Origin of the sequence: Roseococcus sp. YIM B11640, assembly GCF_049727625.1 — a bacterium.
In the GTDB taxonomy this organism is placed as follows: Bacteria; Pseudomonadota; Alphaproteobacteria; order Acetobacterales; family Acetobacteraceae; genus Roseococcus.
Window position 1 is genome coordinate 219,888 of record NZ_JBBJOZ010000003.1, and the last position, 111,617, is coordinate 331,504.

Here is a 111,617-nt window from a genome sequence, read left to right on the forward strand (position 1 = left end):
GACGAGGTCTCCCTCGTCGAATACGACCCCGCCTGGCCCACCATGTACGCGGCCGAGGCGGGGCGCCTGCGGGAGGCCCTGCCTCCCGGTCTCATCCTGGCCATGGAGCATTTCGGCAGCACGGCGATCCCGGGCCTCATCGCCAAGCCCGTCATCGACATCCTGATCGCCGTGCCCAGCCTGGAACAGGCACGCGCCTCGGCCGTCGCGCCCATGGGGGCGTTGGGCTACGCCTTCTGGGCCGATAATCCGAAGCGCGACCGCCTCTTCTTCGTGAAGGGCCTGCCGCCTGCCGCGCCCCAACGGACGCATCATGTCCACATGACCGTGGGCGACGGCGAGATGTGGCGGCGACTGGCTTTTCGCGACCATCTGCGCGCCCACCCGGAAGAGGCCGCGCGCTATGCCGCGCTGAAGCGTGACCTGGCGGCCCGGCATCGCGAGGATCGCGAGGCCTATACCGAGGCGAAGTCGGGCTACGTGGAGATGGTCCTGGCGATAGCCCTTCAGCGGGCGAACCACTCGTAGCCGCGCGTCAGCGCATCCTGCCGCCCGTCGCGCGAAACGTCCCACAAAGCATTGTCCACCGAGAGCCGCTGCCCGCCGTCCCGCTGCACGGGGCGGATGTTGAGGGAGGCGCGGTTGCGGCTGCCGATGCCGAAGAAGTCGAAAGGCACGCGCACATAGATGCCCTTGTCGAAACTGCCCTCGCCGAACTGGCTCGCGCTGACATTGGTGAAGGTGGCGAAGCCGCCCACCTCGATGCCACTGTCGAAGCGTCGCCCCACCTCGATGGTCCCGCCCCAGTCGCCGGCAAGATACCGCCCGCCGCGCAGCACCGTGTAGAGGTTCCATACGGGCAGGTCGGCGTAGAGCGAGACATGCCCCGTCGCGACGGAATAGCCCAGCATGCCGAAGGTCTGCCGGTAGTCGCGCTGCGCCACATAGTTCACATCGAGCCCGACGGCGAAGCCGCGGTCGAAGGGGCGCCATAGCACCTCGCCGGAGATGCCGGCGAACATCGGCTCCAGCAGGCCGGCCGTGACGCGTGCGTAGACGTCGCGGGCCGGATTCCACATGCGCTCGAGATAGAGGGCGGGGATGGTCGGGCTGTCCGTGCGGGCGTAGCGGGCGAAATCGCTGCGGACATGCGGCAGCTGGCTGTCGCTCGGCAGCCCGCCGTCGAGATTGCCGGCGATGGCCTGCGCCACGCTCCCCGCGATGCCGATGTTCCAGCCCAGGTCCAGCCGGCCGCCCACGGCCGCCCCTGCCTGCCAGCGCAGCGCGTGCTGCGCGTCGCCCACCTGCAGGTTCAGCGTGGGCGCGATGCCCCAGGAGAAGCGCGGCGGCGCGCTGCGGAAGGCGGAGGGGCTCGCCTCGTCCCAGGCGGGCAGCAGCTGCGTGGCGTGCAGGATCTCCTCCGCGCTGCCTTGCGCGCGGGTCAGGTTCTCGAAGGCCTCGCGCAGCGTGACGAGACGCGCGACCACCGCGCCGTCTCGCTCCCAGACCAGCCGGATGCGCTCAATATGCGCGGGCAGATAGGGCTGCGCCGCACGCACCACGCGGCCCGTGACCTGAGCGAGCGTCCGGTAGCGGCCGCCCGAGACGTTGATGCTCGCCTCGTCGCCGTGAATGTCGAGCGCGATGGGCAGGAAGCCCGCCTCGCGCAGCGCCGGAAAGAGCCGGGTCGCGATCTCCGCATTGAGCGTGGCTGCGCCGTCGCCGTCCTCCTGCCCACGCCGCCACACGCCCTCATATCCCGCGAGCGCGGCTCCGATCCGCGCGAGCCAGCCGGGCGCGGAAGGGGGTGCGGGCGGTGTATCCGCCTCGCCGGGGCGCGGTGCGAGCGGCGGCGGGGGCTGTCGCGGCAGATCCGGCGGATTGAACGGGTCCAGCCGAAGCGAGGCCCGCAGCAGCAGGTCCGTCCCATGCACGTAGGAGAGGCCGAGATTCACATGCCGGTTGGGCTGCCATTCGAGGCCCGCATTGAAGCGGCTCGCCGCTTCGCCGCGCAGGTTCGTGGTGCGTGCCGGATAGCCGCCACGCTCGTCGCGCAGCGCGTCCGAGGAATACTCGACTTTCGCGCGCAGCCCCTCGATCTCGCCGAAGGGCGTCGGGATCGGGGGCACCGACCACTCGATGCCCGCGAAGATGCCGGCATATGGGCCGCGGAACAGGCCGTTGAGTTGGGCCGTGCCGCCCCGGCCGACCTGGCGCGGGCGCGTGAGGAAGCGCTCGCTGCTGTAGCCCAGAGGGTTCTCGATATCGTTGCCGCTGGCCAGGCGGCCCCAGCCCATGCCGAGCGTCGTGTCCAGCGACCAGAAGCGCTTGGAGGCGACGATGTACTCGCCCTGGTAGAGGCCCGTGCCGATCACGTCCTGCAGGCCGAGGGCCAAGGCCGGGCGCCAGGCATTTTCCTCCCAGACGCGCAGTTTCACGTCGAAGGCGCGGTCCGTCGTCGTGCCGCGGCCGGTGGTGCCGTTGAGGCGATCGCTGAAGCGGAAGGTGGTCTCGAGGAAGGGCAGGGCCTGGAAGTTCACGAACCAGAAATTGCGCTGGCGGCGGAGCGCGACGCCGGTCTCGATGGTGCCGTCCGGGCGGAAGCGCGCATTGGGCATTTCCAGCAGGCCGACGCGGCCGAAATTGGAGCCGGTCGCGGGAACGTCATCGATGGCATGCGCGGGCAAAGCGAGACCGGCGAGAAGCAGCGCGGCCACAGGAAATCCGGCCGCAAGGCGGCCGGTGCCGCCCGGCGCATGGGGGAGCAAGCCTAATTCCCTCTGGCGATCACGGCGAGCGCGGCGGCGCTGATCGCGAGCTGCCCCGCCACCTGCGTCATGTCGCGCAGAAATCCCCAGTTCTCGAAGGGCGATGGGTCGTTGGGCACGATCACCAGGCTGCCCGGCGGCACCGGCGGCCCGCCCTGCTGCCAGGAGCCGAGCCCTGCCGGCGCCGAGGTCCCGTTGGGCAGCACGAGGAAGGCGCGCGAGAGGTCCGCGAAGCGCTGCGTGCCGCCCGCTGCCGTCACGTATTGGCTCGCACGCCAGCCGGTGGCGAATTGCAGGCTGCCGGGATTCTGGACCGAGCCCACCACCGTCACCTCGTTCGGCCGCTTGGGCATGACGATGAGGTCGCCGGGTTCCAGCAGCACGTCGAGTTCCGGCCGGCCGGCGAGGACCACGGGGTTGGCCTCCACCACCATGCGCCCCGCCGCGCGGGCTTCGCGCAGGGCCGCCGCCATCTCGCGCCCCGCCGCGACGGCGCCCGAGATGTCCGTGCCCTGCCGCGTGCCCACCACGGCCTGCCCGGCGGCCACCTGCATGAGCCCGGTTTCCAGCTCTCGTGCCGATCGCTGGAAACCTTCCTGCTGGCGGTTTCGCACGCTTTCCCGCGTGAAGACGGCGCCGTAGGGGTAGGCCTGCGGAGTCAGCCCGCCCGCCCGCGCGATGACCTCCGAAAGGCGCTCGCCACGGCGGATGTCGTAGGCGCCGGGCCGCAGGAACTCGCCGATCAGCGTCACCGGCCCGCCCTCGCGGTCGCCGAAGCCGCGCGGGATGCGGATGCCGTCGCGCGGCGAGAGGCGCACGGCGGCGAAGTTCCGGCTGCGCAGGTCCAGCACCGTGCGGCTGAGTGGAATGGCGCTCGCCTGCTCCGAGGGCTCGCGCGCCAGCTCAATGGAGGAGAGATCCGCCGTGTCGGTCACGCCGCCCGCGACGGCGAGCAGGGCGTCGAGCCCAGTATTGTCCATCACCGGGTAGAGGCCGGGCAGGCGCGCCTCGCCCGCCAGCAGCACGGCATTGTCGACGAGGAAGGTGAGCAGCGCCGGATAGTCGAGGAAGACCTGCGGGCACGGCGTCGCTCCGAGCTCGGGAAAGCCCGCCACCCGGGCGTGGGCGAAGCGCTGCGGCGAGGAGCGCGCGGCGATGGCGAGCTGCGTCAGCGCCACGCAGTCCAGCCCGGCCGTGGCGACGGCATTGCCGGGCGTGGGCGGCGCGGTGAAGCCCTGCGGCGTAGGGATGGAGGTGCCGCCGCGCGGCTGCGGCAGCGCGACCGGCAGCGGCGAGGTGAGCGGCGCCGCCTCTGTCTCGCCACGCATCGCCTTCTGCACCGAGGGGCTGGAGAGCCAGGTGATGTCGCTCAGCGCCAGGATGATGACGTCGTCGCCCTCGGCGAGCGGCATGTTGCCGCGCCCCTGCAGCAGCGCCGCGAGATCGAAGGGCTGGAAACGGCGCGTGCGCGTGTGCGGGTCGACGCGCAGGACCACGCCCATCCGGGCATAGGGGTCTGGGCGCACCAGACGTGAATCGGCGAGAAGTCCGCGCAGCGTGGCGCCGCGACCGCCCATCGCGCGCGTCGTCGGCTGCGCGACATGGCCCGAGAGCCGCAACTGCTGCGACTGGACGTCCGATCCCGGCTGGACCAGCAGCGCATCGCCGCGCCGCAGGGCCGTGGAGAGCGAGATCTCGCGAAAGGCGCGGCGGCCCTCGCCATCCGTGGTCTCGAGCAGGTAGCGGTTGCCGCTGGGCCGAAGCGCGTCGCCCGCCAGCCGCAGCATGGTGCCGAGCACGGCGGCGGCATTGCCAGAAGGCAGTTCGTAGATGGCCGGGCGCGCGACCTCGCCCCCCAGGGCCACCACGCCGCCGATGGGCGGGACCAGGATGCGCTCGCCCTCGTGCAGGGTCAGGTCGGGCGCCGTGCCCTCGCCCGCGATGACGGGATAGAGGTCCACGATCCGTCGCCCGTGCGGCCCCTCGATCCGCACCGCGCGCAGCGAGCCGGATTTGCGCACGCCGCTCGCCGCGACCAACGCATCGAGCACATTGGCGAGCGGCGAGAGTGGCACCACGCCGGGCCGCTGCACCTCGCCGCCCACGAAGACCGTCATCTGCCGGAGCTGGCCGAGGGTCACGAAGACTTCGGAGCCCTGGAGCTCCCGCTGGGCGCGTTGCTCCAGCTCCGCGCGCAGCTCGCGCAGGGTTCGGCCGGCGGCGGGCATGGCGGGCAGGTCGGGCAGCAGCAGCATGCCGTCGCGCGTGACGCGGATGTTGACGGTCTGGCGTGAACGGCCGCGGAAGGCGATCACCAGCTCGTCGTCGCGGCCGATCATGTAGTCGTCCGGCACGGCGCCGAAACCATTGCCCACCGGTGCCCCGCCCGGGCCGGAACGAAAGGTGTCATAGCCGAACTGGCGCAGCGGCTGCGTCAGCCGGTTCGCGAAGAACTGCTCGACCGGGGAGAGGGGCTCCTCGAAGGCGGGCGGGCCGGGGGGCGCGGCAGGGGCCGCCTGCACCGAAGGCGGCAGGGGCGGTGGCGTGGGCGGCAGGGCCTGGGCGGGGGAGGCCGCGCCGCGCGTCGCGCCGGCATCGAGAAGCCGCTGGAGAATGTCCTGCTGCGCGCTAGGCGGAAGGCTTGGCAGGGCGCCGCCGCCCGGCAGGGTGGCCGGCAAGGAAGGCGGCGAGAGAAGCGAGGGAGCCTGGGAATGCGCCCTTTCAACCGCTCCAAACAGCAGACCGAAGGACAGAATAGTGACGAATTGGATAGTCCTCAGCAACCTATGCGAGCGCACTTATATTAACTCTCTCTCCATGATTGCAAATCTCTGGGAATTCTGCCTCCGTTGCAACCATGGATCGAGCATTTGTTCCTAGGGAATGTTCTTTTGCACTTTGGCTCGATGCCCTGATCCGGCTGGGACCGCGCCCCGTCGCGCTGGCGCTGTGGGGCAGGGGGCCCTTCGCCCGGCTCCGCCTGCGAATCCGCCTCGCGCGACGGGCGGAGCCGGGTGCGATGGAGGGAGCGGATCTCCGCCCCCTGTGGGAGGCGAATCGCTGGCAGGAGCTGCCGGCCCTGGCCCTCGCAGGCGCGGAAGACGCGCTGGCGCCGCAAGTGGAGTCGTGGCTGGCCGCGCATCCGCCGTTCAGCGGCCCCCAATGGATGTGCGGCCAGGAAGCCGCGTTCCGCGCGCTGCATCTCGCCCTCGCATATGCCCTCCTGGATCGACGCCCGCCTCAGGCGACGCTCCGGCTGCTGGCCCGGCGGATCGCGGCCAATCCCGCCTACGGCATGGCGCAGGACAACAACCATCCCGTTTCGGAAGCCGCCGGGCTTCTGATCTGCGGCATGGGTCTGAATGACCGGCGCATGGCCCTCCGGGGCTCCAGGCGCCTCGACAATGCGATCGCCCGCCTGGTCGCGCCGGATGGGAGTTTCGCGCAGGCAAGCCCCGCCTATCATCGCCTCCTGTTGGACACCGTCGCCGTCGCCGAGTGGCTGCGCCGTCGCTGGGGCGGACCCGGTCCCGCGTCGCTTACCCTCGCGCGCCTGGATTCGGCCACCCGATGGCTCCAGCCGCTGGTATGTCCGGACACGGGCGCCATGCCGCGGATCGGCCACCAGGATGGCTCGCATCTCGCGGATATCGCGGGCGCTGGTCCTGACGATGCCCGGCCGAGCCTGGAACGTGCGGCGCGCCTCTTCTGCGGCGCGTCCGCCGGCTGGCGCGACGATCGCGGCTGCGCGGCGATGGGACTGCCCGCCCCGAAGCAGATCATGACGGCACGGGCCGATTGGCAGAGCGGCGGATTTCTAGGCCGTTCCTCGGGCCGGGCCCGGGCCGTGCTGCGGCGCGGTCCGCTGCGCTTCCGGCCGGGGCATGCGGATCTGCTGCATCTCGATCTCTGGGACGGCCCGCTCAACCTCCTGCGGGATGGCGGCACGGGGGCCTACAACCCGGCCGATCGCGGCTGGCTCGACGAGTTCCAGGGCGCGCGGGCGCACAACATCGTCTCCTTCGATCGCGAGGAGCCCATGCCCCGGCTCGGCCCCTTTCTCTTCGCGCGCTGGCCCCGCACGCAGGAGCTCCCCCATGGCGGGACCGTCCGGGACTGGCGCGGCCGATGCCATGCGCGCGAGGTCTTCGCCATGCCGCGCGGCTTCCGGATCGAGGACCGCCTCGCGGGCACCTTCCGCGAGGCGCTGTTGCGCTGGCGCCTGGCCCCCGGCCGCTGGGTGCTGACGGAGAACGGGGTTTCCAGCGAGCGGGCGCGGCTGACCGTCACCTCCAACGTCGCCCTGCGCTTTCGCCTGACGCAGGGGCGGGAGAGCCTGGCCTATGGCGAGGTCTCGGCCCTGCCGGTGCTGGAGGTGCTGGCGGGGCGGGCAGCGCGACGCCTGACGACCTGGATCGAACTCCCGCCGGATGAGGCGGCATGACGCTCGAAGCTCTCTTGCGGCGCCTCGCAGGCCAGGCGAAGGGCCTCGCGGTCGCCGGTGCGCTCGGCTACGCGGCGGCGGCCGCGCTGGTGTGGAACTGGCCGCGGGCCTATGTGGCGACGGCCATCGTGGCCCCGGCGGAGACCACGGGCATCGCGACCTCGGCCCTGCTGACGCCCGCGCCCTTCCTGCAGCCCTCGCTGCTGGACCAGCGGCCGGGCGGCAATTTCGCGGTCTATCTGGCGGCGCTCCGCGCGCCGGAAGCGGCGGCCGTGCTGGCGCGGGAAACCGGGATCCTGGCGGAGATCGAGGCCCGGCGCGCGGCTCTGCCTTTCGGCCCCCTCCGCCGCCTGCTGGGCCTGCGGATGCAGGCCGATGCCGATGACGTGCTGGCGCTGCTCGAGCGCAACCTCGCGACCACGCCCTCGCTCAGCTCGGTCACATGGTCGCTCGAACTGGTTCACCGGGAGCGTGCGACGGCGCTCGACATGCTGCTGCGCCTGCACACCCAGGCCGAGGCGCGCGTGCGCCAGACCCTTGCCGAACTGGCCGGCCGACGCATCGCGGCGCTGGAGGAGCGGTTGCGGCAGGAGCGCGACCTCTTCCTTCGCAACACGCTCTACGAGCTTCTGGCCCAGCAGCAGCGCGCCGCCCTGGTGGTGGACGCGGACGAGGCGGCTGCCGCGCGCCTCGTCTCTGGCCCGGTGGTGGAGATTCGCCCCTCCGTCCCGAACCGGCCGCTGCTGCTGCTGCTGCTCGCGATCGTCGTTCCCGGCGTGGTGGTGGTCCTGGCGGCCTGCCGGATCCTCGCGGCGGGCGAGACTGAGGAGCCGTCCCCGCCGCGCCGGATGGAGCCGACCTTCGTGCACCTGCCCGTGGACCAGGCGTGCTGAAGGCCGCGCCGGCCCTGGGCGCGACGGCCGGCCTCGCGGCAGCCGCGCTGCATTTCGCCGGAGCCCTGAAATCCACGCCGGCCTTGGCGTCCTTGCCCTTCGACGTCACGCTCCTGGCCGCCGTCATCCTGCTGCCGGCGCTGTTGCTGCTTATCGTCCTCGCGCGGCGGTGGGACCTGGCGCCACAGCTGGCGCTGCCGCTCGCGGGTTGTGCCGGCCTTTGGCTCTGGTGGGTATTGCGCGCGGCGGGCAGCTCCTGGCCGGACGGCGCGGCCGAGCGCCTCAGGGACATCGTGCTGATCGGGCCCGTCATGCTCTTCGCCGGAATGGCCATCGGCGCGGATCCGGCCGCCCGGCGCATCTTCGTGCAAGCTACCATCGCGATAGGCATTTTCGTCGGTGCTTCGGTCGCCTGGGGCATTGCGACGGACCGCGTGGCGCTGGGCGGCCAGGTGGGGGCGGATCCGGCGCGGGTGCGCGTGCAGTACCAGATCGCGGGCCTTGCCATCGCCTGCGCGGCGGGGCTCGTGTCGGCCCGGATTCCCGGCTCGCGGGGCCTCGGGCGGGTGGGATGGCTGGCGCTGCTGGCACTGCTGGCCGGTGCGGTGCTGCTGCCCGGCGGAAGAGCGGCGTTGCTGGCCCTCGGTGTCACCGCGGGGCTCGTGCCCGCGCTTGTCTGGGTGCTGGAGGGCCGGCTGGGGAGCGCCCTGCTCTGGCTGGCCGGGCTGGCGGCGGCGGGCGGGCTCGCCTTGGCGATGCTGGCCCTCGACCCGGAGCGTGTGGCCGAACTCGCGACGCTGGAGCGCCTGCTGCGCGACGACGGCGGCGTGGATTCGGCGCGTGAGATTCTCTGGTCCGCCGCCTGGGGGTTGGGGGATCTCGCGGGACTCGGCCCCGGCGGATTTCCGCCGGCGGCGGGCAACGGCCAGGGCCGGGCGCTGCATCCGCACAACCATGCGATCGAGGCGCTGGTGGAGGGCGGCGCGGTGGGGCTCCTGCTCTGGCTGCTGGCCTTCGGGGGCGGCGCGCTCGTCCTGCTGCGTCGCCTGTCGCATGCCGGGCCCCGACGCGCGGCCGAGGTTCTGGCGCTGACCCTGCCCATGGCCATGACGGCCATGGTCTCGACGGATCTCGGCAACCGCATGGCCTGGTTCGCGCTGGGTCTCGCGCTCTCGGCGGCGGTCGAGGCGCGGCGTGTATAGCCGCTTCGGCAAGCGCTGCTTCGATGTCGCGGCGGTGCTGCTGATCTTGCCGGCGGCCGTCCCGGCCATGCTGATCGTCGCGTCGCTGGTGCGGTGGGCGCTCGGCCGGCCGGTGCTGTTCCGGCAAGTCCGTGCCGGCCGGGAGGGCGTGGCCTTCGAGCTGCTGAAGTTCCGCAGCATGCGTCTAGGCCCGGGCGAGGATGCCGACCGCCTGACGCGCTTCGGCCGCCTGCTTCGCGCGACGGCGCTGGATGAGCTGCCGCAGCTTCTCAACATCCTGCGTGGAGAGATGAGCCTGGTCGGCCCGCGCCCGCTGCTGCCGGAATACACGGCGCGCTATACCGCCCGGCAGCGCACGCGGCTGGCTGTGAGGCCCGGCCTGTGCGGGCTGGCCCAGGCGCAGGGACGCAACGCCGTTCCATGGGACGAGCGCCTGGAATGGGACGCCCGCTATGTGGAGCGCGTCACCTTCGGGGGTGATCTCGCCATCATCTGGCGTTGCGCTCGCGTGGTCGGGCGCGGCCAGGGCGCGAGCATGGCCGGTCACGCGACCATGGAGCGCTTCGACAAGGGCTAGGCTCCGGCGTCCGGCCGATCGGGGACTTTCCGGCCTATGACGGTCAATGCCGCAGGTGGCGGAACCTCCACCGGTGTGGTCCTGCACTGCGGGATGTGAACATTCCGCCGCTCAGCCGACGACGGCGATCGCCTCGATCTCGATGAGCCATTCCGGCGAGGCGAGCGCGGAGACCCCGACCAGCGTGCTGGCCGGCGGCGTCCGGCCCGCGAAGAAGGGCGAGCGCGCCTGCCCGATGATCGAGCGAAGCTCCGGCCTATAGTTCACGACGTAGGTGGTGATCTTGACGACGTCGGCGAAGCTGGCGCCGGCGGCGGCCAGCGCCCGCTCCAGATTGCGCATCACCTGCGTCGTCTGCGCGCCGAGGTCGTCGCCGCCGACCAGCGCGCCCTGCTCGTCGATGGCGACCTGGCCAGCGGTGTAGATCGTCCTCGCGCCCGTGGTGGCGACGACATGCGAATAGGCCGGTGACTTCATCAGGCCCGGCGCGGGCGGATATTCGGCGGCGCTCATGACGAACTCCCTGGATATGCGCCGATCATGGCATCGCGCGGAGATCGCGGTCTACGGCTCCAGCTGTTTCCAGAGCGGGTTCTTGATCTTGGCGAGGAAGGCGTCGAAACGGGCCAGCTGCTCGGCGCTCACCAGAATGGGGCGTTCCGTGCGCGGCCGGCGCTCTTCCTGCACGAGGATCTTCTGGGCGACGGGCGCGGTGCTCAAAACCAGGCCTGGCTGTCGGCCGCCGCGCAGTTCCAGATAGACCTCGGCCAGCAGCTTCACGTCGAGCAGCGCGTTGTGCGTCGTGCGCTGCGAGAGGTCGATGTCGAAGCGGCGGCACAGCGCATCGAGGCTGTTCTGCGCGCCGGGAAACTTCGCCCGGGCCAGCATCAGCGAATCCACCATCCGCTTCGGATCGAGCGCCGCGCGGCCGCTTCGCAGCAGTTCCGCGTCCAGGTGCTTGAAATCGAAGGGCGCGTTGTGCGCGATGATGGGCGAGTCCCCGAGGAACTCCAGCATCGCATCCGCCACGTCGGCGAAAAGCGGCTTGCCCTCCAGGTCCACGCGCGTGAAGCCGTGCACGCGCGAGGCCTCGGGCGGGACGTCGCGCTGCGGGTCTATCAGCGTGTGATAGACGCGGCCCGTGGGCATGAGGTTCACGATCTCGATCGCCGCGACCTCGATGACGCGATGGCCCTCGCTTGGCTCGAAGCCCGTGGTCTCGGTGTCGAGGACGATCTCACGCATCGCGATGCTCCCCGACGAGGCGCTTCACGGCGGCCTGCGCATGGCGGCGCGAGAGGCCGGTGCGGATCACGACATCGGCGCGGCGGCGCTTCTCGGCATCCGGCATCTGCCGCGCGCGGATGGCGGCCAGGCGCTCCTCCGTCATGCCGCCGCGCCCTAGGACGCGGGCGCGCTGCACGGCGGCGGGGGCGGAGACGACGAGGATGGCATCGAACTCCCGCAGGTCGCGTCGCGTTTCGAAGAGCAGAGGGATATCGAGCACGACCAGCGATTCGCCACGCCCGCGCGCACGGGCCAGGAAACGCTCCTGCTCGCGCCGCACCAGGGGATGGACGATCCTCTCCAGCCGCTTGAGCTCGGCGGGCTTGCCCAGCACGGCGTTGCGCAGCGCTTCCCGGCTCAGCACGCCATTCGTCACCGTGCCGGGAAAGGCGCGGCCGATGGGCGCCACGGCGCGGCCACCCGGCGCCTGGAGCCGATGCACCGCGAGGTCCGCGTCGAAGACGGGAATCCCGAGCTGGCGGAAGCTGCGCGCGGCCGTGGACTTGCCCATGCCGATGCTGCCGGTGAGGCCCCAGACTTTCATCGGGTGGGGATATCCGCCGCGACGATCCGCCGCAGCTCGTCATCCACCATCGGCGCCACGCCGAACCACGCCTCAAAGCCGGGGCGGGCCTGGTGCAGCAGCATGCCGAGGCCGCCCACCGCGCGCAGGCCGCGCGCCTCGGCCGCCAGCAGCAACGGCGTCTCCTGCGGGACGTAGACGATGTCGGCCACCACGGCATGCGCGGGCAGGGCGGAGAGATCGATCTCCAGGGGCGGCTGGCCGGACATGCCGAGGCTGGTGGTGTTCACCAGAAGCGCGGCATCCCCCAGGGGCGGCGTGTCGCTGACGGCGATGGGGCCGCCGAGCTCCCGCGCCAGCGCCTGCGCGCGCGCGGGCGTCCGGTTCACCAGGGTGAGCTTCGGGCATCCCGCATCCAGCAGCGCGGCCGCGATGGCGCGAGCCGCCCCGCCCGCACCCAGCAGCACGGCCGGGCCGCTGGCGGGATCGTACCCCTCCAGGGAGGCGAGGAAGCCGAAGCCGTCGGTGCAGTCGCCCTCGATGCCCGCCCCGGTGAAGACCAGCGTGTTCACCGCCCCCGCCCGCTTCGCGCGCGCGCTCACGCGGTCGCAGACGGCGAAGGCGGCTTCCTTGTGCGGGATGGTGACGTTCACGCCGCGGAACCCCGCCTGGGCGAGGCCGCGGATGGCTGAGGCGAAATCCTCTGGCCGGATCGGCAGCGGCACATAGGCGGCATCCAGCCCATGCCGCGCGATCCAGGTGCCGTGCAGCCGGGGCGAGCGCGAATGCGCGACGGGCCAGCCCGTCACCCCCGCCAGCATCGCCTTGCCCGAGAGCATCAGACCGCGGCCGCGGGAACCAGCGTCGCCTGCATCGCCGCGCAGAGCGTCTCGGAGCCGTCCTCCTGCCGCATCCAGACCTCGGCGCGCGCGACGGTCAGCGTGCGCCCGGGCTTCAGCACCTCGGCCCGCGCGATGGCGAGCGTGCCGCGGGCGGGGCGCAGGAAGTTCACCTTCAGCTCGGCCGTCAGAACCTCCTGCCCCGGGGGCAGCAGGGTGAGGGCGGCGTAGCCGCAGGCATTGTCGGCCAGCATGGTCAGCACGCCGGCATGCAGGTAGCCGTGCTGCTGCGTCAGCGTCTTGCGGAAGGGCGCCTCGATCACGCAGCGGCCGGGCTCGACCTCCGCGATCCGGGCCTCGACGACGCGCATCAGCCCCTGCTGGGCGAAGCTCATCTCCACCCGTTGAAGCAAGCTTGGGGCAGCCATTCAGAATCTCCAGCCGGTATGGATGGCGACGATGCCGCCCGAGAGGTTGCGATGCGCCACGCGCTCCATCCCCGCGCGTTCCATCATGCCGGCGAGCGTCGCCTGGTCGGGGAACATGCGGATGCTTTCCGCCAGGTAGCGATAGCTCTCGGCGTCCTGGGCGATGCGGCCGCCGATCGCGGGCAGGGCCTTGAAGGACCAGGCGTCGTAGAGCGGCGCCAGCGCCGCGATCTCGAGGCGCGAGAACTCCAGGCAGTGGAAGCGGCCGCCTGGCTTGAGCACGCGCCGCACCTCGCGCAGCACGGCGTCCTTGTCGGTGCAGTTGCGCAGGCCGAAGGCCATGCTGACCTTCTCGACGCTCGCATCCGGGAGCGGAATGTGTTCCGCATCGGTGCAGAGGAAGGAGAGGCCGCGCGCCAGCCCGCGGTCGAGCGCCCGCGACTGGCCCACATGGAGCATCTCGGCATTGATGTCCGAGCAGATGACGCGCCCGGCCCCGCGCTCCAACGCCAGGAAGGAGATGTCGCCCGTGCCGCCCGCGAGGTCGAGCAGCGTGTCGGAGGGGCGCGGCTGGATCGCGTTGATGAAGATGCGCTTCCAGGCCCGGTGCAGGCCCAGCGACATCAGGTCGTTCATCAGGTCGTAGCGCGGGGCCACGCTGTCGAAGACCTCGCGCACCAGCCCGGCCTTGTCGGCGGCGGCCACGGTACGGAATCCGAAATCGGCGGTGTGGTCGGCGTCTGCGCTCATCGGCACCTGCTATAGCCCCGCCCTTCGGAATCTGCCATGCGGATGGGCCATCAAATCCGACGCCGAAGGAGCGCGCCATCCCCGAGCTGCCCGAAGTCGAGACCGTGATGCGCGGGCTGTCGCGCGTGCTGACCGGCCAGGTGATCCGCCATGCCGAGACGCGGCGCGAGGGGCTGCGCTGGCCCTTCCCGCCAGGCCTGGCCTGCATCCTGACCGGTGCCCGGGTCGAGGGCTTCCGGCGCCGGGGCAAGTACATGCTGATGCGGCTGGAGGAGCGCCCCTCGGTGCTGATCCACCTCGGCATGTCAGGGCGCATGGTTGCGCGCGAGGAGGGGGCGCCGGTCGTCCCACGCCTGGGCCCGCAGGGGAGGTTCAGCGATGCCCGCGGCCACAACCAGCCGCCCGAGGCGCATGAGCACCTGATGATGGAGACGGAGGGCGGCTGGCGCGTCGGCTTCGTGGATCCGCGCCGCTTCGGCTGCGTGGACCTGATCCCGCGCGAGGCGGAGGATACCCATCGCCTCCTGGCCGGGCTTGGGCCCGAGCCGCTGGAGGAGGGCTTCACGGTCGAGGTGCTGGAGGCCGCGCTGGCGGGCAAGGTGACGCCCATCAAGGCCGCGCTGCTGGACCAGAAGGTCGTCGCGGGCCTCGGCAACATCTACGTGGCCGAGGCGCTGTTCCGCGCGGGCGTCTCGCCGCGGCGGCTGGCCGCGACCGTGCCGGGCCTGCGGGCCCGGCGCCTGGTGCCGGCCATCAAGACCGTGCTGGCCGAGGCGATCGAGGCCGGCGGCTCCACCCTGCGGGACTATGTTCGCAGCGATGGCGAGATCGGCGGCTTCCAGGACCGCTTCGACGTCTACGATCGCGAGGGCCTGCCCTGCCGGATCTGCCCGGGCCCGCCGGCATGCCACGGGATCGCCCGGCTTGTGCAGGCGGGCCGTTCCACCTTCTATTGTCCCCGAACGCAGAAGTAAGCGCGGCGCCCGAAGGTCCGAATCGGCCGCCCAGAAGCATTCCGAGGAACGCAGATGCCCTATGAGATGATCCTCACGGAGACGGACGGCGCCGCCGCCATCATCCGGCTCAACCGTCCCCAGGCCCTGAACGCGCTCTGCGACCAGCTGATGGCCGAGATGGCCCAGGCCCTGGCCGGCTTCGAGGCCGACCCCGCCATCGCCGCCATCATCATCACGGGCAGCGAGAAGGCCTTCGCCGCCGGCGCCGATATCAAGGAGATGCAGGGCCGGACCTATCCGGCGGTCTATTTCGAGGACTTCATCTCGAAATGGGAGGCCGTGACCCATGTGAAGAAGCCGGTCATCGCGGCCGTCTCGGGCTTCGCGCTGGGCGGCGGCTGCGAGCTGGCCATGATGTGCGACATGATCATCGCCTCCGAGACGGCGAAGTTCGGCCAGCCGGAGATCAACCTCGGCGTGATTCCGGGTGCGGGCGGCAGCCAGCGCCTGACGCGCGCGGTGGGCAAGTCCAAGGCCATGGAGATGACCCTCACGGGCCGCATGATGGACGCCGCCGAGGCCGAGCGGAGCAACCTCGTGACCCGCGTGGTGCCCGTGGACCAGCTGCTCCCCGAGGCGGTGAAGATCGCGAACAAGATCGGCGCGCTCTCGGCGCCTTCCGTCGCCATCGCCAAGGAGGCGGTGAACCGCGCCTTCGAGACGACGCTGGCCGAGGGCGTGCGCTTCGAGCGCAAGCTCTTCTATTCCCTCTTCGCGACCGAGGATCAGAAGGAGGGGATGGCCGCCTTCGTGGAGAAGCGCAAACCGAGCTTTCGCAACAGGTAAGCGCATGGCTGCGATGCCTCGCCCGGAAGCGTCTTGACGATGGGTGAGGCCCGGCTTAGACCCTGTGCCTCCGCGGCGGGGAACCACCGCCTCCAACATTATTCAGGTCGTATTTCCAGCCCATGGCCAACAACGCTTCCGCGCGCAAGCGCATCCGTCAGACCGAGAAGCGGACCGAGCGCAACCGCATGCGGCGCTCTCGCGTCCGCACCTTCCTGCGGAAGGTCGAGCTGGCGATTGCTGGCGGCAACCAGGCCGAGGCCGCTGCCGCTTTCCAGGGCGCGCAGCCTGAGCTGCACCGCGCCGTGACGAAGGGCGTGCTCCACCGGAACACGGTGGCCCGCAAGCTCTCGCGCCTGTCGGCGCGGATTAAGGCGATCGGCGCGGCTAGCGCCTAAGTCATCGTCTTTCCGAACAAGTAGATCGGCTCGCACCGAGAGTATTTCCGTGCTCTCGGTGCTGTCGCACGTCTGCAATCATATTGTCGTGCGATAGCGGCTTGTTTGTCACACTGCCCCCGGAGTTGGGGTGGTGGGGTGAGTGTTTGCTTTATTTCGCAGTGTTGCCGCGCCTAGACTGATCTCCAGTCAGGGGTCGTGGTGTATCGCTCTATGTCTTTGTAATCCTGCTGTTTTCTGGGGATGGCCCTCCGCATCCCCTTGATCCGTAACGTAACCGCCGCGCTCCCTTCGGGGCCAAAGATCGAGGACAGGGATGGACCAGGACTCCGGCGAGATTCCCCCCGTTGATGCCGGGAAGATTGTCGAGAGCTGGGCTCGGATACGCGGTCGCCTCCGCAAGGAGGTGGGCGATGTCGAGTACCGCAACTGGCTCCGGCAGATGTCTCTCGCGGGCGTGGAGGGCGACACCCTCTTCATCAACATGCCCACGCGCTTCATCCGCGACTGGGTGCGCGACCATTACAGCGACCGGCTGCGGATGCTCTGCCAGGCCGAGCTCCCCGGGATCCGCGCGATCGAGCTGAAGGTCCAGCCGCCCGGCAAGGCGGCGCCGAAGCTCGACGAGGATGAGGATCCGCAACTCGCGGAAAACGTGCTGGTCGCGCCCGCCCGCCCGGCCCCCGCGCCTTCGCCGGCGGTCGAGCCCCTGCGGAACGAGTGGCTGGTTCCGCTGGAGCCGCGCTTCACCTTCGACAGCTTCGTCGTCGGCAAGCCGAACGAATTCGCGCATGCCTGCGCCCGCCGCGTGGCCGAGAGCCCGGCCCAGGCCGGCTTCAACCCGCTGTTCCTCTACGGTGGCGTGGGACTGGGCAAGACGCACCTGATGCATTCCATCGCCTGGGCCTTGCGCGAGCGCGAGCCCGGCCTCTCGGTCGCCTACATGTCGGCCGAGAAGTTCATGTACCGCTTCATCGCGGCGCTGCGCTCGCACAACACGATGGAGTTCAAGACGCAGCTCCGTTCCGTCCACGTGCTCATGGTGGACGACCTGCAGTTCCTGATCGGCAAGGACAACACGCAGGAGGAGTTCTTCCACACGTTCAATGCGCTGATCGACGCCGGGAAGCAGATCATCATCTCGGCCGACAAGGCGCCGAACGATCTCTCCGGCATCGAGGACCGCCTGCGGACTCGCCTCTCCGGCGGCATCGTGGCCGACCTGCACGCGACGACCTACGAGCTCCGCCTGTCGATCCTGCAGGCGAAGGCGAACCACGCCGGCGTCGAGGTCCCGGCCCGCGTGCAGGAGCTGCTGGCCCGCAAGATCGCTTCGAACGTGCGCGACCTCGAGGGCGCGCTGAACCGGCTCGTGGCCCATGCTAAGCTTTTCGGGCGGCCCATCTCGCTCGACACGGTTCCCGAGGTCCTGACCGACATCCTGCGCGCGCACGACAAGCGCCTGTCGATCGACGACATCCAGCGCAAGGTCGCCGAGCACTACAACATCCGGCTGACGGAAATGGCCTCCGCCCGCCGCTCGCGCGCGGTGGCCCGGCCGCGCCAGGTGGCCATGTACCTGGCCAAGCAGCTCACCGCGCGCTCGCTGCCCGAGATCGGCCGGCGCTTCGGCAACCGGGACCACACCACCGTCCTGCACGCCGTGAACAAGGTGACGGAGCTGATGGCCGGCGACCCGGCCTTCGCCGAGGATGTGACGCTGCTCCGGAAAATGCTGGAGATGTAGGCGCAAGGGTGCCGGGTGGCGCCCACGTTGCGGCCGGATTCAAGGCGATGGCGCCGGGCCGCCCGCCACGCTTTGCCCGATCCCCGCGCGATGCTAGAGGATTGGCCATGTTGCGCGGCGAATCGTGCCGGCGCGCGCGGATAGCAAGGGACCGGGAGATGAAGTTCAGCGTCGAGCGCGCCATCCTGCTCAAGGCTCTCGGACACACCCAATCCGTGGTCGAGCGCCGGAACACCATTCCCATCCTCGCGAACATCCTTCTCGACGCGAAGGAGGGCGCGCTGCGCCTCACCGCGACCGACATGGAGATCGCGATCGTCGAGGAAGTACCCGGCGTGCAGGTCGCCCGCGCGGGCCGTACCACAGCGCCCGCTGCCGTGCTCTACGAGATCGTGCGCAAGCTGCCCGAGGGCGCGACCGTCGAGCTCGACCACAAGGGCGGCGACGCCCCGCTCACGCTGCGCGCCGGCCGCTTCAGCACCAACCTGCCCGTGCTCCCGGTCGAGGACTTCCCCTCGATGACCGAGGGCAGCATGCCGCATCAGTTTAAGCTGGAGGCCGCGAAGCTCCGCGGCATGATCTCCCGCACGCGCTTCGCGATCTCCACCGAGGAGACGCGCTACTACCTCAACGGCATCTACCTCCACACGGCCGAGGCCGATGGCCGCAAGGTGCTGCGCGCCGTCGCGACCGACGGCCACCGCCTCGCGCGCGTCGAGGAGGACCTGCCCGAGGGCGCGGCCGGCATGCCGGGCGTCATCGTCCCGCGCAAGACGGTGAACGAGGTGAACAAGCTCGCCGAGGAGACGCGCGACGAGATCGAGTTCCGCCTCTCCGACACCAAGGTGAGCTTCCGCATCGGCACCGTGACGCTGACCAGCAAGCTCATCGACGGCACCTTCCCGGACTACGAGCGCGTGATCCCGCGCGGCAACGACAAGGTGCTGAAGGTCGCGAAGAAGGAGTTCGCCGAGGCGGTGGGCCGCGTGGCGGCCATCTCCAGCGAGCGGTCGCGCCCGGTGAAGCTCTCGATCGACCGCAACCACCTGCTGCTGACGGCGTCCAGCGCCGAGCAGGGCCAGGCGCAGGAGGAGCTGGACGAGGACACCGTGACCTACGGCTCCTCGCCCATCGAGATCGGCTTCCAGGCCCGCTACCTGAACGACATCACCGACCAGGTGGGCGACGAGCTGGAGTTCAAGTTCTCGGACGGCAGCGCGCCGACCGTGGTGGCCGACGCCAAGGATCCGGGCGCGCTCTACGTCCTCATGCCGATGCGGGTGTGAGGGCAGGGGCTGCGCGGGGCGCCTGGCGCCCCTTCCCATGCTGCGCCTGACACGCCTGCGCCTCACGCGCTTCCGTTCCTACGCCGAGGCCGGGCTGGATTTCGCGGCCCCGTGCGTGGTCTTCGCGGGGCCCAACGGCGCGGGCAAGACCAATCTCCTCGAAGCCATCAGCCTGCTGGCCCCCGGCCGCGGACTGCGCGGGGCGCGGCTCTCCGAGGTCGCGATGGGGGGCGAGCCGCCCTGGGCGATTTCCGGCCGGTTCGACGAAGGCCTCGGCGGCTTCGAGGTCGGCACCGGAAGTCTGGAACAGGGCAGCGCCGAGCGCCGCGCCTTCCGCATCGACGGCGAGAGGCTGCGCGCGCAGGCCGATCTCGCCGAGCGCGTGGCGGTGGTCTGGATCACGCCGCAGATGGATCGCCTCTTCCAGGAAAGCGCCGGCGGCCGGCGCCGTTTCCTGGACCGGCTCGCCATGGCGCTGGAGCCCCATCTGGCGCGCGAGGTCGCGGCCTATGAGACCGCCATGTCCGGCCGTAACCGGCTGCTGGCGCAGGGTGGTTCGGATCCCAGCTGGATCGCAGGCCTCGAGGACGCGATGGCGCGCCACGGGGTCGCCATCGCGGCCTCCCGCCGGGCGCTGGTGGGGCGGCTGAATGCGGCGCTGCGCGGCGGTGTGGCGGGCGGCTTCCCGGCCGCCATCCTGACGCTGCAGGACATGGCGGCGGATCTGCTGGACACCATGCCGGCCCTCGCGGCCGAGGAAGCCCTCAGGGCCTTCTGGGCTAAGGCCCGCCCCCGCGATGCGGCGGCGGGGGCGACGCTTTCGGGGCCTCACCGGGCGGACCTGCTCTTCACCCATGCCGGGAAGGGGCTTCCGGCGGCCCTTTGCTCGACCGGCGAGCAGAAATCCCTGCTGATCTCGACGGTGCTGGCGCATGCAGGGCTGATCGCCACCGCCAGGGGCTTCGCGCCCCTCCTGCTGCTGGACGAAGTGGCCGCGCATCTGGATGCGGAACGCCGCGAATCGCTCTTTGCCGCGCTGGTCGCCCTGCCGGGTCAGAGCTTCCTCACGGGCACCGATGCCGAGGTCTTCGCGCCCCTGGCCGGCACCGCGGAAAACTGGCGCATTTCGCCTGGTCAGGCATGCAGGGAACCCCTCCCGTAGCGCGCCAAAAAATGCCATATAAGGCCGGTATTTCCTGAGGTCTCCCATTCCCCGATGAGCAGCGATTCCCCGACGTCCGGCGAGCCCACGAACCTGCCTTCCGATGCCGACTACACCGGTGCGTCCATCACCGTGCTCCGCGGCCTCGAGGCCGTGCGGAAACGGCCCGGAATGTACATCGGCGACACGGATGACGGCTCCGGCCTGCACCACATGGCGTTCGAGATCATCGACAATGCCGTGGACGAGGCCCAGGCCGGCTACGCCTCGCGCGTCGACGTGGTGCTGAATGGCGACGGCAGCGTCACCGTCACCGATGACGGCCGCGGCATCCCGGTCGATATCCACGCCGAGGAAGGGGTCTCGGCGGCGGAGGTCGTGCTGACGCGGCTGCATGCGGGCGGCAAGTTCAACCAGAATTCCTACAAGGTCTCGGGCGGCCTGCACGGCGTGGGTGCCGCGGTCGTGAACGCGCTGAGCGAGTGGATGGAAGTCCGCATCTGGCGCGGCGGCTTCGAGCATCTGATCCGCTTCGAGCATGGCGACACGGTGAAGCCGCTGGAGGTGGTCGGGCCGACCACGCATGTCCAGGGCACCGAGGTCACCTTCAAGCCCTCCGCCGGGACCTTCACCAAGACCGAGTACGAGTTCGCGGTGCTGGAGCGCCGCCTGCGCGAGCTCGCCTTCCTCAATTCCGGCCTCGCCATCACGCTGCGCGACGATCGCCACGTTCCCGCGCAAGAGGCCGAGTTCCGCTTCGAGGGCGGGCTGACGGCCTTCGTCGAATGGCTCGACAAGGGCAAGGAGCCGCTGTTCAAGCCGCCCATCGCCGTCATGTCGAAGGAGACGGACGGCATCCGCGTCGAGCTCGCGATGTGGTGGACCAGCTCCCCGCGCGAGGTGATGCTCTGCTTCACCAACAACATCCCGCAGCGCGACGGCGGTACGCACCAGGCCGGATTCCGCCAGGCGCTGACGCGCGTGGTGGCGAAATACGCCGAGGACCTCGCGAAGAAGGAGAAGGTCGAGCTCGCGGGCGAGGACATGCGCGAGGGCCTGACCTGCGTGCTCTCGGTGAAGGTGCCGGATCCGAAGTTCAGCTCGCAGACCAAGGACAAGCTCGTCTCCTCCGAGGTGCAGCCGGTCGTGCAGATGGCGGTCGCGGACGCGCTCTCGCATTGGTTCGAGACGCATCCGAAGGAGACGAAGCAGGTCCTGGACCAGGTCGTGCTCAGCGCCGTCGCGCGCAAGGCGGCGCAGCTGGCGCGCGAGAAGGTCGGCCGCAAGAACGCCCTCGAATTCTCGACGCTGCCGGGCAAGCTGGCCGATTGCCAGGAGAAGGACGCTTCGAAGTGCGAGCTCTTCCTCGTCGAGGGTGACTCGGCAGGCGGCTCGGCGAAGCAGGGCCGCAACCGCGCGAGCCAGGCGATCCTCCCCCTCAAGGGCAAGATCCTGAACGTGGAGCGCGCCCGCATCGACAAGATGCTGGCGAGTGCCGAGATCGGCACGCTCATCACCGCGCTCGGCACCGGCATCGGCCCGGGCGAGCCGGCGAAGGGCGGCTTCAGCGCGGACAAGCTGCGGTACCACAAGATCATCATCATGACGGACGCCGATGTGGACGGCTCCCACATCCGCACGCTGCTGCTGACCTTCTTCTTCCGCCAGATGCCGGAGCTGATCGAGCGCGGGCACCTCTACATCGCGCAGCCGCCGCTCTACCGGGCGAAACGCGGCAGCGACGAGCGCTACCTGAAGGACGACCGCGCGCTCGAGGACTACCTGATCGAGAAGGCGACGCACAACACGCGCATGACGCTGGCCGACGGCCGCGTGCTGACTGGCGACGAGCTGTCGGAGATCGTGGAGTCGCTGCGCCAGACTGCCTCGCGCATCCGCCGCATGGCGGTGAACATTCCCGCCGAGATCATCGAGCAGGCGGCCATGGCCGCGATCCTGACGCCGGACACGCAGCGCGCGCTGGAGGCAGCGAACGAGTTTGCCGCGCGCCTCGATGCGCTGGCGCCGCCGTCGGAGCGGGGCTGGAAGGTCATCGTGGACGAGGCCGGGCTGCACATGCACCGCATGGTGCGCGGCGTGGCCGAGCGCTACACGCTCAGCGCCGCCGCGCTGCGCAGCGCCGAGGCGCGCTGGCTCGACGACCGCCGCCAGGTTCTGCGTGGTGCTTTCGCGAGCGGCGCGAAGATCGCCTTCGAGAACACGGCGGAAGCCGCCGTGGGCGGGCCGCTCGCGGCTTTCGAGCGCATCCTGGGCCAGGGTCGCCGCGGCCTCTCCATCCAGCGCTTCAAGGGGCTGGGCGAGATGAACCCCGACCAGCTCTGGAAGACGACGCTGGACCCCGCCGTCCGCACGCTGCTGCAGGTGCGCGTGGATGACGGCGAGGATGCGGAGAGCGTGTTCTCGACCCTGATGGGCGACGTGGTGGAACCCCGCCGCGAGTTCATCGTGGGGAACGCGCTGAAGGTCGCGAATCTGGATGTGTGAGGGGCGCCCTCAGGCGCCGGGCGCCGCCGCCGGCTTGGCCTCAGGCCGGTTCCGGTCGGTTTAGTTCTTAGGCCACGAGATCTTCGGCTCAGCCCGTCCATGGATGGACGGATGCTGGGCCGAGGGCGCCGGCGCCTCGGGCCGCGAATAGGGCATGTGCATGTCGATATCCGCGCTCACCGAGCCGCTGGATCGCCGTGCGTCGGGCATCCGGGTGGACAGCACGCGCAGTTCCGCCCGCAGCTCGTCGAGCTGCGCCTCGATATTGTCCAGCCGTCCCTTCACGCCGAAGACCGAGAAGGGCATCACCACGAGGCAGAGCGCGAGCAGCAGCAACACCAGCAGCGCGACGAGTCCCGTCCATTCGGGCAGGCCGGGCAGGGTGAGGCGGGTGGCGAGGTCCTGCAGCATCAGCCGCCCGTCACGCTCATGTGGCGCGCGACGGCGGGGGTGCGGTGGCGGCGATCGATCACGAAATCATGTCCCTTGGGCTTGCGCGTGATGGCCTCCAGGATCGCCTGGCGCAAGCCCTCCTCGCCGAGTTCCGGATCGCGCAGCGGGGCGCGCAGATCGGCCGCATCCTCCTGGCCCAGGCACATGTAGAGCGTGCCGGTGCAGGTGATCCGCACGCGATTGCAGCTCTCGCAGAAATTATGCGTCATGGGCGTGATGAAGCCGAGGCGCGTGCCCGTCTCCGCCACATCGTAGTAGCGGGCGGGGCCGCCGGTGACGTAGTCGGTCGGGTTCAGCGTCCAGCGCTGCTTCAGCCGGGCACGGACCACGCTCAGCGGCAGGAACTGCTCGGTCCGGTCCTCGCCCGTCTCGCCCAACGGCATGGTCTCGATGAGGCAGAGGTCGAAGCCGTGCTCGCCGCACCAGCCCAGCATGCGGTCGAACTCGCCCTCGTTCACGCCGCGCAAGGCGACGGCGTTGATCTTCACATGCAGGCCCGCAGCCTTGGCGGCGAAGATCCCGCCCATCACCTTGTCGAGCTCGCCCCAGCGGGTCGCGGTGCGGAACGTGTCGGGGTCGAGCGTGTCGAGCGAGACGTTCACCCGGCGCACGCCGGCGGCCGCGAGGTCATCCGCGTGGCGCGCCAGCTGCGTGCCGTTGGTGGTGAGGGTCAGCTCGTCGAGGCCCTGGCCCAGACGGGCGCCGAGGCTCCGGACGAGGGAGATGACGTTGCGCCGCACCAGCGGCTCGCCGCCCGTCAGCCGGATCTTCCTGACGCCCAGGGAGATGAAGCTGCCGCAGAGACGGTCCAGCTCCTCCAGCGACAGGACCTCTGCCTTGGGGAGGAAGGTCATGTCCTCCGCCATGCAATAGACGCAGCGAAGGTCGCAGCGGTCGGTGACCGAGACGCGGAGGTAGGAAATGTCGCGACCGAACGGGTCGATCATGAAGGGCAAAGTCCCAAAAACGCCTGTTCGCCCGTCATTTGGGGGCGCCAGGCCCCCGCATGCAAGTCCTCAGGCCGGCGCCATGCGGCTGTCGGGGGCGCGGATCATCCAATTGAGCGCGCTGGCGGCCAGCCCGACCACGATCATGACCGGCCAGAAGGCATTGTAATTTCCCGCCGTGGAGATCAGCAGCGCGCCCGAGCCCGCGCCCAGGAAGCCGCCGATCTGGTGGCTGAAAAAGCAGACGCCATAGAGGGCGCCCAGATTCGCGACGCCGAAGCGCTTGGCGATGGCCGCAGAGGTCAGCGGCACGGTGCCCAGCCAGACGAAGCCCATCACGGCGGCGAAGACGATCGTCCCCCATTCGGTCGGCGTGGTGTAGGCGAAGACGGCGATGGCGAGCGTGCGGATCAGGTAAATCACGCCGAGCCCCGCCTCGGGCCGGATGCGGGAGGAGAGCCAGCCGCAGAACCAGGAGCCGGGAATGTTGAACAGCCCCACCATCATCAGCGCCGTCATGCCGATCGAGGCCGGCATGCCGCAGAGCGCGATATGCGACGGCAGGTGCGTGGTGAGGAAGGCGAGCTGGAAGCCGCAGGCGAAGAAGCCGCCCGTCAGCAGGGCAAAATCCCGTTCCGCCAGGGCGTTGCGGGCCAACGCCGGCAGGCCCCTCAGGCCGGCGGGGGCAGGGCCCACGCGGGCGGCCGGCTTCCACTCGATATGCCGGGCGATGGGGAGGATCAGCAGCGAGGAGAGCGCCAGCATGGCCATGGCGCCGGCGGCGCCGAACCAGCCGATGGCACTGAAGACCAGCGGCACCATGGCCGCCTGGCCCAGGCTGCCGCCCGCGCTCGCGATGCCGATGAACTCGCCGCGCCGCGCGGCCGGGGCAAGCCGGCCCACGGCGGCCAGCGCCAGGCCGGTGCCCGCGCTGGCCACGCCGATGCCCGAGAAGATGCCGATGCCGATCAGCACCGTCGCATTGGAGGGGAAAAGGGCCGGCAGGCCACAGCCCGCCAGGTAGAACAGGCCGCCCACCGCCATGACGCGGCCGGAGCCGTATTTGTCCGCCATGGCGCCGCTGAAGGGCTGGGCGAGGCCCCAGAGCAAATTGTGCAGGGCGACGGCGAGTCCGAAGGCCCAGGGGGCGATCCCGTGCTCGGTCGCCATGGGCATGAGCAGCAGCCCATAGGTCTGCCGGATGCCCATGCCGAGGCTCGAGGCCGCCGAAGCCGCGATCACCGCGATCCAGAGGGTCGTGGCGATCGAGGGCTTGGAGGGGGTCGCGGCCGTTTGCATGGACAAATCAGACCGGAGGGGTCCATTTCGCACAAGCGAAACGGGCGCGGGGGCCGTCATGCGTCAGGCGCAGGACGGAAAGGCGATCCCCGCGTCGCGGGGATCGCGTCGCCTCAGGCGGCGCGCCGCACTTCGGCGTGGTCGTTGGCCGCGCTCGGCACGGCGGCCGCCGCGGCGGGAATGCCGCTGCGCGAGATGCCGATATCCGCCAGTTCGCGGTCGGACAGGCTGTTCAGCGCGTCGATCGTGCGGCGGCGGTCCATCATCGCGGCGAGGCCGTTGCGGATGCTTCGAACGAAGCCGCGAAGGCGCTCGGCGAAAGCGGCGTCGCGGGCGCGGCGCGCCTCGGCGATGATGGCGGCGATCTCGTCGGCCTTGGAGCTGGGACGAGAGGCGAAGGGCATCAGCAGCGCGGCTTCGGCTGTGTTGATGCGGGAGTTCATGGTCTGGGTTCCGTTCATGGGGCAGCCATCTGCCCTCTGCGGGAGGCTTTTAGCGGGTGAAAATGAGTTTAGGCTGTGTCAAGCCTATGCCTCAGTCATGCATTACGGGCATGATAAACTGTGAACGAATGCTGAATTGATGGATCTCGCCATGCCGGATGCCGCCGCCCGCCTCAGCGCATTGCGCGCCGTTCTCGCCTCCGCCGGCGTGGACGGCTTTCTCGTGCCTCGCTCGGACGAGCATCTCGGTGAGTACGTCCCTCCGGGCGGCGAGCGCCTCGCCTGGCTCACCGGCTTCACCGGCAGCGCCGGGATGGCGGTGATCCTCGCGGACCGTGCCGCCGTCTTTACCGATGGCCGCTACACCACCCAGGTCCAGGCCGAGACGGACGGCTCCCTCTACGAGCGTCGCCACATCACGGAGGAGCCGCCCGAGGCCTGGCTGCGGGAACACGCGCCGGGCGCCCGCATCGCCTACGATCCCTGGCTACAGAGCGAGGGCACGCTGAAGCGCTTCACGGGCGTCCAGCTGGTGCCGCTGAGCGCCAATCCCATCGACGCCATCTGGACGGACCGGCCCGCGCCGCCCGCCACGGAGGTTCGCGTCCAGCTGCCGGAGCATGCCGGGATGAGCTCGGAGGCCAAGCGGGAGGCCGCCGCCGCGCAGCTTCGCGCCGCGGGCGAGGATGCCTGCCTGCTGGCCGACGCGCATTCCGTCGCCTGGCTGCTCAACATCCGGGGGCGCGACTTGTCGCACACGCCGCTGGCCCTGGCCTTCGCGCTGCTCCATGCCGATGGCTCCGTGCGGATGTTCCTGAACGCGCCGGAGCGGGTGCCCGCCGCGACGCGTGCCGCCATGGGGAACCGCGTCTCGGTCGAGCCGCGCGAGGAGATCCCGGCGGCGCTGCGCCAGCTCAAGGGCCGAAAGGTGCGGATCGACGCGGATTCCACGCCGGCGTGGTTCGCGGCCACGCTGCGCGAGGACGGCGCCACCGTCGTCGCGGGCGAGGATCCCTGCCGCTTGCCGCGCGCGATGAAGAACGAGACGGAGCAACAGGGCGCCCGCAACGCGCATCTGCGCGACGCCGTGGCCGTTGCCCGCTTCCTCTCCTGGTTCGCCGCCGAGGCGCATCGCGGCGGGCAGACCGAAATGTCGGCCGCCGCGCGCCTGCTGTCCTTCCGCCGCGAGGTCGAGGGCTTCGTGGCCGAGAGCTTCCCCGCCATCTCCGGCGCCGCCGAGAACGGTGCGATCGTCCACTACCGCGTGACTCCCGAGACCGACCGCGCCATCGCGGCCGGCGAGTGCTACCTGATCGACAGCGGCGCCCAGTATCCGGACGGGACGACCGACATCACCCGCACCCTCTGGACCGGGCCGGGCGCGGCGCCGGCGGGCCTGCGGCAGCGCTATACCGCCGTGCTGCGCGGCCATATCGCGCTCAGCACCGTGCGCTTTCCGGAAGGCGTGGCGGGGCCGCATCTGGACGCCATCGCGCGCCGCCCGCTCTGGGGCTTCGGGCTGGATTACGACCACGGCACCGGGCATGGCGTCGGCAGCTTCCTCTCGGTGCATGAGGGGCCCGTGTCCTTCAGCCGGGCAGCGAAGGTGGTGCCGATCCGCACGGGCATGATCCTCTCCAACGAGCCCGGCTACTACCTGCCCGGGCAGTACGGCATCCGCATCGAGAATCTGCTCCTCACGCGTTCAGCCGAACCGCAGCCCGACCAGGTGCGCCCCTTCCTGGAATTCGAGACGCTGACGCTGGCGCCCTACGACCGCGCGCTGATCGAGCCGGCGATGCTCTCGCCGGAGGAGCGGCGTTGGGTGGATGCCTATCAGGCCCGCGTGCTGGCGGAGGTCGGGCCGCTGCTCGACGCGCCGACGGGCGCCTGGCTGGCAGAGGCCTGCGCGCCGCTCTAGCGGAGACGAAAATTCCTCGCACCCGCAACGGTTTCCCAGAGTAGGATTCTTCCGGCCAGGCCGAATCGAGAGGGCGCTATGCCAGGGGAATTTCCAGGGGCAGGTCGGGGCACTGGCCTGCGGCTGCTCATCGAGCGCACCGTCATGCTGCTGCTCTTCGGCGGCCTGGTGCTGGGCGTCCTGGCGGTGCTGTGGCCCTTCGCCACGGCCATCCTCTTCGGAACCATCCTCTCCATCGCCGCCTGGCCGCTGCGCGACCGCCTGTTGCGGCTCGGCCTATCCCGCGGATTGGCGACGACGGTGTTGCTGCTCATCGCCTTCGCGGTCGTCGTCCTGCCCGTCCTGGCGATCGCGCCCGGCCTCGCGGAGCATGTGACGCAGGGCGGGCAGCGCCTGCGGGCCTATGCCGCGACCGACCCGCCGGCGCCGGCCATGCTGGCCGGCTTGCCCATCGTGGGGGAGCGCATCGCCCGCGGCTGGGAACAGGCCGTCCATGCCCAGGGTGGTCTCCGTGCTTTGCTCGAACCCTATTCGGTGGCCCTGCGGCAGGCCGTCGTCGCCGCGGCCTCCGCTCTGGCCGCGAGCGTCCTGCAGATCATTCTCGCGCTGGTCGTGGCTTCGATGTTCTGGATCGGGGGCGAGAGCCTGGCCTCGGCGCTGCGGGACATTCTCTTCCGGCTCGGCGGAAAGACCGCTGCGGGCGCGCTGGATGTGGTGGGCGGCGCCGTGCGCGGCGTGGCCTATGGCGTGGTGGGAACGGCGGCGATCCAGGCGGCGGTCATGGCGCTCGGCCTGCTGGTGGCGGGCGTACCGGGCGCGGGCCTGCTCGGCTTCGTCACGCTGCTGCTCGCCCTGAGCCAGATCGGCGCGCCCCTCATCATCGTGATCTGGGCCGGCGGTGCCTTCTGGCTCTTCGACCAGGGGCAGCAGGGCTGGGCGGTGTTCCTGATCATCTGGGGCATCGGCGTCACCATGATGGACAACGTCATCAAGCCCTGGCTCATCGGCTTCGGCGTGGCGATGCCCATGAGCCTGACCATCCTCGGCGTCTTCGGCGGCTTCGTGTCCTTCGGCTTCCTCGGGCTCTTCATCGGGCCGAGCCTCATCGCCGTCGCCTATACGCTGCTGCAATCCTGGCGCGCCGCACCCCCTTCCGCCGCCGACTGAGACATGGATCGGGTCGCCGCGATCCTCGGCCTGGTGGCGGGCACGGTGGCGCTGCAGGCGGTGGCGCAGACGGTACTTCTATCGTCTGTGGGCTTCTTCGACCGCCGCACGCGCGAGGCGACCGAGACATGGCGCACCTTCTGGATCTCGCTCGGCGCCGTGCTGGTGCTGATCCTGGGCCATGTGGCGCAGATGGCGCTCTGGGCCGGGTTCTTCCTCTGGCGCGGCGTGCTGCCGAGTTTTGACGACGCCTACTACTTCTCGCTCGTCACCTTCGCGACGCTTGGCTACGGCGACATCGTTCTGGCGCCGCAGCACCGCATCTTCGGCGCGCTGGAGGCGGCGTGCGGATCGCTGATGCTGGGCTGGTCCACGGCGCTGATCTTCGCCGCGGTGTCCGCGGCGCGAAAGCGGGGCTGAAGGGTGATCGGGTTTGCCCGCCTTAACGGCCCGGGGCTTGGCCTCGGGACGCGAGCGCCAAGCCAGGCATGCGGAGCGTGCGCCCGGCGTCCGGGGACATAGAGGCTAAGCCACCCACTCGCCGGCGCGCATCACGGGCTCCGCGCTGCCATCGGCGCCGATGCCGTCCACATTCACCTCGGCCGAGCCGATCATCCAGTCCACGTGGATCAGGCTCTTGTTGCCGCCGCGCGCCACGAAATCCGCGTCGGTCAGCGTGTCGCCGTCCACGAAGCACTTGGTATAGGCCTGCCCGAGCGCGATGTGGCTCGCCGCATTCTCGTCGAAGAGCGTGTTGAGGAAGAGCAGCCCGCTCTTGGAAATGGGCGAGGAGGCCGGGACCAGCGCGACCTCGCCGAGGCGCCGCGCGCCCTCGTCGGTGCCGATCATGCGCTCCAGCACCTCCTGGCCCGTGCTGGCCTTGGCCTCGGTGATCTTGCCGCCCTCGAAGGTCACGCGGATGTCGCGGATGAGGGTGCCGCCATAGGAGAGCGGCTTCGTGGCCGTGACATGCCCCTGGGTGCGTGAGGCGTGCGGGGTGGTGAAGACTTCTTCCGTCGGGATGTTCGGATTGCCGGTGACGCCGTTCAGCGCCGTGGACTGCCCGCCCATCCAGGAGTGGTTGTCCGCGAGGCCGACGACGAGATCCGTCCCCGGCCCGGTGAAGCGCAGCGCCGAGTAGCGGCGGTCGTTGAGCTTCTGCCGCCGGGCCATCAGCGCCGCATTATGCGTCGCCCAGGCGGCGACCGGGTCGGCGGCGTCCACGCGGGTCGCGGCAAAGATGGCGTCCCAGAGCTTCGCCACGGCCTGCGCCTCGGAGAGCTCGGGAAACATGGCGCGTGCCCAGGCCGGGGAGGCATAGGGCACGAGGCTCCAATTGATGGCCGAGGCGGTGATGAGCTCCAGCGCGGGGCGGTAGGCCTTGGCGCGCGCGCGGTTGGCACGGGCGATCAGCCCGGGATCCTGGCCGGCCAGCAGGCTTGGGTCGTCGCCGACGATGGCGAGGCGCGCGGCGCCCGCGCGGAAGGCGGCGGCCATGCCGTCGAAGAGCCAGGCCGGCGCGTGGTCGAAGGCCTCCGGCTTGGCGAGGCGATAGCGCGACAGCGCCTGCTGGTCGTCGGAGAAGAGCGTGGTGACGAGGCTCGCCCCCGCGCGATAGGCGGCATCGGTGATGAGGCGCACCAGAGGCAGCGCGTCGATGGAGGCGGTCATCACCACCTCCTGCCCCTCGCGCAGGTTGAGGCCGACGCGGACCGCGACCTCGGCCAGGCGGGCGAGGCGGGCATCCTGGGTGGCGTGGGTGGGGGCGATCTGGTCCATGGACAGGTGCTTTCGGCTGAAGGCTCGGCCGTCAGGGTAGCCCTCGGCGGGCGGTTGGCAAACGCCCGGAAGTTGGGCCAGATCGCCGGCCAGCACATGAGGATGCCCGATGTTCTATGAACCCAAGCAGGGCCACGGCCTGCCCCATGATCCCTTCAAGGCCATCGTGGCACCCCGGCCCGTCGGCTGGATCTCCACCATCGACAAGCAGGGCCGGGCGAACCTCGCCCCCTACAGCTTCTTCAACGCCGTGCATTCGCGCCCGCCCATGCTGTGCTTCACCAGCGAGTCGATGAAGCACAGCGCGGCCAATGCGATCGCGACCAGGGAGTTCGTCTTCAACCTCTGCTCGCGCAAGCTCTTCGACGCCATGAACATCTCCTCCGGCGCGCTGGCCGAGGGCGAGAGCGAGTTCGAGGCGGCGGGGCTTGAGACCGCGCCCTGCCGCTTGGTGAAGGCGCCGCGCGTGGCTGCCGCCCCGGCCGCGCTGGAGTGCAAGGTCTCGCAGTCCTTCCGGCTGAAGGATTCCGGCGGCCAGGACCTGGAAGGCTGGATGATCATCGGGGAGGTCGTCGGCGTGCATATCGACGAGGCCTATCTGCGCGACGGGCGCTTCGACACGCTCGCCGCGCAATCGGTCGCGCGCTGCGGCTACCGCGACTATTCGGCCGTCACCGAGCTGTTCGAGGCGCTGCGCCCCACCGATGGCGGCGCCTACGCGCCCGGCCAGCGGGACCGCTGATCAGCCCGCGCGCACCGGGCCGATGCGCGAGAGGCTCAGGGTGCGGCTGTAGCTTCGGCGACCTTGCCAGGGGGGCACGTCCTCCGTGCCCAGCATGGCGTTGGTGCTGATCGGGCGAAGCTGCACCGAGCCGCCATTGGCGGTGAAGAAGCGCATGGAGATCTGCGTCAGCACGATCTGCACCGGCTGGCCCCTCCAGGTACCGGTGGCGCTCTCGTAATCGCGGTTCACCGAGGTGATGACGAACTGGTCGCCGTGGCCCTCTCGCCATTCACCGACCATCCAGCTGAGGTCGGGCGGCGGCGGATCGGGCTCGCCCGATGCGCAGGCGGCGGGCAAGCCGGCGGCGCCGAGAAGGATGGCGCGGCGAAGGAACATGGGCAACTTCTCCAAGCAAACGGTCCTGCTGTTGGGCGCAGCATAGCATGGCCTCGGTCGCGGCCCACCGTTTTCAGCGAAGCCCGTCAGGGGGTTGTGGCGCGACAGACGCGATACGGAACCGCCCCTGGCGCGATCCGGCCGCGACGGGAGGCGGATAGAACGGGTGTCATCGAAGCGCCGGCATCAGGCCGAGCCCGCCGAGAGGAGACCGTCATGATGCGTGCGTCCCACATCCTCGCCGTGCTCGCCGCCACGAGCGCCGCCGCCTGCACCCCGGCCGTCGGGCCGATGGAGCAGCAGGCCACGCAGGCGAACCTGGCCTGCCAGCAGGGCTATTACGAAGCCTGCCGCCAGGCGGCCTACCTGCAGCCGGCCGCGAATGCCGAGCGCGCGCAGAACCAGCAGGCCGCCAATGCGGGGACCGCGCTCGCCGCGGGCCTGGTCGGTGCCGCCGCCGGCGCGGCGATCGTCGGCGCCTCGTCGCCCTACTACTACCGCAGCGGCTACTACGGCCGCGGCTATTATGGCCGGGGCTATTACCGCGGCTGGTAGTCGCCTCCGCTACGCCACGATGTTCGCCCCGCCGTCCACGTAGATCGTGCCGCCCGTCACCCGGCGCGCATAGGGCGTCGCCAGATAGGCGCAGGCGAAGCCGACATCCATGATGTCGGCCAGCTCGCCTATCGGCGCGCGCTCCGCGGCCTCGACCAGCAGCAGGTCGAAATCCTTGAGGCCCGAGGCGGCGCGCGTCTTCAGCGGCCCCGGCGAGATCGCATGCACGCGGATGCCGCGCGGCCCGAGCTCATGCGCGAGATAGCGGCAAGAGGCCTCGAGCGCCGCCTTCACGGGCCCCATCACATTGTAGTTGGGCACCACGCGGGCTGCGCCGTAGTAGCTCATCGCGAACATGGAGCCGCCATCGGTCATCAGCGGCGCGGCCAGCTTGGCCATGCGCACGAAGGAATGGCAGGAGATGTCCATGGCCTTCGCGAAGCCTTCGGCCGAGCAGTCCAGCAGCCCGCCCTGCAGATCCGCCTTCGGCGCGAAGGCGATCGAGTGGACGAGCATGTCGAGCTTGCCCCAGCGCTCCTTGATCTGCTCGAACACCGCCTCCAGCTGGCCCGGCACCGAGACGTCCAGCGGCGCGACGATATCGGCGCCGAGGCCGGCCGCTAGCGGCTCGACATGCGGGCGCGCCTTCTCGTTCAGATACGTGATCGCGAGGCTTGCGCCGAGCTGCTGGAAGGCGCTGGCGCAGCCATAGGCGATGGAGCTGTCGTTCGCGACCCCGACCACCAAGGCGCGCTTGCCGGCCAGAACCTGCCCGTGCGGGCGCGGCAGATGGGCGCTCATCGCGCGCGCCGCCGCGGGCGGGCGGCTGACTTGGGCGGTTCGGGCAGGGCCTGGGGCGGAATGAAGATGCCCTCGATGCGCGCCAGCCGCGCCATCGCTGCCTCGGAGAGCGTGCCCTGCGCCGTCGCCACCTGGCGGATCGCCGCCATCGCCTCGGCCCGGGCTGCGGCGTTGTCGGGCAGCAGCTGGGGCAGGGCTTCGATCGCGCGCTCCTCGTCCAGGCGCAGGATCGCGGTCTGGTCACGGATGATGGTCCGCAGACGCTCGCGCGAAATGCGCTGGGCGTCGGGTCGGGCTTGGCGCATGGCCTCGATCATCCGGCCCGCGCGTTCGTCGAGGCGGCCATCCCCGCGTACCACGAAGATCAGTCCTCGCAGCGTGGCATCGAGCAGACCGCCCGAGCCGATCTGCAGCTCCAGCGTGGCGGCGGCGCGCTCCGCCGCCGCCTTGCAGGCGAGGTCGCGCGTGGCGTGGTGATGCGGCTTCTGCTGCGCCCCCAGCCCCACCAGGGCCTGCAGCAGCGGGGAGCCGTAGGTCGCGAGGAAGACCTGCTCCGTCCATGCGTCCCGCGCGGCGGCGTAGGCGTCGAGCGTGGAGATGATGTGCTCCGAGAACTTGCGCTCCATGGCCAGGAAAGGGTTGTCCTGGCTCACCGGCCGGCGGTCGTGCCGCGCCATGTCGGCCATCGCCCCGACGCCGCTCAGGAAGGGATTGAGCGAGGAGAAAAGCTCGAACCGCAGCCGGTTCGGATGGGTGCGCCGGAGCAGATCGGCGGTGTAGTCGTTGCTCGCTGCCCTGATGACTGGCGCGAGCACCCGCTCGTAGAGGCCGTGGTTGATCTCGGACACGCGGGCCACCGTCTCGAAGCGGCGCTCGTCTTGGGGCGAATTCCCGCCCAGCGCGCGGATATCGGCGAGCCCCCGCGGCTCCAGGCGGAACAGGTACTTGCCGTGCACCAGCTCGGGGTTGGCGGTGTCCTCCTCCTTCTCGGTGATCACCGCCTCGTAGAGGCCGGGCGGCAGCATGTCGATCAGGTCCATGCAGGAGATGAACTCGCCATGCTCTTTGGTCGCGACCTTGCCGGAGACGAATATTCCGAGATGGCCGATGGTCTGGTGCACCGTGTAGACGACCGTCTGCCCGCTGCCGATCAGGTCGGCATCCGTCTCGTAGAGATCCGTCAGCCAGCCCAGCGCCTGCTGCGGCGGGGTGATGTCGTCGCCCCAGGAGCAGAAGACGATGATGGGTGAGGTGATGTTCCTGAGGTCCACGCGCGTGCCCGCGCTCGTGACGATATCGCCGCTGGCGAGCCTGTTGCCGACGAAGAGCTCATCGACGATGAACTGTATTTCCTCGGCGTTGAGCGTGACGGGATTGCCCCACCAGGTCTCGAAATCCAGGAAGCGGGCGGTCTCGGTATCGACCTTGGAATAGACGTTGTAGATCTTCTTCCAATAGGTGTTGGACGGGTTCAGGTTCTCGAAATTCGCGATGAGATGCGCGCCGTCGAAGGTTCCGTTCCCCAAATCGCCGGCGAGGGCGGTCAGCCATGTCCCGCCCAGCATGCCGCCGGTGTAGCGCATCGGATTCTTGCCGCGCACGCCGGCCCAGTAGGAGAGGGGCGCGCCCGCCAGCATGATCGGCCCGGGGAGGTCCGGGCGGATGGCGCACATCATCATGATCTGCCAGCCCGCCTGGCAATTGCCGATGAGGCAGGGCTTGCCCTCGGCGTCCTGGTGCCGCGCCGCCACGGTCTCGACGAAGAAGGCCTCCGCGCGGCAGACGTCCTCGATCGTCTGGCCGGGCACTGCGTCGGGCAGGAAGCCGACGAAATAGCAGGGATGGCCCGCGGCCAGCGCCATGCCGATCTCGCTGTCCTGCTTCATGCCGCCGATCCCGGGGCCATGGCCGGCGCGCGGGTCGAAGACGATGAAGGGGCGCTTGGCCGGGTCGATGCGCGTGCCCGCTGGCGGGAGGATGCGCACCAGCACGTAGTTCACCGGCCGCTCCAGGTTGCGCCCGTCGACCAGAAGCTCGTGATCGAAGCTCAGCACATGCGGCGCGATGCTGGCCGCGCGTTCGATCTGGACATCGCCGCGTTGTCGCAGCGTGTCGAGCAGCAGCACCGTGCGCTGCATCGCATCGGTCCAGTATTCCGCGAAGGCGGCGAAGGGCAGGGGCAGCGGCCGCGCGGCGGCGGGCGACGCGCTGGAGGCCTGCTGCGAGGCCTTGCGGGGGACGATGGGGCGAAGATCGTTGGGCATGGGAGATCTCCCGTGACGGGGTGAGGTGGGCCCTACAACTCGCGTTCCGGCCAGCCGACGAAGAGGCCGACATCGCCGGGGATACCGTTGGGATAGTTGATGATCCGGGCGCCGAAGGTGAAGCCCCCGGGCGCCAGCTCCGTCCGCCACCATTCATAGACGTCATGGAGGACGCCCGGCAGCGTTTCCTGCCAATCCTCCAGGCGGCTGGCGATGCGTCGCCCGTTGTCCGTACAGATGTCGGAAGGGAAGCTGACGATCATCACATCCTTTTCGCCCTCCTCGAAGGCGTGGCGGATCTTGGCGATGGCGTGGGCCTTGTCTTCCTCGGTGATCTTGTAGGTCATCACCTTTTCGGTGAAGGTCTTGAGTTCCTGGCGCTTCCGCTCCGCCGCGGCTTCTTCCTCGGCGCGCTTGCGCGCCAGGGCGGCATCCTTCTCGGCGAAAAGGTCCTGCACGGAAAGCGCGGGTTTGCCTTCGGTCATGTCACGTCTCCAGAACCGCGCGGGTATGGCGGAGGATCATGAGGTTCTCGTCGGTCGGGATCACATGCGCCGCGACGCGGCTGCCCGGAGTGGTGAGGCATGGCCCGTTCGCCGCATTCGCGGCGGCGTCCAGCCCGACGCCCAGCCAGGCGCAGCGCTCCAGGACCGCGGCGCGGATCGCGGCGGCGTTCTCGCCGACGCCCGCTGTGAAGACGATGCCGTCGAGCCCGCCCAGCGCGGCCGCCAGCGCGCCGATGTTGCGCGCCACCCGATGCACGAAGAGGGCGATCGCCTCGCGGGCTTCCGGCGCATCGCTCTCGAGCAGGTCGCGAAAATCCGAGGAGATTCCCGAGACGCCGAGCATGCCGCATCGCCGGTAGAGGAAGTCCTCGATCTCCTTGGCGGACATGCCCTCGTTCTGCATGAGGTAGAGGACGAGCCCCGGATCCATCTCGCCGCTGCGCGTGCCCATCGGCAGCCCGTCGAGCGCGCTGAAACCCATGGTCGTGGCGACGCTGCGCCCCGCATGCAGCGCGCAGAGCGAGGCACCGTTGCCCAGATGCGCGGCGATCACGCGGCCCTGGGCGATGGCGGGTGTGAGCCTGGGCAGGCAGGAGGCGATGTACTCGTAGGAAAGCCCGTGGAAGCCGTAGCGCCGGATGCCGCGCGCCGTCAGCTCGCGCGGGATGGCAAAGTTGCGCTCAACATCGGCGATGGTGTGGTGGAACGCCGTGTCGAAGCAGGCGACCTGCGGTATGTCCGGCGCGAGATCGAGAATGGCGCGGATGGGCGCTAGATTGTGCGGCTGATGCAGCGGCGCGAGCTGGGAGAGGGCCGCCAGCTCGTCCAGGAGGCCGGGCGTGACGCGCTCCGGCTTCGAATGGCGGGGCCCGCCATGCACCACCCGATGGCCCAGCGCGACCAGATCATGCCCATCCAGCACGCCCCGCAACCAGGGCGGCAGCAGCGCCACCGCCTCGGCCGGCGAGGAGGGCGGCTTTGTGAGAACATCGGGGCCCGGGATGGACTGGCCCGCCGCATTCTTCGCGCGGCTGCCGACGCGCACGCCGATGCCATCGATCTGCCCCGACAGCAGGCTGCGCTCCCCTTCGTAGAACGAGAATTTCAGCGAGGACGACCCGGCGTTGACGACGCCGATGACGGGGTTCAAGCGCCCCTCCCGCCTTTCAGGGATTGCGCGAAGATACTGGCCATCGCGGCCGATGCGACGCGCGCGGCCGCGCTGTCGGAACGGCTGGTCAGGATGACGGGCGCGCGCGCGCCCAGTACCAGCCCGGCGGCCTCCGCATGGGCCAGGTAGGCGAGCTGCTTCGCCACCATGTTGCCGGCTTCCAGATCCGGGCAGAGCAGGATGTCCGGGTCGCCCGCCACCGGGCTGCCGATCTGCTTGATCCTGGCGGCAGCGAGGCTGATCGCGTTGTCGAAGGCGAGCGGCCCATCGACGATCGCGCCGCGGACCTGCCCGCGGTCGGCCATCTTGCAGAGCATGGCGGCATCCATCGTCGCCTGCATCTTCACGTTCACCGTTTCCACCGCCGCCAGGATGGCGGCCTTCGGGCGCGCGATGCCGAGCGCCTGGGCGAACTCGATGGCGTTCTGCAGGATGTCGGCCTTGGCCATGAGGTCGGGCGCGATGTTGATCGCGGCGTCCGTCACCAGCAGCGGCTTCGGATAGCTCGGCACGTCGATCAGGAAGACGTGGCTGACCCGCCGCGCGCCCCGCAGGCCGGTGTCGCGCGCCACCACCGCGGCCATCAGCTCGTCCGTGTGCAGGCTGCCCTTCATGACCGCGTCCGCCCGGCCTTCGCGCACGAGGGAGACGGCCAGCCTGGCCGCATCCTGCGGCGTCGCGGCCTCGACGATCTCGATGCCGCCCAGGCTAGCGCCCGCCGCGGTGGCGGCCGCATCGATCGCGTCCGCCCGGCCGACCAGCACGGGCTGCATGATACCCAGCCGCGCGGCCTCCAGCGGGCCGAGAAGGCTGTCGTGGTCGCACGGCCATGCCACCGCCGTGGTCATGGGGGGCAGGGCGGCTGCCCGCGCGAGCAGGGCGTCCATGTGCCGGTGCTGCTGCAGCAGGATCGCCGGCCGCTCGGGCCGGGGAACTTCCACGAGCGTCGCGGGCGGGCGGGCGGTCAGGTTCCCGTGAGCGAGGATCCGGCCGCCATGGCCCGTGATTCCCGCCGCCAGCAGCACGGAGCCGCTCTCGCGGTTCACCGCCAGCACCTCGAGCGTCGCGGTCAGCTCCTCTTCCAACTCGGGCGCGGCCTGCAAGGTGAGCTGGATGCCGAGCAGCGCGCCGCCCGGACCGGGCAATTCCTGCGCGGCGAGCTGCGAGAGCATGGCCTCGAGCAGCAGGGCCGTGTCGGTGCTCACGCCGGGCCCGTTGATCGCGGTGGCGGGAACGCCGACCAGCGCGGCGGCGAGGTCAAGGTGGTGGAGCGCCAGACGCCGGGTCGTGCTGACACGCAATCCCGGATGCAGCTCCTCCGCGGGGCGGCCGCAAAGCAGATCCGAACCGTCCATGCCAAGTGCTCCCGTCGCAGTGGAACGCCTGGGCCAGCCGGGCATGCCTGAAGACTACGAAGAACGCTGCCGCCAATTTCGGCGCAGGCGGTCGCGTGCGCCAAAGGCAGGCTATGCCATGCCTTTCTTGGAAGCCACTAAAACCTTTCCATTATGTCTCGATGACGGTCTCGCGAACGCGGTGGGATGCCGCTTCAGGCGCAGGCCGCGCAGGTCATCAATCCACGCTTGTCGCGCTCGGCTTCGACCACGAAACCGCAGCGCATGCAGTTCGCGCGATCGTCGTTCTCATCGAAGGGATCGGCGCTGCGGCGGGCGATGGCGGAGGGGGTTGCCGCCTCGGTTTGGCGGCGCCTGCGCGCGATGGGTGCCTCGCCCACAGGCGCGGGCGGCGGGTCCTCGGCTTCCGTCGACGTCGGCGTCCACATCGGCATCACATGCGCGACGGGCGGCGGGGCGGCCGCAGGCTCCGGCGGCGCTTCCGCCTGGGCGGCAGCAGGAGCGGCCGTCTTGGCGGGAAAACCCTTTGCCCAGGTCTCCGCACGGAGGCTGAACTCGTGCCGGCGGGCGGGCTTCTCGCCCGGCTTATCGCCAGGGGCGGCAGACCGGACATGCACGACTTCGACAACCCGGCTGCCGCGCAGGGCACCCCGCCGGGGCACCGTCACGTGCTCGCGCTGATCGTTCGTGGCGGAAGAATCGCCCCCAAACCGGGCGAAGACGTGGTCGATATCGTCCATGAGGCTCCATGCCCCCGTTGAGGGGCTTGTCCATAGCGCTAACTCGGCGTCGGGGACGCCGGTTGCGGCGGCCCTGGCAGGAGCATGGCACAGCACCTGCTGAGTCGCGTCGTGAAGAACTATAACATGTGGCATTCCCAAGGCAGCCATCCGCGCCACCGGGCACGATTGCGCCGCCGGCGGGGCGCTTTCATAAGACGGCTCACCGCGACCCCGGAGGGAAAGACGACCCGCGTACCCCAAGCCAAGCTGCCGGCCAGTGCCGGGTTCTGGAGCGGCCTCAGGCATTGGTCGCCTTCGCCTGTCATCGGGGCCTCGCTGCTGGCCCATGGCGCGGGCGCGGCTGCCCTCGTTGCGGCACCTCAGCTCTGGCCACAGCTGCTGGCGGCCTTTGCCCTGAACCACGCGGTGCTGGCATGCGGGATGCATCCGCGAAGCACCATGCTGGGCCCTAATCTGAAGCGCCTGCCCACGGGCCCGGATGCCAGCCTGGTGCTGACCTTCGACGATGGGCCCGATCCCGAGGTGACGCCGCGGGTGATGGACATGCTCGACGCCTTCGGCGCAAAGGCGAGCTTCTTCGTCGTGGGACGCCGGGCCGAGCAGCATCCCCGCTTGCTGCGGGAACTGGTGCGGCGCGGCCATGGCGTCGAGAATCATACCTACAGCCATCCCTACGGCTTCGCCTGCATGGGGCCGGTGGCGCAATGGCGCGAGATCCGCCGGGCGCAGGACGTCATCGCCGATGCCTGTGGCCAGGCGCCGCGCTATTTCCGCGCGCCGATGGGGCTGCGCAATCCACTGCTCGGACCTGGCCTGGCGGCGGAGGGCCTGGCCCTGGTCTCGTGGACGCGGCGCGGCTACGACACGCGGCGGAAAGACCCGGCAAGGGTGCTCGCGCGGCTCACGAAGGGATTGGCCGCGGGCGACATTCTGCTGATGCACGATGGCTCCTCCGCGCGCGGCGAGGATGGCCGACCCGTCGTGCTGGAAGTGCTGCCGCAGCTGTTGCGCCGGATGGGCGGGCTCGGCCTCACTTCCGCCGCGCTTCCCGTCCTGCCGACCAGCGGAGTTTGAGAAGCCAGGGCAGCCGCATCACCATTCCCAGTACCAGGCGGGTGTGCATGAAGGTCAGCAGCATGTTGTCGCGCCCGTAGCGGAAATGCGAGACCCCGCCTTCCTCGGGCCGGAGGTAGCGCACAGGCGCGCCGAGGTTCACCGGCCGGATGCCGGCCCAGCAGAGGCGCACCGCCGCCTCGGGGTCGAAGTCGAAGCGGCGCATCCAGCGGTTGCCTTCCATGATCCGGACCAGTGGCGCGATGGGATAGACGCGGAACCCGAACAGCGAATCGCCGATGCCCAGGCCCAGCGTCTCCACGTTCGCCCACCAGTTGGAGATCTTGCGGCCGCGCACGCGCAGCTGGGGCGCATCCTCGCCGAAGCGGGGCAGGCCGAGGATCATGGCATCCGTCTCGGCTTCCGCGGCTGCCATGAAGGCCGGGATCAGGCTCGCCGGATGCTGCCCGTCGGCGTCCATCGTCAGCGCATGGGTGAAGCCCGCGGCCATGGCCGCCCGCAGGCCGTGCAGCACGGCTGCGCCCTTGCCGGAATTCTGCGGGAGCGTGAACACCCTCAGGCCAGGATCCGAGAGGGCGGCCTCCCGCACCGGAGCGTCGCTGCCGTCGGTGCTTCCGTCCACCACGACCCAGACGTCCGGCCATTGCGCGCGGGCCGCCTGCACGGTCTCCATCAGCTTGGCCCCGCTGTCGTAGCTGGGGATGAGCACGAGGCTTTTCGGCTCCGGCATCAGGCGGGGGCCAGCTCGGCGCGGAAATACTGCTCCAGCCGGCCGACGAAGGCGTGGGCGTCGTCCCCGACCTCGAAGCGCCGGCCGAGCCTGACCCGGAACACCAGCGGCAGCACCGGCGGGCGCAGCAGCGGCCAGGACTTCGAGAGGTAGGGGTTGTCGGCCTCGATCAGCACTGTCTGCACCGGTGCCCCCGCCGCCTTGGCCATCACCGCGAAGCTGCGGTGCATGGGATCGATGGGCGGGCGCGCCGTGCGCGAACCCTCGGGGAAGATCATCAGCTGGCCCCCGCCCCGAACGGCCTCCGCCGCGTCGCGGATCATGGCCAGCGGCGCATCGTTGCGTACATATCCCGCGAGCCTGATGCCGCCGCCGAGGAAGAGGCTGTCCCACAGCTTGGCCTTGGTGATGCACACCACGCGCGGCAGGCGTGAGATGAGCAGCACGGCATCCAGCATGGTCGGATGGTTCGCGGCGATAACGAGCTCCTTCTCGTCGCGCAGCGCATCCAGCGGACGCAGATCGGCCCGCAGCACGCCGGTGATTCGCATGACCCAGAGCGCCCAGCGGAAACCGTAGGAGATCCCATATTGGCCCACGCGGCGGCCGCGCCCCTTGGGCAGCAGCGGATAGATCAGCGAGGCCGGCACGCTCCAGACCAGGCAGCTCAGCCCAAAGACGGCGAGGCAGAAGTAGAAGGCCACGCGGAAGTAGACCGCCGTGAGGAAGCCCTGCCGTTTTTCATGCCGGCCCCCGGCCATCCGGCCTGGCGGCGTCGTATCGTCCATTGGCGCTTTCGTTTCGTGGCCGTGCTGTTGTTGTCGCCGCCCGGCAGGGTGGTGGCGGAAGCGTCACATGGTATCGTCGGGCGGGTCGCCTCGCAAAGAGACGACGGGATGAAGGTGCAGGCGATTGACGGGCTCGACCAGCGATCAACAGGCCGGGGCGCCGCACGCACCGCTGCTCGACTATTACGCCGCGCCCCAGGCCCGCGCCGGCTTCGTCCGCGACATCTTCGACCGCACCGCTTCTTCCTACGACCGGATCAACGGCGTCCTCTCCTTCGGCTCGGGCGGGTGGTACCGCCGCCGGGCGCTGCGGCGCGCGGGGCTGAGGCCGGGCGACCGGATGCTCGATGTGGCGGTCGGCACGGGGCTCGTGGCACGCGAAGGCGCGGCCATCCTGGGCCGGCCCGTGGATGTCATCGGCCTCGACCTCAGCCTCGGCATGCTGGCGGAGGCGCGGCGCGCGCTGCCCATCCCGCTCATCCAGTCGCGCGCCGAGGAACTGCCCCTGGCCGATGCCAGCGTGGATTTCGTGAGCATGGGCTATGCGCTGCGCCACGTTACCGACCTGAGCGTGCTCTTCGCCGAATTCCGCCGCGTGCTGCGTCCCGGCGGACGCGTGCTGGTGATGGAGATCGCCCGGCCCGAGAGCCGCTTAGGCTATGCCCTGGTGAAGGCCTATGTCGGGCGGATCGTGCCCGCGCTGAGCCGCCTGGCCGGAGCCGATTCGCGCACGCTCATGCGCTACTACTGGGACACGATCGACGCCTGCGTGCCGCCCGCCGAGATCATGCGGCGGCTGGAAGGGGCGGGCCTCGCGGAGGTGTCCTGCTGGACCGAGCTCGGCACCTTCCGCGCCTATATGGCCCGGCGCGCGTGACGATGGCTCCGGTGGAAGTGCCCGCGCTGCGACCGCTCGCGGCCCGGGTGGTGGACCGCTATGCCGGCTGCTCGCGCTACGCCCGGGGATTCGTCCAGGGCAAGCTGCTGACCGACCCCGCGACCGGCGCCATCCTGCGGCTGGCGGCCGCGAAGGGCGGCTTCGGCCGCGTCGCGGACCTCGGCTGCGGCCGGGGGCAGGTCGGCCTCGCGCTGCTGCTGGCGGGGCTGGCGGAGAGCGTGGCCGGGCTCGATCTCGATGCCGGCAAGATCGCGGATGCGAAGCGCGCCGCCGCCGGCCTGCCCGCCGGCTACGAGGCGGCGGACCTCGCTTTGGCGCCCGTGCCCCCCTGCGACACCGTGCTGATCTTCGACGTGCTGCTGCAGATGCCGGTCCGCGCCCAGCTCGACCTCGTGGCCCGCATGGCGGAGGCGGCCCAGCGCCGCGTCGTCATTCGCGCCTTCGACCCGGATTGCGGCTGGCGCGCCCGGCTGGGCAGCGCCATGGAGGAGGCGGGCCGCCGCCTCCGCCGAGACGGCTCGGCCTTCGAGCCCCTGCCGCTCGCACGGCTGGAAGCTCCCTTGCGGGAGCGCGGCTTCCAGACGCGGGTCACGCCCTGCTGGGGCTGGACGCCGCTGCCGAATGTCATGCTGGTCGCGGAACGACCCCGCTGAGGTGTCCGGCGTTGCGGGAAATGGCCCCGTTCTGCTAAGGAAATTGAGGTTGGCACTCAACCATCGGTGTTGGTGCAGCGCTACACTGCCATCACCGTTGCGGGGAGCCCATGAACACCCAGGACGCCACGGCACTGCAACAAGGGCAGTCCGCCGATCCATTCGAGTCCGAAGTCGCGCGGCTTATCGTCGGTGCCCTTTCGCTGGAAATCGCGCCCGAGGAGATCGACCCGGAGGCGCCCCTGTTCGGCGAGGGCCTCGGTCTCGATTCGATCGACGCGCTGGAAATGTCTCTCGTGATTTCGAAGGCCTACGGTGTCCAGCTGCGCTCGGATGACGAGCGTAACCATCGCATCTTCGCCTCCCTCCGCAGCCTTGCCGGCCATATCGCGAAGCAGCGGGAAGGGTAGGGGCGTGTCCGCGCGGCGAGGTTCCGCCGGCGATGGGTTGTCCTGGACCGGACCGGCGATCTGGGCGCTGGCGATCGTGCCCGAGCTCGCCTTCGGCGCGCTGGCCTTCTGGATCGCGGGCCGCCATGGCCCCGCGCTGCTGGCCGCGGCCATCAATCTCGTGGTCTGCCTGCGCTTCGCCATGACGCTGCGTCCTGGCCAGGTACCGCTCATCACCCGCTATGCGCGTTGCGACCGCCTGGGCCTGCCGCCGGAATGCGAGGGCTATACGCGCGGGCTGACCTCGGCCTGGGCCTGGCTCCTGGCCGGCTTCGCGCTGCTGCATGCGCTGGCCATGGCCGATCTCTGGCCGATGGCGGCGGTCGGGCGGTGGCAGGCGATCGCCTTCACAGGCTTCTTCCTCGGCGAGCACCTGTTCCGGAGCTGGCGCATGCCGCAGCTCGGCATCGCCACGCCCTGGCGTACCTTCCAGGCCATCTGGCGGGCCAGCACGCGGCGCGGGGAGGCTCCCCATGCGGCGTGACCTCTGGAGGGGGCGGGAGGAGACGATCTGCTACCGCGGCGCCCGCGGCCCGGTATCCGCGGGCGCCTTCCTGGACCAGGCCACGGCCCTGGCCGCCCGTCTGCCCGAGAGCGGCTACGCGGTGAACCTCTGCGCCGACCGGTATTTCGCCCTGCTCGGCTTCATGGCCGCGTTGCTGCGGGGGCACCCGACGCTGCTGGGTGGCGGCCCCAGCGCGACGCCGGCCTATCTCGACATGGTGACCGCCGGCTATCCCGGCGCCTATGCGATGCTGGACCATGAGCGGCCCGGCACGGAGCTGCCGATCCAGCGGGTCGATGCGCCGTGGGAGGGGGGCCGGGCGGAATGGCCTGGCATCCCCATGGATCGCGTGGCGGCCATCGCCTTCACCTCCGGCTCGACCGGCCAGCCGACCGCCCACACCAAGCCCTGGGGGGCCTTCGTGGCGGCCACCATGGCCGCCGCCGAGCGCTTCGGCCTGAGGGATGAGCCAGTCGCCAGCCTCGTCGCCACCGTGCCGCCGCAGCACATGTACGGCTTCGAGACGACGATGCTGCTGCCGCTGCTGGCCCGCACCGCGATCCATTCGGGCGCGACCTTCTTCCCCTCCGACGTGCGCGACGCGCTGGAAGCGGTGCCGGAGCGCCGCATCCTCGTCACCACGCCGCTGCATCTGCGCGCCATGCTGGCCGACCGCCGGCCCATGCCCCGCCTGGAGGCCGTCATCTCCGCCACTGCGCCCCTCCCGCGCGAGACGGCCGAGGCGGTGGAGCGCGACTGGGGCACGCCGATGCTGGAGATCTATGGCGCGAGCGAGGCGGGCTCCATGGCCAGCCGTCGCACCATCGAGGATGAGCGCTGGCTGCCCTATTCGGGCGTGTCGCTGCGCCCCGGCGTCGCGAACGTGCCGGGCCTCGGCGATGTCGCCCTGTCCGATGAGCTGGAATTCGATGCGGATGGCCGCTTCCGCCTGCTGGGCCGCCTGTCGGACGTCGTGAAGCTCGGTGGCAAGCGGGCCTCGCTCGCGGAGCTGAACCGGACGCTGGCGGCCGTGCAGGGCGTGCTGGACGGCGTCTTCGTCGCGCCTGAGGACCTCGACAGCAACCCCACCTCGCGCCTCACCGCCTATGTCGTGGCGCCCGGCCGCTCGGCGGAGGACATCCTCGTCGCGCTGCGCGGGCGGGTGGACCCGGCCTTCCTGCCGCGCCGGATGATCCTGGTGGACGCCCTGCCGCGCGATGGGCTCGGCAAGCTGCCCAGGCAGGCGCTGGCGGCGCTCGGCTGATGACGGTGGCGCGCTTCACCCTGCCGGCCGGCCACCCGGCCCTGCCGGGCCATTTTCCCGGCCGGCCCATCGTGCCCGGCGTGCTGCTGCTGGATGCGGTGCTGAAATCGGCCCCGGGGCCCGCCGGAGCGCCGCGCCGCATCCTGCGCGCCAAGTTCGCGGCCCCTGTCGCGCCCGGCGCCGAGGTCGAGATACACTACGAGCCCCGGGCCGGCGGCCGGACGCACTTCACCTGCCGCTGCGACGGCAAGACCGTTCTGCTGGGCGAGCTCTGATGCCGGACGGTGCCGGTCCCGGCACCGCCTGGACGGCGGCCCCCGAGCGCGGCAGCGACTGGATCGTCCACGTTATGATCTGGATCGCGCGGCGTCTCGGCTGGGGCGTGGCGCAGGCGCTGCTCTACCCGATCACCGGCTATTTCCTGATCTCTTCGCCCCGGCAGCGGGCGGTGGCGCGCCGGTATCTGGGCCGCGCCCTGGGCCGGCCGGCAGGCCTCCGGGACCTCTGGCGCCTCTACTTCGCCTTCGCCTCCACCATCCTGGATCGCGTCTGGCTGGTCCCCGGCGACACGCGCGGCTTCACCATCGAGATCACGGGGCTGGAGGCGCTGCGCGAGATCATCGCGGAGGGCCACGGCTGCCTGCTCTTCGGCGCGCATTTCGGCAGCTTCGAGGCCCTGCGCGCCGTGGCCGATGCGGGTTCGCCCGTCGAGGTCTCCGTCCTGATGCACGAGACCAATGCCCGGCTGAAGGCGATCTTCGACCGGATGGGCGGCCCCGGCCGCGCCGCCGCCGTGATCCCGCTGGGCGAGCCGGGCTCCATGCTCCGCGTCCGCGAGGCGCTGGAGGCGGGGGGCCTCGTCGGCCTGCTGGCGGACCGCATTCCGCGGGGCGAGCGGGTGCGGCATGCGGATTTCCTGGGCCAGCCCGCGCCATTGCCCACCGGGCCGCATCTCCTGCACGAGGTGCTGGGCGCGCCGGTGATGCTGGCCTTCGGCATCTGGCGAGGCCCGCGCCACTACGAGGTCCGCTTCGAGCCCTTCTCGCCAGGCGGGACCAGCCCGCGCGCCGAGCGCGAGCAGGCCATCGCGGCCTCCGTCGCGCGCTATGCGTCGAGGCTGGAGGCGATCTGCCGGGAGCACCCCTACAACTGGTTCAACTTCCACGACTTCTGGGCGGAGGAGGGGCGATGAGGCGACGCGTGCTGCTCGGGGTGCCCATGCTCCTGGCCCGCCCCGCGGGGGCGCAGCCGGACGAGCTCTCCGAGCTCTTGCGCAGGTTGGCCGCGGTGCGCGAGCGGCGGGACCGCTTCACCGAGGAGCGCTCCATCCCCGAGCTGGACCTGCCTTTGCCCAATGAGGGCACGCTCGCCTGGACCGCGCCCGACCGGCTGGAGAAGCACACGCTCACGCCGATCGACGAGCTGATGTCCGTCTCCGGCGGGCGTCTGGTCTATGAGCGGCGGGATCGCGACGTGCGGCGGGAATTCACGCTGGCGGACCAGCCGGAGATGCTGGCCCTGGTCGAGGCCATCCGGGGCACGCTGGCCGGCGATCTCGCCGCCCTGCGGCGCCATTACGAGGTCGGCTTCGAGGGCCGCCACGACGGCGCCTGGCGCCTCGAGCTGAGGCCGCTCTCGATCCGCGTGCGCTCCTCGGTGCAGCGCATCCTCGTCATGGGGCAGGCGGCCCAGGTGACCGGCGTGGACACGGAGGGCAATGGCAGCACGACCCGCATGAGGATCCGCCCCGCCCCATGAGGCGCCTGCTGGCCGTGCTGCTGGTGCTGGCGGTCGCGGGCGGGCTCCTGGCCTGGCGCGCCCCGCCGCGCGCCGATCTCGTGGAGTTCCTGCCCGCCGGGCGCACCCCGGCCAGCGCCTTCCTCTTTCGGGAGCTGCAGAGCGGCGCGGCCACGACCCTGCTGCTGGCCGCCATCGAGGGCGCGCCGCGCGAGGAGCTGGCGCGGCTCTCGCGCGAGACGGCGGCGGCGCTGCGCGCCTCGGGCCGGTTCGCCTTCGTGGGCGACGGCAGTCTGCGGCTCTCGGAGGAGGAGCAGGCCTTCCTCTTCCGGCATCGCTACCTGCTCTCGCCGGATACGAGGCCGGAGGCCTTCACCGCCGAAGGGTTGCGGCCGAAGCTGGAGGCGCTGCTGGACGGGCTGCGCTCGGCGGCCTCGCCGCTGCTGGCGCGCTTCGGCTTCGCTGACCCGACCGGGGCCTTCCTGGGCCTCGCGGCCGGCTGGCTGGGCGACAGCCGCATCGAAAGCGCCGATGGCGCCTGGTTCGCCCCCGGCGCCGGCCGCGCCTTGCTGGTGGCGCGCGGGCAGGGGGCGGGGCTCGACGCCGAGGCGCAGCGCGAGGCCATGGAGGCCTTCCACGCCGCCTTCCAGGCCGCCAATCCCGGCCCGGCGCGCCTGCTGCTGAGTGGCCCCGGCGTCTTCGCCGCCGCGGCGGCCCGGCAGATCAGGGGCGATGTGGAGATGATCACCCTGGCCTCGGCGGCGCTGCTCGCGGCTTTCCTGTACTGGCGCTTCCGCTCGCTGGTGCTGCTGGGGCTGGTCGCCGTGCCGCTGCTGGCGGCGACGGTGGCCGGGTATGCGGCGACGGTGGCCATCTTCGGCTCCATCCACGCCATCTCGCTGGGCTTCGGCATGACGATGCTGGGCGTGACGGTGGACTACCCCATCCTCCTGGTCACCCTGCGCCGGCCGGAGGAGAGCCTTCCGCAGGCGGCCGCGCGCATCTGGCCCTCGCTGCGGCTGGCGGCGGCCGCGGCGGCCGTGGGGCTCCTGGCCATGCTGGGATCGGGGCTGCCGGGCCTGGTGCAGCTTGCCGCCTTCGCGGGCGCCGGGCTGGTGGCGGCGGCGGCCACGACGCGCTGGGTGCTGCCGCACCTCTTGCCGGCGGAGACGCGCATCGCGGCCCGGAAGCTGCCGGGCTGGATGGCCCGGTCGCTGGACGGGCTGCGCGGCCGCCCGCGCTGGGCCTATGGCGCCATCCTGGCTGCCATCGCCATCCTGGCCGTGATGGGCGGGCCGCCCGCGCAGCGCGACCTTGCCGCCCTCAGCCCCATCCCGGCGGCGCAGCAGGCGCTGGACGGGGAGCTGCGCGCGCAGCTCGGCGCGCCGGACGTCCGCAGCCTCTTCGTGATCGGCCCGGGCAGCGAGGGCGAGGTTCTGGCGCGTTCCGAGGCGCTGGCGATCGCCATCCAGCCCCTGGCGGAGCACGGGCTGCTCTCCGGCCTGGATCTGCCGAGCCGCTACCTGCCGAGCCCCGCCCTCCAGCGCGAGCGCCAGGCCGCCCTGCCGGAACCGGCCGTGCTGGCCGAGGCTGTCCGCGCCGCCGCCCAGGGGCTTCCCTTCCGCCCCACGGCCTTCGCCCCGTTCCTGTCCGCGGTCGAGCAGAGCCGGTCGCTGCCGCCGCTCGACGTGGCCGGCTTCTCGGAGGGCGCGCCCACTGTGTCCGCCCGGCTCTCGCCTCTCGTCAGCCGGCATGGCCCGGAGGTCTGGGGCATCGCGCCCGCGACCGGCGTGACCGACCCCCTGGCGCTGGAGGCGGCGGCGCGGGGGCTGGACCTGCCGGGGGTCCTCTTCCTCGACGTGAAGCTCCAGATGGAGCGCCTCCTGGCCGAGTATGGCGCCACCACGCTGCGCTGGGCGCTGGCTGGGGCCGTGCTGGTCCTGGCGCTGCTGATGACGGGGCTGCGCGGCGTCCGGGCGGGGATCGGTGTGGCGGCGCCCATCGCGGGCGCGGTGCTGGTGGCGCTGGCCGTGCTGGCGCTCTCCGGGCAGGCGATCAGCCTGTTCCATGTCGCGGCCCTGCTGCTGCTGGCCGGACTCGGCATTGATTATTCGCTGTTCCTCGCGATAAGGGACGCCCCTCATGAGCCGGAGAACGGCCGCGGCCCGCATTCCGATGACGACAGACCAGGAGCCGTCTTGACCTGCGCGATATCCACGCTGCTGACCTTCGGCCTGCTCGCGCTCTGTGACACGCCCGTCCTGCATGGCATCGGCCTGACCGTGGCCGCCGGCGTCGCGGCCGCCTTCCTGCTGGCCTGCGCACTCTCCGCGCCCGCCGGGAGGGCCTGAGCCTTGGGAACGATGTGGCCGCTCGCCATCACCGCCCGTAGCGCCGTCACCGCGCTGGGCGCGGGCACCGAGGCGCTGCGGCGGGGCCTGCAGGCCCGCCGCGGCGGCCTCGCGCCCTGCACCTTCCCTGGCGTGCCCGAGGGGATCTGGGTGGGCGCCGTCGGCGGGCTGGAAGACGCCGCGCCCCCGGCCGAGCTCGCTGCCTATGACTGCCGCAACAACCGCCTCGCCGAACTGGCCCTCCGGGCCGACGGCTTCGAGGCGGCCGTCGCCCAGGCCCGCGCGCGCCACGGGGCGGATCGCGTGGCCGTGGTGGTGGGCACCAGCACCGCCGGCATCGAGGAGACGGAACAGGCCCATGCCCGCCGCCCGGCCGGGCAGACGGCGCTGCCGGACGATTTCGACTATGCCCGGACGCACGACCTTCAGGCCCTGGCGGACTACCTCCGCGCGCGGCTCGGCCTGGCCGGGCCGGCGCTGGTGGTCTCCACCGCCTGCACCTCCGGCGCGCGGGCCATCATGCAGGCCGCCGCGCTGATCGCGAGCGGGCTGGCGGATGCCGCCGTCACGGGCGGCGTGGACAGCCTCTGCCGCCTCACGCTCAACGGCTTCGGCTCCCTCGAACTGCTGAGCAAGGGACCGACAAGGCCCTGCGCGGGCGACCGCGACGGCATCTGCATCGGCGAGGCGGCCGGGCTGCTGTTGCTGGAGCGCCCGGGCGACGCCCCCGGCGCGCCGCTTCTCCTCGGCGCGGGGGCGAGCAGCGACGGCCACCACATGTCCTCGCCGCACCCGGACGGGCTGGGCGCGGTCGGCGCCATGCGGGCGGCCCTGGCGGCGGCGGGCCTGGCGCCCGGGGCGATCGACTACGTGAATCTCCACGGCACCGGCACGCGCGCCAATGACGCCATGGAGGACCGTGCGGTCCATCACGTCTTCGGGGAGGCCGTCCCTTGCAGCTCCACCAAGGGCTGGATGGGTCACACACTGGGCGCATCGGGCGCCGTCGAGGCCATCGTGGCCATGCTCGCCATCGAGGACGGGCTGATCCCCGGCTGCCTGGGCGTCGAAACGCCCGACCCGTCGTTCCGGTCGCGGGTCGCGACCGGGAACATCGAAGCGCCCCTGAGCCGGGTGCTGAGCAATTCCTTCGGGTTCGGCGGCAGCAACTGCAGCCTGATCCTGGGGACGAGCGCGCTTTGAGGTGCTTTGTGGGAGGGCTTTCCGTCCTGGGCCCCGGCCTGCCGGGCTGGGCCGCGTCCGAGCCGGTGCTGGCCGGCCTCGCGCCCTGGACCCAGGCGGAGGCCGTGGCGCCGCCGCCCGCCATCCTGGCGGCCACGGAGCGCCGCCGCGCCGGGACGACCGTTCGTTTCGCCCTCGCCGCCGCCATGGAGGCCACCGAGGGCGAGGATCGCGCCGCGCTGGAGACCGTCTTCGCCAGTGCCAATGGCGATGGGACCGTGATCGGGGGCATGATGGCCGCGATGCATGATCCGAACGGCATGATCTCGCCGACCCAGTTCCATAACTCCGTGCACAACGCCCCGGCCGGCTACTGGCACATCGCGGCGGGCTCGACCGCGCCCTCGCTCAGCGTCGGCGGCCATGACGGGGCCTTCGCCGCGGGGCTGCTGGCGGCCATGACCTCCGTGGCGTCCGGTGGCGGGCCCATCCTCCTCTGTGCCTACGACACGCCCATGCCGCCGCCCTTCGATGCCGTGCGGCGCACGGATTTCCCCTTCGCCACGGCCATGGTGCTGCACCCGGATGCGGCGGGCGCCAGGGCCTCCCTGGAGCTTGCCTTCCGGCCCGGCGCCGCCCCGCGCGCCGAGGCCCCGGGCCTGGACGCGTTGGCCGAGGGCAATGCCGCCGCGCGCGCGATCCCGCTGCTGCGCGCCATCGCCGGGCGCCGCGCCGAGACGCTGCGGCTGCCCTACCTGCCCGACGCGCATCTGGAGCTGCGGGTGGCGCCATGCTGACGCCGCCGCTGCTGCGCCAGGAGATCGAGCAGCTGGTGCCGCATCGCGGGGCGATGTGCCTGCTCGACCGCGCCGTGCTGTGGGATTTTTCGCAGATTCTCTGCGAGACGGAGCGGCACCGCGACCCCGGCAACCCGCTGCGGCGCGACGGGCTGCTGCCTGCGGTCTGCGGGGTGGAATTCGCGCTGCAGGCCATGGCGCTGCACGGCGCGCTCACCTCCGGCGCGCCGCAGCCGGTGGGCTTCGTCAGCAGCCTGCGGGATCTCGCGCTGCATGTGGACCGGCTGGAAGACCTCGCCGACCCGCTGCGGATCGAGGCCGTGGCCCTCGTCGCCGAGGCCTCGGGCTTCATCTACCGCTTCGGGATCTCGGCCGGCGACCGGCTGCTGATCGAGGGCCAGGCCGCCATCATCATCCAGGCCTCGGCGTGACGCGCCGCGCCCTGGTGACGGGCGGGTCCAGCCCCATCGGCGCCGCCATCTGCCGACGCCTCGCGGCCGAGGGGCACGAGGTGCTGGTGCATGCCCATGGCAACCTCGCCCGCGCCGAGGCGCTGGCCGCCGAGATCGGCGGCACCGCCTTCGCCTGCGACCTGACCGACATCCCTGCCACGGCGACGGCGATCGAGGCGCTGCTGGCGGGCGGCCCGGTCCAGATCCTCGTCCACAATGCCGGGACGCATGAGGACGTGCCGCTCGCCGGCATGTCGGAGGCGCAGTGGCGCGGCGTGGTGGATGTGACGCTGAACGGCTTCTACGCGGCGCTGCGCCCGCTCATCCTGCCGATGATCGGCACGCGCTGGGGGCGGATCGTCGCGATCTCCTCCATCTCGGGCCTGCTCGGCAACCGCGGCCAGGCGAATTACGCGGCGGCGAAGGCGGGGCTGATCGGTGCGGTGAAGACCGTCTCGCTCGAATACGCCTCGCGCGGGGTGACGGCGAATGTCGTGGCGCCGGGCATCATCGAGAGCCCGGCGGTGGCGGCGGCCATGCCGCGCGAGAAGATCGCGGAGCTCGTGCCCGCCCGCCGCGCCGGAAAGCCGGAGGAGGTGGCGGAGCTCGTGGCCTTCCTGGCCTCCGAGCGCGCCGCCTATATCTCCGGCCAGACCATCGCGGTCAGCGGCGGACTGGGCTAGCCGCGCGGCCAACCCGGGGGGGCTGATCACTGGGTCTGGTTGCGGACCCAGTTGCCCGAGCGCTCCAAGGCGGCACCCGTATCCTGCCCGGCGCGGTTGAGCGCGCGGCCGGTCGAATCGGCGGCCCGGCCGAGGGCCTGCCCCGTGTCCTGTCCCGCGCGGTCGAGGGCCATGCCGGTGCGCTCCATCGGGCCCTGGCCCTCGGCGTTGCGGTGGCAGCCGGTCAGGGCCAGCAGGCCGCCGATGGCGAGGATGCTCAGTTTCGGGAAGCTCATTCTCGGTCTCCAATCCTATTCCGCGGCGGCGAGCGGACGGGCCGGCACCGCCTCGGGCATCGCGGGGCCGAGGCCGATCCGGTGCAGGGCCGACAGCGTGTGGAACACTGCCTTGAAGCTCAGGATGGGCACAATGGCGCGCGGGTCGCCGCGCAGGTTGCCCGCCAGCATGTTGATGATGCCGTCGCGCATCCAGAGCGTGTTGCGCGGCGCCATGAAGAGCGAGCGCATGACGGGGTCGTTGATGCGGTAGATGAGCCAGCTGATGCGGTCCATCGCGCGGGCCAGCTCGCGGTTCGTGCGCTCCGCCAGCTTGTTGCCGCGGACGGGATCGTCCAGCCAGGCATGCGCGGCCTTCGCGCCCAGCTCGCCCGCCGTCATGGCCATCAGCACCCCGGTGGAGAACATCGGGTCCACGAAGCCGTAGGCATCGCCGATCATGAGGAAGCCCTCGCCGCAGCCCTGCTGCGCGCGATAGCTGTAGTTGCCGGTCGAGAAGATCTCCGAGACGATCTCGGCGCCGCGCGCGCGGGCGGAGACGGTCGGGCTGCTGGCGATGCGTTCCAGGAAGAGCTCGCGCGGCGTGCCCTTGCGGCCCTTCCAGGCGGCCTGGTTGCCGACGAAGCCGATGCTCATGATGCCGCCGGGCAGCGGGATCAGCCAGAACCAGCCATCCTCGGCGAGGTGGATGCTGATATAGCCGTCCAGATCGCCCTCGCGCCGCTCCACGCCCTGGAAGTGCGCGTACATGGCGGCGGTGTTGTTGTACTTGTTCATCACCTTCACGCGCATGCGCCCGGCGAGAAAAGTGTCGCGGCCGGAGGCGTCCAGCACGTAGCGCGGACGGAAGGTGATCTCCTCCCCGGTTTCGGTCTTCGCGCGCACCGTCGCGCGCTCGCCCTTGGCGAAGGCGACGTCCGTGACGCGCGTGTTCTCCAGCGTCGTGGCGCCCTTGCGCCGCGCATTGGCGAAGAGCAGCGCGTCGAGCTCCGCGCGTTTCACCTGCCAGGCATGGGTGCGCGCCTTGTTCAGCGCATGCGCGAAGGGGAAGGGGCAGCTGCGCCCCGTGCGGTCGGAGACGAATTCCGCGCCGGGCTTGTGCACGCCGATCCCGCGCACCTCCTCCAGCACGCCGAGGCGTTCGAGGATATCGAGATTGGCGGGCAGCAGGCTCTCGCCGATGTGGAAGCGCGGATGCGCCTCCTTCTCGACGAGCACGACGCTGCGCCCCTGCATGGCCAGGGTGGCTGCGGCGGTGGAGCCGGAGGGGCCCCCGCCAACGATCAGGACATCGGGCGCGGCATCATGCGTCATGCGGGAAAAATCCGGTTCCGCGGAAGGAGCGTCAAGGGTGGAAGCGGGGGCGTTCCGGCACCTCATGCGTGAAATCGCATGAACCTGTCTTCCTCTGGCGGAACATTCCCTCCCACTATCGGGCGGCGAGGATGGGCGGAGGGTGCTGTGACGGGATCGATCAGCTGGAATGGCACCGAGGGCGCTTGGTCGGAGCCGGGCAACTGGATCCCCGCCGGGGTGCCGGCGGCGGGCGATAGCGTCACCATCCAGAGCGGCGTCGTGCATGTCTCCGCCCTGACCCTCGACGGGCTGACGATCCAGCTGGGCTCCTCGGATGCCGGCAATCCCGCGACGATGATCTTCGCCGGGGACTGCGCCATCACCGCCACCACCACCATCGCCGGCAGCGATGTCTCTGCGGAGCTGCGCATCCCGGGCAGCCTGAGCGTCGCCGGCACCATCGCCGCCGGCTGCTCGGGCACGCCCTTCTTCATCATCGGGGTCGGCTCGCTGGAGTTGCAGGCCGGGAGCCAGCTTGCCGCCACGGCGGGCTACGACATCGTTCTCCGGCCGGGCGAAGGCTGGGTGAATGACGGCGAAATCATCGTCGCGGGGGCCACCGTCTATTCCGACGTGCCTCTGTCGGGCAGCGGCAGCGTGAGCATATCGCAGGGGGGGCAGATGCAGATGTGGGCCTCCGTCGCGGCTGGGCAGACGATGGGCTTCCTGGATGGAACCGGCCTGCTCTTGATCTCCGATCCCGCGGATTTCGGCGCGACCATCACCGGCGCCCAGCCCGGGATCACCCTCGCCCTGCCGGACAGCTTCGTGGATGCCGCCAGCTTGGACGCGGACGACGGGATCCTGACCCTCTCCTACGAGGGCGAGACCGTGGGGGAGCTGACGCTCTCGGGCGCGGCGGAGGCGCTGTCCTTCGTGCCGAGCTTCAGCCGCGAGGGCGGCACGCTGCTCTTCACCTCCCTCGCGGCGCGGCAATGGGACGGGACGGATGGCGACTGGTACGACAGCGCCCGCTGGACGACCGAGTCCGGGCAGGTATCCGTGCCGCTCGCCGGCGATACCGCGCTGATCCAGGGCGGCACGGCCACCGTCTCGGCCACGGGGCTCGGCCAGTTCGGGCAGGTCCACGACATGCAGATCCTGCTCAACGGGACGGCGTCCGATCCCGCCGGCATCGCGGGATCGGGGCTGATCCTGGACAGCGACAGCACGCTGTCGGTGACGGGCGATTCCAGCCACGGGCGGCTGCTGCTGTCCGGCACGAACACCCTGCTGGCCGAGGTCGCGGTGCTGTCGCGCCGCGGCTGCATGACCTTCCGCCTGGACGGTTCCGGCCCGCTCAATATCGGCGACACGAGCCTGGTCGTCGGCGCAGGCAGCACGATGCGCTTCTTCGGCGGCGAGGTCGCGAATGGCGGGCTCATCACTGTCACGGGCAAGCTCTATCTGGGCCCTGACGCCACGCTGGATGGAACGGGGCTGATCGATATCTTCCACGGCGGCATGGTGGTGATCGACGGCACCGTGGGCGACGGGCAGGTCGTCCATTTCGGCGATCTGAGGGGGAAGCTCCAGCTCGGCAATCTCCGGGCCTTCGAGGCCGAGATCGTCGATTTCCAGCAGGGCGACGTGATCATCCTGCCGGGGCTCCTGGCCGATACGCCGAGCTATGATGATACGGAGGGCGTCCTCACCCTCTATGCGGACGGCCAGCCCGTCGGCAGCCTGTGGATCTGGGCGGACACGGTTTTCGACGAGGAGCCGGGCCAGTTCTCCCTGGCGCCCGACGGCCAGGGCGGCACGCTCGTGACCTATACCGCGCAGCCCGTGATCGTCGATGCGTCCATCCCGGTCGCGGCGCTCGGCACGGCGGACCAGATGGTCGCGTTCAGCGATATCCTGGTGAACGCCTTCGGCGAGGTGCCGCCGGGCTTCGCGGCCTTCACGCTCTCTCAGGCATCGAGCGAGCAGCAGTCCGGGCCCAACGAGTCCTATTGGGGCCAGCCGACGCAGGATCCGCCGGGCGAGGGCTACGATCCCGCCTGGTACATCAAGGGCGAGCGCGTGATCGCCGATGGCGGGGACCCGCCGGTCGTCCTCGCCGCGGATATCGGCGACGTGCAGTTCCTGGTCGGCAACCAAATCTACGCCAGCGCGTGGTTCGGCGTGACCACGGCCACGGATTCCCTGGGCAACCCGACGCAGATCACGAAGTACAACATGTGGAGCGTCGACCCCGGGGTCAGCACCTACCAGCCGGGCGTGGCCCCGGCGGGCGCGGCGGCGATGGTGAAGTCCGTGAACACCTACGCGACCGTCTATGACGACGTGCAGAACTACGACAATTGCAACTGGATCGCCGACAACGTCGCCGCCGGCATGGGCGCTACCATGCCCTATCTGAACTACAGCAACGACCCCGACGAGAACCAGTCCGGCGGGTTCTGGCGCATCGTCCACAACGGCACGAAGGACCCTGTCGCCGACTGGTCCCAGCTGGTGCAGCCGGGCGACGTGGTTCGCCTGGGCTGGGCCGGGATCGAGGTGGATGACAACAGCCCCTCGATCGGCTGGCACACGACGACGATCTTCCAGGCGGATGCGGCGATGGGGTTGATGGAGGTCTACGACAACATCGACTACCGGCCCGACGGGTCTGGCAACGAGGTCAGCTATATCGGCCTGCATGACGCCATCTACTGGACCGACACGGTGCCGCAGAGCATCACCATCTACCGGATGGCGCCAGTGGCCCAGTACCTGATCCAGGGCGCGTCGCCGGCCGAGTACATCCACGGCACCGTCTTCGACGACCTGATCCGCCCGGTGGGCGGCGGCGGCACCATCACGACCGGGCAGGGACACAACGAGATCGAGGGGACGATCGCCGATCTCGACGGCGTGACGGTCACGGATTTCGGCGTGGGAGACCGGTTCAACGTCACCGACCTTCCCGCATCGGAAGCCTCGGTCAGCTTCGATGCGGGGTCGGGCCTGCTGACGGTCCTGGCGAATGGGAATGCCGTGGCGGGCTTCAACCTGCCGTCCCAGCCCGATGGCCGGGGCTTCGCGACGGCCGCCGATGCGCGCGGAGGCACGCTGATCTACGCGAGCTGACGGCGCCCGCCCCGCGCCGGGCCAGGACCTACTCGATGGTCCTGGCCACCTCGCGGTTGAGCCACAGCGCGCCCAGCGTGGCCGCCGCACCCGAGAGCAGGTAGGCGCCCGACGACGCCAGCCCGAACTGGCTGGAGAGCAGCAGCGCCACCAGCGGCGCGAAGCCCGCGCCGAACAGCCAGGCGAGATCCGAGGTGAGGGCCGAGCCGGTATAGCGGTGCTTCGGGGAGAAGCTGGAGGACAGCGCGCCCGAGGACTGCCCGAAGGACACGCCCAGCAGCACGAAGCCCAGCAGCATGAACACGGTCTCGCCAATGGGGCCGCCGTCGAGGAGTTGCGGCGCGAAGCCGCTGAACACCGCGATGGCGACCGCGGACAGGCCGAGCAGCCGGCGCCGGCCGATGCGGTCCGCGATCCGGCCCGAGACGACGATGGCCACGACGCCGAGCGAGGCGGCGACGGCCTCGATCACCAGGAAGCCCGCCGGGCGCTCGGGCGTGAAGAGAAAGACCCAGGAGAGCGGGAAGACGGTGACCATGTGGAACATGGCGAAGCTCGCGAGCGGGGCGAGGGCGCCGGTCGCGATGGTGCGCCACTCCGCGCGCAGCGTCTGGCCGACCGGGGCGGGGCGCAGCGCGCCGGTCTCGAAGAGGCGGGTGTATTCCGGCGTCACCACGATGCGCAGCCGCGCGAAGAGCGCGACGACGTTGATCGCGAAGGCGACGAAGAACGGATAGCGCCAGCCCCAGTCGAGGAAATCGGCCGAGGAAAGGATGGTGGTGAAGTAGGCGAAGAGCAGGCTCGCGACGATGAGGCCGAGCGGGGCGCCGAGCTGCGGGATCATCGCGAACCAGCCGCGCTTGTGCTGCGGCGCGTTGAGCGCGAGCAGCGAGGCCAGGCCGTCCCACGTGCCGCCCAGCGCGAAGCCCTGGCCCATGCGGAAGACGGCCAGCAGGATCGCGGAGGCATGGCCGATGGCCGCATGGCCCGGCAGGAAGGCGATGGCAGCCGTGGAGCCGCCCAGCAGGAACAGCGCCGTGGTGAGCTTCGTGCCCCGCCCATAGGCGCGGTCGATGGCCATGAAGAACACGGTGCCCACCGGGCGCGCCAGGAAGGCGAGCACGAAGATCGCGAAGGAGTAGAGCGTGCCGGTCAGCGCGTCGGTGTAGGGGAAGACGAGCTTCGGGAAGACCAGCACCGACGCGATGGCATAGACGAAGAAGTCGAAGAACTCCGATGTCCGGCCGATGACCACGCCGATCGCGATCTCGGCCGGGGAGACCGGGTGGTGCGTGTGCGGGAGGGAATCGTCGCTCACGGTCTGTGTCGTCATCAGCTCGCGCTCTGTCTCTGGTCTTCGGGGGCCGCCGGGGCGTTCCATGGACCCGGGCGGCGCCGGAGGGGATTGGACAAAATGTCCTATGTCCCGCCCCGCGGCCCGGAGCTATCGCGGCGCCATGAGAAGGCTCCTCCGACCGCTTCAGGCGTTGCGCCTGGCGATGCTCATGGCTCTGCCCGCGCTGCTGGGGGGGTGCAACCTCATCGTACTGAGCCCGGCGGGCGATGTGGCGCAGCGCCAGGGCAACCTGGTGATGATCTCCACGGTCCTGATGCTGCTCATCATCGTGCCGGTGATGGCGCTGACCGTCTTCTTCGCCTGGCGCTACCGGGCGGCCAACACGGCCTCCCGCTACGATCCCGACTGGGACCACTCCACGGGCCTCGAGCTCGTGATCTGGGCCGCGCCGCTGGTCATCATCATCTGCCTGGGCGCGCTGACCTGGGCGGGGACGCACCTGCTGGATCCCTTCCGCCCGCTGGACCGCACCGCGCCCGGCACGCCGGTGGCCGAGGATATCCGCCCGCTGGAGGTGAATGTCGTCGCCATGGACTGGAAGTGGCTCTTCATCATGCCGGAATACGGCATCGCGACGGTGAACGAGCTGGCGGCGCCGGTGGACCGGCCGATCCGCTTCCGCATCTCCGCCACCTCGGTGATGAACTCCTTCTACATCCCCGCGCTGGCCGGGCAGATCTACGCCATGCCCGGCATGGAGACGAAGCTCCACGCCGTCATCAACCATGTCGGCGAGTACCAGGGCTTCTCGGCCAACTACAGCGGCGCCGGCTTCTCGGGCATGCGCTTCCGCTTCCACGGCCTGTCCGAGCCCGACTTCGCGGCCTGGGTCGGCCAGGTGCGCCTCAGCGAGGGCGCGATGGACCGCGCCACCTTCCTGGCGCTGGAACGCCCGAGCGAGAACGTGCCGCCGCGGCGCTATTCCTCGGTGGACCCGACGCTCTTCGACGCGATCGTCAACATGTGCGTCGAGCCGGGCAAGATGTGCATGCACGACATGATGGCGATCGACGCGCGCGGCGGCCTCGGCGTCGCGGGAATCGGCCAGGTCCAGCAGCGCCTGGCCTATGACCGCCACGGCGCGCGTGGCCGCATGCCGCTGCCCGACCGCAGCTTCGTCACCTCCATCTGCACCATCCCGGTGCCGAGCCCCGAGCGGCCCTTTGCCGCGCCCGTGAGCTCGGCGCCGCTGACCGGGGCCGGGCTCGCGCCCCCCGGCCCGGCGCGCTCCACCCCCGTGGCCGGCCATGACGCCGTGCCGCTGCCCCGATCCTGAACGCGGGAACCGCCATGTCCGCCGGAACTGTTGCCACGAGCCCGATCTTCGGGCGCCTGACCCTCGAAGCGCTCCCGCTGCACGAGCCCATTCTGGTCGCGACCTTCGGCGCCGTCGCGCTCGGCGGCATCGCGGCGGTGGCGCTGCTGACCTATTTCCGCCTCTGGGGCTATCTCTGGAAGGAGTGGTTCACGAGCGTGGACCACAAGAAGATCGGCATCATGTACATGGTGCTCGGCCTCGTGATGCTGCTGCGCGGCTTTGCCGACGCCATCATGATGCGCCTGCAGCAGGCGCTCGCCTTCGGCGGGTCCGAGGGCTACCTGAACGCGCATCACTACGACCAGATCTTCACGGCGCATGGCGTGATCATGATCTTCTTCGTGGCGATGCCGCTCGTCACCGGGATCATGAACTATGTCGTGCCGCTGCAGATCGGCGCGCGCGACGTGTCCTTTCCCTTCCTGAACAATTTCAGCTTCTGGATGACGGCGGGCGGCGCCGTGCTGGTGATGCTCTCGCTCTTCGTCGGCGAGTTCGCGCGCACCGGCTGGCTCGCCTATCCGCCGCTCTCCGGCCTCGCCTACAGCCCCGATGTCGGGGTGGACTACTACATATGGGCGCTGCAGGTGGCCGGCGTAGGGACAACGCTGTCAGGCATCAACCTGCTCGTCACCATCGTGAAGATGCGGGCGCCGGGGATGACGCTGATGCGGATGCCGGTCTTCACCTGGACCTCGCTCTGCACCAACGTGCTCATCGTCGCCTCCTTCCCGGTGCTGACGGCGGTGCTCGCGCTGCTCAGCCTCGACCGCTATGCCGGCACGGCCTTCTTCACGAACGACTTCGGCGGCAACCCGATGATGTACGTGAACCTCATCTGGATCTGGGGCCATCCGGAGGTCTACATCCTGATCCTGCCGCTCTTCGGGGTGTTCTCCGAGGTGACCTCGACCTTCTCGGGCAAGCGGCTCTTCGGCTACACCTCCATGGTCTACGCGACCGTGGTGATCACCATCCTCTCCTACCTGGTCTGGCTGCACCACTTCTTCACCATGGGCTCGGGCGCCAGCGTCAACAGCTTCTTCGGCATCACCACCATGGTGATCTCCATCCCCACGGGCGCGAAGCTCTTCAACTGGCTCTTCACCATGTACCGCGGCCGCATCCGGTTCGAGCTGCCGATGATGTGGACCGTCGCCTTCATGCTGACCTTCGTCGTCGGCGGCATGACGGGCGTGCTGCTCGCGGTGCCGCCGGCCGACTTCGTGCTGCACAACTCGCTCTTCCTGATCGCGCATTTCCACAACGTGATCATCGGCGGCGTGCTCTTCGGCCTCTTCGCCGCGATCAACTACTGGTTCCCCAAGGCCTTCGGCTTCAAGCTCGATGTCTTCTGGGGCAAGGTCTCCTTCTGGTGCTGGATCGTGGGCTTCTGGCTCGCCTTCATGCCGCTCTACGTGCTCGGCCTGATGGGCGTCACGCGACGCATGCGGGTCTTCGACGATCCGTCCCTGCAGATATGGTTCGTGATCGCGGGCATCGGCGCGGGCCTCATCGCGGTGGGCATCGCGGCCATGCTGGTGCAGTTCGCGGTCAGCATCTGGAAGCGCGCCGAGCTGCGCGACGAGACGGGCGATCCCTGGGCCGGCCGCACGCTGGAGTGGGCCACCTCCTCGCCGCCGCCGGACTACAACTTCGCCTTCACGCCCATCGTGCGCGAGCTCGACGCCTGGCAGGACATGAAGCGGAACGGCCATGAGCGCGTGCTCTCCGGCTTCCGGCCCATCCACATGCCGAGCAACACGGCCGCCGGCGTCATCCTCGCCGCGCTCAGCACGCTCTGCGGCTTCGCGCTGGTCTGGCACATCTGGTGGCTGGCGGCGGCGACGCTGCTGGCGGTGATCGCCGCGGCCATCGCGCATACCTTCAACTACCATCGCGACTTCCACATTCCCGCCGAGACGGTGGCCGCGACCGAGGCCGCGCGCACGCGCGCGCTGGCGGCGGCGGAGTGACCTGACCATGGACACCAACGCCCACAGCGCGGCAGTCACCGGCCCCGGCCGCTTCTACGACCTGCACGAGCACGACCATCCGGAAGGCGGCAGCACCATGCTGGGCTTCTGGATCTACCTGATGAGCGACTGCCTCATCTTCGCGATCCTCTTCGCCACCTTCGCGGTGCTGAGCGGCAGCTACGCCGCCGGCCCCTCGGGGCGCGATCTGTTCGATCTGCCGCTGGTCGCGGTCAACACGGCCATGCTGCTCTTCTCCTCCATCACCTATGGCTTCGCCATGCTGTCGATGCAGGCGGGGAAGGTGGGGGCGACGCGGGGCTGGCTGGTGGTCACGGGGCTGTTCGGCGCGGCCTTCCTGGGCATCGAGCTTTACGAGTTCCACCACCTGATCCATATCGGCGCCACGCCGCAGCGCAGCGCCTTCCTCTCGGCCTTCTTCACGCTGGTGGGAACGCACGGGCTGCACGTCACCTTCGGCCTGATCTGGCTGGTGACGCTGGTCGTGCAGGTCGGCCGCCACGGGCTGATCCCGGCCAACCAGCGGCGCCTGATGTGCCTCAGTCTCTTCTGGCACTTCCTGGACGTCATCTGGATCGGTGTCTTCAGCTTCGTCTACCTGATGGGTGTCCTGCGATGAGCCATGATGCGACCCATGATGCCACCCATGGTGGCGGTGCCCATGGCACCCTGCGGGACTACCTGATCGGCTTCGGCTTGTCGGTCGTTCTGACGGCGATCCCATTCTGGCTCGTCATGGCGAAGCCTTTCCCGGACGGCGTGACCGGCATGGCCGTCATGGGCTTCGCGGTGGTGCAGATCGTGGTTCATATGGTGTACTTTCTCCATATGAACGGCCGCTCCGAAGGCGGCTGGAACATGATCGCGCTGATCTTCACGATCATCGTGGTCGCGATCGTCATGACGGGGTCGCTGTGGGTGATGTACCACCTGAACACCAACATGATGCCCATGCCGCACGATCCGGGCATGCTGCCGTGACAGCACGCCGCGTCCTCGTCCCGGCATTCGCCGGCGGGGGCGCGCTCCTGGCGGTGGTGGCCTTCCTGGCGCTCGGCGTCTGGCAGCTCCAGCGGCGCGAGTGGAAGCATGCGCTGATCGCGGGCGTCGAGGCGCGCGCCCATGCCGCGCCCGCCGCCCTGCCGGCCCGCGCCGAATGGCCGCTCGTCACCGCCGCCCGGGACGCCTATCGCCGCGTCGAGGCCGAGGGGCGCTTCCGGCATGACCGCGAGGTCCTGGTCCGCGCCACCACGGCGCTGGGCAGCGGCTACTGGGTCATGACGCCGCTCGAGACCGCTGGCGGCACCGTCCTGGTCAATCGCGGCTTCGTGCCGCCAGAGCGGCGGGACCCGGCGTCCCGGCCGGCCTCCACGGACCCGGTGCGCGTCACGGGGCTGCTGCGGATCACGGAGCCGGGCGGCGGTTTCCTGCGCTCCAACGATCCCGCGGCCGGCAACTGGTACTCGCGCGACGTCGCGGCCATCGCGGCGGCCCGGGACCTGGCCGACGCCGCGCCCTTCTTCATCGACGTCGAGGGCATACCGGGAACCTACCCGGCCGGCGGCCTGACCGTGCTGCGCTTCCACGATAACCACCTCGTCTATGCGCTGACCTGGTTCAGCCTGGCCTTCATGGCGGGCGCGGGCGGTATCATCGTCCTCCGCCATCGCCGGGGCGGGGAGAGGATGGCGGCGTGATCCCCGAGGAGACCACGCGAAGCGCCGCCGCCTCGCCGGAGGCCGAGGCCGGGCGCCGCAACATGCGGCTGCTGATCCTGCTGCGCTGGATCGCGGTGGGCGGGCAGCTCGTGACCATCGCCGTGGTGCAGGGGCTGCTCGATGTGCGCCTGCCGCTGGGCGCCCTGCTGCCGGTGCCGGTCCTTCTCGTGGCGGTGAACCTCGTCAGCCTCGCCATGGTTCGTCGCCGCTCGGGCGTCAGCAATACGGAGCTGACGGCGGCCCTGCTGCTGGATGTCGCGGCGCTCGCCTGGCAGCTTCACCAGACCGGCGGCCTCGCCAATCCCTTCGCCTCGCTCTTCCTGCTGCAGGTCGTGCTGGGGGCGATGCTGCTGAAGCAGCCCTCCGGCTGGATCATGGTGGGCGCGGCGGGCCTGGCGCTCGCCTGGCTCGCGGTGGACTACGTCCCGCTGGACCTGCATGAGCGCCACCGGGCCGATCCGCTGGCCCTCTACATCCAGGGCGGCCTCGTCTGCTTCGCGCTCATCGCCGTCCTGCTGGTGGCCTTCGTGACGCGCATCAGCGCCAACCTGCGCGAGAGCGACGCGGCCCTGGCGCGGGCACGGCAGCAGGCGGCGGAGGAGAACCACATCATCCGCATGGGCCTCCTGGCCTCGGGCGCGGCGCATGAGCTCGGCACGCCACTTTCCTCGCTCTCCGTCATCCTGGGCGACTGGCAGCGCATGCCGCGCGTCGTCGAGGACCAGGACCTCGCGCAGGACGTCACGGACATGCAGGCGGAGGTCGCGCGCTGCAAGGCGATCGTCGGCGGCATCCTGATGTCCGCCGGCGAGGCGCGCGGCGAGGGGCCGCGCGTGACGACGCTGCGCCGCTTCCTGGACGACATCGTGTCCGACTGGCGCTCCATGCGGCTGCCGGGCAGCCTCCAGTACAGCGACCAGCTGGGCGAGGACCTTCCCATCGTCTCCGATGCGGCGCTCAAGCAGGTCATCGGCAATGTCATCGACAACGCCGCCGAGGTCTCGCCGCGCTGGATCGGCGTCACCGCGAGCCGCGAGGAGGATTCCCTGGTGCTCGAGATCGCCGACCAGGGGCCGGGCTTCACGCCGGAGATGCTGGCCTCCTTCGGCCAGCCCTACCGCTCCAGCAAGGCGCGGCCGGGCGGGGGGCTTGGCCTCTTCCTGCTGGTGAACGTGCTGCGCAAGCTGGGCGGCGGCGCCGAGGCCCGGAACCGCGAGGAAGGCGGCGCGCTGGTCCGCCTTTTCCTGCCGCTCGACGCCATCGCCTATGCGGGGGAGGTGCCGCGATGACGGAGGGAAGGCTCCTGGTCATCGTCGAGGATGACGCGGTCTTCGCGCGAACGCTCAAGCGCTCCTTCGAGCGGCGCGGCTATGCGGTGCTGACGGCGGCGAGCCTGGAGGAGCTCCAGGCGCTGCTCAAGGAGCACCGGCCGGGCTATGCGGTGGTGGACCTCAAGCTCGGCGGCGCCTCGGGCCTCAGCTGCGTTCAGGCGCTGCGTGCGACCAGCGCCACCATGCCCATCGTGGTGCTCACCGGCTTCGCGAGCATCGCGACCACGGTGGAGGCGATCAAGCTCGGCGCCTCCTACTACCTCGCCAAGCCCTCCAACACGGACGACATCGAGGCCGCCTTCGAGCGGCGCGAGGGCGACCCGGCCGTGCCTCTGGATGGCCGCCAGTCGAGCCTCAAGACCGTCGAGTGGGAGCATATCCACCAGGCGCTGGTGGAGACGGACTTCAACATCTCCGAGGCGGCCCGGCGGCTGGGCATGCACCGCCGGACACTCGCTCGGAAATTGGAGAAGCGGCAGCTGCGCTAGCGCCTGGCCCCCCTCGGCGGCATCGCCGAAGGGGTGAGGCAGCCGCTCACGCCTGGGTCAACTCTTGAAGTACCACTGCTCCGGATGCGCGCCCCAGGGCGTGCGGCAATGTTGCGAGATGCCGGTGCGCGCCGGCACGTTCTCCAACCGGTCGCTCACCACCCGCACGCCCATGAAGGCGGGCGAGAGGCCCACGAGCCCGATGCCCCATTGCTGGTCGACCGCGATGCGCCAGACCTCCTTCGCCGTCTCGTTGCGCTCCGCCTGGCGCTGGCTGGTCGCGGCGCGCATCAGCTGGAAGGCGCGCAGCAGATGCGGGTCGGACGGCGCCTCGCCGCGCTGCCCGTTCGACGCGTACCAGTGCGAATAGACATTGCTGATGACGGCGCCGATCGGGTCCACCGGCAGGGTGTAGCGCGGATAGAGATAGAGGCTCTCCGTGCCGTTGTTGGTCCAGAGCGCGATCTGGTGCTGGTCGGTATAGGCGCGCGTGTACCAGAGGCTGCGCTCCATCACCTTCACGTCGGTGGCGATGCCGATCTGCCGCCAGTGCTGCGCGATCATCTCCGCCTGCTGCGGCCAGGTGGGCGAGAGCGTCTGCCCCACCGCGATCTCGATGCGCAGGCGCTGGCCGTTGTCGCGGCGCAGGCGGAAGCCCTCGCGATCCTTGCGCTGCAGGCCGATGCCGTCGAGCAGCCGGTTGGCCTGCGGGATGTCGAGCACCGACCATTTCCGCCGCCATTCGGGCCCGGGATTCTCCGGCAGGCTCTCATCCGGCACCACGGAGCCGGGCGTGCCGAGGCCGAGCCAGAAGGCTTCGTTCAGCTGCTCGCGATCGATGCCGAGGGCGAGGGCGCGGCGGAACTCCACCTTGCGCAGCAGGTCGCCGATCTCGCGGTCCTCGGTATAGGTGATGGTCGGGAAGAGCACGGAATCCGCGCCGTTGAAGCCCGGGTCCAGATGCACCTTGTAGCGGCTGCGCTGCTGGTTCTCGATGATGACCGGCAGCTTGCCGAGGTCGATGAAGCGCTCCTGGTAGTCGTATTCGCCCGCGATGGCGCGCAGGTTGATGACCTCGGGGTTCTCGGCCAGCGTCATCTGCACGCGGTCGATGTAGGGCAGCTGCTGGCCCTCGGTATCCACCGCGTAGAAGTAGGGATTGCGCTCCAGCACCCAGAGCTGGGTGTTGATCGGCTGCACCATCCGCCAGGCCGCGAGCGTCGGCAGGTCGCGGTTCAGGCGCCAGTCGGAGCGGAACTTGAAATGCTCCACCCAATTGCCGAAGCCCGCCTGCCGCGCCTGCGCCGTGAGCTGCTCCATCGGCGTGTATTTCGGCAGGAAGGCCTTGAGATAGGCCATGGGCGCGTAGATGCCGTAGCTCTGCCCCTGCGACTGCTGCCGCGTGTTGCCGCCGCCGATCAGCGTGTCGCCGGCCAGCAGTTGAGGGAAGAGGAAGTAGGGATCGTCGAACTCGAAGGCGACGGTGTAGTCGTCCACCTTCACCATCCGCCCCGGCTTGCCATTGGCCGAAAGCTCCGGCGCGGGCGAGGGGACGAGGTCGCGATTGGCGTAGATGTCGTTGAAGTAGAAGAGCCAGTCGTCGGCGGTGTGCGGCGAGCCGTCCGACCATTTCAGCCCGCGCCGCAGGAAGAGCGTGGTGCGGCGGCCGTCCTCGCTCACCTCGTAGCCGCGGGCGAGGCAGGGCATGAGCTCCGTGCCGGCCGCATCGAAGAAGAGCGGCTTGTCGCCCGACATGATGCGGTTGCCGTTCTCGCTGTCGCCCGGGCCGATGAAGCCGCGGCGCCAGGTGCCGCCATACTTGCCCACGCTGCGCAGGGGCTGGATGACCATGACGTCCTGCGGCAGGCGCTGGTCCACGGGCGGCAGGCGGCCGGCGCGGACCTGCTCGGCCAGCATCGGGGCTTCCTTGAACTGGCGGGGGCGGCGGGCCTCGTCGGTGATGAGCTGCGGGCCTTCCAGCCGGCCGATCAGGCCGGAATCATGGAAGCCGCCGGTGGTCTGCGCGGCCGCCGCGCCGGCGATCCCGGTGAGGGCGATGGCCCCGAATTCCCTTCGACGCATGGCGTTTCTCCCTGTTCTTCCCGTTGTTCAGCGGACGCCGGCCAGTTCCAGCTCGGCGGCGCGATGGCAGCTCACGTATCGTCCCGAGGCCAGCGGCGTCAGCTCCGGCCGTTCCACGCGGCAGCGGTCGACGGCATAGGGGCAGCGGGGATGGAAGGCGCAGCCGGGCGGTGGGTTGGCGGGGTCGGCCACCTCGCCCTGCGCCACGCGTCGGCGGCCGCGCCGTTCCGGGTCGGGCGCGGGGACGGCGGCCAGCAGCGCCTCGGTATAGGGGTGGAGCGGCGCGCGGTAGAGCGCGTCGGTCGGCGCGACCTCGACGATGCGGCCCACATACATCACCGCGACGCGATCGCTGACATGGCGCACCACGCTGAGGTCATGCGCCACGAAGAGCATGGAGAGGCCGAGCCGGTCCTGCAGGTCCAACAGCAGGTTGATGATCTGCGCCTGCACCGAGACGTCGAGCGCCGAGACGGGCTCATCGGCCACGACCAGCCGCGGGTTCAGCGCCAGCGCGCGCGCGATGCCCACCCGCTGCCGCTGCCCGCCGGAGAAGGCGTGCGGGAAGCGGATGCGCGCGCTCTGCGGCATCTGCACCAGCTCCAGCAGCTCGGAGACGCGGTCGCGCCGCTCGGCGGCGGGGACGCCGTTGACCTTCAGCGGCTCGGCGATGATGTCGCCGACCATCATGCGCGGGTTCAGGGACGCGTAGGGGTCCTGGAAGATCATCTGGATATGACGGCGCAGCGGCCGCACCTGGCGCTTGGGCAGAGTGGCCAGGTCCACCGTCTCGCTCTCGCTGGTGGCGAAGCGGATGGAGCCGGACGTCACGGTCAGCGCGCGCAGGATGCAGCGCGAGACCGTGGTCTTGCCGCAGCCGCTCTCGCCGACCAGGGCCAGCGTCTCGCCCTGGGCGATATGGAAGCTCACGCCGTCCACCGCGCGCACGCGCCCGACCTCGCGCCGCAGGAGCCCGGCGCGGATCGGGTAATGCTTCTTCAGGTCCTGGACTTCGAGGAGATTCATTCCGCGGCCATTTCGTTCTGGTCCACCTTGAAGCAGGCCGCACCCGCCTGGCCGGGCGGGACCGGCCTCGGGGTCTGTTCCGTGCAGAGCGCGCCCAGCTGCTCGGTGCAGCGGGGGTGGAAGGGGCAGCCCGTGGGCCGCGCGCCCGGATGCGGCACCGCGCCGCCGATGGTGGAGAGGCGCTGGCGCGGCGTGGCCAGGATGCTCGGCACTGCGCGCAGCAAGGCCCGGGTGTAGGGGTGGCGCGGCGCGGCGAAGACCTCCTTCACCGGCGCGAACTCCACGACGCGGCCGAGATACATGACGGCCACCTCGTCCGCCATTTCCGCGATCACCCCCATGTCGTGCGTGATGAGCATGAGCGCGATGTTCTTCTCCTCCTGCAGCCGCCGCAGCAGGTCGAGGATCTGCGCCTGGGTCGTGACGTCGAGCGCGGTGGTCGGCTCGTCCGCGATGACGATCTCGGGGTCGCCGGCGAGTGCCATGGCGATGCCCACGCGCTGGCGCAGGCCGCCCGAAAGCTCGAAGGGATAGGCGGAGATGCGCGTCTCCGGCCGCGGGATCCCGACCTCGCGCAGCAATTCTATGGCGCGGTTCCTGGCTTCGGCCTTGGAGATGTCGGCGTGCTGGAGCACGGCCTCCATGATCTGGTTGCCCACCGTGTAGTGCACGCTGAGCGCGGTCATGGGCTCCTGGAAGATGAGGCCCACGCGGCCGCCGCGCACCCCGCGCATCTCCTTGGATTCCGGATCGAGCTGCGCCAGGTCGACCTCGCGCGGCGTGCCGGGGTCCAGCAGCATCCGCCCGGCGGTGATGCGGCCCGGCCGGTCGACGATGCGCAGGATGGAGCGCGCGGTGACGGACTTGCCGCAGCCGCTCTCCCCCACGACGCCGAGCGTGCGCCCGGCGTGGAGATCGAAGCTCACCCCGTCCAGCGCGCGCACGACGCCCTGTTCGGAGACGAATTCCACCGCGAGGTCGCGGATGGCGAGTGCCGTGCGGTCAACCATAGGGATCCGCCGCGTCGCGCAGGCCGTCGCCCAGGAAGTTGAAGGCCAGGATGACCAGCGTCACCGGGATGGCCGGGATCAGCAGCCAGGGCGCGCCCGAGAGGACCTGGATGTTCTGCGCGTCCTGCAGCAGGATTCCCCAGCTGACCGCCGGCGGCCGCAGGCCCAGGCCCAGGAAGCTCAGCGACGTCTCGCTGATGATCATGGCCGGCAGCGCGAGGCTGGTGGCCGCGATGATGTGGCTCGTGAAGGAGGGCAGCATGTGGCGGAAGATGATCCGCCCCTGGCTCGCGCCCGAGAGCTCGGCCGCCACCACGAAATCCTCCTCGCGGAGCGCCAGGAACCGGCCGCGCACGACGCGGGCGAGGTCCGTCCAGCCGATCAGCGAGATGATCAGGGTGATGGCGAAATAGACCTGGATCACGCTCCAGGTGCGGGGCAGGGCGGCGGCGAGCCCCATCCAGAGCGGGATGGTCGGCACGGATCGCAAGACCTCGATGATCCTCTGGATCACCAGGTCCACCCAGCCGCCATAGAGGCCGGATATGCCCCCCAGCAGCACGCCGAGGAAGAGGCTCAGCATCACGCCCGCCAGGCCGATGGAGAGCGAGACGCGCGTCGCCACCATGATGCGCGAGAAGAGGTCTCGCCCCAGCTGGTCCGTGCCGAGGAGGAAGATGCTCTCGCCCGGCCGCGCGCCTTCCACGCCGAAGAGATGGCGGTCCGTCTCGATGAAGCCGAAGAGGTTGTAGGTGTAGCCGCGCACGAAGAGCCGGACCGGCAGCTTGCGCGAGGGATCGGGCGCGTAGCTCAGCTGGAAGGTGCGCGGGTTGCGCACGCCGCGCAGGCCGTAGACATGCGGGTTGAAGCCGCTGTCGTCGAAGAAGTGGATGCCCTGCGGCGGGATGAAGCTGCGCCGGGCATCGGTGGCCTGCGGGTCGGTCGTCGCCAGGAAGTCGGCGAAGATGGCGACCATGTAGAAGAGGACGATCACCACCATGCTGGCCAGCGCCAGCTTGTGCTTGCGGAAGCGCCACCAGGTGAGCTGCAGCTGCGTGGCCTGGGCGTAGCGCGCCTCGGCCGCGGCGGCCTTGGCGTCCAGCGGTGCCTGGGTATCGACGGCGGCGCTCATTTCAGCGGCCCTCCAGGCGGATGCGCGGATCGATCCACATGAGCAGCATGTCCGAGATCAGCGTGCCGATGACGGTCATCACCCCCAGCAGCAGCACGATGGCGCCGGCGAGGAACATGTCCTGCGCGACCAGCGCCTGCAGCAGCAGCGGCCCCACTGTCGGCAGGCCCAGCACCAGCGAGACGATGATGCTGCCCGAGACGAGGTAGGGGAACAGATAGGCCAGCGAGCTCGCGAAGGGATTGAGTGCCGCGCGCACCGGGTATTTCAGCACGGCGCGGCGCTCGGTCAGGCCCTTGGCTCGGGCGGTGACGACATAGGGCTTCCGCAGTTCGTCCAGCAGGTTGGCGCGCATGATGCGGATGAGCTGCGCGGTGCCCGCCATGGCCAGCACGGCGGCGGGCAGGGGCAGGTGCTTGATGAGGTCCCAGGCGCGCGCCCAGCTCCACTCCGCCTGCGCGTATTCCGCCGAGAACAGCCCGCCGACATTCAGCCCGAGATAGCGGAAGCCGAGATACATCAGGATCAGCGCGAGCAGGAAATTCGGGATCGCCAGCCCGATGAAGCCCAGCGTCGTGAAGATGTAGTCGCCGATGGAGTACTGCCGCATCGCCGAGTAGATGCCGATCGGCAGCGCGATCATCCAGGTGAGGAACAGCGCCGAGACGGAGACGGCCATGGTGAGCCAGAGCCGGTCGCCGATCACCTCCGTCACCGGCCGGCGCCAAACCATGGAGACGCCGAAATCGCCGTTGAGCACGCGGCCCATCCAGATGCCGTATTGCACCACCACCGGACGGTCGAGCCCGTATTCCTTGCGCATCGCCTCGGCCTGGTCGGCGGAAACCGAGCTGCCGCTGGCGGCGAGGTTGGCGATGTAGGCATCCACGAAATCGCCCGGCGGCAGCCGGATGATCACGAAGGTGAAGATGGAGATGAAGACGCAGGTGATGAGCGCGAGGCCGAGCCTGCGCAGCAGATAGATCACCATGGGCGTGCGGGGCCTGGCGACGTCACGACGTTGTTCCTCCGGCCGCGACGGTCGATGCCGCCGCGTGTCCATGAGGCAGTAGATCGTCACATGCGACGACAGGCAAGCGGGGGTCGTCGTCGAAACCCGTCCCGTGCGTTCAGCTCAGTGACAAGGCAGGGAGATGTGGGCAGGAGAACGCTTCGGCACGATCTGCGAGGCGTTGGGGCCGCACCGGGTTAGAGGACGTCCGGCATCACCCAGGGCTCCTCGTTCACGTTGCCCACGCGCCAGTCGGGCCCGTGCTTTTCGAGCCGCGTGACCGAGAGGTTCTTGATCGAGAAATGCAGCGCCTGGTGCGCGTCCAGCCGCAGCGCGTGGGCCAGCGCCGCGCGGATGCTCCCGCCATGGGCGACGATCACGACGTCCTGCCCCACGAAATCCCGCGCCAGACGCTCCATCACCGGCGCGACCCGGTCGCGGAGGTCGTCGAAGCTCTCGCCACCCGGCGGGCGCTCGGCCGCCGCGTGGGGCCAGAAGGGATGCGGGGGCAGGCTGAGATAGGTGGCGAAATCGTCATGCGTGGCGCCCTGCCACTCGCCCATCGACTGCTCGGCCAGGGCGGGTTCGAGCTGCAGCTCCTGGTCGGGGTAGCCGGCGGCGAAGATGGCGGCCGCCGTTGCCTGGGTGCGGACCAGCGAGGTCGCGACCCAATGGGCCGGGCGGGGCAGGCGGGCGGCCAGCCAGCGGTAGAGGTCGGCCTCGCCCTGCACGGTCGTGTCGCAAAGGGGCACATCCATGCTGCCGTAGATGACGGCCCGGGCCGAAACCTCCACCAGCGCGTGGCGGACCAGGGTGAAGCGTGTGACGTCCATGCCCCAAGCGTGTAGCGGCGCGGCGCCTCGCCTGATAGCCATGGGGCATGCCGATCGTATCGCTGCTGCGCGAACGCCGCTTCCTCGTCATGCTCGCGCTGGGCTTCGCCGCCGGCGTCCCCCTGCCGCTCACGGGCTTCGTGCTGCGCCAGTGGTTCTCGGAATCCGGGATATCGCTGGCCGCCATCGGGTTCACGGCGCTGATCGGGCTTTCCTATTCGCTGAAATTCCTCTGGTCGCCCGTCATCGACCATGCGGCCCCGCCGATGTTCCGACGGCTCGGGCGGCGGCGTGGCTGGCTCGCGTCCATCCAGCCGCCGCTGATCCTGGCCATCCTGGCGCTGGGCCTCACCGACCCCGCGAGATCCGCTGCGCTGACGGCGGGGGTGGCGGTCCTGGTGGCCTTCCTTTCGGCCAGCCAGGACATCGTGGTCGATGCCTACCGCATCGAGATCCTGGAGGAGGAACAGCAGGGCTACGGCTTCGCCTGCTACGTCTGGGGCTATCGCTTCGCGCTGCTGGCCGCCAGCGGCGGGGGGCTGGCGCTGGTCGGCACCATCGGCTGGTCCGGTGCCTTCGCTTATTGCGCCGCGCTGGTCGCCATTGGCTTCGTCGCGGTCCTTTTCGCCCCCGAGCCCGCGGCGGCGGCCCCGGCCGAGCCGATGGGCTGGGCCCGGCGCGTCCGCACCGCCGTCATCGACCCCTTCGCCGACTTCATGAAGCGCCGCTACTGGCTGGCGATCCTGCTTTTCGTCGGCCTGTTCAAGCTGGGCGAGGCGCTGGCCGGCATCATGACGGCACCCTTCTACCGGGAGATCGGCTTCTCGCGCGGCGAGGTCGCGGCGGTGGGCAGCGTCTTCGGCCTGTTCATGACGCTGGGCGGCGTGCTGGCGGGGGGCTGGTTCGTCTCCCGCATCGGCACGGGGCGGGCGCTGGTGATCACGGGGCTGGCGCAGATGCTCTCGAACCTCATGTACGTGGCGCTCTATTCCACGGGCCGGGACATGGGGATGCTTTACGCCCAGGTCGGGGTCGAGAACTTCACGGACGGGCTAGCGGACGCGGCCTTCGTCACCTACCTCACGGCCCTCACCAACCGGGCCTTCAGCGCCACGCAATACGCACTTCTCTCCTCGCTGGCGGCGGTGCCGCTGCGCTTCCTGGGCGGATGGTCCGGGCAGCTGGCCGAATGGCTGGGCTGGCGCAGCTTCTTCCTGCTGACCACGGCGGCCGCGCTGCCCGCCCTCTGCATCATGCTCTGGCTGCTGAAGCGCCTGCCGCCCCCGCCCAGAGTCCCCGCCGAACAACTGGTGCCGGTCCCCGAGACATGAACGCCCTCTGGCTCACGCCCCTGCTGCTCATCGGCAGCAACATCCTGATGACCTTCGCCTGGTACGGGCACCTCAAGGCGCCTTCCTGGCCGCTCTGGGTCGCCGTGCTGGTGAGCTGGGGCATCGCCTTCTTCGAGTATTGCCTGGCCGTGCCCGCCAACCGGATCGGCTATGGCACCTTCACGGGCCAGCAACTGAAAGTGATGCAGGAGGTTATTACACTGGGCGTCTTCGCCGTCTTCAGCGTCACCTTCCTCGGCGAGCAGCTTCGCTGGACTTACTTTGCCGCAATGGGGTGCCTGATCATGGCGGTGGTGTTCATCTTTCTGCCCGTGGATTGATCGGACTTATTCACAGCTTCTTCGCATCTGCGGGACTTGCGGCGCGGGATTCGACTGCCATAGCCTACCAGTGGTGGTGAATCGCGAAGCGAACCCCAATCCCTGGGCCTTGGGGGAGGTCCGCGGGTCGCTACGCCGAGCTGGGGCATGGCCCCGCCACTCGTGAGCCGGGTCCGCCCGGGACATGGCTCGCGCACCCAACCGGGCTCATAGGGGAGTGCCACATGTCCGGAATGCTGGCAGAGGTTGCCGAAGACAGGTCAACCAACCCACTCGACGTCCTGGAACAGATCCTGATCGCGAACGACTGGATGTTCGAACGCCGCTCCGACGGCGAGATGGCGGCGGAAGCCCCCGGCAAGTGGTGCAACTACACCCTCTTCTTCTCCTGGGCGCCCGAGATCAGCGCCATGCATTTCTCCTGCGCCTTCGACGTGAAGGTCCCCGACCATCGGCGCGGCCCGCTCTTCGAACTGCTCGCCATGGCGAATGAGCGCCTCTGGATCGGTCATTTCGGCCTGGAATCCGACGAGGGCGTCCCCGTCTTCCGCCATGCCGTGCTGCTGCGCGGCGCCCCGGGCGCCTCGGCCGAATCGCTGGAGGACATGGTCGATATCGCCGTCACCGAGTGCGAGCGCTTCTTCCCCGCCTTCCAGTTCGTCCTCTGGGGTGGAAAGGCGCCCGGCGAGGCGCTGGACGCCGCCATGCTGGATTGCGTGGGCGAGGCCTAGGCCCAAGCCGCTCCAGGTGGCGGATCCGCCACCTGGGGTTACCAGGAAAAGGGCCGCGGCGGTGATGTCGGCCACCGTGGCGGCCTCGAACCGGCCGGGCGAGGGACGCAGGACTCCCTTGCGGCGTGGGAGCCGCTAGACTGCGCGAAACCACTCGCCAGGATTCACGCATGTCGCTTCCTCCCCTCCTTCTCATCGGCTGCGGCAAGATGGGCGGCGCCATGCTGGCCGGGTGGCTGGAGCAGGGGCTGCCGCCGGAAACCGTGGTGGTCGAACCCTATGCCGGCTCGGTCGCGGCTTTTGCTGGCCGCGTCCGCCACGTGGCCTCCATTGCCGAGATCCCGGCCGATTTCGTCCCCGGCGCCGTCATCCTCGCCACCAAGCCGCAGGAGGCGCCGAACGCGCTGCCCGCGCTCGCGCATTTCGTCCGGCCCGCGACGGTCTTTGTCTCCATCATGGCGGGCAAGACGGTCGCGGTGATGCGCTCGCTCCTCGGCGGCGACGCGCATGTTGTGCGCGCCATGCCCAATACGCCGGCCGCCGTGCGCCTTGGCTTCACGGTCGGCTTCGCGGGGCCGGGCGTCACGCCCGCCCAGCGCGAACTGGCGGACAAGCTGCTGTCTGCCATCGGCGAGGCCGCCTGGGTGGATGACGAGAAGCTGATCGACCCCGTCACCGCCGTCTCGGGCGGCGGCCCGGCCTATGTCTTCCTGCTGGCCGAGGTGATGGAGAAGGCCGCGATCTCGCAGGGGCTCCCGCCGGATCTCGCCCGCCGAATGGCGCGGGCCACGGTCTCGGGCTCCGGCGCGCTGCTGGCGGCCAGCACAGAGGATGCGTCCACGCTGCGCGTCAACGTCACCAGCCCCAAGGGCACGACAGAGCGTGCGTTGGCCGTGCTCATGCGCCCCGAGGCCTGGCCGGCCCTGATGGAGGAGGCCATCGAGGCCGCGACCGCCCGCTCGCGGGAGCTTGCCGCGGGATGATCCAGGCCGCGCCCGATCCGCGAGGGCGGCAACGCCGGAGCGGTGAATCGGCCGCGCGGATAGCCGCGGGGATGTGAGCATGACTGTCGCCCTCGCGACCATCGGCTTCACCAGGACCACCGCCGAGCGCTTCTTCGAGCGCCTCGGCGGCGCCCAGGTGAAGCGGGTGATCGACGTGCGGCTGCACAACACCTCGCAGCTGGCGGGCTTCGCGAAATCGGATGATCTCGCCTGGTTCCTGAGGACCATCAACGGCACCGGCTATGTCCATGCGCCGGAACTCGCCCCCACCGAGGAGCTGATGAAGTTCTTCAAGACGGACAAGGGCGATTGGAAGGTCTTCGAGCGCGGTTTCCGCGCACTGATGAAGGAGCGGAGGATCGAGCGCGAGCTCAAGCCCTCCTTCTTCGCGGGCGGCTGCCTGCTTTGCTCCGAACCGACCGCCGAGCGCTGCCACCGGCGGCTGGTGGTGGACTATCTGAACGAGCATTGGGGCGGGGAGCTGAAGGTCACGCACCTCTAGCCCCCAACCGGCTTGCAAAACGGCACGGCCCCCCTTACCAACGCCGCCACATCAAGAGTTGGGCCGACGCCCGACGCCAACCTGCTCTCCCGGGCAAGGTGGCGCTCCCCCGAACGGGGGAGGATGTGGCCGAACCGGCAATCCAACGGGTCCAGCCACATAGCGTCCGTCCCGCTCCTGACTGGGGAGGGTGTTTGGGCTCTATGCCGATCAAGGTTCCTGACGATCTGCCTGCACGCGCCACGCTCGAGGCCGAGGGCGTGATGGTCATGCGCGACGCCGATGCCATGCGCCAGGACATCCGCCCGATGCGGATCGGGCTGCTCAACCTGATGCCCGACAAGATGCGGACCGAGACGCAGTTCGCCCGCCTGCTGGGTGCGACGCCGCTCCAGGTCGAGCTGACGCTCGTGAAGATCACCAATCACGTCGCCCGCAACACGCCGAGCGAGCACATCATCTCCTTCTACCGCGATTGGGAGGACGTACGGGCCGAGCGCTTCGACGGCTTCATCATCACCGGCGCGCCGCTCGAGACCATGCCCTTCGAGCAGGTGACCTATTGGGACGAGCTGCGCCGGATTTTCGACTGGACGCAGACCCATGTGCACGGCTGCTTCAATGTCTGCTGGGGCGCGCAGGCGGCGGTGCACCATTTCCACGGCATGCCGAAGCACGCGCTCAAGGCGAAGGCCTTCGGCGTGCACCGCCACCGCAACCTGGCGCCGGCCTCTCCCTATCTGCGCGGCTTCTCCGACGATTTCGGCATCCCCGTCTCCCGTTGGACGGAGGTGCGGCGGGAGGACATTCCGGCGGGCAGCGGCATGAGCGTGCTGATGGATTCGGAGGAGGCCGGCCTCTGCCTGCTGGACGATCCGGCACACCGCGCGCTGCACATGTTCAACCACATCGAGTATGATTCCAGCTCGCTCGGCGAGGAATACGCGCGCGACGTTGCGGCGGGGAAGCCGATCGCCGTGCCGGTGGGCTACTTCCCTGGCGACGATCCCACGAAGAAGCCGCAGAACCACTGGCGCAGCCACGCGCACCTGCTCTTCGGCAACTGGATCAACCAGCTCTACCAGACGACGCCCTTCGATCTGCGGGAGATCGGCCGGAAATCTTGATTTTCCCGTAGGTTCGGGGTAGTGTCGGCACATCAACGCCCGGGGTCCGCCCCGGGCGTTTTTTCGTGCGCGCATGAGTAAGGTAGTAAGATGGTAAGATAGTAAGGCGAACTCAGCAGGCTTCGCCGGCGGCCCAGCCGCTCGACCAGGCCCATTGGAAATTGTAGCCGCCGAGCCAGCCGGTCACGTCCACCGCCTCGCCGATCACGAAGAGGCCGGGTACCGATTTCGCACTCATGTCCTTCTGCGACAGCGCGGCCGTGTCCACGCCGCCCAGCATCACCTCGGCCTTGGCATAGCCCTCGGTGCCGGAGGGACGCAGCTCCCAGCCCTTGAGCAGCGCGGCCAGCGCGTTGAGCGCGCGGTCCGTCACATCCGCCATGCGCGTGCCGGGCAGATGCCGCTCGGCCAGGGCCTGGGCGAGGCGCGTGGGTAGGCGCTCGCCCAGGATGGTGCGCGGCTCGGCGCGGGGGCGGGCACGCTTGGCGGCGAGGAGCCACTCGGCGGCATCCTGCCCGGGCAGCAGGTCGAGCCGGATCGCCATGCCCTCGCGCCAGTAGGAGCTGATCTGCAGGATGGCCGGCCCCGAGAGGCCGCGATGCGTGAACAGCATCGCCTCCGGAAAGCGTGCCTTGCCGCATTGCGCGACGATGGGCAGCGCGACGCCGGAGAGCGGCTGCATCAGCGCGAGATCCTCGCCGCCGAAGGTCAGCGGCACCAGGCCGGGCCGCCGCTCGACGAGGCCGAGGCCGAAGCGCTTCGCGACATCATGCGCGAAGCCGGTGGCGCCCATCTTGGGGATGGAGAGGCCCCCGGTCGCCAGCACCAGCGATTCCGCGCGGAAGGTGCCGGCGCTGGTTACGACCGCGAATTCCGTGTCGCGCGAGATATCGGTGACGCGCGTGTCGAGCCGCACCTCCACGCCCGCCGCCGCGGCCTCGGTGAGCAGCATGGCGACCACCTGCCGCGCCGATCCGTCGCAGAAGAGCTGGCCCAGCGTCTTCTCGTGCCAGGCGATGCGGTGCCGCTCGATCAGCGCGAGGAAGTCGCGCGCGGTGTAGCGCGCGAGGGCGGATCGCGCGAAATGCGGGTTGGCGGAGAGGAAGCGCTCCGGCCGCACGTCGAGATTGCTGAAGTTGCAGCGCCCGCCGCCGGAGATGAGGATCTTCTTCCCCGCGGCCTCGGCATGGTCCAGCAGCAGGACGCGGCGGCCCCGCTGCCCGGCGCGGATGGCGCACATCAGGCCCGCCGCGCCAGCGCCCAGCACCAGCGCGTCGTACCTCATGACGAGGTCAGAGCCCGACGCCGACCCGCCGGCTGTTCGAGGCGCGGAGGTTCCGCAGCCGCGCCAGCGCCCAGAGCGGGAAGATGCGGCGATAGCCGTGGTAGCGCAGGTAGAAGACGCGCGGGAAACCGGTGCCGGTATAATCCTCCTCGGCCCAGTCGCCATCGTCCTGCTGGTTGCGCATGAGCCATTCGGCACCGCGCTGCACGGCCGGGTGATCGGCCTCGCCGGCCGCCATGAGGCCCAGGATAGCCCAGGCCGTCTGGCTGGCGGAGGAGGCGACACGCTCATGCCCGTCCGGGCGGGTGCCGCCGCGCGAGGGATAGCTCATGCCATCCTCGCCCCAGCCGCCATCTTCGTTCTGGTTGGCTACCAGCCACGCCACCGCGCGCCGCATCGCCTGGTGGCCGTGCGAGAGCCCGGCGGCGTTCAGCGCCGTGAGAGCGGACCAGGTGCCGTAGACATAGTTCACGCCCCAACGCCCGTACCAGGAGCCATCGGCCTCCTGCTCGCGCAGCAGGTACTCGATCGCGGCCTTGGCCGTCGCTTCCTCGCCCTTGCCGAGCTGCGCCAGCATGGCGAGGCAGCGGCCCGAGACGTCGGCCGTCGGCGGGTCCAGCAGCGCGCCGTGGTCGGCGAAGGGGATGTGGTTCAGGTAGTGGAAGGTGTTGTCGGCGTCGAAGGCGCCCCAGCCGCCGCCGCGCGACTGCATGCCCTCGGTCCACTCCGTGGCGCGCGCCGCGGCCCCGGCATACTGCGCGCCTTCGCCCGTCTCGCGGCGGAAGCGGTCCATGGCCAGCACCACGACGGCCGTGTCGTCCACGTCGGGGTAGTGGGCGTTCTCGTACTGGAAGGCCCAGCCGGCGGGCTTGAGGTTCGGACGCTGCCAGGCCCAGTCGCCCTGCACGTCCTTGATCTCCTTGGTCAGCAGCCAGTCGAGGCCCCGCGCGACGGAGGCGCGCTCGGCTTCGCCGCCGGCCTCCAGCAGCGCGTGGCTGGAGAGCGCGGTGTCCCAGACGGGCGAGAGGCAGGGCTGGACGTAGGTCTCGTCGTCACGTTCCTGCACCAGCTTCTCGATGGAGGCCCAGGCGGTGACGAGACGCGGGTCGTCCTCGGCCACACCCAGGCAGTGGTACATCATCACGGCATTGGCCATGGCGGGGTAGATGGCGCCGAGCCCGTCCTCGCCGTTCAGCCGCTCCGTGACGAAGCGCTCGCAGGCAGCCTCGGCCCGCATGCGGTGGGTGCGGGGGAAGAGCTTGCGCGCACGGTGCAGCGCCGCGTCGAGGCCCTTGAAGATGGTGGCCCAGGGCTCCTGCTGATGCATGCCGCCGGCCCATTCCTTCACCTGGTCGGGCGGGGTGACGAAGAGCTCCTGAACCGAGGCGCCGGTCGGGTTCTGCGCCTGGGGCCGGCGCTCGATGACCACGGTCAGCGGCACCAGCACGGTGCGGGCCCAGTAGCTGATCTTGCTGACGTGGAAGGGGAACCACTTGGGCAGCAGCATGATCTCGGGCGGCATCATCGGCACGGCCCGCCACGGCACGGCGCCGAAGAGCGCCAGCGTCGCGCGGGTGAAGACGTTGCTGCGCTCGGCGCCGCCGGCCGCCAGGATGGCGCGGCGGGCGGCCTGCATGTGCGGCGCGTCGGCGGAATCGCCGATCATCTTCAGCGCGAAATAGGCCTTCACCGAGCAGGAGATGTCGAGCGGCCCGCCATGGAAGAGCGGCCAGCCCCCGGCGCAATTGCCGAACTGGTCGGCCTGGACGCGACGCAGGTAGCGGCCGATGCGCGCCTCGCGCTCCGGCTGGCGGCGGCCGAAGAAGTGATGGAGCATGACGTATTCGGAGGGGATGGTCGCATCCGCCTCCAGTTCGAAGACCCAATGCCCGTCGGGACGCTGGCGCGACAGCAGGTTGCGGGAGGCAGCATGCACGGCCCGCTCGAGCATCTCGGTGTCCAGGCCGGGCACCTCGCCCGCGCTCGCTTGCTGACCGGACTGGATATTCAACGCAACGAACCCTTTACCACAGGGGACAACCCTGACTTGCATGCATAGAGATTTCGCGGCCGGTCCGGAAGGGCCGCAGCGGCCAAATCATTGACGCGAGAGGGGTTCGCCCTTCCAGAGCCCGCCCTGGCCACGCCATTCCGCGCGGGCCGAATCCAGGGTGAAAAGCATGTAGGCCGCCGCCACCAGCGGCAGCGCGAGGCCGCGGAGCGGCGAAAGCCCGAAGCGCATCAGCATGGGCGCGAAGGCCACCGCCATGGCCGCCCAGGCCAGCGCCCCCAGCGCCTGCGCCCAGCCGGAGGCCAGAAGGGTCAGCAGCGGCGGCGCCAGGAAGACCAGCGCCAGCGCCAGAACCATCCCGGCCAGGACCAGCGGATTGTAGAAGAGCTGGGCATAGGCCGTGCGGACCACCATGGCGCGGATGGTCGCCACGTCGTCATAGGCGCGCAGCGAGCGAACGCGGTCGGTCAGGCCCAGCCAGATCCGCGAGCCGCCTCGCTTCATCAGCGCGGCCAGCGAGCAGTCGTCGATGATGCGGCCCCTGATGGGCATGAGGCCGCCCCGCGCCTCGAAGGCCTCCCGGCGCAGCAGGACGCAGCCGCCCGCCGCGGCCGCCGTGCGGGCCCTCGGGTCGTTGGACCAGCGGAAGGGGTAGAGCATCTGGAAGAAGAAGACGAAGGCCGGGATCAGCCATCGCTCCGGCCCGCTCTCGCAGCGCAGCCGCGCCATCAGGGAGACGAGGTCCCGCCGGTCGGCGATGGCGCGGGCGACCAGCCGGCGCAGGCTGTCGGGCCCGTGGGCGATGTCGGCATCGGTGAAGAGGAGGAATTCGTGGGCCTCGCCCGCTACGGCCTCCAGCCCCTGCTGGAGGGCATGGAGCTTGCCCGACCAGCCGGGCGCCTTGCCCGAGCCGGTGACGACCAGCAGGCGCTCGTCGCCCGCTGCCCGCGCGAGATCGCCCGTGCCGTCGCTGCTGCGGTCGTCCACGACCACGAGGCGGAGCGGCCCGGGATAGTCCTGCGCCACCAGGCCCCGCACGGTGGCGGCGATGGTCTCGGCCTCGTTGCGCGCTGGGACGATGGCGCAGACGGCGGGCCAGGAGGCGGGCTCCGGCAGGCTCCCGGCGTCGCGGTCGTCGTCCCGGCAGAGCCAGAAGAAGCCCCGGCCGAAGATCAGGACCAGCCAGGCGATGCAGGCGGCCAGCGCGACCCAGATCACTTGCGCAGCATCCCCTCTCGCTCGAACCAGGCGATGGCGTCCATCACCCCCTCCTGCCAGGGGCGGGAGGAGAAGCCGAGCACCCGGGCGGATTTCGCGGGCGAGAAGAACATGTGGTGCCCGGCCATGCGCAGCCCGTCGACCGTCAGCATGGGCTCGCGCCCCGTGACGCGGGCCACGGCCTCGGCGGCATAGGCCAGCGGGAAGAGGGGCGCGCGCGGCAGGCGGAAAGGCTTCCGGTGGCCGCAATGGAGCGCGATGAACTCCAGCATGGTCGCGAGCGAGACATCCTGCCCGCCCAGGATATGCCGCTCACCCACCACGCCATGGTCGAGCGCGGCGACGCAGCCCGCGGCGCAATCCTGCACATGGACGAGGTTGAGCCCGGTATCGACATAGGCGGGCATCTTCCCGCGCGCGGCCTCCAGGATGACGCGGCCGGTGGGCGTGGGCCGGCGGTCGTAGGGACCGATAGGGGTGGAGGGATTCACGATGACGGCGGGCAGGCCCTCGCGTCGGACCATGTCCTCGACCACGCGCTCGGCTTCGGTCTTGCTGGCCTTGTAGGGACCGATGGCCTCCTCGGGAGTGGCGGGGTCGTCCTCGGTGGCGGGGGAGCCGTCGGGGCGGGGCTTCAGCGTCGCGACGGAGGAGACATGCACGATTCGGGGCACCCCGGCTTCCAGGGCCGCGCGCATCACGGCCTCGGTCCCCGCCACATTGGTGCTGCGCATCCGCCGGGGGTCCGGCACGAAAATCCGGTAGTCGGCGGCGGCGTGGATGACGCCCCCGGCGCCGTCCATGGCGTAGCGCAGGCTCGCCTGATCCGTGACGGTGCCGAGGGCGTAGGAAATATCCAGGCCCTTCAAGGACTCGCGAGGAGTCTGCGGACGGACGAGGGCGCGGACCTTGTGGCCCTCCGCCAGGAGGGCGCGCGCCAGGGAGGCGCCGAGGAAGCCGGTCGCCCCGGTGAGCAAGATCGTCGTGGGACGCATGCCTCCCTTGTGGCCGAGCGCAAAGCCATGGTCCAGACCGCGGGAATGCCTATATTTGGGTCATGCATACCCGCCGATTCCTCTTGCTGGCCCCTGGCCTGCTGGCCTTCGCGACGCCCGCCCTGGCGCAGGGCGGGCCGGTTCAGGTTGTGGAGAACTTCCACAACGCCCTGCTCGGCATCATGCGGAACGCGAGCCAGCTTGGCCCGCGCGGACGCTATGAGCGGCTGGCGCCCATTATGGCCCAATCCTTCGACCTGGCGGCGATGACGCGCATCGCGACCGGCTCCAACTGGACCGCGCTGCCGCCGGCCGAACAGGCGGCGCTGGCCGACGCCTTCACGCGCTGGTCCATCGCGACCTATGCGGCGCGCTTCGACGGCTATTCGGGCGAGACCTTCCAGACCATCGGCACGCAGACGCTGGCCAATGGCGACACGCTTGTCCGCACCCGCCTGAACCGGACGGATGGCGAGCCGGTGATCCTCTCCTACCTGCTGCGTGGCGCGCAGCCGCGCATCGTGGACGTCTACCTGACCGGCACGATCAGCGAGCTCGCCTCCCGCCGCTCGGAGTTCGCGGCGCTCATCCGCGAGGGCGGCGTGCCCCGCGTGATGCAGGAGCTCGAGAGCCGCACGGCGCGCCTCCTCGCCTGAGGCGGGCGCCGGCACGATAGCGAGGATCGGCCGGCTTTCCCTGTGCTAGGCTGACGGCATGACGCCGTCCAAGCCCAGGAGCTTCCGCGAGTTCTGGCCCTTCTACGTGGGCGAGCATCTCGACGCGCGGAATCGTCTTCTGCACTTCATCGGCTCCTCCGCCGCGATCGCCTGCCTGCTGGTCGCCGCCGTGACCGGGCAGCCCTGGTGGCTGCTCGCGGCCGTCGTGGCCGGCTACGCGCTGGCCTGGATCGGCCACTTCACCATCGAGCGGAACCGGCCGGCGACCTTCCGCCATCCCTTCTACAGCCTGCTCGGCGACTGGAAGATGTTCGCCCTGATGCTCACGGGCCGGATGGAGCGCGAGGTCGCGCGTATCCGCGCAGGGCGGCCCTAAGCACCTGAGTCGCCGGCTCTCCGCCTTGGGCATTCCGGGTGGAACGAACGAAACGTCCCGTGCTTCGACAGGCCTCTCAAATGCGCGGTTGCGCCCGTGCGCCCGATCGGCTTCTTTGTCTATAAGTCACTGATAATCTTCAATTTATTGAAGATATCTACAGATTTACCGATGAAGAGGTGAAGAGTGGTTCACATATTGATGCGTGCGGCGGTCCCCGGCTTCTCGGCCCTTCTGATCCAGGCGGCGGCGGCTCAGGAAGCGCCTTCGGAACCCATCGAGCTCGACCCCATCGTCGTCCAGTCCACGCGGCTGGAGGCGGCCCGCGCCAGCATCGCGCCCAGCCTCGGCGCCAGCGTGACCCGCATCGACCGCGACACGATCGAGCGCCTGCCCCAGGGCGCGGCGGCCTCGCTCAACCAGGTGCTGCTGCAGGCGCCCGGCGTGGTGCAGGAAGCGCAGGGCGACCTCCATGTGCGCGGCGACCACCGCAACCTCCAGTACCGCATCAACGGCGTGACCATTCCCGAGGCGATCAGCGGCTTCGGCCAGCTCTTCGACGCGCGCGGCATCAGCTCCGTCTCGCTCATCACGGGCGCCCTGCCGGCGCAGTTTGGCTATCGCACTGCGGGCATCGTGGACATCACGCTGCGCTCCGGCATCACGGATCCTGGCGGCAGCGCCAGCCTCTATGGCGGCAGCTTCGGCAATTTCCAGTCCAGCCTCGCCTATGGGGGCGCCGTCGGGCCCTTCGAGTACTACGTGACGGGCAGCTACCTGCGCAGCGACCGCGGATTCGAGAACCCGACCAGCTCGCCCAGCTCCATCCACAACACGACCGAGCAGTTCCGCGGCCTCGTGAACATGTCCTACCTGCTGGACGACCGCACGCGCGTGGCCTTCATCGGCGCCACCAACCAGTCGCGCTTCGAGCGGCCGAACGTGCCGGGCCAGCCCTCGCTCTACACGGTCTATGGGCAGGATTTCTACGACAGCGCCGCGCTGCGCGCGCGCCAATGGCAGCGCGCCAGTTTCGGCGTGCTGGCGCTCCAGCACTCGCGCGAGACGCTGGACGTGCAGCTCTCCGCCTTCCTGCGCCAGACCTCCATCAGCTACGTGCCCGACGCGCTGGGCGAACTCATCCTCTCGGGTACTGCCGCTGAGGTTCGCAAGACCAACTACTCCGCCGGCCTGCAGGGCGACGCGTCCTGGCGCTTCGCCGATCGGCACACGCTGCGCACGGGCTTCTTCGCCTCCTACGACCTGACGCGGAACATCTCCAACAGCACGGTGCTGCCGCTGAACGCGGCGGGCATGGCCTATGACGCTCCCTTCACCATCCAGGAGCGCAACCGCCTGCACGGCCAGCTCTATGGCCTCTACGTGCAGGACGAGTGGCGGCCCACCGACGAGGTGACGGTGAATTTCGGCGGCCGCTTCGATGCGATGAGCCAGCAGGTGAACGCGACGCAGCTCAGCCCCCGCGTCAACGTGGTCTGGCGGCCGGGCGAGAACACCACCATCGCCGCCGGATATGCGCGCTACTTCACGCCGCCGCCCTCGGAACTGCTGACCGCGCCCGCGCTGCCGCTCTACGCCAACACCACGCTGGCGCCGGAAGTGCCCATCGCCAGCGCGCCCCGGCCCGAGCGAGCGCACTACTTCAACCTCGGCATCCGCCAGAAGATCGGCGAGGGGCTGACGCTAGGCGCCGAGGCCTTCTACCGCGACGTGCGCGACATGCAGGACCTCGGCCAATTCGGCAGCGCCTATATCTTCTCGCCCTACAACTACCGGCAGGGCCGCGTCTTCGGCACGGAGCTGACGGCGAATTACCGGCAGGGGCCGTGGCTGCTCTACGGCAACCTCACCATCTCGCGCTCCGAGGGGAGGGGGCTCGTCTCCAACCAGTATTTCTGGAGCGCGGCCGAACTCGCGCAGGTCGAGCGGAAATTCGTCCGCACGGATCATGACCAGCTGCTCACCGGCTCGGCCGGCGCCTCGTACCAGCCGTGGGATGGGGGGACCGTCTCCTCCACCCTGCTCTACGGCAGCGGCATGCGGCGCGGCTTCGCGAACAGCCAGGTCGTGACGCCCTATGTGACCGTCAATCTCGGCCTTTCGCAGGAGTTCGAGATCGCCGGCGGCGGGAAATGGACCGCGCGGCTCGACGTGATCAACCTCTTCGACCGCAGCTACCAGCTGCGCGATGGCACGGGCATCGGCGTGGGCGCGCCGCAATACGGCATGCGCCGCGGCATCTTCGCCGGCCTTTCGCGCGCCTTGTAACCGGCACGCCGGATGCCCGCCGCCCGTACGCTCGATAGCCTCTTCACCCCGGCCGCACCCGGCCAGCGGGACAAGGAGGTCGCGAGCCTGCCATGGAGCGTGGCCGCCGGCTCCTCGCGCAGGTTGCGGGGCGGTGCGTTCGCAGGCGCCGTGCTGCTGCATCTCGGCGTCTTCGGGCTTGTGCTCTGGTTCACCGCGCCGCGCCGGCCGCCGGATGTGGCGGAGCCCGCGACCATGGAGGTCGTGCTCGAAGCACCGGGCGAGACACCCGCTCCCCAAGAGGAGGCGGCGCCCCCCGTCACGGAGGAGCCGGCGGAAACGGTGGAACCACTCCCGCCGGAACTGGCGGCACCGCCGGAACCGCCTCCAGCGGAGCCGCCCCCGCCAGAACCTCCCCCGCCGGACGCGCCTCCGCCGCCACCTCCCCGCGCCGAGGCGCCGCCGCCGCCACGTCCCGTTCCGCCCCGCCCGGCCCAGCCCCCGCGGGAGCGCCGGGCGGCCCCGACGCAGCCTGGGCCGGCCACGCCCGCGCCCGGGCCGTCGCAGGCCGCGCCCGCCGTGCCATCGGGGCCGCCGGTCCTGACCCTGGCGCGCTTCCGCCGACCGCCCTCGCCACCCGAATATCCGCTCGCGGCGCGGGAGCGCGGGATTTCCGGCGTCGCCCTTATCCGCGCCCTCGTCGGCGCGGATGGCGAGACGCGCGAGGTGCGGCTACATCGCTCCAGCGGCCATGCGATCCTCGACAACTCGGCGCTGGCGGCGGTGCGGCGATGGGCCTTCGCGCCCTCGGCGCGGGACGGCCGGGCCATCGAGGCCTGGATCGAAGTCCCCATCCGGTTCGAGCTTCGCTAGGCCTTCCCAAGACGTCATTGAGCTTGCCGCGGCGCTCGGAACGAGGCTTCAATGTGCCGTGCAATGATGATTGGTTACAGGCGGTTCGGCGGTATTTCTTCACGAGGCATCGGATTCTAGGGTGCCCGGCGCATGCCGGAGGCCTTCCCCGGCCGCCGGCTGCCACCGCCGCCCACACCAGCTTCGAAAGGTTCCACGGACAGTGACACCCTCGCGTCGGCGCTTGCTCCTTGCGGCAGTGGTCCTTGTGGCGGCGGTGGGCGGATATGTCGCCTGGAGGGAGCTGGGATCGGGCGGGCTGCCGCCCGGTATCGCCAGCGGCAATGGCCGCATCGAGGCGGTCGAGATCGACATCTCGACCAAGGTCGCCGGCCGTATCCGCGAGATTCTCGTCAACGAGGGCGACTTCGTCACGGCGGGCCAGCTGCTCGCGCGGATGGACACCGCGTCGCTGACGGCCCAGCGCCGGGAAGCCGAGGCGCAGCTGGAGCGCGCGCAGATCGCTGTCAGCACGGCCGAAAGCCTGGTGACCCAGCGCCAGGCCGAGCGGAGCGCCAATTCCGCCACGGTTGCGCAGCGCGCGGCCGAGCGCGATGCCGCCCAGGCACGCCTGGCCAGGACCGAGCAACTGGCCCGCACCAACACCGCGTCCATCCAGCAACTCGATGACGACCGGGCGCGCTCGCTGGGTGCGGAGGCCGCGATGGGCGCGGCGCAGGCGCAGCTCGCAGCTTCCGACGCTGCGATCAACGCGGCGCGCTCGCAGGTCGTCGATGCACGCTCGGCCGTGATCGCCGCGCAGGCCACGATCGATCGCATCGATGTGGACATTGCTGACAGCGATCTCAAAGCCCCTCGCGACGGCCGCGTGCAGTACCGCGTGGCGCAGCCCGGCGAGGTGCTGGCCGCCGGTGGCCGCGTGCTGAACATCGTCGACCTCGGCGACGTCTACATGAACTTCTTCCTTCCCGCGGAGCAGGCCGGCCAGCTGCGCTACGGTGCGGAGGCACGGCTGGTCCTGGATGCGGCGCCGCAATACATCATCCCGGCCACCATCTCCTTCGTCGCGGATGTCGCGCAGTTCACGCCCCGCACCGTCGAAACGGCGCAGGAACGGCAGAAGCTCATGTTCCGGGTCAAGGCGCGCATCGCGCCCGAGCTGCTGCGCCGCTACATCACGCAGGTGAAGGCGGGTCTTCCCGGTGTCGCCTATGTGCGGCTGGCACCCGATGCGCCCTGGCCCTCCAGCCTGACCGGGACGCTGGTGCAGTGAGCGGCCGGCCCGAGGCCGAGGCTCCCGGCGCGCCGCCCGCCGTCGTGCATCTGCGGCAGGTCGGTCTCTCCTATGGCGCGACCCGGGCCCTCGACAATGTCACGCTGGATGTGCCGCCTGGCCGCATGGTCGGACTGATCGGCCCCGACGGCGTCGGCAAGTCGAGCCTGCTGGCGCTGATTTCCGGCGCGCATGCGATCCAGTCCGGCAGGGTCGAGGTGCTGGGAGGCGACATGGCCGATGCCGGCCACCGGGCCCGGACCTGCCCGCGTATCGCCTACATGCCGCAGGGCCTGGGGAGAAACCTCTATCCGACGCTCTCGGTCTTCGAGAACGTGGACTTCTTCGGCCGGCTCTTCGGCCAGGACCGGGAGGAGCGCGAGCGCCGAATAGACGGCCTGCTTCGCAGCACGGGGCTTGCCGCCTTCGTGGATCGCCCGGCGGGCAAGCTCTCGGGCGGGATGAAGCAGAAGCTCGGCCTGTGCTGCGCCCTGATCCACGACCCGGACTTGCTGATCCTCGACGAACCGACCACGGGCGTCGATCCGCTGTCGCGGCGCCAGTTCTGGGACCTGATCGATCGCATCCGCGCCGAGCGCACGGGCATGAGCGTCATGGTCGCGACGGCCTACATGGAGGAGGCGGCGCGCTTCGGCTGGCTGGTGGCGATGGATGGCGGCCGCGTGCTGGCCACCGGCACCCCGGCGGAGCTGCTGGAGCGCACGGGCGGGGCGACGCTAGACGGCGCCTTCATCGCCCTGCTGCCGGAGGAGCGGCAGAGGGGACACGAGCCTCTCGTGATCCCGCCAAGGGTGGAGGCAGGGGACGCGCCGCCCGCGATCGAGGCCGAGCATCTCTCCATGCGCTTCGGCAACTTCACGGCGGTGGACGACGTCAGCTTCCGGATCGGCCGCGGTGAGATCTTCGGCTTTCTCGGCTCCAACGGCTGCGGCAAGACCACGACGATGAAGATGCTCACCGGTCTTCTCGCGCCCACGGAGGGGAAGGCGCGGCTGTTCGGGCAGGAGGTTGATCCCTCCGACATGGCGGTGCGGCGGCGCGTGGGCTACATGTCGCAGGCCTTCTCGCTCTACTCCGAGCTCACCGTGCGGCAGAATCTCGACCTTCATGCGCGGCTCTTCCGATTGCCGGCCGAGGCGATCCCCGCGCGGATCGAGGAGATGGCGACGCGCTTCGATCTCACCGGCGTCATGGACAGCCTTCCGGAAGCGCTGCCGCTGGGCATCCGCCAGCGACTGTCCCTCGCCGTCGCGATGATCCACGCGCCGGAGCTGCTGATCCTCGACGAGCCGACCTCAGGCGTGGATCCCATCGCGCGTGACGGCTTCTGGCGAATCCTCTCCGACCTTTCCCGCAACGACGGCGTGACGATCTTCGTCTCGACGCACTTCATGAACGAGGCGGAGCTCTGCGACCGCATCTCCCTCATGCATGCGGGCAAGGTCCTGGCCAGCGACACGCCGGCCGGGATCGTCCGGCGCCGGTCCGCCCCGTCGCTGGAGGAGGCCTTCATCTCCTACCTGGAAGAGGCGGCCGGCCAGCCGGAGCCCGCGACAGGCGCCGAGCCAGCGCCGGCGACGGAAGCCTCGCATGCGACGGCGCAGGCCACGCGCGCCTTCAGTCCGCGCCGGGCGATGGCCTATGCCCGGCGCGAGACGCTCGAGCTTCAGCGCGACCCTATCCGCGCGATCCTCGCCCTGGTGGGCAGCGTGCTGCTGATGTTCGTCATGGGCTACGGCATCAACATGGATGTCGAGGACCTGACCTTCGCCGTGCTGGACCGCGACGACACGACGACGAGCCGGGACTACGCCCTGCAGATCGCAGGCTCGCGCTACTTCATCCAGCAGCCGCCCATCGTGGACTATGCAGATCTGGACCGCCGCATGCGCAATGGCGAATTGAGCCTCGCCATCGAGATCCCCCCCGGCTTCGGCCGTGACGTGGCGCGGGGGCGCCCCGTTTCCGTGGGGGCCTGGATCGACGGCGCCATGCCTTCCCGCGCGGAGACGGTCCGGGGCTACGTCCAGGGCATGCATGCGGCCTGGCTGGCGCAGAAGTCCCGCGAGATCTACGGCCATGCCGCCACCGCCGGCGCGTTCCAGCTCGAAGTGCGGTACCGCTACAATCCCGACATCCAGAGCCTCGTGGCGATGGTGCCCGCGGTCATTCCCCTGCTGCTGATGATGATCCCGGCCATGCTCGCCGTGCTGAGCGTGGTGCGCGAGAAGGAGCTGGGCTCCATCACCAACTTCTATACGACGCCGGTGACGCGGCTGGAGTTCCTCCTCGGCAAGCAGCTGCCCTATGTGCTGCTGGCCATGCTGAACTTCCTGATGCTGGTGGCCTTCGCGCTCTTCATCTTCCGCGTTCCGATGACCGGCAGTTTCCTGGCCCTGACCACGGGCGCCTTCCTCTACGTCGTCTGTTCGACCGGGATCGGACTGCTCTTTTCCAGCTTCATGAAGAGCCAGATCGCGGCCATCTTCGGGACCGTGCTCATCACCATCATTCCGGCCGTGCAGTTCTCCGGCATGGTGGACCCTGTCTCCTCGCTGGAAGGGGCAGGCGCGCTGATCGGCCGCATTTATCCGACGGCCCATTTCATCACCATCACGCGCGGCACCTTCTCCAAGGCGCTCGGCTTCGACGACCTGTGGTCCGCCTTCGTGCCGCTGCTGATCGCCGTGCCCGTGTTGCTGGGCCTCGCGGTGGCCCTGCTCCGGAAGCAGGAGGGCTGATCATGCGGCTCGGGAACATCGGGCAGCTCGGCATCAAGGAGCTTCGCGGCCTCCTGCGGGATCCGATGATGCTGATCCTGATCGTCTACGCCTTCACCCTGTCGATCTACACGGCGTCGCGTGCCACGCCCGTGTCGCTGAGCCGGGCCACCATCGCGATCGTGGACGAGGACCGCTCGCCGGTTTCGGGAAGGATCGCGCTGGCCTTCTACCCGCCCTACTTCATCCCGCCGCGCCTCATCACCACGGCCGAAATGGACAGCCGGATGGATGCGGGGCTCGACACCTTCGCGCTCAACATCCCGCCGAATTTCCAGCGCGACCTGCTGGCGGGGCGCTCGCCGGCGATCCAGCTGAACGTGGACGCCACCCGCATGTCGCAGGCTTTCAACGGCGCCGGTCACATCCAGTCCGTCGTCTCGGCGGAGGTGGACGAGTTCCTGCGCCGCTACCGCGCCGGCGGGGCCGTTCCCGTGGACCTGGTGTTGCGCGCGCGCTTCAACCAGGAGCTCAACAAGGCGTGGTTCGGAGCGATCAACAACGTGATCTCCTCCATCACCATGCTCTCCATCATCCTCACCGGCGCGGCCCTGATCCGCGAGCGGGAGCATGGCACCCTGGATCACCTGCTGGTCATGCCCGTCACGCCGGTCGAACTGATGCTGAGCAAGGTCTGGTCCATGGGCCTCGTGGTGCTGGTCGCCTCGGCCTTCTCGATCACCGTGGTGGTGCAGGGGATGCTGGGGGTGCCGATCGAAGGCTCCATCCCCCTCTTCCTGCTGGGCACGGCGCTGCAGCTGCTCGCCACGACGTGCCTGGGGATCTTCCTGGCCACCGTCGCCGGCACGATGCCGCAATTCGGCATGCTCCTGATCCTCGTGCTGCTGCCGCTCCAGATGCTCTCGGGCGGCAACACGCCACGCGAGAGCATGCCCGAGATCATTCAGAACATCATGCTGGCCGCGCCCAATACCCATTTCGTCATTCTGGCGCAGGCCATCCTCTTCCGCGGCGCGGGACTGAGCGTCGTCTGGCCGCAATTCGCCGCCCTCATCGGGATCGGGGCGGCCTTGTTCATGTTCTCTCTGCAGCGCTTCAGGAAGTTCCTGCGGTGACGCTTGACGGCCGGCGTATCCCGCGCCGATGCTGGCGTGGTGATCCCGAGCCGCTTCCTCGCCGTCGCCTCCAAAAAATGCCCCGCCTGGGGCATCGAGGACCTGCGCGCGTAAGCCACTAGCGACCCAGGACCACCTTGACCCCGCCGGTTTGGACGGGGTCATCACGCGAGGTCTCGTCTCCGGCATCCAGGAGATGAAATCATGCAAACCTCTCACCCGATCCCTGGCGGCCTGTGGCTGCCGCTCATCACGCCGTTTCGCGATGGCGCCCTCGACGAGGCGTCCCTGCGGCGCATGGTGCGTCATTATGCGGCCGAGCAGCTCGATGGCCTGATCCTCGCCGCCACGACCGGCGAAGGCTTGACCCTGGACGATGACGAGACCGAGCGACTGGTCATGCTGGTGGCCGCGGAAATGGGCGCTGCGGGGAGGCGCATGCCGGTTTTCCTAGGGCTTTCGGGCAGTGACACGCGCAAGCTCGGCAAGGCGCTGGACCGCACGGCCCGTTGGCCGCTCGACGGTTATCTGATCGCCTGCCCGTACTACACCCGTCCCTCGCAGGACGGCATGGTCCGCCACTTCGCCGCCCTGGCCGAAGGCGCCGCGTGGCCGATCATGATCTACAACATCCCGTACCGGACGGGCGTGAACCTCGGCAACGCGGCCATGCTGGAACTGGCCTCGCGGTGCCCGAATATCGTCGGCGTCAAGGACTGCGCCGCCGACATGGTTCAATCCTTCGACCTGATGCGCCGCAAGCCGCCGGGCTTCGCCGTGCTCACGGGCGAGGACGCCTTCTTTCACACGATGCTGGCCCAAGGCGCGGAGGGAGGAATCATCGCCTCCGCCCATATCGCGCCCCGCCGCTTCGCCAGGGTGCGCGACCTGGTCCGGGCTGGCGAGGCGGCGGCAGCGCTCGCGGCCTGGCACGCGATCTGCGAAATTCCGCCCCTGCTCTTCGCCGAGCCGAGCCCAGCGCCGATCAAGCACTGGCTCTGGCGGGCCGGTCTCATCGACAGCCCGGAGGTGCGCTTGCCGATGACGACGGTGAGCGAGGTCCTAGCGGCGCGGATCGAGCGCGAGGTGGCGGCGGCCATGGTCTGAAAGGCAGCAGCGCGTCAGCGACTTACCGGGGCGATCCTCCAGATCGTCCCGGTCAAATCGTCCGCAACGACAACCGCGCCGCGCGGATCGACCGTGACGCCGACCGGCCTTCCCCTGGCATGGCCATCGCGGCCTAGGAAGCCGGAGACGAAATCCACGGGCTCGCCTGCAGGGCGGCCATCCCGGAAGGGGACGAAGATCACGCGATATCCGGCGGGCGGAGTGCGGTTCCAGCTTCCGTGCTCGCCGACGAAGACACCGTCCGAGAACTGGGCTCCCATCGCTGGCGTCGAAAAGGCGACCCCGAGCGCCGCGACGTGCGAGCCCAGCGCGAAGTCCGGCCGGATGGCGGCAGCCACCCTCTCGGGGTTCTGGGGCTGGGCGCGCCGGTCCACGTTTGGTCCCCAGTACGAGTAGGGCCAGCCGTAGAAGCCGCCTTCGCGAACGGAGGTCAGGTAGTCCGGCACCAGGTTGGGCCCGATTTCGTCCCGCTCATTCACCACAGCCCAGAGGCGCCCTGTCCCTGGCTGGACGGCCAGCGCCGTCGGGTTGCGCAGCCCGGTGGCAAAGGGGCGGTGCGCGCCGGTCTGGGCATCGATCTGCCAGATCATCGCGCGATCGGCTTCGGCGTCCATGCCGCGTTCCGTGATGTTGCTGTTCGACCCGATGCCCACGTAGAGGTGCCGGCCGTCCGCGCTCGCGGCCAGTGCCTTGGTCCAGTGATGGTTGATGGCCGAGGGCAGTTCCGAGACGAGCGTCGGCGGGCCACTCGCCTGGGTCTGACCCTCACTGTAGTCGAAGCGCACGAGCGCATCCTGGTTGGCGACGTAAACTGCGCCGTTCACCAGGGCGAGGCCGTAGGGCGCATTGAGATGTTCGGCGAAGACGGTCCGTGTTTCGTAGTTGCCGTCGCCATCAGCATCCCGCAGCAGCGTGAGCCGGTTTCCGCCGCGCGTCTGGCTTCGTCCCAGGCTCTTGATGAACCCGGCGATGAAGTCCTTGGGGCGGAGCGACGGCGCGTAGCCGCCACTGCCCTCCGAGACGAGGATATCGCCATTGGGCAGGATCAGCGTCTGGCGCGGGATCTGGAGGCCGGTCGCGATGGCGTGGATGGCATAGCCAGGCGGGACCGTCGGCTGTTCGCTCCCCCAACTGGCCGGCCGGGGGATGGTCATGTCGGGCAGCAGGCCCCTCTGGGGCGCGGGTAGGTCCGGGTTGCTGCCGCGTTGGGCTGGAGCCGGTGCCTCGTCGCACGCGGTCAGCGCCATCAGCGCGATCCCTGCCAGCGCGAGCGCGCGCATCACGCGGCCCCCGTCTGGGCATGGCGCGAATAGCCGATCCATGTGGCCAGAAGCGCCAGCAGCGTCGTCAACGCGGATAGATAGAGGCCCCGCGGCATCGTCGCCCAGGCATCCATGGCGTGCACCAGCGCATTGACGAAGCCCAGCCCCCACATCGCGACGAGAAGCGCAAAGTAGATGGCGGCCCGCGCCCTTTCCGGACGAAGGCTGCGTGCGAGATCCACCAGCGCCCAAGCCACGACCCAGACGCTTCCCAAGAGGCCGCCGGCGATCAGCCAGGACGAAAAGTTCGCCCACTGGATGTGGAAGGTCTGGAAGTAGGCGAGGTCGCTCAGCAGCGCGCCGAGGAAGAGCGGAAACGGGAAGGCCAGCAGCAAGGCGTGCAGCGGATGGAGGGGTGATCGCCGAAACGACGGACCTGCGAGGGTGGCCACGGCATTCTCCTCTCGACACGGGTTTCCGGCGCGGCAGAACGCGTCGACAGGTCAACGGCTGGTGGCCGCGCATGGTTGCCCGCAGCTAAAGCGCTTTTGGCAACCCGTGGCAGAGAACCAAGCCTGCGATAGCCTGCGCGGTGGCGTAGAGCGCAAAGAGCCGGACGACGTCGAAGCTGACGCGCCGGCTCTCGTCGAGGAGACCGGCGAACCGGCGCGCCGCGACATAGGCTGTCATCAGGGCAACGATACCCAGGTGAAAAATCTGCCAGGCGAGGTTCGCGAAGACGCTGGCGGAGAAGGCGCCAGTGGTCGGCCGCAGGCCCGCCTCCCACCACGACCAGGCATCCGCGCTCACGCCAAGGAGCAGCGCCAGGCTCCCGGCCGCCAGTAGCGGCACCGACGCCTGGACCCTCGAGCGCCAGAGAAGCGCTGCGGCGATGCCCAGCGCCGCCGCTGGCACCCACGGGAGGGACGGCATGGATTGTGACCCGGGCGGCCAGGAGCCCGGCTGGGCCAAAGAGAGAAAGGCGTGCGTGAAGGCGAGGCAAGCGAAGATCGCCGCATCGACCACCAGCAGGACGACCATGGCCCAATGCCCCAACGTCGTCGGGCCGGAGACATAGACGGGCAGGCGATAGCCGCCTCCGATCTCCGCGGGTGCCGCGATGGGCCCGAGATCCGTCACGGTCCAGAGCCACTGGATGACGGCGAGGATTCCCACTGCTCCGAAAGCGAGAGACACGGCGTAAGCCTGCACCGTGAGCGCGAGGAAGAAGCCAGCTGTCCCGATGGCCGCGACCACATGCGCCCAACCCGGACCGGGAACCACCGCGACGTGCTGCGGTGTGGCCCGCGTCGGGCTGGTGACGAGTGTTTCCCGCCGGCCGGTGATCGTCGCCGGCAGGAAGTGTTGTCCGGCCTGCACCTCCTCCCGGAGGGAGGGGCGGGCCCAGAGGGGTTCGCGATCGCTTACCACAGGGATGCTGCGCGTGCCGAAGCAATCGGCGGGCAGCCATTCCAGCGTGCCGGCGCCGAAGGGATTGCAGGAATCCGACCCGATGGAGAAGCGGAAGTTGCGCGCCAGATCGATCAGCACGAGGAGCACGCCCATCGCCACGATTCCGGCGCCGATCGTGGAAAGGAGATTGGGCCATTCCAGCCCCATTCCCGCCGGATAGGTGTAGACCCGGCGAGGCATGCCCCTCAGGCCGGCAAGGTGCATGGGAAAGAAGGTGAGGTTCACGCCTCCGAACATCAGCCAGAAAGCCCAGCGGCCGAGCCGGTCGGAGAGCTTTCGCCCCGTCGCGGTGGGGGCCCAGTAGTAGAGCGCCGCCACCAGCGGAAAGACCATGCCGCCGATCAGCACGTAATGAAGATGCGCGACGACGAAATGCGTATCGTGCGCCTGGAAGTCCCAGGGCGCGACGGCCAGCATCACCCCGGTCAAGCCGCCGAGCACGAAGATGAAGAGGAAGCCGAGCACGAAGAGCGTGGGCACTTCCCATTGCACGCGACGCGCGGCGGCGAAGGTCGCGATCCAGGCGAAGACCTGAATGCCGGCGGGAATGGCTACCGCGAAGGATGCGCCGGTGAAGAAGGCGAGCGTGAGTTGCGGCAGGCCGGTGGTGTACATGTGATGCACCCAGAGGCCAAAGCTGAGCACGCCCGTTCCCACCATCGCCGCGACGACGAGTTCATAGCCGATGAGGCGGGTGCGGGAGAGCGCCGGGACCATCATCGTGACCATCCCGGCGGCCGGCAGGAAAATGATGTAGACCTCGGGATGGCCGAAAAACCAGAAGAGATGCTGCCATAGCAGCGGGTCGCCGCCGCGCTCGGCGATGAAGAAGGGCCAATCCAGCGCCCGTTCGAGTTCGAGCAGGATGGTGGCCCAGATCACGGCCGGGAAGGCGATGATGATCATCCCCGCGAAGACCAGCATCGCCCAGGCGAAGATGGGCATACGCCACAGGGTCATGCCTGGCGCGCGGGTCCGCAGTACGCCGACGATGATCTCGATCGCGCCGGCGATCGCGGAGATTTCGATGAAGCCGATGCCGAGCAGCCAGAAATCGGCGTTGATGCCGGGAGAGTGCGCCTTGCCCGCCAATGGCGGATAGAGGAACCAGCCCTGATCCGGCGCGAGGCCCCAGAACAGGCTGGCAAAGAAGGCGAGCCCGCCGATCAGATAGGCGATGTAGGCATAGGCGCCGAGCCGCGGGAACGGCAGGTCGCGCGCGCCCAGCATGGCGGGGAGCAGGTACACGCCCATCGCCTCCACCGCCGGCACGGCGAAGAGGAACATCATGACGGTGCCGTGCATGGTGAAGAACTGATTGTAGGTGGCGTGGCCAAGGACATCGTTGCCCGGTACGGCGAGTTGCAGCCGCATGAGCAGCGCGAGGATGCCCGCCAGCACGAAGAAGAGCAGGGCGGTGCCGACGTAGAGCACGCCGATGCGCGCGTTGTTCACCTCGGAAATGATCCGCCAGCCTTTCGGCTGCTCCCACGCACGGCGAAGCGCCTCCAGCTCGCCTTCAGGGCGCGGCAGCGAATTCGGCAGGGTCATCGCAGCGCCTCGAGCCACTGCGCGACCGCGTCCAGCTCGGCCTCCGAAAGAATGCGCCGGAAATCCGGCATGGCGTTTCCGGGCTTCACCTGCTGCGGCGCCGCGATCCATTGGGCCAGAGTCTCGCGGTGGTTGGCCAGCGTCCCGGCGCCGAGGCTATGTCGCGTCCCGATCAGCGTCAGGTCCGGACCGATGCGCCCTGCGAACTCCGTTCCGCGAATGCCATGGCAGGCCCCGCATCCTGCGCGGCCGAAGACCTCGCGTCCCTGGCCCTCGGGGATGGTGGGCGCGCGTTGGCGCTCAGCCCAGGCCTCGAAATCCGCCTCTGGCTCCGCCACGGCGAAAAGCGCCATCAACGTGTGCTGAGCCCCGCAGAACTCCGCGCATTGTCCGCGCATCACGCCCGGCTGCCCCGCCGTGAGCCGCAACCGGTTCTCGCGGCCGGGGATCATGTCGATCTTGCCGTGGAGGGCCGGAATCCAGAGGCTATGGACGACGTCGGGCGCCGTCACCACCAGCTCCACCTGGCGGCCCACGGGCAACCGTATCTCGTTGGCCGTGACGATGCCCTGGGCGGGATACCGCACTTCCCACCAGAACTGGCGACCCACCACCTCGACCACCAGCGGCCTCGGGGCCGGCCGCGTCAGGGTCGCGATGACGCCGGAGCTGTGGACGAGCAGCGCCAGCAGCACCACCGAGGGTACCAGCGCCCCCAGCAGCAGGACGGCCCGTGGCGAGGCCAACCGCCGCTTCCACGCATCCCGCCCGCTCAAGGCGAGGAGCAGAAGCACCATGGTGATCAGGAAAATCACGGCTGCTCCGCTGACGAGCAGCCAGGTCAGCCCATGGAGCAGCTCCGCCTCCGGCCCGCGCGGCGCCAGAGCCGACTGCTCGCCCCTCATCCCACCGCCCGGGGCCGGAGCATGGCCGTCGCGATCGCTGCCCCTGCGAGGACGAAGAGCAGGCCCCCAGGCGCCCACATGAGCACCCCGCCCAGCTGCTGGTCTTCCAGCGGCGTCAGGCCCCAGGCGGCGGTCACGCCGGGCTGATGCGCCCGTTCGAACAGGGCGCGTGGTGCGAGCGTCAGCAGCGCGCCCAGGGCGGCCATCTGCGCGGACGTGCCCAGCGCGGCCAGGAGGGCGGAAGCGGGCCGGGCCGTGGCAGCCTGGCGCAGCGCGGCCCAGAGCCAGGTCGCGGCCATCAGCAGGCTCGCTTGCATCGCCCAATAGGCCGCCGGGCTGTCAAAGGTCGCAAGATACGGGGCCGGGAGGTGCCAGGCCCAGATGGCGGCGGCAAAGACGAATGCGGCGCCGCCGGCTCTGGTGGCCCGGCCGGCGGGCCATGCCAGCGCGAGCAGCGGGGCGGCCAGTAGCATCAACAAGAGATGCTGGGCGACCCGCGCCGAAAAGAGCGCGACCGACAGGTTGCATAACGGCGAGATCAGGATCAGTCCGGCCAGCAGCCAGCCCGCGAGTGCAAGCCGGCCGTTCGGCCGCCATGCCAGGGCCAGGACACCCAGCGCCAGCAGCGCGAGCAGCCAAGGATCCATGTTCCAGGCCACCTCGCCTGGCAGGGGAGGTGAGCCGCAATAGGGGATGGCGGACGTAGGCTCTCTCCTTCCCGATACTCCGGCAAACCGTGGGTCCGCCAGCAAGTTGCAAGCCGCCTACGGAACGTTCTCCTGGCTCGCGTACCAGGCCGCGACGGCCCGGATGTCCTCTGGCGAGAGGGGCCACAGTCCTTCATCAGGTCCGTACCGGCCGCCGACGGCCCGCCCCATCAGCCATGCAAGGTCAGAGGCGCCGTCTCCGGTTCGTACGCCCTGCATCCACAAGGTGAGCTGCTCCTGCAGATAGCGATGGTGCTGACCGGCCAGGCGCGGATATCGCGGGTTGCCGCCGTCATGGCAGCTCCCGCAGGCGGCGACACCCCGTCCGGGCAAGCCGGTGGTCGCGATCTCTCGTCCGCGCTCGAGCCGCTCGCTCTCCAGGTGCATCGCGGCGGGCGTGGGCTGCGACGCATAGTGCCGGGCGAGGGCGGCCATTTCCGGCGGTGTCAGCTCGGCTGCGACAGGGCCCATGATGCCGCTGGGTCGGCTGCCATCCGCGAAGGCACGCAAGGCATCCAGCAGATACGCCTCGCTCTGCCCGGCCAGGCGAGGAAACGCGCCTTCTGCATCGCCCTGGCCGGATCGTCCGTGGCAGCGCCCGCAGCCCGCAATCCCTTCATCCAGCGGCCCGTTGCGTAGCAAAAGCCCGGCATCCGACGCGGCTTGCGCGCGTTCGGGCGCCATTTCCCCGAAGGCGAGTTCACGATAGGCCGCTTCGTCCAGACCGGGCAGGCTCCGCAGGAAAGCGACGACGGCCCAGGCTTCATCGGGGCGAGCGGCGGCAGGCCAGGCCGGCATGCCGGTGTACTTGATGCCGTGCATCACGAGCTGGAACAGCTCCTGCGTCTGCCAGTCGGCTATGTGGGGGGCGAGCTCCGGCGGCGCGGGCACCATGCGGCGGGTCACGGGATTGGGCGGGCGCCCCGGCGCGCCATGGCAGGGCGCGCAGCCGCCCTGAAAATGGCCGGCCCCACGCCGGACCAGCGCCGCGTCATCCAGCGGGGGCGGTCTGTGCCCCGTGCTGTGGGTCGCGATGGATTGGCGCATGCCGTAGTTCAGGATCGCGCCCACCGGCCGCCAATGGCCTTTGCTGGCGGCGACATCGTAGATCCCCGACCAGATCGTCAGCCCGGCAGCCAGGACGGCAGCGGTCGCCATCCCGAACACCAGCGCGCGGTTGAGCCACAGGTGCCGCGCCAGATCGGCCGCCTCGTCGCGCAGGTATTCCAGAAGGAGCCCGATCCGCATGGCCGGGCAACGGGCGGAGCTGGGCGGAGTTGCCGGCGGCATCCACGAAGCTCGGGCCGACAGAGCAAGCCCCTCTGCTGCAGGGATTTTTCGGGAGGCCGCCGCAGGGTAATAACTTTAAATTATGTTGAATTAGAAAATCACGAATCATAACCAAAGAATCTGGTTGACCTATTAGCGATAAGAATGTGTGATTAGCGGGCCGCGCCTGCCGCGCGGCCTCGAGTTGATAGGGACAAGGATATGCCTCGCCTCGGCCACCCCTGCGCCCGACGCGATCGGACGGGCCCCGGGACGCGCAGCTGTCGGCGTTGTCGCCGCGGCTGAGCCGCCCGCCGACCCCCAGTCCAACCGAATGCATCCGGACGCCGCCTCTGCCCGCGGCGCGGGAGAATCACATGCGCCTTTCGCACCCCATCATCGACGATGGCGAGCTTATCGCCGTCGCCGCCCTCGGCGACGTGAACTGGTTCCTGCTCGCCATCGACGCCCGGCTTGAGGAGATCGACCGCGAGAGCTTCAACAGCGCCGAGGAGGCCGAGCGCGCCGCGCGCGGCTATCTGCGCCGTCATCATCCGGTCTCCAGCCCCTGGCGCGCGCCGCGCGATGAATCCCATGCCGCCTGAGGCCGCCGTCCTCGGGAGCGGCTCGGCTTGGCCCGCAACGGGGCGGCCCCGCTTCGCCGCGGGGGACGGCGTCGCGCTGGCAACGCTCGCCCTCCGCAGCGCGGCCGCGCTCGCCGCTGCGCTCGCGCTGGTTTCGCTGGCCGGCCTTTCCCCCTGACCTGCCCGCAGCGGCGGCTCTCTGCCGCCGCGCTCGGTCCTCGATGTCCTGGAGCTTTCTCATGTCCGGCCAAGCCGTCGCCGTTCCTATCGTTCGTCCCCGCGAGCGCCCGTCCCGCGCGCCGCTGCGGCTCGGGGGCCTCCGTCGCTTCATCGTGCCGATCCTGCTCGTCGTGCTCTGGCAGGCCGCGGCGGAGGCCGGGCTCGTCTCCACGCGGCTGCTCGCGCCACCCAGCGCCATCGCCACGGCGGCCTGGGACCTGACCATCTCGGGCGAGCTGCCCTATCACCTCCTGGTGTCGCTCCAGCGCGTGGCGATCGGCTTGGCCATCGCCATTACCGCCGGCGTCTCACTCGGGCTGATCGCGGGTCTCTCGAAGCTCGGCGAGGATGCGGTGGATGCGACGCTGCAGATGCTTCGCGCGCTGCCCTTCCTGGCGCTCGTACCGCTCTTCATCCTGTGGCTGGGTATCGGCGAGGCGACGAAGATCGCGCTCGTCGCCCTGGGCGCGACCTTTCCCATCTACCTCACCCTCTTCGGCGGCATCCGGGGCGTGGATCCCAAGCTGCTGGAGGCTGGGCGCATCCTGGGCCTCGATCGCGCCGGGCTCATTCGCCACATCGTGCTGCCCGGCGCACTGCCGCAGGCGCTGGTGGGCCTTCGCTACGCGCTCGGCACCGCCTGGCTCAGCCTCGTCGTCGGCGAGCAGATCAACGCCACCGCCGGCATCGGCTTCCTGGTGATGGATGCGCGCGAGTTCCTGCGCACGGACATCATCCTCGTCGGCCTGCTGGTGTACGCGCTGCTCGGCCTCGGTGCCGATCAGCTGGTGCGGCTGATCGAGCGCCGCGCGCTCGCGTGGCGCCCCTCGCTGATCCGGGAGGCGTGAGATGAGCGTCGTTTCCCTCCGCGGGCTGTCGCGGCGCTTCCACGGCCCAGACTCCGTGCCCGTGCTGGACCGCGTCGATCTCGAGATGGCGCCGGGCGAGTTCGTAGCGCTGCTCGGCCGCAGCGGCTCGGGCAAGACCACGCTGCTGCGGACTTTGGCGGGCCTCGATCCTGTCGCCGAGGGCGAGGCCAAGCTGCCCACGCGCCGTGCCGTGGTGTTCCAGGAGCCGCGCCTCCTGCCCTGGAAGCCGGTCTGGCAGAATGTCTCGCTCGGCCTGCCGGGCGGCGGGGGCCGAGAGCGTGCGTTGAAGGCGCTGCGCGAGGTGGAGCTCGCCCATCGCGCCGAGGCCTGGCCGCTGACGCTCTCGGGTGGCGAGGCCCAGCGGGCTGGCCTGGCTCGCGCCCTGGTGCGCGAGCCGGAGCTGCTGCTGCTGGACGAGCCCTTTGCCTCGCTCGACGCTTTGACGCGCCTTCGCATGCAGTCCCTGGTGGGCGAGCTGTGGGAGGCGCACCGCCCCGCGGTGCTGCTGGTGACGCATGACGTGGAGGAGGCGCTGCTGCTCGCCTCCCGCGTGCTGGTGCTGGCGAATGGCCGCTTCATCGATGACGTGCCGGTCCCACTGCCACGCCCGCGGCGGCGTTCGGCGGAAGGCTTCGACGCGCTGCGCGTGCGCCTCCTCGGCGCGCTCGGCGTGGACGAGGACGGGCATGACGCGGCGAAGGCCGCCTGAGATGCGCGCCGCACGACGCCTTGGGCAGCGATGTCGGGACCGAAGCTGAATCCCTCCCGCCACGCTTTCCACAGGAGCTCGCCATGAGCCTTCACGTCACGGGCATGATCTGGGCCCGCCCCACTTCCGACCTCGATGTCCAGGAGGGCCCGGCCTTCCAGCCGGACTTCATCAACCGCATCACCCGCCTGCATGAGGAGGCCGGCTTCGATCGCGTCCTCGCCGGTTACTGGACCAATGCGGCGGACGGCTTCCTCGTTGTCGCCCAGGCGGCGACGGCGGTTCGGAAGCTGAACTTCCTGCTCGCCCACCGACCCGGCTTCGTCTCGCCCACTCTCGCGGCGCGCAAGCTCGCCACGCTCGACCATCTGACCGGCGGGCGCCTGGCGCTGCACGTCATCTCCGGCGGCGAGGATATCGACCAGCGCAAGGACGGCGACCACGAGGGGCATGAGGCGCGCTACCGCCGCACGGACGAGTTCCTCGACATCCTGCGCCGCATCTGGACCGCCAAGGGGCCCATCGACCACTCGGGCGAATTCTACCGCTTCGAGCAGGCCTTCTCCGACATCCGGCCCGTGCAGAAGCCCTATTTGCCGATCTTCTTCGGCGGGGCCTCGGACATCGCGCTGCGCGTGGCCGCCCGCCACGCCGATGTCTACGCCCTCTTCGGCGAGCCGCTGGCGGAAACGCGCACGATGCTGGACCGCGTGCGCGCCGCCTCCCAGGCCGACCACGTTCCCGCCTTCTCATGGTCCAACCGCCCCATCATCGCCGCGACCGAGAAGCAGGCCTGGGAGAAGGCTCACGAGTATCGCCGCCGGGCTGTCGCCAAGCTGGAGGCCAACGGAACCCAGGGGTTGATCGCCGCGGGCCAGGCGGTGAACTCGCAACGCCTCGTTGCCCTCTCCCAGCGCGGAGAGGTGCTGGACGAGCGGCTCTGGACTGCCATGGCCGGCGTGCTCGGCGGCCGCGGCAACAGCACGGCCCTGGTCGGCACGGCCGAGCAGGTGGCGCGCTCGCTGCTGCGCTACCGCTCGCTCGGCGTTTCGCACTTCATCCTGCGTGGATGGGACCCGCTACCCGACGTCGCGCAATACGGCTGGGAGCTGATCCCGCTGTTGCGTGAGCTGGCGAAGGCCGAGGATCTCGGCCGGGTCTCCGTCTCCCTCCACACCGCTGCCGCCTGAGGCCCGCCATGCCCTTCACCCTCGACCGCCGCGCGCTGATCGGCGCGACCGCGCTGGCCGCGACGCCCTCCCTCCTCCGTGCCCAGACGCAGCGCACGCTGCGCGTGGGCAACCAGCGGGGCGGCCTGCGCTCCCTGCTGGAGGTCTCCGGCGTCGCGCGCGACCTGCCCTACCGCATCGAATGGAGCGAGTTCCCCGCCGCCCAGCCTTTGCTGGAGGCGCTGAACGCCAATGCCGTCGACCTCGGCAGCATGGGCGACCTGAATTTCTTCAGCGTCTTCTCCTCCGGAGCACCCATCAAGGCCATAGCGGCGACCCGCTCGGACGCCGCATCGCAGAACATCGTGGTGCGCGGCGACAGCCCCATCCGCACCGTGGCCGACCTGCGCGGCAAGCGCGTGGCGGCGGCGCGCGGCGGCTGGACGCACTACTCGCTGCTCGCGATCCTGCACAAGGAGGGCATCCCTTTCTCCGACGTGCGCTTCGCCTGGCTGCTGCCGGCCGAGGCTGCGCTGGCCTTCCGCACCGGCGAGGTGGACGCCTGGTCGGTGTGGGAGCCCTATACCTCGCTGGAGGTGCTGAACTTCGGCGCGCGCGTGCTCGCCGATGCCCGGGGGCTGACGCCCTCGGCCAGCGTGCTCGCCGTGCATCGGGACGCGCTGACGCAGCGGCGCGAGCAGCTGCTGGATTTCGTGGAGCGAAACCGGCGTGGCTGGGCCTGGGCGCAGGAGAACCGGCAGGAATATGCGCGCTCCACCGCGCAGATCATCCGCCAGCCGGTCCCGGTGATCGAGCGCGCCTATGACGTCAACCAGACGCGCGCCGTGCCCATCGACGACGCGCTGGTGCGGGAGTTCCAGGTGGCGGTGGACCAGGCCCATGCCTGGGGCGTCGTGCCCGGCCGCGTGAACGTCGCGGATGCCGTCGATACCTCCTTCGGCCGGGGTGCGTGACATGATCCGTATCTCCCGCCGCGCGCTCGGCGCGGCGACCTTGCTGGCGGCACCCGCCCTGGCGCAATCCACGCCGGTGCTGCGCATCGGCAACCAGAAGGGCGGGCTGCGTTCGCTGATCGAGAGCTCGGGGCAGGGGCGAGACCTGCCCTACCGGATCGAGTGGAGCGAGTTCCCCGCCGCCGCGCCGCTGCTGGAGGCGCTGAACGCGAATGCCATCGACCTCGGCACCCAGGGCGACCTCGCGTTCCTCAGCGTCTTCGCCAATGGCGCGCCGATCAAGGCAATCGGTGCCACGCGGCACGAGCAGGCCTCGCAGGCCATCCTCGTGCGCGGCGACGGGCCCATCCGGCGCATCGAGGATCTGCGCGGCAAGAAGGTCGCGGGCAATCGTGGCGGATGGGGGCAGTTCCTGGTCCGAGCTGCGCTGAAGCGGGCGGGTATCGATCCCGCCGAGGTGACGATCGTGCCGCTCGGCCCCACCGACGCCTCGCTGGCCTTCCGGTCCGGCGCCGTGGATGGCTGGGCGATCTGGGAGCCGTACAACTCCATCGAGATTCTGGGCTTCGGCGCGCGCGTCCTGGTGGACGGCAGCGGCCTCACGCCCACGGCCAACTTCATCTCGGTCCACGACAGCACGCTGCGCGACAAGCGGCCGCTGCTGCAGGACTTCCTGCAGCGCAACCGTCGCGGCTGGGCCTGGGCTCTGAACAACATCCCGGCCTTCGCCCAGAACACGTCGGAGCTGACGCGCATCCCCGTTCGCTTCCTGCAGCGCGCCTACGAGGTGCAGCGGACGCGCGCCGTGCCCATCGACGCGGCGCTGGTCGCCGAGCTCCAGGCCGCGAGCGATGCCGCCGTGGAGTTCGGCGTCTTCTCCCGTCCGATCCGCGTCGCCGACGCCTTCGACACCAGCTTCACGCTCACGGAGGGCTGAACCATGCCCATTATCACACGCCGCCTCCTGGGCGCCGGCGCTGCCACGCTGCTGGCCGCACCGGCGCTCGCGCAATCCACGCCCGTGCTGCGCATCGGCAACCAGAAGGGCGGGCTGCGCTCGCTGCTGGAGGCGTCCGGCGTCGCGCGCGACCTGCCCTACCGCATCGAATGGAGCGAGTTCCCCGCCGCGGCACCCTTGCTGGAGGCGCTGAATGCCGGCGCGCTCGACCTCGGCTACCAGGGCGATCTCGCTTTCCTGACGGTCTTCGCCTCGGGCGCGCCGCTGCGCGGCATCGGCGTGGCGCGGCCTTCGCCGGCCGGGCAGGGGATCCTGGTGCGCAACCCCGCGATCCGGAGCGTCGCGGACCTGCGCGGCAAGCGTATCGCGGGCAATCGCGGCGGCTGGGGCCAGTACCTCATCCGCGCCGCGCTGAAGCGCGAGGGCATCGCGCCCGAGGACGTCACCATCAACTTCCTGCCGCCGACCGACGCGCTGCTCGCCTTCCGCTCCGGCGCCGTGGACGCCTGGGCCATCTGGGAGCCGTACATCTCCGTCGAGGTGCAGCAGTTCGAGGCGCGCACGCTGGTGGACGGCCAGGGACTCACGCCTTCCATCATGTTCGTCTCGGCGCATGAGCAGGCGATCCGTGACAAGCGGCCGGTCCTGGCCGATTTCCTGCGCCGTTTCGCGCAAGGCTGGGACTGGGCGCGCGGCCACATTCCCGAATACGCCCGATACAACTCTGCGCTGACGCGCATCCCCGAGCCTGCTCTGCGCCGCGCCTACGAGATCGAGGCGACGCGCGCCGCGCCCCTCGACGCGGCGGTGCTGCGCGAATTCCAGGCGGCGGCGGACAACGCCGTCGAGTACGGCCTGCTGCAACGGCGCCTCGACGTCACCCGCTCGGTCGACCTGGGCTTCGCCCAGGCTGTGGCCGGTTGAGGAGAGTCCCCATGGCCTATCGCCCCGAAACCCAGGCCCTGCACGCCGGCTGGCGCGCGGACCCGACCAACGGCGCTGTCGCGGTGCCCATCTACCAGACCACGTCCTACCAATTCGCCGATAGCGAGCACGCGCGCAGTCTCTTCGGGCTGGAGCAACTCGGCTACATTTACTCGCGCACCGGCAACCCGACGGTGGCCGTGCTGGAGCAACGCCTGGCCGCCCTGGAGGGTGGCGCGGGGGCGCTGGCCCTCGGCTCCGGCCAGGCGGCTTCGGCCTTCTCCGTGCTGGGGCTGGCGCAGGCGGGTGACAATATCGTCAGCAGCACGGACCTCTACGGCGGCACCTGGAACCTCTTCGCCAATACGCTGAAGCGCCAGGGCATCGAGGTCCGCTTCGTCGATCCGTCGGAGCCGGAGAACTTCGCCCGCGCGACGGACGAGCGCACGCGGGCCTATTACGGCGAAACGCTGCCCAACCCCAAGCTGCAGGTCTTCCCCATCGCCGAGGTCGCGGCCATCGGCCGGCCGCTCGGCATCCCGCTGATCCTCGACAACACGGCGGCACCCTTCCTGGCGCAGCCGCTGCAGCATGGGGCGGCGATCCTCGTCTACTCCGCGACGAAGTATCTCGGCGGCCATGGCACCTCCATCGCGGGCGCCATCGTCGATGGCGGCAGCTTCGACTGGACGGCGCATCCGGAACGCCAGCCGCTGCTGACCCAGCCCGACCCGAGCTACCACGGTGCGGTCTGGACCGAGGCCGCGCCGAAGCTCGGCGTGCCACCCTATATCGCGGCGGTCCGCAGCTCCGTGCAGCGGGACCTCGGCGCGCCGCTCTCGCCCTTCAATGCCTTCCAGATCCTGCAGGGGATCGAGACGCTGCCACTGCGCGTCCGCCAGCACTCCGCCAATGCACGGGCGGTGGCCGAATGGCTGGCGCGGCGGCCGGAGGTGCGGCACGTCATCCACCCCTCGCAGCAGGGCGGCGAGGCTCGCGCGCGGGCCGACCGCTACCTCAATGGCGGCTACGGCGGGCTCTTGGGCGTGGAGCTTCGGGGCGGGGCGCGCGCGGGCGCGCGGCTCATCGACGCGCTGAAACTGTTCTACCACGTCGCCAATATCGGCGACGCGCGCAGCCTCGCGATCCATCCGGCCAGCACGACGCACAGCCAGCTCTCCGAGGAGGAGCAGCGCGCGACGGGCGTGACGCCCGGCTATGTGCGCCTCTCGATCGGCCTCGAGCATATCGACGACATCCTGGAGGACCTGGACCAGGCCTTCGACCATATCGCGCTGCCGCAGGCCGCCGAGTGAGGACGCTTCCCATGATGAACCGCCGGAACCTGCTGCGCCTCGCAGCGCTCTCGCCGCTCGCCGCCCCGGCGCTGGCGCAGACCGACGTCTGGCCGAGCCGTCCGGTGAAGCTGGTCGTGCCCTGGCCTGCCGGAGGCCCGACCGATACCTACGGGCGCGCACTGGCGCGCGAGCTCTCCGCGCAGTTCGGCCAGCCCTTCGTGGTGGACAACCGCACGGGCGCCACCGGCACCGTCGGTATCCAGTACGTCGCGCGGAGCGCCGCGGATGGCTACACCCTGCTGGTGCCGAACCTCACCGCCTTCATCGGCAGCGTGGTGGCGCTGGGCGAGACCGTACAGTTCGACCCGCTGCGCGACTTCACCCCCATCGGCATCTTCGTCGAGAGCTCCAGCATCCTTTGGGCACATCCCGCGCTGGGCATCTCGAACTTCGATGCGCTGCTGGCGCGGGCTCGGGACGCCAGCAAGCCGCGGCTGGCCTTCGGCACCACCGGCAGCGGCTCGGTCTCCGAGCAGGCGGTGGAGCAACTGGCTCGGCATTATGCGCTGGAGCTGGTGAAGGTGCCCTATCGCGGCACGGCACCGCAGGTGACAGATCTCGTCGCCGGTCACGTCCAGATCGGCAGTGCGGACTATCCTACGGCCGGCCCGCACCACCGGGACGGGCGCCTGCGCCCCCTGCTGGTGATCGGGCGCCATCGCCTGCCGGAATTGCCGGACGTTCCGACCACGGCGGAGCTCGGCCTGACGGAGCCCGACTTCACGGTTTGGAACGGCTTCTTCGCCCCGGCCGCCACGCCGCAGGCCATCGTGGAGCGTCTCCGCGAAGGGCTAGCCAACGCCACCCGCAGCGAGGCCTTCCGCGCGGTGACGGACGGCAATGGCAATCGCGCGGTGTTGCAGACAGGCGCGGAAGTCACCGCGCGCCTGGAACAGGAACTGGCCTCCCGCCGCGCTTTCGCGCGTGGGATCGTGAGCGTGGGAGGCTGAGAGCTTCGGCCCGAGGCTCAGCCTCGGGCCGGCTTTAGCGTCCAACCTCGGGCCGACGCGCATCGGCGCGGCTAGCCCAAAGCAGGTCAGCCGAGCAGATCCGGCTCCTCGCTGGTGATCTTGTCCCAGAGCGGATGGAAGCTCAGGATCCCGCCGCGCTCATTGCCTACCTGCGATGCGGTGTGCGCCGCGACCTCCGGCCGGATATGCTGCGGCGTGCCGGCGGCTTCTGCCAGCAGCTGCGTGCGTGCCGCATTGTCCAGCGCGATGAAGCGCCAGGCCGCGGCCTCGACCGACTGGCCCACCGTCAGCAGCCCATGGTTCTTCAGGATCACGGCCTTGTGCGGCCCCAGCGCGGCGGCAATGCGCTGGCCCTCGGATTCCTCGAGCACGACGCCGGTGAAGTCGTCGAACAGGCTGTGGGAGCCGTAGAAGGCGCAGGAATCCTGCGTCAGCGGGTCGAGCAGCTTGCCCAGTGTCGAGAAGGCCTTGCCATGCGTCGAATGCGTGTGTGCGGCGGCCACCACGTCCGGCCGCGCCGCATGAATGGCGGAATGGATCGCGAAAGCCGCGCGGTTCACCGCATGGGAACCCTCCACCACATCACCATGATCGTTCACGAGGATGAGGTCGGAGACGCGGATGCGCCCGAAGTGAAAGCCGAGCGGGTTCACCCAGAAGTGGTCGAGCTTCTCGGGGTCACGTGCCGTCACATGGCCGGCGAGGCCCTGGTCGTAGCCGTAGCGGGCGAAGAGCCGGAAGGTGGCGGCGAGGCGCTGCTTCCGGTGCAGCCGCTCCTCCTCGACCGAGCGTTCGGGCGGGCCGTTGCGGAGCAACGAGAGGAACTCCGCGCCCGCGCGGCTGGGTGAGCTGATCTGGTTCATGGTCGATGCTTTCGATTACCGGGGTTGAGAGGTTCGCAGGCGGCCGGGTGCCGACATCGGCATCGGCCGCCGCTGCGCCGCCATGGGTAAGCGGGCCTCATTCCGGTTCGACTCGGGCGAGGCGCAGCAGCGCCTCCGCCCGCGCGAAATCCTGCGCGATATAGGCGTCGAGCTCCGCGCCCTTCTGGAAAAGCGGCACAATGCCGAGGCCCTTCAGACGTTCCTGCACGCCGGGCTCGGCCACGATCTGCCCGACCTCGCCCGCGATGCGGTCCGCGAGCTCGGCCGGCAGGCGGCCCGGAGCCCAGACGGCCCACCAGGAATGCGCGTCCACGCTCGGGAATCCGGCCTCGGCCGTGGTGGGAAGCTCGGGCGCCGCTTCCAGCCGCCGCGGCGCGGTGACGGCCAGGCCACGCAGCGTGCCGGACCGGACCGGCGGCAGCATAGCCAGCATCGGGTCCATGTGCGCGCCGATGCTGCCGCCCAGCAGGTCCGCGAGCGCCGGCGCGGTCCCGCGATAGGGCACCATGGCGAGGTCGGCGCCGATCTGGCGCACCAGCTCCACCGTGCCGAGATGCCCGGCCGAACCCAGCGAGCCCACGCCGAAGGACCATTCCAGCGGCCGCGCCCGGGCCGCTTCCGCGACCTCGGCCAGCGTGCGCTGTGGGCGGTTCGGGTTGATGGCGACGAGCACCGGCCCCTCGCCCGTGCGTGCGATGGGCTTGAGGTCGGTCAGCGGGTCATAGCCCGGGCTCTTCATCACCAGCCGCGCGACCGTCTGGATGCTTGCCGAGACGAGCAGCGTGTGGCCATCCGGCGCGGAGGTCGCCACCGCGATGCCGCCCACGGTACCGTTGGCGCCGCTGCGGTTCTCGACGGTAACCGTCTGGCCCGTCCGCTCCTGCAGGCGCTGGGCGATCACACGGCCCATCACGTCCACGGAGCCGCCGGCCGCGAAGGGCACGATGATCCGCACCGGGCGCGTCGGCCAGGCGGCGGCGGAAGCGTTGCGCACCACGAGCGGCGCCGCCGTGGCGCCCGCGAGGAGGCTGCGTCGGCGGATCATGCCGGCGCCCCCGCCAGCAGGTCCGCGTAGTAGCGCTCTGCCACGTCGGTGTGCGAGC

The 111,617-nt window shown here is 70.2% G+C and carries 107 protein-coding genes and 1 riboswitch (2 of these 108 cut by a window edge); of the genes, 63 read left to right on the forward strand and 44 right to left on the reverse strand.

Going from position 1 to position 111,617, the window contains the following annotated elements:
* A protein-coding gene (locus WJM96_RS14955) for a GrpB family protein (protein WP_424813317.1) crosses the window boundary here: on the forward strand, positions 1-528 show its 3' portion. The gene continues 3 nt to the left of window position 1, outside the view; the window shows 528 of its 531 coding nt (coding positions 4-531); its start codon lies beyond the left edge, outside the window; it ends in the stop codon at positions 526-528.
* Here WJM96_RS14955 and WJM96_RS14960 read toward each other — a convergent pair.
* Together WJM96_RS14960 and WJM96_RS14965 are read right to left on the reverse strand one after the other, a co-directional pair.
* The gene (locus WJM96_RS14960; RefSeq protein ID WP_424813318.1) at positions 507-2,717 is read right to left on the reverse strand and encodes a YjbH domain-containing protein; all 2,211 of its coding nucleotides are present in this window, start codon (positions 2,715-2,717) and stop codon (positions 507-509) included. The genes WJM96_RS14955 and WJM96_RS14960 overlap by 22 nt on opposite strands.
* Before the next feature lie 53 nt (positions 2,718-2,770).
* Entirely contained in the window at positions 2,771-5,446 is a 2,676-nt protein-coding gene (locus WJM96_RS14965; RefSeq protein WP_424813319.1) for an SLBB domain-containing protein, read from the reverse strand.
* Between the two features lie 341 nt (positions 5,447-5,787).
* Between WJM96_RS14965 and WJM96_RS14970 the strand changes: the two genes are divergently transcribed.
* From WJM96_RS14970 to WJM96_RS14985, 4 genes are read left to right on the forward strand one after another with little or no spacing between them, the layout of a single operon-like run.
* Entirely contained in the window at positions 5,788-7,212 is a 1,425-nt protein-coding gene (locus WJM96_RS14970; RefSeq protein ID WP_424813320.1) for a heparinase II/III domain-containing protein, read from the forward strand.
* Positions 7,209-8,105: a hypothetical protein gene (locus WJM96_RS14975; RefSeq protein WP_424813321.1), complete on the forward strand. Its 897-nt coding sequence runs from the start codon at positions 7,209-7,211 to the stop codon at positions 8,103-8,105. The genes WJM96_RS14970 and WJM96_RS14975 overlap by 4 nt, the downstream gene beginning before the upstream one ends.
* On the forward strand, positions 8,099-9,307 hold the full coding sequence (locus WJM96_RS14980; RefSeq protein WP_424813322.1) for an O-antigen ligase family protein: 1,209 nt from the start codon (positions 8,099-8,101) through the stop codon (positions 9,305-9,307). Before WJM96_RS14975 ends, WJM96_RS14980 begins: the two co-directional genes overlap by 7 nt.
* Entirely contained in the window at positions 9,300-9,884 is a 585-nt protein-coding gene (locus tag WJM96_RS14985) for a sugar transferase (protein WP_424813323.1), read from the forward strand. The genes WJM96_RS14980 and WJM96_RS14985 overlap by 8 nt, the downstream gene beginning before the upstream one ends.
* A gap of 111 nt (positions 9,885-9,995) precedes the next feature.
* On the opposite strand, the gene WJM96_RS14990 is transcribed toward WJM96_RS14985, so the two are convergent.
* The 6 genes from WJM96_RS14990 to WJM96_RS15015 are packed head-to-tail and all read right to left on the reverse strand — an operon-like array spanning position 9,996 to position 13,711.
* On the reverse strand, positions 9,996-10,397 hold the full coding sequence (locus WJM96_RS14990) for a RidA family protein (protein ID WP_424813324.1): 402 nt from the start codon (positions 10,395-10,397) through the stop codon (positions 9,996-9,998).
* A gap of 51 nt (positions 10,398-10,448) precedes the next feature.
* Positions 10,449-11,129, reverse strand: a complete 681-nt coding sequence (dnaQ, locus tag WJM96_RS14995) for a DNA polymerase III subunit epsilon (RefSeq protein WP_424813325.1) — start codon at positions 11,127-11,129, stop codon at positions 10,449-10,451.
* A complete protein-coding gene (coaE, locus tag WJM96_RS15000; protein WP_424813326.1) occupies positions 11,122-11,715 on the reverse strand; it encodes a dephospho-CoA kinase in 594 nt (197 codons plus the stop codon). The genes dnaQ and coaE overlap by 8 nt, the downstream gene beginning before the upstream one ends.
* Positions 11,712-12,533, reverse strand: a complete 822-nt coding sequence (locus WJM96_RS15005; protein WP_424813327.1) for a shikimate dehydrogenase — start codon at positions 12,531-12,533, stop codon at positions 11,712-11,714. Before WJM96_RS15005 ends, coaE begins: the two co-directional genes overlap by 4 nt.
* Positions 12,533-12,928, reverse strand: a complete 396-nt coding sequence (locus WJM96_RS15010) for a PaaI family thioesterase (RefSeq protein WP_424813328.1) — start codon at positions 12,926-12,928, stop codon at positions 12,533-12,535. Before WJM96_RS15010 ends, WJM96_RS15005 begins: the two co-directional genes overlap by 1 nt.
* Positions 12,929-12,961: 33 nt before the next feature.
* Positions 12,962-13,711: a class I SAM-dependent methyltransferase gene (locus WJM96_RS15015; RefSeq protein ID WP_424813329.1), complete on the reverse strand. Its 750-nt coding sequence runs from the start codon at positions 13,709-13,711 to the stop codon at positions 12,962-12,964.
* A gap of 77 nt (positions 13,712-13,788) precedes the next feature.
* Here WJM96_RS15015 and mutM point away from each other — a divergent pair, with 77 nt between their 5' ends.
* The 7 genes from mutM to gyrB all read left to right on the forward strand — a co-directional run bounded on the left by mutM (position 13,789) and on the right by gyrB (position 22,611).
* A complete protein-coding gene (gene mutM / locus WJM96_RS15020; RefSeq protein ID WP_424813602.1) occupies positions 13,789-14,685 on the forward strand; it encodes a bifunctional DNA-formamidopyrimidine glycosylase/DNA-(apurinic or apyrimidinic site) lyase in 897 nt (298 codons plus the stop codon).
* A 54-nt stretch (positions 14,686-14,739) separates the two neighbouring features.
* A complete protein-coding gene (locus tag WJM96_RS15025; RefSeq protein ID WP_424813330.1) occupies positions 14,740-15,513 on the forward strand; it encodes an enoyl-CoA hydratase in 774 nt (257 codons plus the stop codon).
* 122 nt (positions 15,514-15,635) lie between these two features.
* Positions 15,636-15,911 (forward strand): 30S ribosomal protein S20, encoded by a 276-nt coding sequence (rpsT, locus tag WJM96_RS15030; protein ID WP_424813331.1) that lies wholly within the window; start codon positions 15,636-15,638, stop codon positions 15,909-15,911.
* Positions 15,912-16,227: 316 nt separating this feature from the next.
* On the forward strand, positions 16,228-17,658 hold the full coding sequence (gene dnaA, locus WJM96_RS15035; protein WP_424813332.1) for a chromosomal replication initiator protein DnaA: 1,431 nt from the start codon (positions 16,228-16,230) through the stop codon (positions 17,656-17,658).
* 158 nt (positions 17,659-17,816) lie between these two features.
* Positions 17,817-18,944, forward strand: coding sequence for a DNA polymerase III subunit beta (dnaN, locus tag WJM96_RS15040; protein ID WP_424813333.1), 1,128 nt, complete (start codon positions 17,817-17,819; stop codon positions 18,942-18,944).
* Positions 18,945-18,981: 37 nt separating this feature from the next.
* Positions 18,982-20,106, forward strand: a complete 1,125-nt coding sequence (recF, locus tag WJM96_RS15045) for a DNA replication/repair protein RecF (RefSeq protein WP_424813334.1) — start codon at positions 18,982-18,984, stop codon at positions 20,104-20,106.
* 54 nt (positions 20,107-20,160) lie between these two features.
* Entirely contained in the window at positions 20,161-22,611 is a 2,451-nt protein-coding gene (gene gyrB, locus WJM96_RS15050) for a DNA topoisomerase (ATP-hydrolyzing) subunit B (RefSeq protein WP_424813335.1), read from the forward strand.
* A gap of 60 nt (positions 22,612-22,671) precedes the next feature.
* Here gyrB and WJM96_RS15055 read toward each other — a convergent pair whose 3' ends face one another.
* The 4 genes from WJM96_RS15055 to WJM96_RS15070 all read right to left on the reverse strand — a co-directional run bounded on the left by WJM96_RS15055 (position 22,672) and on the right by WJM96_RS15070 (position 25,753).
* Positions 22,672-23,022, reverse strand: a complete 351-nt coding sequence (locus WJM96_RS15055; protein ID WP_424813336.1) for a hypothetical protein — start codon at positions 23,020-23,022, stop codon at positions 22,672-22,674.
* Positions 23,022-24,011, reverse strand: a complete 990-nt coding sequence (gene moaA / locus WJM96_RS15060; RefSeq protein WP_424813337.1) for a GTP 3',8-cyclase MoaA — start codon at positions 24,009-24,011, stop codon at positions 23,022-23,024. Before moaA ends, WJM96_RS15055 begins: the two co-directional genes overlap by 1 nt.
* Positions 24,012-24,080: 69 nt before the next feature.
* Positions 24,081-25,310, reverse strand: coding sequence for an MFS transporter (locus tag WJM96_RS15065; protein WP_424813338.1), 1,230 nt, complete (start codon positions 25,308-25,310; stop codon positions 24,081-24,083).
* A 113-nt stretch (positions 25,311-25,423) separates the two neighbouring features.
* Positions 25,424-25,753, reverse strand: coding sequence for a DUF1127 domain-containing protein (locus WJM96_RS15070; protein WP_424813339.1), 330 nt, complete (start codon positions 25,751-25,753; stop codon positions 25,424-25,426).
* Positions 25,754-25,892: 139 nt separating this feature from the next.
* On the opposite strand from WJM96_RS15070, the gene WJM96_RS15075 reads away from it, so the two are divergent.
* The 3 genes from WJM96_RS15075 to WJM96_RS15085 all read left to right on the forward strand — a co-directional run bounded on the left by WJM96_RS15075 (position 25,893) and on the right by WJM96_RS15085 (position 29,261).
* Positions 25,893-27,674 (forward strand): aminopeptidase P family protein, encoded by a 1,782-nt coding sequence (locus WJM96_RS15075; protein WP_424813340.1) that lies wholly within the window; start codon positions 25,893-25,895, stop codon positions 27,672-27,674.
* Between the two features lie 78 nt (positions 27,675-27,752).
* A complete protein-coding gene (locus tag WJM96_RS15080; RefSeq protein WP_424813341.1) occupies positions 27,753-28,841 on the forward strand; it encodes an AI-2E family transporter in 1,089 nt (362 codons plus the stop codon).
* Between the two features lie 3 nt (positions 28,842-28,844).
* The gene (locus WJM96_RS15085) at positions 28,845-29,261 is read left to right on the forward strand and encodes an ion channel (RefSeq protein WP_424813342.1); all 417 of its coding nucleotides are present in this window, start codon (positions 28,845-28,847) and stop codon (positions 29,259-29,261) included.
* Positions 29,262-29,366: 105 nt separating this feature from the next.
* Here the strand turns inward: WJM96_RS15085 and WJM96_RS15090 are convergent, their stop codons facing one another.
* Entirely contained in the window at positions 29,367-30,620 is a 1,254-nt protein-coding gene (locus WJM96_RS15090; protein WP_424813343.1) for an aminopeptidase, read from the reverse strand.
* Positions 30,621-30,729: 109 nt separating this feature from the next.
* Between WJM96_RS15090 and WJM96_RS15095 the strand changes: the two genes are divergently transcribed.
* Positions 30,730-31,362, forward strand: a complete 633-nt coding sequence (locus tag WJM96_RS15095) for a flavin reductase family protein (protein ID WP_424813344.1) — start codon at positions 30,730-30,732, stop codon at positions 31,360-31,362.
* On the opposite strand, the gene WJM96_RS15100 is transcribed toward WJM96_RS15095, so the two are convergent.
* The gene (locus tag WJM96_RS15100; RefSeq protein WP_424813345.1) at positions 31,363-31,740 is read right to left on the reverse strand and encodes a hypothetical protein; all 378 of its coding nucleotides are present in this window, start codon (positions 31,738-31,740) and stop codon (positions 31,363-31,365) included.
* A gap of 216 nt (positions 31,741-31,956) precedes the next feature.
* Here WJM96_RS15100 and WJM96_RS15105 point away from each other — a divergent pair, with 216 nt between their 5' ends.
* A complete protein-coding gene (locus tag WJM96_RS15105) occupies positions 31,957-32,295 on the forward strand; it encodes a hypothetical protein (RefSeq protein WP_424813346.1) in 339 nt (112 codons plus the stop codon).
* Positions 32,296-32,304: 9 nt separating this feature from the next.
* On the opposite strand, the gene fabI is transcribed toward WJM96_RS15105, so the two are convergent.
* The 6 genes from fabI to WJM96_RS15135 all read right to left on the reverse strand — a co-directional run bounded on the left by fabI (position 32,305) and on the right by WJM96_RS15135 (position 39,132).
* Complete coding sequence (gene fabI / locus WJM96_RS15110; RefSeq protein ID WP_424813347.1) at positions 32,305-33,096, reverse strand: enoyl-ACP reductase FabI; 792 nt, start codon at positions 33,094-33,096, stop codon at positions 32,305-32,307.
* Entirely contained in the window at positions 33,093-35,360 is a 2,268-nt protein-coding gene (locus WJM96_RS15115) for a DUF3141 domain-containing protein (protein WP_424813348.1), read from the reverse strand. The genes fabI and WJM96_RS15115 overlap by 4 nt, the downstream gene beginning before the upstream one ends.
* 32 nt (positions 35,361-35,392) lie before the next feature.
* A complete protein-coding gene (locus WJM96_RS15120) occupies positions 35,393-35,845 on the reverse strand; it encodes a hypothetical protein (protein WP_424813349.1) in 453 nt (150 codons plus the stop codon).
* A gap of 1 nt (position 35,846) precedes the next feature.
* Positions 35,847-37,016, reverse strand: a complete 1,170-nt coding sequence (locus WJM96_RS15125; protein ID WP_424813350.1) for an acetate/propionate family kinase — start codon at positions 37,014-37,016, stop codon at positions 35,847-35,849.
* The gene (locus tag WJM96_RS15130) at positions 37,013-38,392 is read right to left on the reverse strand and encodes a bifunctional enoyl-CoA hydratase/phosphate acetyltransferase (protein WP_424813351.1); all 1,380 of its coding nucleotides are present in this window, start codon (positions 38,390-38,392) and stop codon (positions 37,013-37,015) included. The genes WJM96_RS15125 and WJM96_RS15130 overlap by 4 nt, the downstream gene beginning before the upstream one ends.
* A 194-nt stretch (positions 38,393-38,586) precedes the next feature.
* The gene (locus tag WJM96_RS15135; RefSeq protein ID WP_424813352.1) at positions 38,587-39,132 is read right to left on the reverse strand and encodes a hypothetical protein; all 546 of its coding nucleotides are present in this window, start codon (positions 39,130-39,132) and stop codon (positions 38,587-38,589) included.
* A 441-nt stretch (positions 39,133-39,573) separates the two neighbouring features.
* Between WJM96_RS15135 and WJM96_RS15140 the strand changes: the two genes are divergently transcribed.
* The gene (locus WJM96_RS15140) at positions 39,574-40,209 is read left to right on the forward strand and encodes a polysaccharide deacetylase family protein (protein WP_424813353.1); all 636 of its coding nucleotides are present in this window, start codon (positions 39,574-39,576) and stop codon (positions 40,207-40,209) included.
* Here the strand turns inward: WJM96_RS15140 and WJM96_RS15145 are convergent.
* Entirely contained in the window at positions 40,166-40,939 is a 774-nt protein-coding gene (locus WJM96_RS15145; RefSeq protein WP_424813354.1) for a glycosyltransferase family 2 protein, read from the reverse strand. The genes WJM96_RS15140 and WJM96_RS15145 overlap by 44 nt on opposite strands.
* Entirely contained in the window at positions 40,939-41,727 is a 789-nt protein-coding gene (locus tag WJM96_RS15150; protein ID WP_424813355.1) for a lysophospholipid acyltransferase family protein, read from the reverse strand. The genes WJM96_RS15145 and WJM96_RS15150 overlap by 1 nt, the downstream gene beginning before the upstream one ends.
* A gap of 124 nt (positions 41,728-41,851) precedes the next feature.
* On the opposite strand from WJM96_RS15150, the gene WJM96_RS15155 reads away from it, so the two are divergent.
* The 13 genes from WJM96_RS15155 to fabG all read left to right on the forward strand — a co-directional run bounded on the left by WJM96_RS15155 (position 41,852) and on the right by fabG (position 52,698).
* The gene (locus tag WJM96_RS15155; protein ID WP_424813356.1) at positions 41,852-42,604 is read left to right on the forward strand and encodes a class I SAM-dependent methyltransferase; all 753 of its coding nucleotides are present in this window, start codon (positions 41,852-41,854) and stop codon (positions 42,602-42,604) included.
* Positions 42,605-42,606: 2 nt separating this feature from the next.
* Positions 42,607-43,278 carry a methyltransferase domain-containing protein gene (locus WJM96_RS15160; RefSeq protein ID WP_424813603.1) on the forward strand — a complete coding sequence of 224 codons (672 nt, stop codon included), beginning with the start codon at positions 42,607-42,609 and terminating at the stop codon, positions 43,276-43,278.
* 110 nt (positions 43,279-43,388) lie between these two features.
* Positions 43,389-43,688, forward strand: a complete 300-nt coding sequence (locus WJM96_RS15165; RefSeq protein WP_424813357.1) for a phosphopantetheine-binding protein — start codon at positions 43,389-43,391, stop codon at positions 43,686-43,688.
* A gap of 4 nt (positions 43,689-43,692) precedes the next feature.
* Positions 43,693-44,211 carry a hypothetical protein gene (locus WJM96_RS15170; RefSeq protein WP_424813358.1) on the forward strand — a complete coding sequence of 173 codons (519 nt, stop codon included), beginning with the start codon at positions 43,693-43,695 and terminating at the stop codon, positions 44,209-44,211.
* A complete protein-coding gene (locus WJM96_RS15175; protein WP_424813359.1) occupies positions 44,201-45,496 on the forward strand; it encodes an AMP-binding protein in 1,296 nt (431 codons plus the stop codon). Before WJM96_RS15170 ends, WJM96_RS15175 begins: the two co-directional genes overlap by 11 nt.
* Positions 45,496-45,771, forward strand: a complete 276-nt coding sequence (locus tag WJM96_RS15180; protein WP_424813360.1) for a 3-hydroxyacyl-ACP dehydratase FabZ family protein — start codon at positions 45,496-45,498, stop codon at positions 45,769-45,771. Before WJM96_RS15175 ends, WJM96_RS15180 begins: the two co-directional genes overlap by 1 nt.
* Positions 45,771-46,688, forward strand: a complete 918-nt coding sequence (locus WJM96_RS15185; RefSeq protein WP_424813361.1) for a hypothetical protein — start codon at positions 45,771-45,773, stop codon at positions 46,686-46,688. Before WJM96_RS15180 ends, WJM96_RS15185 begins: the two co-directional genes overlap by 1 nt.
* A complete protein-coding gene (locus WJM96_RS15190; protein ID WP_424813362.1) occupies positions 46,685-47,254 on the forward strand; it encodes a LolA family protein in 570 nt (189 codons plus the stop codon). Before WJM96_RS15185 ends, WJM96_RS15190 begins: the two co-directional genes overlap by 4 nt.
* Positions 47,251-49,584, forward strand: a complete 2,334-nt coding sequence (locus WJM96_RS15195; RefSeq protein ID WP_424813363.1) for an MMPL family transporter — start codon at positions 47,251-47,253, stop codon at positions 49,582-49,584. Before WJM96_RS15190 ends, WJM96_RS15195 begins: the two co-directional genes overlap by 4 nt.
* Positions 49,585-49,596: 12 nt before the next feature.
* Positions 49,597-50,787 (forward strand): beta-ketoacyl-ACP synthase, encoded by a 1,191-nt coding sequence (locus tag WJM96_RS15200; protein WP_424813364.1) that lies wholly within the window; start codon positions 49,597-49,599, stop codon positions 50,785-50,787.
* Positions 50,788-50,795: 8 nt separating this feature from the next.
* Positions 50,796-51,563: a beta-ketoacyl synthase chain length factor gene (locus tag WJM96_RS15205; RefSeq protein ID WP_424813365.1), complete on the forward strand. Its 768-nt coding sequence runs from the start codon at positions 50,796-50,798 to the stop codon at positions 51,561-51,563.
* Entirely contained in the window at positions 51,557-51,994 is a 438-nt protein-coding gene (locus tag WJM96_RS15210) for a phosphotransferase (RefSeq protein ID WP_424813366.1), read from the forward strand. Before WJM96_RS15205 ends, WJM96_RS15210 begins: the two co-directional genes overlap by 7 nt.
* Complete coding sequence (gene fabG, locus WJM96_RS15215) at positions 51,991-52,698, forward strand: 3-oxoacyl-ACP reductase FabG (RefSeq protein WP_424813367.1); 708 nt, start codon at positions 51,991-51,993, stop codon at positions 52,696-52,698. The genes WJM96_RS15210 and fabG overlap by 4 nt, the downstream gene beginning before the upstream one ends.
* Positions 52,699-52,724: 26 nt before the next feature.
* On the opposite strand, the gene WJM96_RS15220 is transcribed toward fabG, so the two are convergent.
* Both WJM96_RS15220 and WJM96_RS15225 read right to left on the reverse strand, forming a co-directional pair.
* Positions 52,725-52,973 carry a hypothetical protein gene (locus WJM96_RS15220; RefSeq protein WP_424813368.1) on the reverse strand — a complete coding sequence of 83 codons (249 nt, stop codon included), beginning with the start codon at positions 52,971-52,973 and terminating at the stop codon, positions 52,725-52,727.
* 15 nt (positions 52,974-52,988) lie between these two features.
* Positions 52,989-54,287, reverse strand: coding sequence for an NAD(P)/FAD-dependent oxidoreductase (locus WJM96_RS15225; RefSeq protein ID WP_424813369.1), 1,299 nt, complete (start codon positions 54,285-54,287; stop codon positions 52,989-52,991).
* Between the two features lie 147 nt (positions 54,288-54,434).
* Here WJM96_RS15225 and WJM96_RS15230 point away from each other — a divergent pair, with 147 nt between their 5' ends.
* A complete protein-coding gene (locus WJM96_RS15230; protein ID WP_424813370.1) occupies positions 54,435-57,407 on the forward strand; it encodes a hypothetical protein in 2,973 nt (990 codons plus the stop codon).
* Between the two features lie 28 nt (positions 57,408-57,435).
* Here the strand turns inward: WJM96_RS15230 and WJM96_RS15235 are convergent, their stop codons facing one another.
* Positions 57,436-58,740, reverse strand: coding sequence for an MFS transporter (locus tag WJM96_RS15235; RefSeq protein ID WP_424813371.1), 1,305 nt, complete (start codon positions 58,738-58,740; stop codon positions 57,436-57,438).
* A 124-nt stretch (positions 58,741-58,864) separates the two neighbouring features.
* Between WJM96_RS15235 and cyoA the strand changes: the two genes are divergently transcribed.
* The 7 genes from cyoA to WJM96_RS15270 are packed head-to-tail and all read left to right on the forward strand — an operon-like array spanning position 58,865 to position 65,616.
* Positions 58,865-60,040 carry a ubiquinol oxidase subunit II gene (cyoA, locus tag WJM96_RS15240; protein ID WP_424813372.1) on the forward strand — a complete coding sequence of 392 codons (1,176 nt, stop codon included), beginning with the start codon at positions 58,865-58,867 and terminating at the stop codon, positions 60,038-60,040.
* Between the two features lie 44 nt (positions 60,041-60,084).
* The gene (gene cyoB / locus WJM96_RS15245; protein WP_424813604.1) at positions 60,085-62,058 is read left to right on the forward strand and encodes a cytochrome o ubiquinol oxidase subunit I; all 1,974 of its coding nucleotides are present in this window, start codon (positions 60,085-60,087) and stop codon (positions 62,056-62,058) included.
* A gap of 7 nt (positions 62,059-62,065) precedes the next feature.
* Positions 62,066-62,698, forward strand: a complete 633-nt coding sequence (gene cyoC / locus WJM96_RS15250) for a cytochrome o ubiquinol oxidase subunit III (protein WP_424813373.1) — start codon at positions 62,066-62,068, stop codon at positions 62,696-62,698.
* Positions 62,695-63,060: a cytochrome o ubiquinol oxidase subunit IV gene (cyoD, locus tag WJM96_RS15255; RefSeq protein ID WP_424813374.1), complete on the forward strand. Its 366-nt coding sequence runs from the start codon at positions 62,695-62,697 to the stop codon at positions 63,058-63,060. Before cyoC ends, cyoD begins: the two co-directional genes overlap by 4 nt.
* A complete protein-coding gene (locus tag WJM96_RS15260) occupies positions 63,057-63,776 on the forward strand; it encodes an SURF1 family protein (RefSeq protein ID WP_424813375.1) in 720 nt (239 codons plus the stop codon). The genes cyoD and WJM96_RS15260 overlap by 4 nt, the downstream gene beginning before the upstream one ends.
* Positions 63,773-65,086, forward strand: coding sequence for an ATP-binding protein (locus WJM96_RS15265; RefSeq protein WP_424813376.1), 1,314 nt, complete (start codon positions 63,773-63,775; stop codon positions 65,084-65,086). The genes WJM96_RS15260 and WJM96_RS15265 overlap by 4 nt, the downstream gene beginning before the upstream one ends.
* Positions 65,083-65,616 (forward strand): response regulator transcription factor, encoded by a 534-nt coding sequence (locus tag WJM96_RS15270; protein WP_424813377.1) that lies wholly within the window; start codon positions 65,083-65,085, stop codon positions 65,614-65,616. Before WJM96_RS15265 ends, WJM96_RS15270 begins: the two co-directional genes overlap by 4 nt.
* Before the next feature lie 57 nt (positions 65,617-65,673).
* On the opposite strand, the gene WJM96_RS15275 is transcribed toward WJM96_RS15270, so the two are convergent.
* The 6 genes from WJM96_RS15275 to WJM96_RS15300 all read right to left on the reverse strand — a co-directional run bounded on the left by WJM96_RS15275 (position 65,674) and on the right by WJM96_RS15300 (position 72,711).
* The gene (locus WJM96_RS15275; RefSeq protein WP_424813378.1) at positions 65,674-67,698 is read right to left on the reverse strand and encodes an ABC transporter substrate-binding protein; all 2,025 of its coding nucleotides are present in this window, start codon (positions 67,696-67,698) and stop codon (positions 65,674-65,676) included.
* A gap of 27 nt (positions 67,699-67,725) precedes the next feature.
* Positions 67,726-68,724 (reverse strand): ABC transporter ATP-binding protein, encoded by a 999-nt coding sequence (locus WJM96_RS15280; protein WP_424813379.1) that lies wholly within the window; start codon positions 68,722-68,724, stop codon positions 67,726-67,728.
* A complete protein-coding gene (locus tag WJM96_RS15285) occupies positions 68,721-69,734 on the reverse strand; it encodes an ABC transporter ATP-binding protein (RefSeq protein WP_424813380.1) in 1,014 nt (337 codons plus the stop codon). Before WJM96_RS15285 ends, WJM96_RS15280 begins: the two co-directional genes overlap by 4 nt.
* The gene (locus WJM96_RS15290) at positions 69,727-70,866 is read right to left on the reverse strand and encodes an ABC transporter permease (RefSeq protein ID WP_424813381.1); all 1,140 of its coding nucleotides are present in this window, start codon (positions 70,864-70,866) and stop codon (positions 69,727-69,729) included. Before WJM96_RS15290 ends, WJM96_RS15285 begins: the two co-directional genes overlap by 8 nt.
* A 1-nt stretch (position 70,867) precedes the next feature.
* Positions 70,868-71,947, reverse strand: coding sequence for an ABC transporter permease (locus tag WJM96_RS15295; RefSeq protein WP_424813382.1), 1,080 nt, complete (start codon positions 71,945-71,947; stop codon positions 70,868-70,870).
* 128 nt (positions 71,948-72,075) lie between these two features.
* The gene (locus WJM96_RS15300) at positions 72,076-72,711 is read right to left on the reverse strand and encodes a histidine phosphatase family protein (RefSeq protein WP_424813383.1); all 636 of its coding nucleotides are present in this window, start codon (positions 72,709-72,711) and stop codon (positions 72,076-72,078) included.
* Between the two features lie 47 nt (positions 72,712-72,758).
* On the opposite strand from WJM96_RS15300, the gene WJM96_RS15305 reads away from it, so the two are divergent.
* The 6 genes from WJM96_RS15305 to WJM96_RS15330 all read left to right on the forward strand — a co-directional run bounded on the left by WJM96_RS15305 (position 72,759) and on the right by WJM96_RS15330 (position 77,747).
* A complete protein-coding gene (locus tag WJM96_RS15305) occupies positions 72,759-74,042 on the forward strand; it encodes an AmpG family muropeptide MFS transporter (protein WP_424813384.1) in 1,284 nt (427 codons plus the stop codon).
* The gene (locus WJM96_RS15310) at positions 74,039-74,383 is read left to right on the forward strand and encodes a DMT family protein (RefSeq protein ID WP_424813385.1); all 345 of its coding nucleotides are present in this window, start codon (positions 74,039-74,041) and stop codon (positions 74,381-74,383) included. The genes WJM96_RS15305 and WJM96_RS15310 overlap by 4 nt, the downstream gene beginning before the upstream one ends.
* A 224-nt stretch (positions 74,384-74,607) precedes the next feature.
* Positions 74,608-75,114 carry a YbjN domain-containing protein gene (locus tag WJM96_RS15315; protein WP_424813386.1) on the forward strand — a complete coding sequence of 169 codons (507 nt, stop codon included), beginning with the start codon at positions 74,608-74,610 and terminating at the stop codon, positions 75,112-75,114.
* Between the two features lie 170 nt (positions 75,115-75,284).
* Entirely contained in the window at positions 75,285-76,097 is an 813-nt protein-coding gene (gene proC, locus WJM96_RS15320) for a pyrroline-5-carboxylate reductase (RefSeq protein ID WP_424813387.1), read from the forward strand.
* Positions 76,098-76,176: 79 nt separating this feature from the next.
* Positions 76,177-76,620, forward strand: a complete 444-nt coding sequence (locus tag WJM96_RS15325) for a DUF488 family protein (RefSeq protein ID WP_424813388.1) — start codon at positions 76,177-76,179, stop codon at positions 76,618-76,620.
* 43 nt (positions 76,621-76,663) lie between these two features.
* A riboswitch (SAM-I-IV-variant riboswitch) is annotated at positions 76,664-76,775 on the forward strand.
* Between the two features lie 48 nt (positions 76,776-76,823).
* Positions 76,824-77,747 (forward strand): homoserine O-succinyltransferase, encoded by a 924-nt coding sequence (locus tag WJM96_RS15330; RefSeq protein ID WP_424813389.1) that lies wholly within the window; start codon positions 76,824-76,826, stop codon positions 77,745-77,747.
* A 112-nt stretch (positions 77,748-77,859) separates the two neighbouring features.
* On the opposite strand, the gene WJM96_RS15335 is transcribed toward WJM96_RS15330, so the two are convergent.
* From WJM96_RS15335 to hpnA, 4 genes are all read right to left on the reverse strand, one after another.
* On the reverse strand, positions 77,860-79,032 hold the full coding sequence (locus WJM96_RS15335; protein WP_424813390.1) for an NAD(P)/FAD-dependent oxidoreductase: 1,173 nt from the start codon (positions 79,030-79,032) through the stop codon (positions 77,860-77,862).
* A gap of 7 nt (positions 79,033-79,039) precedes the next feature.
* A complete protein-coding gene (gene shc, locus WJM96_RS15340) occupies positions 79,040-81,037 on the reverse strand; it encodes a squalene--hopene cyclase (RefSeq protein ID WP_424813605.1) in 1,998 nt (665 codons plus the stop codon).
* Between the two features lie 93 nt (positions 81,038-81,130).
* Positions 81,131-82,261 (reverse strand): glycosyltransferase, encoded by a 1,131-nt coding sequence (locus WJM96_RS15345; RefSeq protein WP_424813391.1) that lies wholly within the window; start codon positions 82,259-82,261, stop codon positions 81,131-81,133.
* The gene (gene hpnA, locus WJM96_RS15350; RefSeq protein WP_424813392.1) at positions 82,258-83,256 is read right to left on the reverse strand and encodes a hopanoid-associated sugar epimerase; all 999 of its coding nucleotides are present in this window, start codon (positions 83,254-83,256) and stop codon (positions 82,258-82,260) included. The genes WJM96_RS15345 and hpnA overlap by 4 nt, the downstream gene beginning before the upstream one ends.
* Before the next feature lie 62 nt (positions 83,257-83,318).
* On the opposite strand from hpnA, the gene WJM96_RS15355 reads away from it, so the two are divergent.
* From WJM96_RS15355 to dapA, 8 genes are all read left to right on the forward strand, one after another.
* A complete protein-coding gene (locus WJM96_RS15355; RefSeq protein WP_424813393.1) occupies positions 83,319-83,912 on the forward strand; it encodes an ABC transporter substrate-binding protein in 594 nt (197 codons plus the stop codon).
* 58 nt (positions 83,913-83,970) lie between these two features.
* Positions 83,971-84,309 (forward strand): Mpo1-like protein, encoded by a 339-nt coding sequence (locus tag WJM96_RS15360; protein ID WP_424813394.1) that lies wholly within the window; start codon positions 83,971-83,973, stop codon positions 84,307-84,309.
* A 201-nt stretch (positions 84,310-84,510) separates the two neighbouring features.
* Positions 84,511-86,598 (forward strand): TonB-dependent receptor, encoded by a 2,088-nt coding sequence (locus WJM96_RS15365; RefSeq protein ID WP_424813395.1) that lies wholly within the window; start codon positions 84,511-84,513, stop codon positions 86,596-86,598.
* A 12-nt stretch (positions 86,599-86,610) separates the two neighbouring features.
* Positions 86,611-87,450: an energy transducer TonB gene (locus tag WJM96_RS15370; protein WP_424813396.1), complete on the forward strand. Its 840-nt coding sequence runs from the start codon at positions 86,611-86,613 to the stop codon at positions 87,448-87,450.
* A gap of 223 nt (positions 87,451-87,673) precedes the next feature.
* The gene (locus tag WJM96_RS15375; protein ID WP_424813397.1) at positions 87,674-88,723 is read left to right on the forward strand and encodes an HlyD family secretion protein; all 1,050 of its coding nucleotides are present in this window, start codon (positions 87,674-87,676) and stop codon (positions 88,721-88,723) included.
* The gene (rbbA, locus tag WJM96_RS15380; protein WP_424813398.1) at positions 88,720-91,485 is read left to right on the forward strand and encodes a ribosome-associated ATPase/putative transporter RbbA; all 2,766 of its coding nucleotides are present in this window, start codon (positions 88,720-88,722) and stop codon (positions 91,483-91,485) included. The genes WJM96_RS15375 and rbbA overlap by 4 nt, the downstream gene beginning before the upstream one ends.
* A gap of 2 nt (positions 91,486-91,487) precedes the next feature.
* Positions 91,488-92,600, forward strand: a complete 1,113-nt coding sequence (locus tag WJM96_RS15385) for an ABC transporter permease (protein ID WP_424813399.1) — start codon at positions 91,488-91,490, stop codon at positions 92,598-92,600.
* Positions 92,601-92,804: 204 nt separating this feature from the next.
* Entirely contained in the window at positions 92,805-93,707 is a 903-nt protein-coding gene (dapA, locus tag WJM96_RS15390; protein WP_424813400.1) for a 4-hydroxy-tetrahydrodipicolinate synthase, read from the forward strand.
* A gap of 14 nt (positions 93,708-93,721) precedes the next feature.
* On the opposite strand, the gene WJM96_RS15395 is transcribed toward dapA, so the two are convergent.
* From WJM96_RS15395 to WJM96_RS15420, 6 genes are all read right to left on the reverse strand, one after another.
* The gene (locus WJM96_RS15395) at positions 93,722-95,008 is read right to left on the reverse strand and encodes a PQQ-dependent sugar dehydrogenase (protein WP_424813606.1); all 1,287 of its coding nucleotides are present in this window, start codon (positions 95,006-95,008) and stop codon (positions 93,722-93,724) included.
* The gene (locus WJM96_RS15400) at positions 95,008-95,442 is read right to left on the reverse strand and encodes a DUF2231 domain-containing protein (protein WP_424813401.1); all 435 of its coding nucleotides are present in this window, start codon (positions 95,440-95,442) and stop codon (positions 95,008-95,010) included. Before WJM96_RS15400 ends, WJM96_RS15395 begins: the two co-directional genes overlap by 1 nt.
* Positions 95,443-95,527: 85 nt before the next feature.
* Positions 95,528-98,014 (reverse strand): cbb3-type cytochrome c oxidase subunit I, encoded by a 2,487-nt coding sequence (locus WJM96_RS15405; protein WP_424813402.1) that lies wholly within the window; start codon positions 98,012-98,014, stop codon positions 95,528-95,530.
* Positions 98,011-98,919 carry a cytochrome c oxidase subunit II gene (locus tag WJM96_RS15410; RefSeq protein ID WP_424813403.1) on the reverse strand — a complete coding sequence of 303 codons (909 nt, stop codon included), beginning with the start codon at positions 98,917-98,919 and terminating at the stop codon, positions 98,011-98,013. The genes WJM96_RS15405 and WJM96_RS15410 overlap by 4 nt, the downstream gene beginning before the upstream one ends.
* The gene (locus tag WJM96_RS15415) at positions 98,916-99,566 is read right to left on the reverse strand and encodes a cytochrome c oxidase assembly protein (protein ID WP_424813404.1); all 651 of its coding nucleotides are present in this window, start codon (positions 99,564-99,566) and stop codon (positions 98,916-98,918) included. The genes WJM96_RS15410 and WJM96_RS15415 overlap by 4 nt, the downstream gene beginning before the upstream one ends.
* Before the next feature lie 117 nt (positions 99,567-99,683).
* Positions 99,684-100,874, reverse strand: a complete 1,191-nt coding sequence (locus WJM96_RS15420; RefSeq protein ID WP_424813405.1) for a c-type cytochrome — start codon at positions 100,872-100,874, stop codon at positions 99,684-99,686.
* Between the two features lie 398 nt (positions 100,875-101,272).
* Here WJM96_RS15420 and WJM96_RS15425 point away from each other — a divergent pair, with 398 nt between their 5' ends.
* The 10 genes from WJM96_RS15425 (at position 101,273) to WJM96_RS15470 (ending at position 109,609) form a co-directional block, all read left to right on the forward strand.
* Positions 101,273-101,500, forward strand: coding sequence for a hypothetical protein (locus WJM96_RS15425; RefSeq protein WP_424813406.1), 228 nt, complete (start codon positions 101,273-101,275; stop codon positions 101,498-101,500).
* Positions 101,490-101,657 (forward strand): hypothetical protein, encoded by a 168-nt coding sequence (locus tag WJM96_RS15430; RefSeq protein ID WP_424813407.1) that lies wholly within the window; start codon positions 101,490-101,492, stop codon positions 101,655-101,657. The genes WJM96_RS15425 and WJM96_RS15430 overlap by 11 nt, the downstream gene beginning before the upstream one ends.
* A 61-nt stretch (positions 101,658-101,718) precedes the next feature.
* Positions 101,719-102,546, forward strand: a complete 828-nt coding sequence (locus WJM96_RS15435) for an ABC transporter permease (protein ID WP_424813408.1) — start codon at positions 101,719-101,721, stop codon at positions 102,544-102,546.
* A gap of 1 nt (position 102,547) precedes the next feature.
* Positions 102,548-103,276 carry an ABC transporter ATP-binding protein gene (locus WJM96_RS15440; protein ID WP_424813409.1) on the forward strand — a complete coding sequence of 243 codons (729 nt, stop codon included), beginning with the start codon at positions 102,548-102,550 and terminating at the stop codon, positions 103,274-103,276.
* Between the two features lie 83 nt (positions 103,277-103,359).
* Entirely contained in the window at positions 103,360-104,466 is a 1,107-nt protein-coding gene (locus tag WJM96_RS15445) for an LLM class flavin-dependent oxidoreductase (protein WP_424813410.1), read from the forward strand.
* An 8-nt stretch (positions 104,467-104,474) separates the two neighbouring features.
* The gene (locus WJM96_RS15450) at positions 104,475-105,419 is read left to right on the forward strand and encodes an ABC transporter substrate-binding protein (RefSeq protein ID WP_424813411.1); all 945 of its coding nucleotides are present in this window, start codon (positions 104,475-104,477) and stop codon (positions 105,417-105,419) included.
* A 1-nt stretch (position 105,420) separates the two neighbouring features.
* On the forward strand, positions 105,421-106,356 hold the full coding sequence (locus WJM96_RS15455; protein ID WP_424813412.1) for an ABC transporter substrate-binding protein: 936 nt from the start codon (positions 105,421-105,423) through the stop codon (positions 106,354-106,356).
* Between the two features lie 3 nt (positions 106,357-106,359).
* Positions 106,360-107,301, forward strand: a complete 942-nt coding sequence (locus WJM96_RS15460) for an ABC transporter substrate-binding protein (protein ID WP_424813413.1) — start codon at positions 106,360-106,362, stop codon at positions 107,299-107,301.
* An 11-nt stretch (positions 107,302-107,312) separates the two neighbouring features.
* The gene (locus WJM96_RS15465; RefSeq protein WP_424813414.1) at positions 107,313-108,617 is read left to right on the forward strand and encodes an O-acetylhomoserine aminocarboxypropyltransferase/cysteine synthase family protein; all 1,305 of its coding nucleotides are present in this window, start codon (positions 107,313-107,315) and stop codon (positions 108,615-108,617) included.
* 11 nt (positions 108,618-108,628) lie between these two features.
* Positions 108,629-109,609, forward strand: a complete 981-nt coding sequence (locus WJM96_RS15470) for a tripartite tricarboxylate transporter substrate binding protein (RefSeq protein ID WP_424813415.1) — start codon at positions 108,629-108,631, stop codon at positions 109,607-109,609.
* 86 nt (positions 109,610-109,695) lie between these two features.
* On the opposite strand, the gene WJM96_RS15475 is transcribed toward WJM96_RS15470, so the two are convergent.
* From WJM96_RS15475 to WJM96_RS15485, 3 genes are all read right to left on the reverse strand, one after another.
* Positions 109,696-110,493, reverse strand: a complete 798-nt coding sequence (locus WJM96_RS15475; protein WP_424813416.1) for a class II aldolase/adducin family protein — start codon at positions 110,491-110,493, stop codon at positions 109,696-109,698.
* A gap of 97 nt (positions 110,494-110,590) precedes the next feature.
* Positions 110,591-111,559, reverse strand: coding sequence for a Bug family tripartite tricarboxylate transporter substrate binding protein (locus tag WJM96_RS15480; protein WP_424813417.1), 969 nt, complete (start codon positions 111,557-111,559; stop codon positions 110,591-110,593).
* Positions 111,556-111,617: the final stretch of an isopenicillin N synthase family dioxygenase gene (locus tag WJM96_RS15485; RefSeq protein WP_424813418.1), read on the reverse strand. Its footprint extends 949 nt past the window's final position; only the last 62 of its 1,011 coding nucleotides appear in the window; its start codon lies beyond the right edge, outside the window; the stop codon is at positions 111,556-111,558. Before WJM96_RS15485 ends, WJM96_RS15480 begins: the two co-directional genes overlap by 4 nt.

What these genes read in the sequence shown, in the direction of transcription:
- WJM96_RS15190 (WP_424813362.1), top strand. Translation starts at nt 46,685, where the DNA reads ATGAGGCGACGCGTGCTGCTCGGGGTGCCCATGCTCCTGGCCCGCCCC.
- hpnA (WP_424813392.1), bottom strand. Translation starts at nt 83,256, where the DNA reads ATGCGTCCCACGACGATCTTGCTCACCGGGGCGACCGGCTTCCTCGGC.
- WJM96_RS15470 (WP_424813415.1), top strand. Translation starts at nt 108,629, where the DNA reads ATGATGAACCGCCGGAACCTGCTGCGCCTCGCAGCGCTCTCGCCGCTC.
- WJM96_RS14975 (WP_424813321.1), top strand. Translation starts at nt 7,209, where the DNA reads ATGACGCTCGAAGCTCTCTTGCGGCGCCTCGCAGGCCAGGCGAAGGGC.
- WJM96_RS15220 (WP_424813368.1), bottom strand. Translation starts at nt 52,973, where the DNA reads ATGAGCTTCCCGAAACTGAGCATCCTCGCCATCGGCGGCCTGCTGGCC.
- WJM96_RS15055 (WP_424813336.1), bottom strand. Translation starts at nt 23,022, where the DNA reads ATGCTGCAGGACCTCGCCACCCGCCTCACCCTGCCCGGCCTGCCCGAA.
- WJM96_RS15290 (WP_424813381.1), bottom strand. Translation starts at nt 70,866, where the DNA reads ATGAGCGCCGCCGTCGATACCCAGGCACCGCTGGACGCCAAGGCCGCC.
- WJM96_RS15015 (WP_424813329.1), bottom strand. Translation starts at nt 13,711, where the DNA reads ATGAGCGCAGACGCCGACCACACCGCCGATTTCGGATTCCGTACCGTG.
- WJM96_RS15275 (WP_424813378.1), bottom strand. Translation starts at nt 67,698, where the DNA reads ATGCGTCGAAGGGAATTCGGGGCCATCGCCCTCACCGGGATCGCCGGC.
- WJM96_RS15325 (WP_424813388.1), top strand. Translation starts at nt 76,177, where the DNA reads ATGACTGTCGCCCTCGCGACCATCGGCTTCACCAGGACCACCGCCGAG.
- coaE (WP_424813326.1), bottom strand. Translation starts at nt 11,715, where the DNA reads ATGAAAGTCTGGGGCCTCACCGGCAGCATCGGCATGGGCAAGTCCACG.
- WJM96_RS15395 (WP_424813606.1), bottom strand. Translation starts at nt 95,008, where the DNA reads ATGCGCGCGCTCGCGCTGGCAGGGATCGCGCTGATGGCGCTGACCGCG.
- dapA (WP_424813400.1), top strand. Translation starts at nt 92,805, where the DNA reads ATGCAAACCTCTCACCCGATCCCTGGCGGCCTGTGGCTGCCGCTCATC.
- WJM96_RS15430 (WP_424813407.1), top strand. Translation starts at nt 101,490, where the DNA reads ATGCCGCCTGAGGCCGCCGTCCTCGGGAGCGGCTCGGCTTGGCCCGCA.
- WJM96_RS15145 (WP_424813354.1), bottom strand. Translation starts at nt 40,939, where the DNA reads ATGCCGGAGCCGAAAAGCCTCGTGCTCATCCCCAGCTACGACAGCGGG.
- WJM96_RS15165 (WP_424813357.1), top strand. Translation starts at nt 43,389, where the DNA reads ATGAACACCCAGGACGCCACGGCACTGCAACAAGGGCAGTCCGCCGAT.
- WJM96_RS15475 (WP_424813416.1), bottom strand. Translation starts at nt 110,493, where the DNA reads ATGAACCAGATCAGCTCACCCAGCCGCGCGGGCGCGGAGTTCCTCTCG.
- WJM96_RS15435 (WP_424813408.1), top strand. Translation starts at nt 101,719, where the DNA reads ATGTCCGGCCAAGCCGTCGCCGTTCCTATCGTTCGTCCCCGCGAGCGC.
- fabI (WP_424813347.1), bottom strand. Translation starts at nt 33,096, where the DNA reads ATGAGCGCCCATCTGCCGCGCCCGCACGGGCAGGTTCTGGCCGGCAAG.
- WJM96_RS15420 (WP_424813405.1), bottom strand. Translation starts at nt 100,874, where the DNA reads ATGCGGATCGGGCTCCTTCTGGAATACCTGCGCGACGAGGCGGCCGAT.
- WJM96_RS15065 (WP_424813338.1), bottom strand. Translation starts at nt 25,310, where the DNA reads ATGCAAACGGCCGCGACCCCCTCCAAGCCCTCGATCGCCACGACCCTC.
- WJM96_RS15465 (WP_424813414.1), top strand. Translation starts at nt 107,313, where the DNA reads ATGGCCTATCGCCCCGAAACCCAGGCCCTGCACGCCGGCTGGCGCGCG.
- WJM96_RS15335 (WP_424813390.1), bottom strand. Translation starts at nt 79,032, where the DNA reads ATGAGGTACGACGCGCTGGTGCTGGGCGCTGGCGCGGCGGGCCTGATG.
- WJM96_RS15310 (WP_424813385.1), top strand. Translation starts at nt 74,039, where the DNA reads ATGAACGCCCTCTGGCTCACGCCCCTGCTGCTCATCGGCAGCAACATC.
- WJM96_RS15330 (WP_424813389.1), top strand. Translation starts at nt 76,824, where the DNA reads ATGCCGATCAAGGTTCCTGACGATCTGCCTGCACGCGCCACGCTCGAG.
- WJM96_RS15100 (WP_424813345.1), bottom strand. Translation starts at nt 31,740, where the DNA reads ATGTTCCTTCGCCGCGCCATCCTTCTCGGCGCCGCCGGCTTGCCCGCC.
- WJM96_RS15150 (WP_424813355.1), bottom strand. Translation starts at nt 41,727, where the DNA reads ATGGACGATACGACGCCGCCAGGCCGGATGGCCGGGGGCCGGCATGAA.
- WJM96_RS15460 (WP_424813413.1), top strand. Translation starts at nt 106,360, where the DNA reads ATGCCCATTATCACACGCCGCCTCCTGGGCGCCGGCGCTGCCACGCTG.
- WJM96_RS15210 (WP_424813366.1), top strand. Translation starts at nt 51,557, where the DNA reads ATGCTGACGCCGCCGCTGCTGCGCCAGGAGATCGAGCAGCTGGTGCCG.
- WJM96_RS15075 (WP_424813340.1), top strand. Translation starts at nt 25,893, where the DNA reads ATGGATCTCGCCATGCCGGATGCCGCCGCCCGCCTCAGCGCATTGCGC.
- dnaA (WP_424813332.1), top strand. Translation starts at nt 16,228, where the DNA reads ATGGACCAGGACTCCGGCGAGATTCCCCCCGTTGATGCCGGGAAGATT.
- WJM96_RS15115 (WP_424813348.1), bottom strand. Translation starts at nt 35,360, where the DNA reads ATGCCCAACGATCTTCGCCCCATCGTCCCCCGCAAGGCCTCGCAGCAG.
- WJM96_RS15180 (WP_424813360.1), top strand. Translation starts at nt 45,496, where the DNA reads ATGACGGTGGCGCGCTTCACCCTGCCGGCCGGCCACCCGGCCCTGCCG.
- dnaQ (WP_424813325.1), bottom strand. Translation starts at nt 11,129, where the DNA reads ATGCGTGAGATCGTCCTCGACACCGAGACCACGGGCTTCGAGCCAAGC.
- WJM96_RS15195 (WP_424813363.1), top strand. Translation starts at nt 47,251, where the DNA reads ATGAGGCGCCTGCTGGCCGTGCTGCTGGTGCTGGCGGTCGCGGGCGGG.
- WJM96_RS15080 (WP_424813341.1), top strand. Translation starts at nt 27,753, where the DNA reads ATGCCAGGGGAATTTCCAGGGGCAGGTCGGGGCACTGGCCTGCGGCTG.
- WJM96_RS15305 (WP_424813384.1), top strand. Translation starts at nt 72,759, where the DNA reads ATGCCGATCGTATCGCTGCTGCGCGAACGCCGCTTCCTCGTCATGCTC.
- dnaN (WP_424813333.1), top strand. Translation starts at nt 17,817, where the DNA reads ATGAAGTTCAGCGTCGAGCGCGCCATCCTGCTCAAGGCTCTCGGACAC.
- proC (WP_424813387.1), top strand. Translation starts at nt 75,285, where the DNA reads ATGTCGCTTCCTCCCCTCCTTCTCATCGGCTGCGGCAAGATGGGCGGC.
- WJM96_RS15425 (WP_424813406.1), top strand. Translation starts at nt 101,273, where the DNA reads ATGCGCCTTTCGCACCCCATCATCGACGATGGCGAGCTTATCGCCGTC.
- WJM96_RS15300 (WP_424813383.1), bottom strand. Translation starts at nt 72,711, where the DNA reads ATGGACGTCACACGCTTCACCCTGGTCCGCCACGCGCTGGTGGAGGTT.
- WJM96_RS15010 (WP_424813328.1), bottom strand. Translation starts at nt 12,928, where the DNA reads ATGAGCTTCGCCCAGCAGGGGCTGATGCGCGTCGTCGAGGCCCGGATC.
- WJM96_RS15385 (WP_424813399.1), top strand. Translation starts at nt 91,488, where the DNA reads ATGCGGCTCGGGAACATCGGGCAGCTCGGCATCAAGGAGCTTCGCGGC.
- WJM96_RS15415 (WP_424813404.1), bottom strand. Translation starts at nt 99,566, where the DNA reads ATGGATCCTTGGCTGCTCGCGCTGCTGGCGCTGGGTGTCCTGGCCCTG.
- WJM96_RS15370 (WP_424813396.1), top strand. Translation starts at nt 86,611, where the DNA reads ATGCCCGCCGCCCGTACGCTCGATAGCCTCTTCACCCCGGCCGCACCC.
- WJM96_RS15480 (WP_424813417.1), bottom strand. Translation starts at nt 111,559, where the DNA reads ATGATCCGCCGACGCAGCCTCCTCGCGGGCGCCACGGCGGCGCCGCTC.
- WJM96_RS15105 (WP_424813346.1), top strand. Translation starts at nt 31,957, where the DNA reads ATGATGCGTGCGTCCCACATCCTCGCCGTGCTCGCCGCCACGAGCGCC.
- recF (WP_424813334.1), top strand. Translation starts at nt 18,982, where the DNA reads ATGCTGCGCCTGACACGCCTGCGCCTCACGCGCTTCCGTTCCTACGCC.
- gyrB (WP_424813335.1), top strand. Translation starts at nt 20,161, where the DNA reads ATGAGCAGCGATTCCCCGACGTCCGGCGAGCCCACGAACCTGCCTTCC.
- WJM96_RS15445 (WP_424813410.1), top strand. Translation starts at nt 103,360, where the DNA reads ATGAGCCTTCACGTCACGGGCATGATCTGGGCCCGCCCCACTTCCGAC.
- WJM96_RS15185 (WP_424813361.1), top strand. Translation starts at nt 45,771, where the DNA reads ATGCCGGACGGTGCCGGTCCCGGCACCGCCTGGACGGCGGCCCCCGAG.
- WJM96_RS15405 (WP_424813402.1), bottom strand. Translation starts at nt 98,014, where the DNA reads ATGACCCTGCCGAATTCGCTGCCGCGCCCTGAAGGCGAGCTGGAGGCG.
- moaA (WP_424813337.1), bottom strand. Translation starts at nt 24,011, where the DNA reads ATGATCGACCCGTTCGGTCGCGACATTTCCTACCTCCGCGTCTCGGTC.
- WJM96_RS15315 (WP_424813386.1), top strand. Translation starts at nt 74,608, where the DNA reads ATGTCCGGAATGCTGGCAGAGGTTGCCGAAGACAGGTCAACCAACCCA.
- WJM96_RS15455 (WP_424813412.1), top strand. Translation starts at nt 105,421, where the DNA reads ATGATCCGTATCTCCCGCCGCGCGCTCGGCGCGGCGACCTTGCTGGCG.
- WJM96_RS15270 (WP_424813377.1), top strand. Translation starts at nt 65,083, where the DNA reads ATGACGGAGGGAAGGCTCCTGGTCATCGTCGAGGATGACGCGGTCTTC.
- WJM96_RS15130 (WP_424813351.1), bottom strand. Translation starts at nt 38,392, where the DNA reads ATGGACGGTTCGGATCTGCTTTGCGGCCGCCCCGCGGAGGAGCTGCAT.
- WJM96_RS15285 (WP_424813380.1), bottom strand. Translation starts at nt 69,734, where the DNA reads ATGGTTGACCGCACGGCACTCGCCATCCGCGACCTCGCGGTGGAATTC.
- WJM96_RS15085 (WP_424813342.1), top strand. Translation starts at nt 28,845, where the DNA reads ATGGATCGGGTCGCCGCGATCCTCGGCCTGGTGGCGGGCACGGTGGCG.
- WJM96_RS15070 (WP_424813339.1), bottom strand. Translation starts at nt 25,753, where the DNA reads ATGAACTCCCGCATCAACACAGCCGAAGCCGCGCTGCTGATGCCCTTC.
- WJM96_RS15235 (WP_424813371.1), bottom strand. Translation starts at nt 58,740, where the DNA reads ATGACGACACAGACCGTGAGCGACGATTCCCTCCCGCACACGCACCAC.
- WJM96_RS15095 (WP_424813344.1), top strand. Translation starts at nt 30,730, where the DNA reads ATGTTCTATGAACCCAAGCAGGGCCACGGCCTGCCCCATGATCCCTTC.
- WJM96_RS15090 (WP_424813343.1), bottom strand. Translation starts at nt 30,620, where the DNA reads ATGGACCAGATCGCCCCCACCCACGCCACCCAGGATGCCCGCCTCGCC.
- cyoC (WP_424813373.1), top strand. Translation starts at nt 62,066, where the DNA reads ATGGACACCAACGCCCACAGCGCGGCAGTCACCGGCCCCGGCCGCTTC.
- WJM96_RS15450 (WP_424813411.1), top strand. Translation starts at nt 104,475, where the DNA reads ATGCCCTTCACCCTCGACCGCCGCGCGCTGATCGGCGCGACCGCGCTG.
- WJM96_RS15440 (WP_424813409.1), top strand. Translation starts at nt 102,548, where the DNA reads ATGAGCGTCGTTTCCCTCCGCGGGCTGTCGCGGCGCTTCCACGGCCCA.
- WJM96_RS15005 (WP_424813327.1), bottom strand. Translation starts at nt 12,533, where the DNA reads ATGCTCTCGGGCAAGGCGATGCTGGCGGGGGTGACGGGCTGGCCCGTC.
- WJM96_RS15140 (WP_424813353.1), top strand. Translation starts at nt 39,574, where the DNA reads ATGCTGGGCCCTAATCTGAAGCGCCTGCCCACGGGCCCGGATGCCAGC.
- WJM96_RS15360 (WP_424813394.1), top strand. Translation starts at nt 83,971, where the DNA reads ATGACGCCGTCCAAGCCCAGGAGCTTCCGCGAGTTCTGGCCCTTCTAC.
- WJM96_RS15410 (WP_424813403.1), bottom strand. Translation starts at nt 98,919, where the DNA reads ATGAGGGGCGAGCAGTCGGCTCTGGCGCCGCGCGGGCCGGAGGCGGAG.
- WJM96_RS15025 (WP_424813330.1), top strand. Translation starts at nt 14,740, where the DNA reads ATGCCCTATGAGATGATCCTCACGGAGACGGACGGCGCCGCCGCCATC.
- WJM96_RS15120 (WP_424813349.1), bottom strand. Translation starts at nt 35,845, where the DNA reads ATGACCGAAGGCAAACCCGCGCTTTCCGTGCAGGACCTTTTCGCCGAG.
- WJM96_RS15135 (WP_424813352.1), bottom strand. Translation starts at nt 39,132, where the DNA reads ATGGACGATATCGACCACGTCTTCGCCCGGTTTGGGGGCGATTCTTCC.
- cyoA (WP_424813372.1), top strand. Translation starts at nt 58,865, where the DNA reads ATGAGAAGGCTCCTCCGACCGCTTCAGGCGTTGCGCCTGGCGATGCTC.
- cyoD (WP_424813374.1), top strand. Translation starts at nt 62,695, where the DNA reads ATGAGCCATGATGCGACCCATGATGCCACCCATGGTGGCGGTGCCCAT.
- WJM96_RS14970 (WP_424813320.1), top strand. Translation starts at nt 5,788, where the DNA reads ATGGAGGGAGCGGATCTCCGCCCCCTGTGGGAGGCGAATCGCTGGCAG.
- WJM96_RS15200 (WP_424813364.1), top strand. Translation starts at nt 49,597, where the DNA reads ATGTGGCCGCTCGCCATCACCGCCCGTAGCGCCGTCACCGCGCTGGGC.
- WJM96_RS14990 (WP_424813324.1), bottom strand. Translation starts at nt 10,397, where the DNA reads ATGAGCGCCGCCGAATATCCGCCCGCGCCGGGCCTGATGAAGTCACCG.
- WJM96_RS15175 (WP_424813359.1), top strand. Translation starts at nt 44,201, where the DNA reads ATGCGGCGTGACCTCTGGAGGGGGCGGGAGGAGACGATCTGCTACCGC.
- WJM96_RS15365 (WP_424813395.1), top strand. Translation starts at nt 84,511, where the DNA reads ATGCGTGCGGCGGTCCCCGGCTTCTCGGCCCTTCTGATCCAGGCGGCG.
- WJM96_RS15225 (WP_424813369.1), bottom strand. Translation starts at nt 54,287, where the DNA reads ATGACGCATGATGCCGCGCCCGATGTCCTGATCGTTGGCGGGGGCCCC.
- WJM96_RS15160 (WP_424813603.1), top strand. Translation starts at nt 42,607, where the DNA reads ATGGCTCCGGTGGAAGTGCCCGCGCTGCGACCGCTCGCGGCCCGGGTG.
- rpsT (WP_424813331.1), top strand. Translation starts at nt 15,636, where the DNA reads ATGGCCAACAACGCTTCCGCGCGCAAGCGCATCCGTCAGACCGAGAAG.
- WJM96_RS15280 (WP_424813379.1), bottom strand. Translation starts at nt 68,724, where the DNA reads ATGAATCTCCTCGAAGTCCAGGACCTGAAGAAGCATTACCCGATCCGC.
- WJM96_RS15355 (WP_424813393.1), top strand. Translation starts at nt 83,319, where the DNA reads ATGCATACCCGCCGATTCCTCTTGCTGGCCCCTGGCCTGCTGGCCTTC.